Source organism: Croceivirga lutea, assembly GCF_014235875.1.
Taxonomy (GTDB): domain Bacteria; phylum Bacteroidota; class Bacteroidia; order Flavobacteriales; family Flavobacteriaceae; genus Croceivirga; species Croceivirga lutea.
Genome location: NZ_JACJUK010000006.1, coordinates 1 through 115,343, shown reverse-complemented (window position 1 = coordinate 115,343; position 115,343 = coordinate 1). Strand labels below are relative to the sequence as shown.

Annotated in this window: 106 protein-coding genes and 1 pseudogene (1 of these 107 running past the window's edge); 78 read left to right on the top strand and 29 right to left on the bottom strand. The window is 36.0% G+C overall.

Going from position 1 to position 115,343, the window contains the following annotated elements; all coding sequences use genetic code 11:
* A protein-coding gene (locus tag H5V42_RS12090) for a hypothetical protein (RefSeq protein ID WP_185783433.1) crosses the window boundary here: on the top strand, window positions 1–328 show its 3' portion. Its footprint begins 587 nt before the window's first position; the window shows 328 of its 915 coding nt (coding positions 588–915); the start codon falls outside the window, past its left edge; its stop codon occupies window positions 326–328.
* Here the strand turns inward: H5V42_RS12090 and H5V42_RS12085 are convergent.
* Entirely contained in the window at window positions 325–1,602 is a 1,278-nt protein-coding gene (locus tag H5V42_RS12085; protein WP_185783432.1) for a replication-associated recombination protein A, read from the bottom strand. The two genes, H5V42_RS12090 and H5V42_RS12085, sit on opposite strands and share 4 nt — an antisense overlap.
* Before the next feature lie 94 nt (window positions 1,603–1,696).
* On the opposite strand from H5V42_RS12085, the gene H5V42_RS12080 reads away from it, so the two are divergent.
* Window positions 1,697–2,440, top strand: coding sequence for a rhomboid family intramembrane serine protease (locus H5V42_RS12080; protein WP_185783431.1), 744 nt, complete (start codon window positions 1,697–1,699; stop codon window positions 2,438–2,440).
* On the opposite strand, the gene rlmB is transcribed toward H5V42_RS12080, so the two are convergent.
* The 6 genes from rlmB to H5V42_RS12050 form a co-directional block, all read right to left on the bottom strand.
* Window positions 2,437–3,174 carry a 23S rRNA (guanosine(2251)-2'-O)-methyltransferase RlmB gene (gene rlmB / locus H5V42_RS12075; protein WP_185783430.1) on the bottom strand — a complete coding sequence of 246 codons (738 nt, stop codon included), beginning with the start codon at window positions 3,172–3,174 and terminating at the stop codon, window positions 2,437–2,439. The genes H5V42_RS12080 and rlmB overlap by 4 nt on opposite strands.
* A gap of 67 nt (window positions 3,175–3,241) precedes the next feature.
* Window positions 3,242–3,982 (bottom strand): hypothetical protein, encoded by a 741-nt coding sequence (locus H5V42_RS12070; protein WP_185783429.1) that lies wholly within the window; start codon window positions 3,980–3,982, stop codon window positions 3,242–3,244.
* Window positions 3,983–4,089: 107 nt separating this feature from the next.
* On the bottom strand, window positions 4,090–7,386 hold the full coding sequence (locus H5V42_RS12065) for a VCBS repeat-containing protein (RefSeq protein WP_185783428.1): 3,297 nt from the start codon (window positions 7,384–7,386) through the stop codon (window positions 4,090–4,092).
* A gap of 168 nt (window positions 7,387–7,554) precedes the next feature.
* Window positions 7,555–8,505, bottom strand: coding sequence for a hypothetical protein (locus H5V42_RS12060; protein ID WP_185783427.1), 951 nt, complete (start codon window positions 8,503–8,505; stop codon window positions 7,555–7,557).
* A gap of 14 nt (window positions 8,506–8,519) precedes the next feature.
* Window positions 8,520–10,241, bottom strand: coding sequence for a SusD/RagB family nutrient-binding outer membrane lipoprotein (locus H5V42_RS12055; RefSeq protein ID WP_185783426.1), 1,722 nt, complete (start codon window positions 10,239–10,241; stop codon window positions 8,520–8,522).
* A gap of 26 nt (window positions 10,242–10,267) precedes the next feature.
* On the bottom strand, window positions 10,268–13,510 hold the full coding sequence (locus H5V42_RS12050) for a SusC/RagA family TonB-linked outer membrane protein (RefSeq protein ID WP_185783425.1): 3,243 nt from the start codon (window positions 13,508–13,510) through the stop codon (window positions 10,268–10,270).
* Window positions 13,511–14,051: 541 nt separating this feature from the next.
* On the opposite strand from H5V42_RS12050, the gene rpsL reads away from it, so the two are divergent.
* From rpsL to H5V42_RS11870, 36 genes are all read left to right on the top strand, one after another.
* Window positions 14,052–14,426 (top strand): 30S ribosomal protein S12, encoded by a 375-nt coding sequence (gene rpsL / locus H5V42_RS12045; RefSeq protein ID WP_045801201.1) that lies wholly within the window; start codon window positions 14,052–14,054, stop codon window positions 14,424–14,426.
* Window positions 14,427–14,432: 6 nt separating this feature from the next.
* Complete coding sequence (gene rpsG / locus H5V42_RS12040; protein ID WP_185783424.1) at window positions 14,433–14,909, top strand: 30S ribosomal protein S7; 477 nt, start codon at window positions 14,433–14,435, stop codon at window positions 14,907–14,909.
* A gap of 5 nt (window positions 14,910–14,914) precedes the next feature.
* Window positions 14,915–17,044, top strand: a complete 2,130-nt coding sequence (fusA, locus tag H5V42_RS12035; protein ID WP_185783423.1) for an elongation factor G — start codon at window positions 14,915–14,917, stop codon at window positions 17,042–17,044.
* A gap of 10 nt (window positions 17,045–17,054) precedes the next feature.
* A complete protein-coding gene (rpsJ, locus tag H5V42_RS12030) occupies window positions 17,055–17,360 on the top strand; it encodes a 30S ribosomal protein S10 (RefSeq protein ID WP_010519396.1) in 306 nt (101 codons plus the stop codon).
* Window positions 17,361–17,529: 169 nt separating this feature from the next.
* Window positions 17,530–18,147, top strand: coding sequence for a 50S ribosomal protein L3 (gene rplC / locus H5V42_RS12025; RefSeq protein ID WP_185783422.1), 618 nt, complete (start codon window positions 17,530–17,532; stop codon window positions 18,145–18,147).
* Window positions 18,148–18,151: 4 nt separating this feature from the next.
* Window positions 18,152–18,781: a 50S ribosomal protein L4 gene (gene rplD, locus H5V42_RS12020; RefSeq protein WP_185783421.1), complete on the top strand. Its 630-nt coding sequence runs from the start codon at window positions 18,152–18,154 to the stop codon at window positions 18,779–18,781.
* Between the two features lie 7 nt (window positions 18,782–18,788).
* Window positions 18,789–19,079 carry a 50S ribosomal protein L23 gene (rplW, locus tag H5V42_RS12015; RefSeq protein ID WP_185783420.1) on the top strand — a complete coding sequence of 97 codons (291 nt, stop codon included), beginning with the start codon at window positions 18,789–18,791 and terminating at the stop codon, window positions 19,077–19,079.
* A 9-nt stretch (window positions 19,080–19,088) separates the two neighbouring features.
* On the top strand, window positions 19,089–19,913 hold the full coding sequence (gene rplB / locus H5V42_RS12010) for a 50S ribosomal protein L2 (protein ID WP_185783419.1): 825 nt from the start codon (window positions 19,089–19,091) through the stop codon (window positions 19,911–19,913).
* Window positions 19,914–19,923: 10 nt separating this feature from the next.
* A complete protein-coding gene (gene rpsS / locus H5V42_RS12005) occupies window positions 19,924–20,202 on the top strand; it encodes a 30S ribosomal protein S19 (protein WP_185783418.1) in 279 nt (92 codons plus the stop codon).
* A gap of 6 nt (window positions 20,203–20,208) precedes the next feature.
* Entirely contained in the window at window positions 20,209–20,625 is a 417-nt protein-coding gene (rplV, locus tag H5V42_RS12000) for a 50S ribosomal protein L22 (RefSeq protein WP_185783417.1), read from the top strand.
* Window positions 20,626–20,629: 4 nt separating this feature from the next.
* The gene (gene rpsC / locus H5V42_RS11995) at window positions 20,630–21,343 is read left to right on the top strand and encodes a 30S ribosomal protein S3 (protein ID WP_185783416.1); all 714 of its coding nucleotides are present in this window, start codon (window positions 20,630–20,632) and stop codon (window positions 21,341–21,343) included.
* 19 nt (window positions 21,344–21,362) lie between these two features.
* A complete protein-coding gene (rplP, locus tag H5V42_RS11990; protein ID WP_185783415.1) occupies window positions 21,363–21,782 on the top strand; it encodes a 50S ribosomal protein L16 in 420 nt (139 codons plus the stop codon).
* Between the two features lie 17 nt (window positions 21,783–21,799).
* A complete protein-coding gene (gene rpmC, locus H5V42_RS11985) occupies window positions 21,800–21,991 on the top strand; it encodes a 50S ribosomal protein L29 (protein WP_185783414.1) in 192 nt (63 codons plus the stop codon).
* 13 nt (window positions 21,992–22,004) lie between these two features.
* On the top strand, window positions 22,005–22,274 hold the full coding sequence (gene rpsQ / locus H5V42_RS11980; RefSeq protein ID WP_185783413.1) for a 30S ribosomal protein S17: 270 nt from the start codon (window positions 22,005–22,007) through the stop codon (window positions 22,272–22,274).
* Between the two features lie 2 nt (window positions 22,275–22,276).
* Complete coding sequence (gene rplN / locus H5V42_RS11975; RefSeq protein WP_185783412.1) at window positions 22,277–22,645, top strand: 50S ribosomal protein L14; 369 nt, start codon at window positions 22,277–22,279, stop codon at window positions 22,643–22,645.
* A 13-nt stretch (window positions 22,646–22,658) separates the two neighbouring features.
* Complete coding sequence (rplX, locus tag H5V42_RS11970) at window positions 22,659–22,964, top strand: 50S ribosomal protein L24 (protein ID WP_229665703.1); 306 nt, start codon at window positions 22,659–22,661, stop codon at window positions 22,962–22,964.
* Between the two features lie 2 nt (window positions 22,965–22,966).
* A complete protein-coding gene (rplE, locus tag H5V42_RS11965; RefSeq protein ID WP_185783411.1) occupies window positions 22,967–23,518 on the top strand; it encodes a 50S ribosomal protein L5 in 552 nt (183 codons plus the stop codon).
* A 1-nt stretch (window position 23,519) separates the two neighbouring features.
* Entirely contained in the window at window positions 23,520–23,789 is a 270-nt protein-coding gene (gene rpsN / locus H5V42_RS11960; protein WP_185783410.1) for a 30S ribosomal protein S14, read from the top strand.
* A 20-nt stretch (window positions 23,790–23,809) separates the two neighbouring features.
* Window positions 23,810–24,208, top strand: coding sequence for a 30S ribosomal protein S8 (rpsH, locus tag H5V42_RS11955; RefSeq protein ID WP_185783409.1), 399 nt, complete (start codon window positions 23,810–23,812; stop codon window positions 24,206–24,208).
* A gap of 18 nt (window positions 24,209–24,226) precedes the next feature.
* Window positions 24,227–24,769: a 50S ribosomal protein L6 gene (gene rplF / locus H5V42_RS11950; RefSeq protein ID WP_185783408.1), complete on the top strand. Its 543-nt coding sequence runs from the start codon at window positions 24,227–24,229 to the stop codon at window positions 24,767–24,769.
* Between the two features lie 11 nt (window positions 24,770–24,780).
* Window positions 24,781–25,134, top strand: a complete 354-nt coding sequence (gene rplR / locus H5V42_RS11945) for a 50S ribosomal protein L18 (protein WP_185783407.1) — start codon at window positions 24,781–24,783, stop codon at window positions 25,132–25,134.
* Window positions 25,135–25,139: 5 nt separating this feature from the next.
* The gene (gene rpsE, locus H5V42_RS11940; RefSeq protein WP_185783406.1) at window positions 25,140–25,664 is read left to right on the top strand and encodes a 30S ribosomal protein S5; all 525 of its coding nucleotides are present in this window, start codon (window positions 25,140–25,142) and stop codon (window positions 25,662–25,664) included.
* Between the two features lie 5 nt (window positions 25,665–25,669).
* On the top strand, window positions 25,670–25,846 hold the full coding sequence (gene rpmD, locus H5V42_RS11935; protein ID WP_185783405.1) for a 50S ribosomal protein L30: 177 nt from the start codon (window positions 25,670–25,672) through the stop codon (window positions 25,844–25,846).
* A gap of 13 nt (window positions 25,847–25,859) precedes the next feature.
* A complete protein-coding gene (gene rplO / locus H5V42_RS11930; RefSeq protein ID WP_185783404.1) occupies window positions 25,860–26,312 on the top strand; it encodes a 50S ribosomal protein L15 in 453 nt (150 codons plus the stop codon).
* 10 nt (window positions 26,313–26,322) lie between these two features.
* Complete coding sequence (gene secY, locus H5V42_RS11925) at window positions 26,323–27,666, top strand: preprotein translocase subunit SecY (protein WP_185783403.1); 1,344 nt, start codon at window positions 26,323–26,325, stop codon at window positions 27,664–27,666.
* Window positions 27,667–27,670: 4 nt separating this feature from the next.
* Window positions 27,671–27,886 carry a translation initiation factor IF-1 gene (gene infA, locus H5V42_RS11920; RefSeq protein WP_026753784.1) on the top strand — a complete coding sequence of 72 codons (216 nt, stop codon included), beginning with the start codon at window positions 27,671–27,673 and terminating at the stop codon, window positions 27,884–27,886.
* A gap of 10 nt (window positions 27,887–27,896) precedes the next feature.
* The gene (gene ykgO / locus H5V42_RS11915) at window positions 27,897–28,013 is read left to right on the top strand and encodes a type B 50S ribosomal protein L36 (protein ID WP_038084689.1); all 117 of its coding nucleotides are present in this window, start codon (window positions 27,897–27,899) and stop codon (window positions 28,011–28,013) included.
* Window positions 28,014–28,015: 2 nt separating this feature from the next.
* Window positions 28,016–28,390: a 30S ribosomal protein S13 gene (gene rpsM / locus H5V42_RS11910; RefSeq protein ID WP_185783402.1), complete on the top strand. Its 375-nt coding sequence runs from the start codon at window positions 28,016–28,018 to the stop codon at window positions 28,388–28,390.
* A gap of 10 nt (window positions 28,391–28,400) precedes the next feature.
* On the top strand, window positions 28,401–28,802 hold the full coding sequence (gene rpsK / locus H5V42_RS11905; RefSeq protein ID WP_185783401.1) for a 30S ribosomal protein S11: 402 nt from the start codon (window positions 28,401–28,403) through the stop codon (window positions 28,800–28,802).
* Between the two features lie 107 nt (window positions 28,803–28,909).
* A complete protein-coding gene (rpsD, locus tag H5V42_RS11900) occupies window positions 28,910–29,515 on the top strand; it encodes a 30S ribosomal protein S4 (protein ID WP_185783400.1) in 606 nt (201 codons plus the stop codon).
* 18 nt (window positions 29,516–29,533) lie between these two features.
* Window positions 29,534–30,526: a DNA-directed RNA polymerase subunit alpha gene (locus tag H5V42_RS11895; RefSeq protein ID WP_185783399.1), complete on the top strand. Its 993-nt coding sequence runs from the start codon at window positions 29,534–29,536 to the stop codon at window positions 30,524–30,526.
* Between the two features lie 63 nt (window positions 30,527–30,589).
* Window positions 30,590–31,090: a 50S ribosomal protein L17 gene (gene rplQ / locus H5V42_RS11890; RefSeq protein WP_185783398.1), complete on the top strand. Its 501-nt coding sequence runs from the start codon at window positions 30,590–30,592 to the stop codon at window positions 31,088–31,090.
* A gap of 86 nt (window positions 31,091–31,176) precedes the next feature.
* Window positions 31,177–32,289, top strand: a complete 1,113-nt coding sequence (carA, locus tag H5V42_RS11885; protein ID WP_185783397.1) for a glutamine-hydrolyzing carbamoyl-phosphate synthase small subunit — start codon at window positions 31,177–31,179, stop codon at window positions 32,287–32,289.
* A 107-nt stretch (window positions 32,290–32,396) separates the two neighbouring features.
* Window positions 32,397–33,692, top strand: a complete 1,296-nt coding sequence (gene eno, locus H5V42_RS11880) for a phosphopyruvate hydratase (protein WP_185783396.1) — start codon at window positions 32,397–32,399, stop codon at window positions 33,690–33,692.
* An 80-nt stretch (window positions 33,693–33,772) separates the two neighbouring features.
* Window positions 33,773–35,311: a glycogen synthase gene (locus tag H5V42_RS11875; RefSeq protein ID WP_185783395.1), complete on the top strand. Its 1,539-nt coding sequence runs from the start codon at window positions 33,773–33,775 to the stop codon at window positions 35,309–35,311.
* 118 nt (window positions 35,312–35,429) lie between these two features.
* A complete protein-coding gene (locus tag H5V42_RS11870; RefSeq protein ID WP_185783394.1) occupies window positions 35,430–36,713 on the top strand; it encodes a citrate synthase in 1,284 nt (427 codons plus the stop codon).
* Here H5V42_RS11870 and H5V42_RS11865 read toward each other — a convergent pair.
* On the bottom strand, window positions 36,700–37,161 hold the full coding sequence (locus tag H5V42_RS11865) for a hypothetical protein (protein WP_185783393.1): 462 nt from the start codon (window positions 37,159–37,161) through the stop codon (window positions 36,700–36,702). The genes H5V42_RS11870 and H5V42_RS11865 overlap by 14 nt on opposite strands.
* Window positions 37,162–37,295: 134 nt before the next feature.
* Here H5V42_RS11865 and H5V42_RS11860 point away from each other — a divergent pair, with 134 nt between their 5' ends.
* Both H5V42_RS11860 and ctlX read left to right on the top strand, forming a co-directional pair.
* On the top strand, window positions 37,296–38,210 hold the full coding sequence (locus tag H5V42_RS11860; protein ID WP_185783392.1) for a dimethylarginine dimethylaminohydrolase family protein: 915 nt from the start codon (window positions 37,296–37,298) through the stop codon (window positions 38,208–38,210).
* Between the two features lie 3 nt (window positions 38,211–38,213).
* Window positions 38,214–39,149 (top strand): citrulline utilization hydrolase CtlX, encoded by a 936-nt coding sequence (gene ctlX, locus H5V42_RS11855; RefSeq protein ID WP_185783391.1) that lies wholly within the window; start codon window positions 38,214–38,216, stop codon window positions 39,147–39,149.
* Here ctlX and H5V42_RS11850 read toward each other — a convergent pair whose 3' ends face one another.
* The 4 genes from H5V42_RS11850 to H5V42_RS11835 all read right to left on the bottom strand — a co-directional run bounded on the left by H5V42_RS11850 (window position 39,150) and on the right by H5V42_RS11835 (window position 44,173).
* Entirely contained in the window at window positions 39,150–40,643 is a 1,494-nt protein-coding gene (locus H5V42_RS11850) for a carboxypeptidase-like regulatory domain-containing protein (protein WP_185783390.1), read from the bottom strand.
* A 95-nt stretch (window positions 40,644–40,738) separates the two neighbouring features.
* Window positions 40,739–42,220: a carboxypeptidase-like regulatory domain-containing protein gene (locus H5V42_RS11845; RefSeq protein ID WP_185783389.1), complete on the bottom strand. Its 1,482-nt coding sequence runs from the start codon at window positions 42,218–42,220 to the stop codon at window positions 40,739–40,741.
* Window positions 42,221–42,326: 106 nt separating this feature from the next.
* On the bottom strand, window positions 42,327–43,751 hold the full coding sequence (locus H5V42_RS11840) for an SDR family oxidoreductase (protein WP_185783388.1): 1,425 nt from the start codon (window positions 43,749–43,751) through the stop codon (window positions 42,327–42,329).
* Window positions 43,748–44,173, bottom strand: a complete 426-nt coding sequence (locus H5V42_RS11835; protein ID WP_185783387.1) for a hypothetical protein — start codon at window positions 44,171–44,173, stop codon at window positions 43,748–43,750. Before H5V42_RS11835 ends, H5V42_RS11840 begins: the two co-directional genes overlap by 4 nt.
* Before the next feature lie 453 nt (window positions 44,174–44,626).
* Between H5V42_RS11835 and argS the strand changes: the two genes are divergently transcribed.
* Together argS and H5V42_RS11825 are read left to right on the top strand one after the other, a co-directional pair.
* Entirely contained in the window at window positions 44,627–46,405 is a 1,779-nt protein-coding gene (gene argS / locus H5V42_RS11830) for an arginine--tRNA ligase (RefSeq protein WP_185783386.1), read from the top strand.
* Window positions 46,405–47,205 carry a zinc-dependent peptidase gene (locus H5V42_RS11825; RefSeq protein ID WP_185783385.1) on the top strand — a complete coding sequence of 267 codons (801 nt, stop codon included), beginning with the start codon at window positions 46,405–46,407 and terminating at the stop codon, window positions 47,203–47,205. Before argS ends, H5V42_RS11825 begins: the two co-directional genes overlap by 1 nt.
* Before the next feature lie 65 nt (window positions 47,206–47,270).
* Here H5V42_RS11825 and H5V42_RS11820 read toward each other — a convergent pair whose 3' ends face one another.
* Window positions 47,271–48,008: a bacteriorhodopsin-like gene (locus H5V42_RS11820; protein ID WP_185783384.1), complete on the bottom strand. Its 738-nt coding sequence runs from the start codon at window positions 48,006–48,008 to the stop codon at window positions 47,271–47,273.
* Window positions 48,009–48,116: 108 nt separating this feature from the next.
* Here H5V42_RS11820 and H5V42_RS11815 point away from each other — a divergent pair, with 108 nt between their 5' ends.
* Window positions 48,117–48,992 (top strand): Brp/Blh family beta-carotene 15,15'-dioxygenase, encoded by an 876-nt coding sequence (locus H5V42_RS11815; RefSeq protein ID WP_185783383.1) that lies wholly within the window; start codon window positions 48,117–48,119, stop codon window positions 48,990–48,992.
* On the opposite strand, the gene H5V42_RS11810 is transcribed toward H5V42_RS11815, so the two are convergent.
* The 3 genes from H5V42_RS11810 to H5V42_RS11800 all read right to left on the bottom strand — a co-directional run bounded on the left by H5V42_RS11810 (window position 48,969) and on the right by H5V42_RS11800 (window position 52,984).
* Window positions 48,969–51,515: a TonB-dependent receptor gene (locus tag H5V42_RS11810; RefSeq protein WP_185783382.1), complete on the bottom strand. Its 2,547-nt coding sequence runs from the start codon at window positions 51,513–51,515 to the stop codon at window positions 48,969–48,971. The genes H5V42_RS11815 and H5V42_RS11810 overlap by 24 nt on opposite strands.
* Complete coding sequence (locus H5V42_RS11805) at window positions 51,496–52,410, bottom strand: FecR family protein (protein ID WP_185783381.1); 915 nt, start codon at window positions 52,408–52,410, stop codon at window positions 51,496–51,498. Before H5V42_RS11805 ends, H5V42_RS11810 begins: the two co-directional genes overlap by 20 nt.
* Window positions 52,411–52,483: 73 nt before the next feature.
* Window positions 52,484–52,984, bottom strand: coding sequence for an RNA polymerase sigma factor (locus H5V42_RS11800; RefSeq protein ID WP_185783380.1), 501 nt, complete (start codon window positions 52,982–52,984; stop codon window positions 52,484–52,486).
* 121 nt (window positions 52,985–53,105) lie between these two features.
* Here H5V42_RS11800 and H5V42_RS11795 point away from each other — a divergent pair, with 121 nt between their 5' ends.
* The 3 genes from H5V42_RS11795 (at window position 53,106) to H5V42_RS11785 (ending at window position 57,596) form a co-directional block, all read left to right on the top strand.
* Window positions 53,106–55,202, top strand: a complete 2,097-nt coding sequence (locus tag H5V42_RS11795) for a hypothetical protein (protein ID WP_185783379.1) — start codon at window positions 53,106–53,108, stop codon at window positions 55,200–55,202.
* Window positions 55,203–55,352: 150 nt separating this feature from the next.
* On the top strand, window positions 55,353–56,681 hold the full coding sequence (ffh, locus tag H5V42_RS11790) for a signal recognition particle protein (protein ID WP_185783378.1): 1,329 nt from the start codon (window positions 55,353–55,355) through the stop codon (window positions 56,679–56,681).
* A gap of 42 nt (window positions 56,682–56,723) precedes the next feature.
* Window positions 56,724–57,596, top strand: coding sequence for a bifunctional 5,10-methylenetetrahydrofolate dehydrogenase/5,10-methenyltetrahydrofolate cyclohydrolase (locus H5V42_RS11785; RefSeq protein ID WP_185783377.1), 873 nt, complete (start codon window positions 56,724–56,726; stop codon window positions 57,594–57,596).
* Between the two features lie 2 nt (window positions 57,597–57,598).
* On the opposite strand, the gene H5V42_RS11780 is transcribed toward H5V42_RS11785, so the two are convergent.
* Window positions 57,599–57,748 (bottom strand): hypothetical protein, encoded by a 150-nt coding sequence (locus H5V42_RS11780; RefSeq protein WP_185783376.1) that lies wholly within the window; start codon window positions 57,746–57,748, stop codon window positions 57,599–57,601.
* 226 nt (window positions 57,749–57,974) lie between these two features.
* Here H5V42_RS11780 and H5V42_RS11775 point away from each other — a divergent pair, with 226 nt between their 5' ends.
* The 4 genes from H5V42_RS11775 to H5V42_RS11760 all read left to right on the top strand — a co-directional run bounded on the left by H5V42_RS11775 (window position 57,975) and on the right by H5V42_RS11760 (window position 66,757).
* Window positions 57,975–59,705 carry an alpha/beta hydrolase-fold protein gene (locus tag H5V42_RS11775; protein WP_185783375.1) on the top strand — a complete coding sequence of 577 codons (1,731 nt, stop codon included), beginning with the start codon at window positions 57,975–57,977 and terminating at the stop codon, window positions 59,703–59,705.
* Between the two features lie 3 nt (window positions 59,706–59,708).
* Window positions 59,709–60,329 (top strand): DUF2306 domain-containing protein, encoded by a 621-nt coding sequence (locus H5V42_RS11770; protein ID WP_185783374.1) that lies wholly within the window; start codon window positions 59,709–59,711, stop codon window positions 60,327–60,329.
* Between the two features lie 107 nt (window positions 60,330–60,436).
* The gene (locus H5V42_RS11765) at window positions 60,437–61,408 is read left to right on the top strand and encodes an aldo/keto reductase (protein WP_185783373.1); all 972 of its coding nucleotides are present in this window, start codon (window positions 60,437–60,439) and stop codon (window positions 61,406–61,408) included.
* A 213-nt stretch (window positions 61,409–61,621) separates the two neighbouring features.
* Entirely contained in the window at window positions 61,622–66,757 is a 5,136-nt protein-coding gene (locus H5V42_RS11760; RefSeq protein ID WP_185783372.1) for an Ig-like domain-containing protein, read from the top strand.
* Window positions 66,758–66,787: 30 nt separating this feature from the next.
* Here H5V42_RS11760 and H5V42_RS11755 read toward each other — a convergent pair whose 3' ends face one another.
* The 3 genes from H5V42_RS11755 to H5V42_RS11745 are packed head-to-tail and all read right to left on the bottom strand — an operon-like array spanning window position 66,788 to window position 68,396.
* Window positions 66,788–67,213 carry a VOC family protein gene (locus H5V42_RS11755; protein WP_185783371.1) on the bottom strand — a complete coding sequence of 142 codons (426 nt, stop codon included), beginning with the start codon at window positions 67,211–67,213 and terminating at the stop codon, window positions 66,788–66,790.
* A 55-nt stretch (window positions 67,214–67,268) separates the two neighbouring features.
* Window positions 67,269–67,517, bottom strand: coding sequence for a DUF7218 family protein (locus tag H5V42_RS11750; protein WP_185783370.1), 249 nt, complete (start codon window positions 67,515–67,517; stop codon window positions 67,269–67,271).
* A 36-nt stretch (window positions 67,518–67,553) separates the two neighbouring features.
* Window positions 67,554–68,396: an alpha/beta fold hydrolase gene (locus tag H5V42_RS11745; RefSeq protein WP_185783369.1), complete on the bottom strand. Its 843-nt coding sequence runs from the start codon at window positions 68,394–68,396 to the stop codon at window positions 67,554–67,556.
* 98 nt (window positions 68,397–68,494) lie between these two features.
* Here H5V42_RS11745 and H5V42_RS11740 point away from each other — a divergent pair, with 98 nt between their 5' ends.
* Window positions 68,495–68,917: a winged helix-turn-helix transcriptional regulator gene (locus H5V42_RS11740; protein ID WP_185783368.1), complete on the top strand. Its 423-nt coding sequence runs from the start codon at window positions 68,495–68,497 to the stop codon at window positions 68,915–68,917.
* 9 nt (window positions 68,918–68,926) lie between these two features.
* Here the strand turns inward: H5V42_RS11740 and H5V42_RS11735 are convergent, their stop codons facing one another.
* Together H5V42_RS11735 and H5V42_RS11730 are read right to left on the bottom strand one after the other, a co-directional pair.
* Complete coding sequence (locus H5V42_RS11735; protein ID WP_185783367.1) at window positions 68,927–69,466, bottom strand: hypothetical protein; 540 nt, start codon at window positions 69,464–69,466, stop codon at window positions 68,927–68,929.
* Window positions 69,467–69,635: 169 nt separating this feature from the next.
* Window positions 69,636–71,153 (bottom strand): helicase HerA-like domain-containing protein, encoded by a 1,518-nt coding sequence (locus tag H5V42_RS11730; protein WP_185783366.1) that lies wholly within the window; start codon window positions 71,151–71,153, stop codon window positions 69,636–69,638.
* Window positions 71,154–71,231: 78 nt separating this feature from the next.
* On the opposite strand from H5V42_RS11730, the gene H5V42_RS11725 reads away from it, so the two are divergent.
* The 3 genes from H5V42_RS11725 to H5V42_RS11715 all read left to right on the top strand — a co-directional run bounded on the left by H5V42_RS11725 (window position 71,232) and on the right by H5V42_RS11715 (window position 74,970).
* Window positions 71,232–71,684, top strand: coding sequence for a Rid family detoxifying hydrolase (locus H5V42_RS11725; RefSeq protein WP_185783365.1), 453 nt, complete (start codon window positions 71,232–71,234; stop codon window positions 71,682–71,684).
* Window positions 71,685–71,757: 73 nt separating this feature from the next.
* Window positions 71,758–74,271, top strand: coding sequence for a T9SS type B sorting domain-containing protein (locus tag H5V42_RS11720; protein ID WP_185783364.1), 2,514 nt, complete (start codon window positions 71,758–71,760; stop codon window positions 74,269–74,271).
* 66 nt (window positions 74,272–74,337) lie between these two features.
* Entirely contained in the window at window positions 74,338–74,970 is a 633-nt protein-coding gene (locus H5V42_RS11715; RefSeq protein ID WP_185783363.1) for a 7-carboxy-7-deazaguanine synthase QueE, read from the top strand.
* On the opposite strand, the gene H5V42_RS11710 is transcribed toward H5V42_RS11715, so the two are convergent.
* Both H5V42_RS11710 and H5V42_RS11705 read right to left on the bottom strand, forming a co-directional pair.
* Entirely contained in the window at window positions 74,957–75,889 is a 933-nt protein-coding gene (locus tag H5V42_RS11710; RefSeq protein WP_185783362.1) for a hypothetical protein, read from the bottom strand. The genes H5V42_RS11715 and H5V42_RS11710 overlap by 14 nt on opposite strands.
* Before the next feature lie 44 nt (window positions 75,890–75,933).
* Entirely contained in the window at window positions 75,934–76,662 is a 729-nt protein-coding gene (locus H5V42_RS11705) for a class I SAM-dependent methyltransferase (RefSeq protein WP_185783361.1), read from the bottom strand.
* A 17-nt stretch (window positions 76,663–76,679) separates the two neighbouring features.
* On the opposite strand from H5V42_RS11705, the gene H5V42_RS11700 reads away from it, so the two are divergent.
* From H5V42_RS11700 to H5V42_RS11690, 3 genes are all read left to right on the top strand, one after another.
* Complete coding sequence (locus tag H5V42_RS11700; protein ID WP_185783360.1) at window positions 76,680–77,207, top strand: DUF2059 domain-containing protein; 528 nt, start codon at window positions 76,680–76,682, stop codon at window positions 77,205–77,207.
* Entirely contained in the window at window positions 77,200–77,694 is a 495-nt protein-coding gene (locus tag H5V42_RS11695) for a YkgJ family cysteine cluster protein (protein WP_194336974.1), read from the top strand. The genes H5V42_RS11700 and H5V42_RS11695 overlap by 8 nt, the downstream gene beginning before the upstream one ends.
* 211 nt (window positions 77,695–77,905) lie before the next feature.
* Window positions 77,906–78,736 (top strand): sterol desaturase family protein, encoded by an 831-nt coding sequence (locus H5V42_RS11690; protein ID WP_185783359.1) that lies wholly within the window; start codon window positions 77,906–77,908, stop codon window positions 78,734–78,736.
* A 19-nt stretch (window positions 78,737–78,755) separates the two neighbouring features.
* Here the strand turns inward: H5V42_RS11690 and H5V42_RS11685 are convergent, their stop codons facing one another.
* Complete coding sequence (locus tag H5V42_RS11685; RefSeq protein WP_185783358.1) at window positions 78,756–79,988, bottom strand: exo-beta-N-acetylmuramidase NamZ family protein; 1,233 nt, start codon at window positions 79,986–79,988, stop codon at window positions 78,756–78,758.
* Window positions 79,989–79,991: 3 nt separating this feature from the next.
* Between H5V42_RS11685 and H5V42_RS11680 the strand changes: the two genes are divergently transcribed.
* Complete coding sequence (locus H5V42_RS11680) at window positions 79,992–81,233, top strand: ABC transporter permease (RefSeq protein ID WP_185783357.1); 1,242 nt, start codon at window positions 79,992–79,994, stop codon at window positions 81,231–81,233.
* A gap of 21 nt (window positions 81,234–81,254) precedes the next feature.
* A complete protein-coding gene (locus H5V42_RS11675) occupies window positions 81,255–82,034 on the top strand; it encodes an aldose epimerase family protein (protein WP_185783356.1) in 780 nt (259 codons plus the stop codon).
* 457 nt (window positions 82,035–82,491) lie between these two features.
* On the opposite strand, the gene H5V42_RS11670 is transcribed toward H5V42_RS11675, so the two are convergent.
* The 4 genes from H5V42_RS11670 to H5V42_RS11655 all read right to left on the bottom strand — a co-directional run bounded on the left by H5V42_RS11670 (window position 82,492) and on the right by H5V42_RS11655 (window position 86,973).
* Window positions 82,492–83,283 (bottom strand): LytR/AlgR family response regulator transcription factor, encoded by a 792-nt coding sequence (locus H5V42_RS11670; protein ID WP_185783355.1) that lies wholly within the window; start codon window positions 83,281–83,283, stop codon window positions 82,492–82,494.
* A gap of 11 nt (window positions 83,284–83,294) precedes the next feature.
* A complete protein-coding gene (locus tag H5V42_RS11665; RefSeq protein ID WP_185783354.1) occupies window positions 83,295–84,368 on the bottom strand; it encodes a sensor histidine kinase in 1,074 nt (357 codons plus the stop codon).
* A gap of 122 nt (window positions 84,369–84,490) precedes the next feature.
* Window positions 84,491–85,567, bottom strand: a complete 1,077-nt coding sequence (locus H5V42_RS11660; RefSeq protein ID WP_185783353.1) for a sensor histidine kinase — start codon at window positions 85,565–85,567, stop codon at window positions 84,491–84,493.
* 41 nt (window positions 85,568–85,608) lie between these two features.
* The gene (locus H5V42_RS11655) at window positions 85,609–86,973 is read right to left on the bottom strand and encodes an exonuclease domain-containing protein (RefSeq protein WP_185783352.1); all 1,365 of its coding nucleotides are present in this window, start codon (window positions 86,971–86,973) and stop codon (window positions 85,609–85,611) included.
* 719 nt (window positions 86,974–87,692) lie between these two features.
* Here H5V42_RS11655 and H5V42_RS11650 point away from each other — a divergent pair.
* The 19 genes and pseudogenes from H5V42_RS11650 to H5V42_RS11560 all read left to right on the top strand — a co-directional run.
* Window positions 87,693–87,848, top strand: coding sequence for a hypothetical protein (locus H5V42_RS11650; protein WP_185783351.1), 156 nt, complete (start codon window positions 87,693–87,695; stop codon window positions 87,846–87,848).
* 230 nt (window positions 87,849–88,078) lie between these two features.
* Complete coding sequence (locus H5V42_RS11645) at window positions 88,079–89,371, top strand: glycosyltransferase family 4 protein (protein ID WP_185783350.1); 1,293 nt, start codon at window positions 88,079–88,081, stop codon at window positions 89,369–89,371.
* A 57-nt stretch (window positions 89,372–89,428) separates the two neighbouring features.
* Window positions 89,429–90,562, top strand: a complete 1,134-nt coding sequence (gene wecB, locus H5V42_RS11640) for a non-hydrolyzing UDP-N-acetylglucosamine 2-epimerase (protein ID WP_185783349.1) — start codon at window positions 89,429–89,431, stop codon at window positions 90,560–90,562.
* A gap of 22 nt (window positions 90,563–90,584) precedes the next feature.
* Window positions 90,585–91,877 carry an oligosaccharide flippase family protein gene (locus tag H5V42_RS11635; protein ID WP_185783348.1) on the top strand — a complete coding sequence of 431 codons (1,293 nt, stop codon included), beginning with the start codon at window positions 90,585–90,587 and terminating at the stop codon, window positions 91,875–91,877.
* Window positions 91,859–92,998 (top strand): glycosyltransferase family 4 protein, encoded by a 1,140-nt coding sequence (locus H5V42_RS11630; RefSeq protein WP_185783347.1) that lies wholly within the window; start codon window positions 91,859–91,861, stop codon window positions 92,996–92,998. Before H5V42_RS11635 ends, H5V42_RS11630 begins: the two co-directional genes overlap by 19 nt.
* Window positions 92,988–94,175: an O-antigen ligase family protein gene (locus H5V42_RS11625; protein WP_185783346.1), complete on the top strand. Its 1,188-nt coding sequence runs from the start codon at window positions 92,988–92,990 to the stop codon at window positions 94,173–94,175. The genes H5V42_RS11630 and H5V42_RS11625 overlap by 11 nt, the downstream gene beginning before the upstream one ends.
* A gap of 42 nt (window positions 94,176–94,217) precedes the next feature.
* A complete protein-coding gene (locus tag H5V42_RS11620; RefSeq protein ID WP_185783345.1) occupies window positions 94,218–95,360 on the top strand; it encodes a glycosyltransferase in 1,143 nt (380 codons plus the stop codon).
* On the top strand, window positions 95,341–96,453 hold the full coding sequence (locus H5V42_RS11615; RefSeq protein WP_185783344.1) for a glycosyltransferase: 1,113 nt from the start codon (window positions 95,341–95,343) through the stop codon (window positions 96,451–96,453). The genes H5V42_RS11620 and H5V42_RS11615 overlap by 20 nt, the downstream gene beginning before the upstream one ends.
* Before the next feature lie 347 nt (window positions 96,454–96,800).
* Window positions 96,801–96,962: pseudogene (locus H5V42_RS15400) on the top strand (DapH/DapD/GlmU-related protein); the annotation flags it as partial.
* A 3-nt stretch (window positions 96,963–96,965) separates the two neighbouring features.
* The gene (locus H5V42_RS11605) at window positions 96,966–99,077 is read left to right on the top strand and encodes a bi-domain-containing oxidoreductase (RefSeq protein WP_185783342.1); all 2,112 of its coding nucleotides are present in this window, start codon (window positions 96,966–96,968) and stop codon (window positions 99,075–99,077) included.
* A gap of 511 nt (window positions 99,078–99,588) precedes the next feature.
* A complete protein-coding gene (locus tag H5V42_RS11600) occupies window positions 99,589–99,954 on the top strand; it encodes an endonuclease domain-containing protein (protein WP_229665699.1) in 366 nt (121 codons plus the stop codon).
* A 178-nt stretch (window positions 99,955–100,132) separates the two neighbouring features.
* Window positions 100,133–101,689 (top strand): alginate lyase family protein, encoded by a 1,557-nt coding sequence (locus tag H5V42_RS11595; protein WP_185783341.1) that lies wholly within the window; start codon window positions 100,133–100,135, stop codon window positions 101,687–101,689.
* A gap of 14 nt (window positions 101,690–101,703) precedes the next feature.
* Window positions 101,704–102,912, top strand: a complete 1,209-nt coding sequence (locus tag H5V42_RS11590) for a glycosyltransferase family 4 protein (RefSeq protein ID WP_185783340.1) — start codon at window positions 101,704–101,706, stop codon at window positions 102,910–102,912.
* Between the two features lie 7 nt (window positions 102,913–102,919).
* Window positions 102,920–104,014 carry a non-hydrolyzing UDP-N-acetylglucosamine 2-epimerase gene (gene wecB / locus H5V42_RS11585; RefSeq protein ID WP_185783339.1) on the top strand — a complete coding sequence of 365 codons (1,095 nt, stop codon included), beginning with the start codon at window positions 102,920–102,922 and terminating at the stop codon, window positions 104,012–104,014.
* An 82-nt stretch (window positions 104,015–104,096) separates the two neighbouring features.
* Window positions 104,097–106,454: a GumC family protein gene (locus H5V42_RS11580; RefSeq protein WP_185783338.1), complete on the top strand. Its 2,358-nt coding sequence runs from the start codon at window positions 104,097–104,099 to the stop codon at window positions 106,452–106,454.
* A 122-nt stretch (window positions 106,455–106,576) separates the two neighbouring features.
* Window positions 106,577–106,876 (top strand): GIY-YIG nuclease family protein, encoded by a 300-nt coding sequence (locus tag H5V42_RS11575; protein WP_185783337.1) that lies wholly within the window; start codon window positions 106,577–106,579, stop codon window positions 106,874–106,876.
* 414 nt (window positions 106,877–107,290) lie between these two features.
* Window positions 107,291–108,718 carry a capsule assembly Wzi family protein gene (locus tag H5V42_RS11570; protein ID WP_185783336.1) on the top strand — a complete coding sequence of 476 codons (1,428 nt, stop codon included), beginning with the start codon at window positions 107,291–107,293 and terminating at the stop codon, window positions 108,716–108,718.
* 288 nt (window positions 108,719–109,006) lie between these two features.
* Window positions 109,007–110,383 carry a capsule assembly Wzi family protein gene (locus H5V42_RS11565; protein WP_185783335.1) on the top strand — a complete coding sequence of 459 codons (1,377 nt, stop codon included), beginning with the start codon at window positions 109,007–109,009 and terminating at the stop codon, window positions 110,381–110,383.
* A 476-nt stretch (window positions 110,384–110,859) separates the two neighbouring features.
* Window positions 110,860–115,343: choice-of-anchor L domain-containing protein (locus H5V42_RS11560; RefSeq protein ID WP_185783334.1), on the top strand; the 4,484-nt coding region annotated here is incomplete at its 3' end.

Sequence of the window (115,343 nt, the reverse complement as noted above, 5' to 3'; positions counted from 1 at the left end):
TTCTAAAAAAGAGCAACCAGCAACCGAGACTTCACCAGATATGATTATGGGGGAGAATACAGATATGGCAGTAAAGAAAATGGAGGGTATGACAGATAAAATGATGGTCTCAACATTATATGCCCAACCAACAACTAATGGTTATCAATTAGTAGATACTACGCCAAAAGTGATGTATCAATTAACAAAAACATCGGTACCAGATGTATTTTTGGCTGAATCTGTAGATAAAACTTCAGGTTTAGTATTTAAAAAAGATGGTAAATGGTTTGTTGAGCTTAATGCTGAAGATGGCAAAAAATTGGAAGAGCTCATTATTAAATTTTAGAAATCATACTTGTCTTTCCAACGTTTTTTTAAAAAGTCTCGCATAGCATTTTCTCTAGGATTTTCACCTGGTTTATAAAACGTAGTTCCTCTAATTTCCTCAGGTAAAAATTCCATTTTTGCAAAATTATCTTTATGGTCATGCGCATATGCATAACCACTGCCGTAGCCAAGGTCTTTCATAAGTTTTGTGGGAGCATTACGTATAGCTAATGGCACAGATAAATCACCAGATTCTTGTACTACTTTTTGAGCTTTACCAATGGCTAAATAACTTGCATTACTCTTGGGAGAACTGGCTAGGTAAGTTGCGCACTGACTTAAAATAATTCTAGATTCAGGATATCCAATAGTGGTTACTGCCTCAAAGGTAGTATTTGCTAAAACTAGCGCGGTCGGATTGGCATTTCCAATATCTTCTGAAGCAAGAATCACCATTCTGCGTGCAATAAATTTTACATCTTCACCACCTTCTATCATTCTAGCAAGCCAGTAAACCGCTGCATTAGGGTCACTACCTCTTATAGATTTTATAAAAGCTGATACAATATCATAATGTTGCTCCCCTGTCTTATCATACAAAACAGTGTTTTTCTGAACTTTCTGCATAACCATATCGTTGGTAATCATAATAGTGTCAGTACTTTCAGAAGTAACAACAAGTTCAAAAATATTAAGAAGCTTTCTTCCATCTCCCCCAGATAAACGCAGTAGGGCTTCCGTTTCTTTTAATTCAATTTTCTTCTTTTTAAGAAGAACATCTGTTGTAATAGCACGCTTTAAAAGAGCTATTAGAGTGTCTTTATCAAATGGTTTTAATATGTAAACTTGGCATCGAGAGAGTAGGGCCGGAATAACTTCAAAACTCGGATTTTCAGTAGTTGCACCTATTAAGGTAACCCATCCTTTCTCAACAGCTCCAAGCAACGAGTCTTGTTGAGATTTGCTAAATCTATGTATTTCATCAATAAAAAGAATAGGATTTTTAGAAGTAAATAACCCGCCACTTTGTTTTGATTTTTCTATTACCTCTCTAACATCTTTAACTCCGCTACTTATAGCGCTTAATGTAAAAAACGGTCTATCACTCTCAGTGGCAATTATATTTGCAAGGGTAGTTTTACCTGTTCCAGGAGGTCCCCAAAATAATAAGGAAGGTATTACTCCAGATTTAATCTGAGTAGTAAGTGAACCTGTTGGTCCTACTAAATGTTGTTGTCCTATATATTCCTCAAGAGATTTAGGGCGAATTCGTTCTGCAAGTGGAGCGTTCATTCTGTAAAAATAGAAAGTATAATTTGTTTGTGTAAAAAGATGACAATTTAACCGTTATTATAGTTTGGCAAGTAAATTGAAATTGCAGTGGTGTATGAATGAGAATACCAATTTTAAGTTTACCAATACCGTTGTTTATGTTCCTTTTTTTGGTGCATTGTTACTGTGGGTTGTTTATTGGTTTGAAATAAAATATGGGTTTAATTTAAATAGCTGGGGTGTTTATCCAAGAAATTTATCCGGCTTAAAAGGCGTAGTATTCAGTCCGTTTATTCATGGTTCTCTAGAGCATTTATATAACAATACTATACCATTCATGGTTTTGTCAGCAGCACTGTTTTATTTTTATAAACCTATAGCTTGGAGGGTGTTACTACTAGGTGTTTTGCTGTCTGGTATTAGTACTTGGATAATAGGCAGACCTTCTTTCCACATTGGCGCTAGTGGGTTAATTTATGTATTGGTTAGTTTTATTTTCTTTAAAGGTGTGCTAACAAAACATTTTAGATTAATAGCACTTTCGTTAAGTGTAGTTTTTATTTATGGAAGCATGATTTGGTATATATTTCCTATAGAGGAAGGTATTTCTTGGGAAGGTCATTTAGGTGGTTTTGTTACGGGACTACTTTTAGCACTTATATATAAAACCGAATTACCAGAGATACCAAAATACGCTTGGGAAAAAGATGATTTTAATGATAAAGATGATGAGTTTATGAAACATTTTGATGAAGAAGGTAATTTTATTCCTAATCTTCCTCTAAATGAAGAAACTTTAAATAACCCTGAGGTTGAAATTAAATATCATTACAAAAAAAATGAAGACTTAGACAATTAATTAAGACGTTGTCTAACGGCTTCATACAAAATTGCTCCACAAGCAACAGAAACATTTAATGATTCTATTTGACCTAAAATAGGTAGCTTAATTTCATGGTCAACTATTTTTAAAGTTGAAGGATTTATACCTTTTTCTTCAGAACCCATAATAATCGCTGTAGGGATAGTAAAGTCAATATCGTACAGGTTATTTTTAGCCTTTTCAGAAGCTGCTACAATTTGAATACCGCTTGATTGCAAGTAGTAAACAGCATCTTTTAAATGGTCAACTTTTGTGATAGGAATATTAAAGGCAGCCCCAGCCGAAGTTTTAATAGCAATGTCATTAAGAGGTGCAGAACCACTTTTAGGAACAACAATAGCGTGAACACCTGTACATTCTGCTGTGCGAATTATTGCTCCAAAGTTTCTTACATCAGTTACTTGGTCTAATAGAAGAAATATCGGTTTTTCTTCAATTTCTAAAATAGACTCAATTACAGGCTCAAAGTCTTGAAAAGCAATGCTAGATATTGTGGCTACCGCTCCTTGATGATTGCCAGATGAAAGTTTATCCAATTTTTGATGCGGAACATAAGAAGTACTCACCTTATTTTTTCGTAAAATACCTTCTAGCTGTTGAAATAATTCACCTTGTAAACCTTTTTGTAAATAAACTTTATTAATAGGTTGTTCTGCTTCAACGGCCTCAATTATTGCTCTTATACCGTAAATGACGTTTTGGTTTTTCATGCGGCAAATTTAGACATAAAAAAAGCACTCGTTTAGAGTGCTTTTGAATATTATCAAGAATACTTTGTTATTGCTGTTCTATCCATTTAAGAATCGCAATTACATCTGCTTCATCTTTAATCTTTATTTTATTTTCTTTCAAATACGATTTTACAAGCTCTTTTTTATCAGCTGGTAAAAGTTTAATAAGCTTTCTATTAGAAATTTCTAATTCATCTATTCTGTTTACACCCGGCACTTCTAAATAGTACTCAGTAAATTGAGAAAATCTTGGTGGAATGGCTTTTACAAATGAATTTTGTGCTTTTTGACCCTCAGTATATTTTACATCAACTCGCTTGTAAAGTTTATAGTCACCATCAGAAAGTAAGGTCAGGTAACCGTTTTGAGTTAGTCCTTGCTTGTCTATAAAAGTTTTAAAACTAAATGTTTTTCCATCTAAGGTTACTAATTCAATTGATTTGTCTCTACTTAAACCACTAACAGGTGCTTCAGGTACATTAATACTTTTTATTTCAATTTCCTCGGCGTAAGCGTTGTATCTATAATATACATCTGATTCATAATTTTCCTTATAATATAATTTACCAAATAGAAACGTATCAGTTGTATAAGCAGAACCTTGGATATTAGAGTTTAATTCAGATCTTTTATCTTTTTGAGATGATACATCTCCTAATAGGTATGAAATAGCCGCACTATTTCCATAAGTTCCAGAAACTTGACTTGAAGTTACAGTACCAAAAGTTTGTGAAATACCCATTGAAGTAAAAGCCAAACCAATAAAAGTGAAAGTGAATATTTTCATGAAATTTAAAATTTAACGAAATCTAAAAATATTGTTTAGATAATATTTTATTTTAAAGTTAAACAATGTTAAAACCACTCAAAAATACCAATTAAAAGGTATATCGTTTACTTATTTAAAGAATTGGCAATTAAAATGCCATCATTTATTGTAGTTATCAAAAATTCTTCATTAGTAGCGGTTTTAACCCAAATTAAGTCTTTAACGTTGCCCTCTAAATAAAGATTTGTCTGGCTTCTTGGTAATATATTATAACCATCCTTAGTGTTAGATAGTAAAACAATACCAGAAATGTAATCTAATCTTGGGGTTTCTACTTCGGTTTCGTAGATATTGCCAGCAAGTATACAGTCTTCAAATCCGTCTGCATTTAAATCTTTAAAAACAGCCGATAAAATTGGTGTAGACTGAGCTTCTTTAGGTAAATAAATAACTTCAAAATTACCTTGGCCTCTATTTACAAGTAGGATAGAATTAAAATTAGTAACCTCATTTTCATATGCGGTATCTAACTTTTCTCCATAAACATCTATCAATTTAGCGTTAGCAAATTCATCGTATGTTTTAAACTTTTCTTTTATAAAAGGCATTTGTTGAGAAGAGCATTCTCGGCCTCTAACAGGAACAAATTCACCTTTATATTTTTTACTTAATACAATATCTGGAGTTCCGTTATCATCAAAATCATTAGCATAGATTTTGAACGGTTTCTTTTTACTTGCTTTAAATTTTAGATTTTGACCTACGTTGCCAACCACATAATCTGGCATTCCATCATTATTAACATCAGTTTCATTAATGGAGTACCACCATCCTTTCTCATTATCAAAACTGTAGTCTTTAAGAAGTTCAAATGAATTACCATTATTTTGAAAAAACCCAATATTTGTCCATTCCCCCACGGCAATAAAATCATCTTGGTTGTCTCCGTTAAAATCAGTTACAACAAGATCATTTATAATTCCAAAGCTTGCGAAATCGGGTATTATTTTATTGGTAACATCTGTAAGTATTCCTTTGGTATTTTTATAAATTACTGATGGGGAAAATCTAGGATAGTTTTGGGGTTTTATTCTATTGCCTACAATAATGTCTAAATAACCATCATTATCATAATCTAAACTAGCAATAGTTTTACCTGATTTTGGAAAACTGTTTAAGACTTCTTGTTGATTTCTACTAAAATTTCCATTACCATCATTCAAATACAATCTATCTGTATACAGAGATGAGTGTTCTAAAAATTCATTTCCACCACTTACGATATATACATCTTGATCACCATCGTTTTCTATATCAATAAAATGGGCAGCTGTATCTTCGTAATTTTTATCATTCGTAAATGCAGGAACTATTTTATTAATAAAAGTTCCATTTTTATTTTGAATAAATAAAGCTGTTGATTGACCAGATGCTCCACCAACTAAAACATCTGATAAACCATCACCGTTTACATCTGCTTTCTCAATAAAAGGACCTTGAGTAGATTGTTTGTAGGGGAGAAGGATTTCTTTTTCAAAATCGTCGTAAAAATTTTCTTTATGAGAATAATTTAAACCAAGCCTTTTAGTATCAAGTGCTGTAAATAAATCTTTACTTTTTGGTATTGAAGTTATATCAACATTGGCCTTAGAATCTGTAATATTCAGTGTGGAATTAACTTCAATGTTATATGAAATATGTTTTTTGCCGTTTGGCCAAGAAACAAAAACCGAGTCCACTGTTGAAATGTTACCTAACCCAAAATGAGCAATATTTTGATGGGAAGAGCGATAACCTCTTACGGTTCTTGATTCTATAAGTTGAGATTGTTTACCATCGTAGAAAATTTGAATTTTAGGGTAAGCTTCGCTAAGGGTACTTTTTGCTTCAACAATTAAATAGTTTCCTTTTTTATCTTCGACAGCAGTATTCTTATATAAAAAAGCCACATCATCCATATTATTTACAACAGCATCTAAATCTCCATCGTTATCAAAATCTGCTATCGCAGCACCATTACTGAATGAAAAATCTGCTAGACCCCAATCTTTAGCATTTTCTTTAAAATTTAGGTTGCCTTTATTTTCATATAAAATATTGGGCAATTTTTCAGAAGGCATAGACTCATAAAGTCGTTTTTTTACTTCTAACGGAACATTACCATTGTATTTTACTTTAGCCCTATACACCTCTTGTTGTAAATCATTGTCTAAGGCATATCTACGGTACCCATTGGTGACAAAAATATCTTTGTCAGCGTCTAAGTCATAATCTGCCATTAGAATAGACCAACTCCAGTCTGTATTTGCTAAATTGGTTTGTTGAACAACGTTAGAGAACTTATTGTTACCCAAATTTAACTGTAAGGAGTTATACATATATTGATGATGATAACCCGCTTTTTGGGTTAGATAATCAAATCTGGCGGTATTCATTGAAGCCATTAGCGTTTTTGAGCGTACATGGTCATCTGCTGCCATGTCTAGAACAAAAATATCTTGAAGACCATCATTATTAATATCAGCAATATCCATTCCCATACCATAAAATGATATTTGTTGTGTATACGATTTTATTTTGTCTGAAAAAGTGCCGTCTCCATTATTAATAAAAAGCGCATCTGGTATATAATAGTCACTTGCTACATAAAAGTCTAGAAGGTTATCATTGTTTATGTCAGAAACGGTAACTCCTAGACCAAATAGTGGTCGTTCTAACCCAGCTTTTTTGGTGATGTCTTCAAAAAAGCCATTTTGGTTTTCATAAAAATGACAACTATTATAATATTTTGATTCTTCATTTTCAGAGACAAGTTTAACTAGATTGATAGGATCAACTCCATAAAATTCATTCTCGTTCATTACAAAACAATCAAGGTCATTGTCGTTATCAAAATCAAAAAAGACAGTCTGAGTACTAATACCTTGATCAGCTAATCCGTAGTTAGCAGCCTCTTCTTTAAAAGTGCCATCTTTTTGATTGATAAATAGAAGATTACCCCTTTCAATTCTTTGATATGGACCACCTTGTGATATGTAGATGTCTTGCCAACCATCATTGTTAAGGTCCACTATACTTACGCCATTACTCCAATGTTTATTGGTGTTAATTTTAGCTGAATTGGATACGTCTTCGAATTTAAAATTACCTAAGTTTTTATAGAGTTTGTTCTCAACCTGATTTCCACAGAAAAAAATATCTTGTAAACCATCGTTATCAAAGTCAATTATACCAACACCTGCTCCATTATAGAAATAGTCATAGTTAAATAAGTTTTCTAAGGTTTCTACATTTTCGGTAATTCTATTTTCAAAATTAATTCCGCTATAACTTGATTCTATTTTTTGAAAAACAGACTGATTTGTTGCTTTTTTTGTTGCTTTTGATTTTTCATTTTTACAGGATAAAAATGGTAAAAACATCAATAAAAATAGTAGGAATCTTTTAATATAATACGTGATCACTGGAGGATGATTAATTTGTATAAAAGTGTTTAATAAAGATAAAAAAAGGGGTTGCAATGCAACCCCTTTAGTTTCGACTAATTATATAGTTAATTCAAATAAGTTGAACTAATATTTTCATTGTGCTTAGTCTGCACAATAGTCTATTGCAACTGGACCAGCAGCAGTACCTGAACCAACACTAGCAACTAAATTTCCTTCGGGTGTGTAAATCTGAAAAGACATTTCTCCCCAAAAATCACCTTGAAATTCAATTGAAGCTTCGGCAGTTTGCCCTGCAGGTACGTCAAAAGTAGCAGTGCCTTCACTTGTACCATCAGTACAATCATAACCTGGGTCTTCGTATGGAGTACATAAACCAATTTCAAAAACAGTACCATCACTTAAAGTGATAATAATACCAGGACCACCACCATCTGCCGTGGTTGGCTGCCATCCATCACCATAAGAATCTTGCATATCAATTGTCCAAGTACCAGCCTGAGTTGGTTTTGGCGCACATACTAATACAGAAGAATATTCAAATGGAGAACTAAAATAAGATCCAGTAATTGTTCCTGAGTTATCTGCAGCAGAATACACGGCTCCATCAGTTCTTACTATTTCAAATCTAATAGTAAAAGCATCTCCACCAAAGATTTCGTCTCCAGTTAATCCCAAAGCCGATTGCATTTCAGCAGCAGTGGTTGTATAAGTAAATCTAGGTAAACCAAATTCGCCAATTGTTCCATCACTTAATGAAAAAGACTGTACAAGAACTTCAGCGTCTCCGATGGTAGAATTTCCTTTATCAGAGGTATTGTCACTATATCCTAAATATACATCTAAAGATTGCAGTAAATCGCCATTTTCTTGATCTTGAACTTCAACAGTAGCGCTAAAACCACCGCTTAGTAAACTACTAGTAACAACGTCGTACTCAATTTCACTTTCAGTGATTTCAATCGTTCTTAGGGTAGAACCTCTAGTTTCTGCATCAAAAATTTGATCGATTGTCTTATCACTATCTTCACAAGCCGCGAATAGTACAACTATACCAGCTAAAAAGACTTTATTTATAAAATTAATTTTCTTCATTTTTCTATAAAATTTTAATTAGCAGGTGGGAAAGTAGGGCCAGCCGGATTAGTATCCCAAAATACTTGTGTTGATAAATCCGCTTTTTGTGATAAGTTTGGATTATTTAACACCTCATTTTGAGGTAATAAGTATGTTCTAGGAAAAGCTCCTGGATCTGGTTCCCAGTTAGGGAATACTGTTGTTGGGAATCCTGTCTTTCTATAATAGTTATAAGACTCAAATGCTCCACCATATAAAGTTGTAAAATATTGCTCAGCATAGATGTTTTCTTTGTCATCACCTGAGGCAGCTTCGTAAGCAGCAACAATATCGTCTATGTACGAAGTAACTTCAGTGTCAGTAGGAGCTACTGATAAATCAGCAGAACCATCTAATGCACCAAAAGCTTGCACTTTAGCAATTGATTTTTCTAAACCATCTCTTAAAGCTGTTGCTTTATCAGCATCTGATGTAGCCATTTCACCAATCCAAAAATCAACATAGGATGATAAAATTATAGGTGTAATACCTGCTCCACCGCCACCTTGACCTAGACCTACACCAGGAGCGATATTTACTCCAGTTATTTGATCTACAGAATTAAATTGGCTATCATCAAAGCGTCCTGCAGTTGGGTATACACCAGGAGCTGTTTTTAAGAATCCGTCTGGTGGTCCACCTTCATCGTTACCATGAGATCTACCCCAATACCCATTGTCAACACTACAATACACAAAACCAGCATAATGTGCAGGAGGTGTAAATAAAGAACAAGAAATAGTTTCTTCATTAGGTGGAACTGGATTACCACTTACGTCAATAGCACCAGGAGTTCCATCTGCTTGACGATAGAAGTAATAACGTATTCTTGGATCATCATTTTGCAACATCAAATCCATTAACCAGTTTGATCTGTAAGGACCAACTCCAGTTGGAGTATAACTAGTTTCATAAAGTGGATGTCTATCACTAGGTTGTAGTTCACTTACACCGTATCCAAATTGAAAATCATCATCAGCAGAGGTAATATAGTTTCCAGCATTAACGATGGCGTTAAATGCAGCTGTATTACCTGTGTTCTTGTATGATCTTAGACGAATAGAGTTAATTACTTTTATCCATTTTTCAGTATCTCCACCGTAGAACATATCTGTTGCACCTTGTGTGCCAGGCGCGGCGGCTAACAATGTTTGAGCTTCAGTTAATAAACCAAAAGCACCAGCATACACATCTTCGCCGCTATCTAATAAAGGTGCAGGGAATTCTGCTGGGTTACCAGCCTGAGAAAATACAGCTTCACCTAAAACATCAACTAATTGGAATAATGAATGTGCATACATTATCTTTCCAAGGGCGATGTGGAATGAGTAATCTACATCTGTTTCAGCATCTATAGCTTCCAATGCTTGCAGATTAGTTAAGATACCTACATCTACGGCGCCATTTCCAGGAACTGTGAAATCAGAACTGTAAACTCTTGCCCATACTGCGTTTAAGGTACTACCCGGTAGACCAGCAAAGTAATCTCTGTTTCCAAAATATTCAATTCTGGTTAATTCGCCAACTTGCTCTGAAAGAACATATTGATTTGAAGCATACGCTAATTGAATAGCGTTTAACAACAAATTTGGATCAGATTGTGTTGGTGAGAGTTCATTCGGACTCACTGTCAAGTCCAATTCAGTCGTTTCACAGGCCAAAAAACTAAAGCCCGCTAATAAGACTAGTGTAATATGTTTAAATATATTTTTCATAATCTTAATCGTATTAACAATTTTTATTAGAAGGATGCTTTTATGCTAAATCCATATCTTCTCGCACTTGGACCATTTAAGAAATCAAATCCTTGTCCATTACCTACACCAACACCTTGTACGTTTGGATCAAAATTTGCACCATCTGGAGTGTTATAAGCATCATACCATAAATTAAATCCTTGTACGGTAAAGGTTAATTGTCCAAATGGAGTTTTATCCAAAAATTTAGAAGGCATCCTGTAAGATAAAGATACCTCTTGTAAACGAAGCACTGATGCATCGTAAATTCTTGTTTCTGTTGGGCCAAATAGTAAGTTACTAAAGTAATAAGTAGAGTTATTAATCTGCGTGTTGTTTGCAGAACCATCTGCCTTTACACCAGGTAAAATATAGGTGCCTAATCTATCTTGAGTTTCAACAATTAAACCTCTACCTAATAAAGTTGCTACAGTACTAGAAAGTATGTCACCACCTTTAGTATGGTTAATTTGAAAGTTTAAACTTAAGTTTTTATAGCGAATAGTGTTAATGAAGTTCATTGAGTAATCTGCAATTGCATCACCAACGATTGGTGCTAAACCATTTTCATCTTGTTCTGCAACAATGTAATTACCTGCACTATTTACTAAAAAGTTACCATTATCATCTCTAGCAATGGCAGTACCATAGATAGAACCTAAAGATTCACCTTCTTGAGCAACGTTACCACCTCTGAACAGGCCGCCACCCGCAGGTATGGAGCCAGAATAAAATATTTGTTCTTGATCTTGTTCAGTAACAATAACATCATTAGTAAAGAAGTTAACTCTTGAATTCCAAGAGAAATTTTCGCTATTAAAAATATCTACTCCTAAATCAGCTTCAATACCTTTATTTTCAATAGCACCAATATTACTCTGTGTTAAAGTAAAACCAGTTGAGGGTGCAAGTGGTTCTTCAACAATTAAGTCATTAGTGGTTTTTAGGAAATAGGTGAAATCTAAAGAAACTCTATTTTTCCAGAACTTAGATTCAAAACCAAGTTCAACTTCTTCTAAAAGCTCAGGTTTTAAATCTGGATTAGCTCTAAAATTAGCTACTTGATTAGCAGTTATAGATGTTCCTGAAAGAGGGTCATTAAATACTTGAGTATTTTGTTCTGTAAAACCAACTGTTGGGTAAGCAGAATCAGTATCAAAGTTCGCTGATGTACCATAACTTGCTCTAATTTTCAAGAAATTCAAACCGTTTTCAGATTTTAACTCAGGAAAAGCATTTGTTGGTAGGAACGATAAACTAGCTCCTGGGTAGGTTATGCTATTATTTGCACTTTGGAAATTAGATACCCAGTCTTTACGAGCACTTAAATTTAAAAATAAGAAGTCATCATAATCTAAAGTAGCCTGTCCTAAAAGACCAATGATATTTCTTTTTCTAGAAAATTGGATAGGCAATTGGTTTTCGTAGTTAAAATGTCTTTTAACACCAAATACAATTTGGCCTGTACTTGCAACACCATTTCTATCATAAGAATCTGATCTAGCAGTAGCACCAGCGGTAAAACTAAGACCTAATTTTTCAGAAATATCATAATTTCCATTTATAGACACAAAGTGATCCCAAATGGTATTGTTATTATCGTATGTATCTAAGAAACCAAAGATGGCATCATTAAATTCAACACCTCCTTTATTGGAACTATTTGTGTTTCTTTCATTATAGAAGTCTAAACCAGTTCTCCAGTTTAAATCTAAATTATCTGTTAAGGCATAGTTAGCAGAAAGATTCCAGAAAAAACGGTTGGTATTTTGATTGTAAACTACGTTTTTGGCCGTCCATCTTGGATTAATAATACTATTATTTTGACGATAATAAACACTAGACCCATCAATTGGATTTTCGAAAGGTAAGCCCATTAAATCCACGCTTAAAGGAGTAAAGAATACATTACCATAAACAGATAAACCATCAGTACCATTACCTCTACTTGATGCAATAGGTGGCGTAAATACATTTGATTTAGCAAAGTTCATAGTTCCACGAATTGTGAATTTATTGCTAAGTTCAGAAACACCACCAAGAGAAATGTTTACTCTATCAAATTTATTTCCAGGTGTAAAACCTTCATCATTATAATAACCAACGTTTGCATTAAAAGATGTTTTACCATCTTGGCTTGAGCCAGCGATATTAATATTGGTATTTAAAGTTCTACCTGTTCTAAAGAAATTTTCTACAGAGTTGTACGGTCTCCATTCGTAACGCGCACCTTGAAACTCAGGAAATGCTTGTGGAATTCCAGTTGCAGGGGAAGCAGTTGAGTAAGGGTGTGCAAGTGTTCCGGCGTCATCAATAGCTGATTGAGCTCCCCATCCAGCAGTTCCGCCTCTGTCAAAACTTGGTCCCCAGTTACTAAAAAACCAACCAAAAGACTGGTCAAAGCCATTACCATATTGTTGTTGGTAATCTGGCAAAGAAGCCATTTCGTTCGAAAAGAAAGATTGTGTTACTGTAATTTCAGTTTTTTTAGGCCCTGTTGAGGCAGACCCTGATTTGGTGGTAATTAGAATTACACCATTTCTACCTTGCGTACCATATAAGGTAGCAGCAGATAACCCTTTTAAAACTTCAATATTAGCAATATTGTTAGGGTCAAGATCTAAGAATCTTGAACTTCCAGTATTACCAGATATAAAATTTCCTTGTTGGTTAGTGTCATTACTAAAAGGAACACCATCTACAATAAAAAGAGCTTGGTTGTTACCACTAAAAGAGTTCAAACCTCTAATAACAACATTTGTGGCAGAACCAGAGGCACCACCAGCGGCTGTAATGTTTACACCAGCGGCTTTACCAGAAAGCACCCTTGCAACGTCACCTTCTGCTCTATCTTCAAGGGCTTCAGACCCTACAGATGTAACAGCATAACCAAGTGCCTTTTTTTCTCTCTTAATACCTTGGGCAGTTACAACAACCTCTTCAAGAGCTTGAGCGTCTTCAGCCATCTGAACATTGATAGTGGTTCCAGCACCAACTGTTCTTCGTTCGGCTTTTTGACCAATGTAGGTAAATAAAAGAGTTTGACCTTCACTAGCATTTATAGCATAGTTTCCGTCAAAATCAGATTGTGTTCCATTTGTAGTACCCTCAACGACAATATTCACCCCAGGTAAAGGAAGACCACTTTGGTCAGTCACAGTACCAGTAATGGTCTTGTCTTGGGCATACGACAAATGCACCAGAAACGCTAACAAAAGCGTTAAGATTCCATTAAATCTTGTTTTCATTTGTAAAATTATTTGAATTAGCTATGCACGAAAGTGATAAAATCATGTTAATAATCCAAAATAATTTTAATAAAACATTCACTTTTTATTTAGAGTTTATTAAAATGGTAATTCAAGGTATGCTAAATAATAGTATTCTTAAAAAGAGGTTGTTTTATTGCAAATCCCTTAAAAAACAAAGCTTGTTACGGTATTTATTGGATAATAAATGGGGAACACCACTAGGGATAGGAGGTTGAGATTTATGTTAATGGTTTTAACAATGTTGATATTTAGGATTTATGGAATAGATTGTTTAAAAATCTTTGTTTGAGAATTTTATCGATTTGCGAGTCTTTTTAGTTTTAGAATCTAATATGAATGAGGATACTTGAGGGAAAGTTTTTTCTATTCTATACCTTATATATAGGGTTTTTAAGAATAGTAAAAATCGGTTCAAAATCAATTAGAAAATAAATTTCTTGCAGCATTTGATTTGTAACTAATTATTTCTACATTTGCAGCCCTCAAAAAGAGGGTTAAGAAATTATATAGATTTATAATGCCAACAATTTCACAATTAGTACGAAAAGGAAGGGCCACAATTACTAAGAAGAGTAAATCGGCTGCTTTGGATTCGTGTCCTCAACGAAGAGGGGTGTGTACTCGTGTGTATACTACTACGCCAAAGAAACCAAACTCAGCTATGCGAAAAGTAGCTAGGGTAAGGTTGACTAATGGTAAAGAAGTTAACGCGTACATCCCTGGAGAAGGTCACAATTTACAAGAGCACTCGATAGTATTGGTAAGAGGCGGAAGGGTAAAAGATTTACCAGGTGTTAGGTATCACATTGTACGTGGTGCTTTGGATACTGCTGGTGTAGCAGGTAGAACGCAACGTCGATCAAAGTATGGTGCTAAACAACCTAAAAAGTAAGATTCGATGAGAAAAAGACAAGCGAAAAAAAGACCGTTGTTGCCAGATCCAAGGTTTAATGACCAATTGGTGACGCGTTTTGTTAATATGATGATGTGGGATGGTAAAAAATCCGTTGCTTTCAAAATATTTTATGACGCAATTGATATCGTAGATCAAAAGAAAACGGACGAGGAAAAAACTGCTTTAGAATTATGGAAGGATGCGTTGTCTAACGTTATGCCACATGTTGAAGTAAGAAGTAGACGTGTTGGTGGTGCAACTTTTCAAATTCCTATGCAGATTCGTCCAGATAGAAAAATTTCTACCGCTATGAAGTGGTTAATTAGTTATGCGCGTAAGCGTAACGAAAAATCAATGGCGCAAAAATTAGCCTCTGAAATTTTAGCTGCGGCTAAAGAGGAGGGTGCTGCTGTTAAGAAAAGAGTTGATACACACAAAATGGCTGAGGCCAATAAAGCATTCTCACACTTTAGATTTTAATTATAATGGCTAGAGATTTAAAATTTACGAGAAACATTGGAATTGCAGCTCACATTGATGCTGGTAAAACAACAACAACTGAGCGTGTTCTTTTTTATACTGGTGTAAGTCACAAAATAGGTGAGGTGCATGACGGTGCTGCAACTATGGACTGGATGGAGCAAGAGCAAGAGCGTGGTATTACCATTACTTCTGCTGCAACAACTTGTACATGGCAGTTTCCAACAGAGCAAGGTAAGCCAACGGCTGATGCTAAAGGTTATCATTTTAATATAATTGATACTCCTGGTCACGTTGATTTTACTGTGGAAGTTAACCGTTCTTTGCGTGTATTAGATGGTTTAGTATTCTTATTTAGTGCTGTTGATGGTGTTGAGCCGCAATCAGAAACTAACTGGAGACTTGCAGATAATTACAAGGTACCAAGAATGGGCTTTGTTAATAAAATGGATCGTCAAGGTTCTAACTTCTTGGCAGTATGTCAACAAGTAAAAGATATGTTGAAGTCAAATGCGGTGCCAATTGTATTACCAATTGGTGACGAGGCTGATTTCAAAGGTATTGTTGACTTAGTTAAGAACAGGGCTATTGTTTGGCACGAGGATAATTTTGGTTCAACTTTCGATGTTGTGGATATTCCTGAAGAAATGAAGGATGAAGTAAAAGAATATCGTGCGGCATTAATTGAGGCGGTTGCAGAGTATGATGAAAATCTTATGGAGAAATTCTTCGAAGATGAAGATTCAATCACTGAAGATGAAGTACACGCTGCTTTGCGTGCTGCTGTTATGGATATGAGTATCATACCAATGGTATGTGGTTCTGCCTTTAAAAATAAAGGAGTACAATTTTTATTAGATTGTGTTTGTCGTTATTTGCCTTCACCTTTAGATAAGGAAGCAATTGTCGGAACTAATCCTAATACTGATAAAGAAGAGGCAAGAAAGCCAGATCCAAAAGAGCCATTTTCGGCATTAGCATTTAAAATTGCAACCGATCCTTTTGTTGGTAGATTAGCTTTCTTTAGAGCGTATTCTGGTACGTTAGAAGCTGGTTCCTATGTTTTAAATAATAGATCAGGTAACAAAGAACGTATATCTCGTATCTACCAAATGCACTCTAATAAGCAAAATGCCATTGAGAGTATTTCTGCTGGTGATATTGGAGCGGCTGTTGGTTTTAAAGATATTAAGACTGGTGATACATTGTCAGATGAAAAGCATCCTATTGTTTTAGAGAGTATGGTTTTCCCGGATCCAGTAATTGGTATTGCGGTAGAACCTAAAACTAAAGCTGATGTGGATAAGTTGGGTATGGCTTTAGCAAAATTAGCTGAAGAAGATCCTACTTTCCAAGTTAAGACTGATGAAGCTTCTGGTCAAACTATTATATCTGGTATGGGTGAGCTACACTTAGATATTATTGTTGACCGTTTAAAGCGAGAATTTAAAGTTGAAGTAAATCAAGGTCAACCTCAGGTTGAATATAAAGAAGCGCTTACAGCATCTGCTGATCATAGAGAGACTTATAAGAAACAGACTGGTGGTCGTGGTAAATTCGCGGATATTGTATTTACAATGGAACCTGCAGGAGAGGAAACTAAGGAAGGTCTTGAATTTGTGAATGTTATCAAAGGTGGTAATATTCCTAGAGAATACATTCCGTCTGTAGAAAAAGGTTTCAAAGAAGCAATGAAGAATGGTCCTTTGGCAGGATTTGAAATGGATAGTATGAAAGTTACGCTAAAGGATGGTTCATTCCACCCTGTAGATTCCGATTCGCTGTCATTCGAATTAGCTGCAAAATTAGGTTATAAAGAAGCTGCTAGAAAAGCAAAAGCCGTGTTAATGGAGCCAATTATGAAATTGGAAGTTCTAACTCCAGAAGAAAACATGGGTGATATTGTAGGTGATTTAAACCGAAGAAGAGGGCAGGTTAATAATATGTCTGATAGATCAGGTTCAAAAGTTATTAAAGCAGAAGTTCCATTATCAGAAATGTTTGGTTATGTAACATCTTTAAGAACTTTAAGTTCTGGTAGAGCAACATCAACAATGGAGTTTTCTCATTATGCAGAAACACCATCTAACATTGCAGAAGAGGTTATCAAGGCAGCTAAAGGAGTAACAGCTTAATTTTCAGAAGATGAGTCAAAAAATTAGAATTAAATTAAAGTCATACGACCACAATTTGGTGGACAAGTCTGCTGAAAAAATTGTGAAGACGGTAAAAACAACTGGGGCAGTAGTTACTGGTCCAATTCCTTTGCCAACAAATAAAAAAATATTTACAGTGTTGCGTTCGCCACACGTAAATAAGAAGTCTAGAGAACAGTTTGAGCTAAGTTCTTACAAGAGATTGCTAGATATTTATAGTTCTTCTTCAAAAACTATTGACGCTTTAATGAAATTAGAGCTTCCAAGTGGTGTAGAAGTCGAAATAAAAGTGTAAATTTGCACGCTCTTTAGAAAAAAGAGATTAACATGTCTTTAGCTGCGTGCTAAGGAAAAACGGAAAAAAGAAAAAAATCTGGGTCACAGAATGTTTTCTTTGGCCCAATTTTTTTGCTCTAGAGATAGCGAATTAGATAAGAAACAATAATTAATAATAATTAAATAGTATGTCTGGGTTAATAGGAAGAAAAATCGGCATGACCAGCATCTTCGATGAAAATGGAAAAAACATTCCATGTACTGTAATCGAAGCTGGACCATGTGTGGTTACCCAAGTCAGAACCGATGAGGTTGACGGGTATAGTGCCCTTCAGTTAGGTTTCGATGACAAGGCAGAAAAGCGCACTAGTAAGGCTGAACAAGGTCACTTTAAAAAGGCTGGTGCTGCGCCTAAGAAGAAAGTCGTTGAATTCCGTGATTTTGAAGGAGAGTATAAATTAGGAGACACCGTTGGTGTTGACTTGTTTGCAGAAGGTGAATTTGTTGATGTGGTAGGTACATCTAAAGGTAAAGGATTTGCTGGTGTTGTAAAAAGACACGGTTTTGCTGGAGTTGGTCAAGCAACACATGGTCAGCACAACAGATTAAGAGCACCTGGTTCTATTGGTGCTGCCTCTACGCCTTCAAAGGTTGTGAAAGGTCTTCGAATGGCTGGTAGAATGGGTGGTGAACGTGTAACTGTTCAAAACTTAAGAATTTTGAAAGTTGTGCCAGAGAAGAATTTGTTAGTTGTGAAAGGCGCAATTCCTGGTCATAAAAATGCTTACGTAACCATAGAAAAGTAAGGTGATGAAGGTAGCAGTATTAGATGTAAAAGGTAAAGATACAGGCAGAAAGGTTGAGCTTTCTGATGATGTATTTGCAATTGAGCCAAACGAACATGCTATTTATTTAGATGTTAAGCAATATTTGGCACACCAGAGACAAGGAACTCACAAGGCTAAAGAGCGTGGGGAAATTGCTGGTAGTACAAGAAAGATTAAAAAACAAAAAGGAACTGGAACAGCTCGTGCGGGTAGTATAAAGTCTCCTGTTTTTAGAGGTGGTGGTAGAATTTTTGGTCCTAGGCCAAAAGATTATACTCAAAAATTGAATAAAGGCGTAAAGCGTCTAGCTCGTAAGTCAGCACTTAGTTTAAAATCTAAGGAGAAAGAGTTGTACGTTGTTGAAGATTTCAATTTTGAAGCTCCGAAAACTAAAGATTTTGTGCAATTTTTAGCTTCATTAGGTATACAAGATAAAAAATCATTGATTGTCTTGGGTGGAGAGGCTAATAACGTATATTTGTCGTCCCGAAATTTAAAGGGTTCTGAAGTTGTAATGAACACAGAATTAAATACTTATAAAATTGTTAACGCCAAAAGCGTAGTAGTTTTAGAAGGTGCTTTAAAAGAAATTCAGTCAAACCTAAGTAAATAGAGTTGAGATGAGTGTTTTGATAAAACCAATTATAACTGAAAAAATGACCGCTGACAGTGAGTTGTTTAACAGGTACGGTTTTTACGTAGATCCTGCTGCAAATAAATTGCAAATTAAAGAGGCTGTAGAGTCAACTTACGGGGTTTCAGTGAACAAGGTAAGAACTTTAAATTATGGTCCTAACCGTAGAACTAGATATACCAAAACTGGTATTCAGCACGGTAAGACTAACTCCTTGAAGAAAGCTATAGTTGATGTAGCAGAAGGAGATATCATTGATTTTTATAGTAATCTATAATATAGGGTAATGTCAGTTAGAAAATTAAAACCCATAACTCCTGGACAGCGTTTTAAAGTAGTAAACGGATTTGATGCGATTACTGCTGATAAGCCGGAGAAAAGCTTGCTTGCTCCGTTAAAAAAATCAGGAGGTAGAAATAGTCAAGGTAAAATGACTATGCGCCATAGAGGTGGTGGTCATAAGAGAAGGTATCGTGTAATAGATTTTAAGAGAGATAGATTTGATGCTGATGCGGAAGTAAAATCCATCCAATACGATCCAAATAGAACTGCATTTATTGCTTTAGTGCAATATGCAGATGGTGAAAAAAGATACATTATCGCTCAGAATGGCTTGCAAGTTGGTCAGAAAATAGTTTCTGGTGAAAGTGCAGCTCCTGAAATAGGTAATGCAATGCCTTTAAGTCAAATTCCTTTAGGAACTGTAATTTCATGTATTGAATTGCGTCCAGGGCAAGGAGCAGTAATGGCACGTAGTGCTGGAACGTTTGCACAGCTTATGGCTAAAGATGGTAAGTATGTTACCATAAAACTTCCTTCTGGGGAGACTAGAATGATTTTAGCTACTTGTATGGCTACAATTGGAGCAATTTCCAATTCTGACCACCAATTATTGGTGTCTGGTAAAGCAGGTAGAAGTAGATGGTTAGGAAGAAGACCTAGAACTAGACCAGTAGTTATGAACCCCGTAGATCACCCAATGGGTGGTGGTGAAGGTAGATCATCTGGTGGTCACCCAAGATCAAGAAACGGTATTCCTGCAAAAGGATACAGAACACGTTCTTTGACTAAGGATAGTAATAGATTTATTGTAGAACGAAGAAAGAAATAATTAGAAGAAAATGGCACGTTCATTAAAAAAAGGACCTTTCGTTCATCACAGTTTAGAGAAAAAAGTAATTGCCAATGTGGAGTCAGGTAAGAAAACCGTGATTAAGACATGGTCAAGAGCTTCGATGATAACACCAGATTTTGTTGGGCAAACTATTGCTGTGCATAACGGAAGACAATTTGTTCCAGTTTATGTAACAGAAAACATGGTGGGGCATAAATTAGGAGAATTTTCACCAACGCGTTCATTCCGTGGTCACGCAGGTGCAAAAAATAAAGGAAAAAAGTAGTAAGCGATGGGAGTTCGAAAAAGAAAAATGGCAGAACGCATAAAAGCTGAAAAAAGAGATTTAGCTTTCGCAAAATTGAACAACTGCCCTACTTCTCCACGAAAAATGAGGCTCGTTGCTGATTTGGTGCGTGGTAAGCAAATAGAAATGGCTTTAGCTATTTTACGTTTTAATCAAAAAGAGGCTTCTAGAAGGTTAGAGAAATTGTTGTTGTCAGCAATTGCTAATTGGGAAGCAAAAAATGAAGATGCTAGCATTGAAGATGCGGATTTGTTTGTAAAAGAAATTCGTGTAGATGGCGGAAGCATGTTAAAAAGATTAAGACCAGCACCTCAAGGTCGTGCTCATAGAATTAGAAAGCGTTCAAACCATGTTACATTGGTTTTGGGCTCAAAAAATAACGTAACAGAAACAACGGCATAAGCATATGGGACAAAAGACCAATCCGATAGGAAATCGTTTGGGCATCATCAGAGGATGGGAGTCTAACTGGTATGGCGGAAATGATTACGGCGATAAATTAGCCGAAGATGATAAAATCAGAAAGTATGTTCACGCTCGTTTAGCAAAAGCTAGTGTTTCAAGAGTTATCATTGAGCGTACGCTTAAACTTATTACCATTACAATAACTACTGCTAGACCAGGTATTATTATTGGTAAAGGAGGTCAAGAAGTAGATAAGCTTAAAGAAGAGTTGAAAAAAATCACCAATAAGGAGGTTCAAATCAACATTCATGAGATTAAAAGACCAGAACTGGATGCTAATTTGGTTGCTGCTAGTGTTGCTAGACAGATAGAAAGTAGAATTTCTTACCGTAGAGCAATAAAAATGGCTATAGCTGCAGCAATTAGAATGAATGCAGAAGGAATAAAGATTCAGATTGCTGGTAGGTTAAATGGTGCTGAAATGGCACGTACAGAAACTTACAAAGAAGGTCGTATTCCTTTATCTACTTTTCGTGCAGATATTGATTATGCACTTTATGAAGCGCATACTACTTATGGTAGACTTGGTATCAAAGTATGGATTATGAAAGGCGAGGTTTACGGAAAAAGAGAGCTTTCTCCATTGGTTGGACTTTCAAAAGGAGGTTCTAAAGGTGGAAAAAAAGAAGGTGGTAAAAGACGTAGAAGAAAATAACTAGGTAAAGACAGCGAAGATGTTACAGCCGAAAAGAACAAAATATCGTAAAGCCCAGAAAGGGAGAATGAAAGGGATTTCTCAGAGAGGTCACCAACTTTCTAACGGAATGTTTGGTATAAAATCTTTGGACTCAAAATTCATTAACTCCCGTCAAATTGAGGCGGCTCGTATTGCAGCAACCCGTTACATGAAAAGACAGGGTCAGCTATGGATAAAGATTTTTCCAGACAAGCCAATTACCAAAAAACCCTTAGAAGTACGTATGGGTAAAGGTAAAGGTGCTCCAGAATATTGGGTAGCAGTGGTAAAACCTGGTAGAATTATGTTTGAAGTGGGTGGTGTTCCGCATGATGTGGCAAAAGAAGCTTTGCGTTTAGCAGCTCAGAAACTACCAGTTAGAACAAAGTTTGTTGTAGCAAGAGATTTTGCTGAATAATAAAAACTGATAGAAAGATGAAACAAGCTGAAATTATAGAATTATCGGTTGAAGAACTACAGCAAAAACTAGCTGAGGTTAAGAAAGAATATGAAGATTTAAAAATGGCGCACTCGGTGACACCATTAGAAAATCCATTGCAAATAAGATCCACTAGAAGGACAGTAGCAAGATTGGCAACAGAGTTAACTAAAAGGGAACAACAATAATCGATTGTGCCTTATGGAAGAAAACACAACAGTAAGAAATTTAAGAAAAGAACGTATCGGCGTTGTTACTAGTAACAAAATGGAAAAGTCCATTGTAGTTTCAGAAGTAAAAAGGGTGAAACATCCCATGTATGGTAAGTTCGTTTTAAAGACAAAGAAGTATGTTGCCCACGACGAGAAGAACGACTGTAACGAGGGCGATACGGTAAGAATAATGGAAACTAGACCTTTAAGCAAAACAAAATGCTGGAGGTTAGTTGAAATCTTAGAAAGAGCTAAATAATCATGGTACAACAGGAATCAAGATTAAAAGTTGCGGATAATACTGGTGCCAAAGAGGTACTAACTATTCGTGTACTTGGAGGAACCAAAAGAAGGTACGCATCGCTAGGAGATAAAATCGTAGTGAGTGTGAAAGAAGCTGCTCCAAATGGTGCGGTAAAAAAAGGTGCGGTCTCTACTGCGGTAGTAGTACGTACTAAGAAAGAAGTAAGAAGACCAGATGGTTCTTACATCAGATTTGATGATAATGCTTGTGTATTATTAAATCCAACTGGTGAGATGAGAGGAACCCGTGTTTTTGGTCCTGTTGCCAGAGAATTGCGAGATAAGCAATACATGAAAATTGTTTCATTAGCCCCTGAGGTACTTTAAAATTTTAAGTAAAATGAAGTTGAAGATTAAATCAGGAGATACCGTTACTGTAGTTGCTGGAGACCACAAAGGCTCAGAAGGTAAAGTAGTGAGTGTTGATAGTGAAAAAAATAAGGCTATTGTTGAAGGTGTAAATGTTGTAAAAAAACACGAAAAGCCAAGTGCACAAAACCCTCAAGGTGGTATAGTTGAAAAAGAAGCTCCAATACACATATCAAATCTTTCCTTAGTTGAGGGTGGTAAACCTGTTAGAGTAGGTTTTGAAATGAGAGATGGAAAGAAAGTTAGAGTTTCTAAAAAATCAGGAGAAATTATCTAGTCATGAGTTACATTCCAAGACTAAAAACAGAGTATAAAGAACGCGTAATCAAGACCTTGTCAGAAGAGTTTGGTTATAAAAATGTAATGCAGGTTCCAAAATTGCAGAAAATTGTTGTAAGTAGAGGAGTTGGAGCTGCTGTTGCAGATAAAAAGTTAATTGACCATGCAGTTGATGAATTAACTATGATTACCGGTCAAAAGGCAATAGCTACAATGTCTAAAAAAGATGTTGCAGCGTTCAAATTACGTAAGGGTATGCCAATTGGGGCAAAAGTAACTTTACGTGGAGCGCGCATGTATGAATTCTTAGACAGATTAATAACCACAGCTTTACCACGTGTTAGAGATTTTAACGGAGTAAAAGCTACAGGTTTTGATGGTAGAGGAAACTATAATTTAGGAATTACTGAGCAAATCATTTTTCCTGAGATTAATATAGATAAGATAAACCGTATTAATGGTATGGATATCACATTTGTGACTTCAGCCGATACGGATCAGGAAGCAAAGTCATTGTTGAGCGAACTAGGATTACCTTTTAAAAAGAATTAAGATGGCAAAAGAATCAATGAAAGCCCGCGAAAGAAAAAGGGCAAAAACGGTAGCCAAATATGCTGAGAAAAGAAAAGCTTTAAAAGAAGCTGGTGATTACGAAGCATTACAAAAACTTCCAAAAAACGCTTCACCGGTACGTATGCGTAACCGTTGTAAGTTAACAGGAAGACCTAGAGGTTACATGAGAACTTTTGGAATTTCAAGGGTAACTTTTCGTGAGATGGCAAACCAAGGTTTGATTCCTGGAGTTAAAAAAGCAAGTTGGTAAACTGATAATAAAGAAGAGAAATGGTAACAGACCCAATTTCGGATTATTTGACCCGTATTAGAAATGCCAGCAGAGCTGGTCATAGAGTGGTAGATATCCCAGCATCTAACTTGAAAAAAGAGGTGACTAAAATCCTTTTTGATCAGGGCTATATATTGAGCTACAAATTTGAAGAGGATTCAGCACAGGGTAACATTAAAATTGCCTTGAAATATGACAAGTTTACTAAAGAGCCAATTATTAAAAAATTGCAGAGAGTAAGTAAACCAGGTTTAAGAAAGTACGCCGGCTCTGAAGAGTTGCCAAGAGTTTTAAATGGTCTTGGTATTGCAATTGTCTCTACATCACATGGTGTTATGACAAGTAAGCAAGCTAAAGCTGAAAAGGTTGGTGGTGAAGTATTGTGTTACGTATACTAAGAGATAAAAGATAAAGAGATGTCAAGAATAGGAAATAATCCAATTTCAATTCCAGAAGGAGTTACAATTGATATCAAAGACCAAACTATCACTGTAAAAGGAAAGTTGGGAGAATTAGCCCAAGATTTTGATAGTGTGTCTTTTAAAGTAGAAGAAGGTACTATTTCTGTGGAAAGACCTTCAGATTCTAAGGATCATAAAGCTAAACACGGGTTATATAGAGCTCTTGTTAATAATATGATTGAAGGTGTAACTAAAGGTTGGACCAAAGAATTAGAGTTAGTTGGTGTTGGTTATAGAGCTAGCAACCAAGGACAAAAATTAGATTTAGCAATTGGTTTTTCTCATAACATTGTTATGGATATTGCCCCAGAGGTGAAAATAGAAACTGTTTCTGAGAAAGGTAAAAATCCAATAGTTAAATTGACATCTCACGACAAACAACTTGTTGGTGCTGTGGCAGCGAAGATTCGCTCCTTCAGAAAACCTGAGCCGTACAAAGGAAAGGGTATCAAGTTCGTTGGAGAACAAATTAGAAGAAAAGCAGGTAAATCAGCTTAATAAGCAGAACAATGGGATTATCAACATCTGAAAGAAAACAACGGATTAGAAGAAGGATTAGAAAGGTTTCATTCGGAACTGAAACGCGTCCAAGGCTGTCTGTGTTCAGAAGCAATAAAGAAATATATGTGCAATTGATTGATGACAACAATGGTAAAACATTGGCATCTGCATCGTCAAGAGACAAGGGTTTGGATTCAAAAGGAACCAAATCAGAAATAGCAAACGCAGTTGGAAAGTCAATTGCAGAGAAGGCAATTAAAGCAGGTATTGAAACTGTAGCTTTTGATCGTGGAGGTAACCTTTACCATGGTCGTGTTAAAGCTTTAGCAGAAGGTGCCAGAGAAGGTGGACTTAAATTCTAAATCATATGTACCAGAAGTATAAAAATGTAGAAATTGTTAAGCCAGGAGGTTTAGAATTAAAAGACCGTTTAGTTGGCGTACAACGTGTAACAAAAGTAACTAAAGGTGGTAGAGCATTTGGTTTTTCTGCAATCGTTGTGGTTGGTGATGAAAATGGTGTTGTAGGTCATGGTCTTGGAAAATCTAAAGATGTTGCAACTGCCATAGCAAAAGCTATCGAAGATGCCAAGAAGAATCTTGTAAGAATTCCTTTAAACAAAGGAACATTACCACACGAGCAAAAGGGTAAGTATGGTGGTGCAAAAGTATTTATGAAACCTGCTTCAGAGGGTACAGGAGTAATTGCTGGTGGTGCTGTACGTGCGGTATTAGAATCAGTAGGTATTCATGATGTACTTTCAAAATCACAAGGTTCATCTAACCCACACAACGTGGTTAAAGCAACTTTTGATGCATTATTACAATTAAGAGATGCTAAGGTTGTAGCAAAACAACGTGGCATTAGTATGGAAAAAGTATTTAAAGGATAATTACAATGGCGAAGATTAAAGTTAAGCAAGTAAAAAGTGCCATTAAAAGGCCGCAAGACCAAAAGAGAACATTAGAAGCTTTGGGTCTTCGTAAAATTGGTCAGGTTGTTGAGCATGATGACTCACCAGCAATCCTTGGAATGATAGATAAAGTAAAACACTTGGTTTCTACTGAAGCCTAAACGATAATTAAGGATGGATTTAAGCAATTTAAAACCAGCAGAAGGTTCTACTCATAAACACGGTAAACGTGTAGGTAGAGGACAAGGTTCAGGTAAAGGTGGTACAGCCACTAGAGGTCATAAAGGTGCAAAATCAAGATCAGGTTATTCAAAGAAAATTGGTTTTGAAGGTGGTCAAATGCCACTACAAAGAAGAGTACCTAAGTTTGGCTTCAAAAACTTTAATAGAAAAGAATACCAACCTGTGAATCTAGCTAAGCTTCAAGAATTGGTTGATAACAAGATTGTTAAAGATGAAGTTACTTTAGATGCTTTAATTGAAAATCGTGTAGTTGGTAAAAACGATTTAGTTAAAGTTTTAGGTAATGGAGAATTAAAAGCGAAGATTAAAGTTTCAGCTCACAAATTCAGTGCTTCAGCAAAAGAGGCGATTGAAAAAGCAGGAGGTGAAGCAATAACGCTGTAATCATTTTACAATGAAAAAATTTATTGAGACCATATCAAATATTTGGAAGATAGATGAACTTAGGCAACGTATTATCGTTACCTTAAGTTTGTTGTTAGTGTATCGTTTTGGTGCACAGGTTGTGCTTCCTGGTATTGATACAGCTCAATTAGCTGAATTAACTTCAAATACAGAACAAGGTATACTTGGTATTTTAAACGCATTTACAGGTGGAGCTTTTGCTAACGCATCTGTTTTTGCATTAGGTATTATGCCTTATATCTCTGCTTCTATTGTGGTTCAACTAATGAGTATAGCAATACCTTATCTTCAAAAGTTAGATAAAGAAGGAGAGAGTGGTCGTAAAACAAAAAATCAGATAACAAGATGGTTGACTATCGCAATTTGTATTGTGCAAGCACCAGCTTATTTATATGGTTTAGGCGCGCTAGGTGTTCCAGATAGTGCCTTTGTTTTAGGAAAAGGTCTCGATTTTATAGTGCCGTCGGTTATTATTTTGGTAACTGGGTGTGTTTTTGCCATGTGGTTAGGAGAGAAAATTACTGATAAAGGAATTGGTAATGGTATATCACTCTTAATTATGATTGGTATAATAGCAACTATGCCACAATCTTTTTTACAAGAATTTGTGTCTAGAACTACAAATAATACTGGGGGTATAATGTTTATTCTTATTGAGGTTATAATTTGGTTCTTGGTTATACTGGCAAGTGTTTTATTGGTAATGGCTGTGCGCCAAATACCAGTTCAATATGCAAGAAGAAGCGCATCTGGTGGTTATGAAAAAAATGCAATGGGCTCAAGACAGTACATTCCACTTAAATTAAATGCTTCTGGTGTAATGCCAATTATATTTGCACAAGCAATAATGTTCGCACCAAGTTTAATAGGTAAAACATTTAATAATACAGAAGCAGGACAGTGGATGGAAGTTCAGTTTGCAGATATTTTTGGATTCTGGTACAACTTATTATTTGCATTACTGATTATTATTTTCACCTATTTCTATACCGCTATCACAGTACCTACTAACAAAATGGCTGATGACTTAAAACGCAGTGGTGGTTTTATACCAGGTATTAGACCAGGTAAAGAAACAGGTGATTATTTAGATAAGATTATGTCATTAATAACCTTTCCAGGTTCTCTTTTCTTAGCAGCACTAGCAGTTTTACCTGCAATAGTAGTTAAGTTAATGGACGTACAGGCAGGTTGGGCATTGTTCTACGGTGGTACTTCACTATTAATTATGGTTGGGGTAGCTATCGATACTGTTCAGCAAGTAAATTCTTATTTATTGAACAGACATTATGATGGTTTAATGAAAACTGGAAAAAACAGAAAAGTAGCTTAAATCTATGGCCAAACAAGCAGCAATAGAACAAGACGGTTCAATTATCGAAGCATTGTCAAATGCTATGTTTCGTGTAGAATTAGAAAACGGACATATTGTAACAGCTCATATCTCTGGTAAAATGCGTATGCACTATATTAAATTACTACCAGGAGATAAAGTGAAGCTTGAAATGAGTCCATACGATTTAACAAAAGCTAGAATTACTTACAGATATTAAGAACATAAAGATGAAGGTAAGAGCATCCATTAAAAAAAGAAGTGCAGACTGCAAGATTGTTCGCAGAAAAGGCAAACTGTACGTAATCAACAAAAAGAATCCTAGATTTAAACAAAGACAAGGGTAATTATGGCAAGAATTGCAGGGGTTGATATACCTAAACAAAAGCGTGGTGTAATTTCATTGACTTACATTTATGGTGTCGGTAATAGCAGAGCTAAAGAAATATTAGCTAAGGCAGGTGTAGATGAAGACATTAAAGTGTCTGATTGGAATGATGACCAAATTGGTAAAATTCGTGAAGCCGTAGGAGAGTTCACAATTGAAGGTGAGTTACGTTCAGAGACTCAATTAAACATCAAGCGTTTGATGGATATTGGTTGTCAAAGAGGAATACGTCATAGAGCAGGTTTACCGTTAAGAGGTCAACGCACAAAGAATAATTCTAGAACTAGAAAAGGAAAACGTAAGACAGTAGCTAATAAGAAAAAAGCTACTAAATAATAATTAGCAGATGGCAAAAGGAAAATCAAATACAAAAACTGCTGCTAAAAAGCGTAAGGTAGTTGTTGATGCAACTGGTGAAGCACATATTGTAGCATCTTTTAACAACATCATTATCTCTTTAACAAATAAGAAAGGTGATGTTATTTCTTGGTCTTCAGCTGGTAAAATGGGCTTCAGAGGTTCTAAGAAGAATACTCCATATGCAGCTCAGGTAGCAGCAGAAGATTGTGCAAAAGTAGCTATGGAAGCTGGTCTAAGAAGAGTGAAAGTATACGTAAAAGGACCAGGTAACGGTAGAGAGTCTGCAATACGTACAATACATAATGAAGGTATTGAAGTTACAGAGATTATCGATGTAACACCAATTCCTCATAATGGTTGTAGACCTCCAAAAAGAAGAAGAGTTTAATTAATATTTTATAACAATCCGCCCTATGGCGGATTTTTACGAAGGTGCAGTTTAGATTATCGAAGGATAAGCCTTAATTCATAATCGTACTTTCAAAAACTTAGAAAATGGCAAGATATACAGGACCAAAAACAAAAATCGCTAGAAAGTTCGGCGAAGCAATTTTCGGAGACGATAAGTCTTTCGAGAAAAAAAATTACCCTCCAGGACAACACGGTAATAATCGTAGAAGAGGTAAAAAATCAGAATATGCAGTTCAGTTAGCTGAAAAGCAAAAAGCAAAATACACTTACGGTATCTTAGAGCGTCAGTTTAGAAATTTATTTGCTGAAGCAAAAAGAAAAGAAGGTGTAACTGGTGAAGTACTTTTACAATTATGTGAAGGTAGATTAGATAATGTAGTATATCGTTTAGGTATAGCACCATCTAGAAGAGGTGCTCGCCAATTAGTATCTCACAGACATATTACAGTTAATGGAGAGTTAGTGAACATACCATCTTATGCTTTAAAGCCAGGAGATGTTATAGGTGTTCGTGAAAAGTCAAAGTCTTTACAAGTAATCGACGATTCTTTGGCAAACAATAGCTCAGTGTACGAGTGGTTAACCTGGAACAATGACACAAAAGAAGGTACTTTTGTAACAACTCCAGAACGACTTCAAATTCCTGAGAATATCAAAGAACAATTAATCGTCGAGTTATACTCTAAATAAAACTATTTGTCTAAAATTATGGCATTACTTAATTTTCAAAAGCCCGATAAAGTTATAATGATTGAATCTACAGATTTCGAAGGGAAATTTGAATTTCGTCCTTTGGAACCTGGTTACGGTTTAACTGTTGGGAACGCGCTTAGACGTGTATTGCTTTCTTCTTTAGAAGGTTTTGCAATTACGTCTGTTAGAATGAATGGTGTTGAGCATGAGTTTTCAGTAATTCCTGGAGTAGTAGAAGATGTTACAGAAATGATATTGAACCTAAAGCAGGTTCGATTCAAAAGACAGATAGATGATGTTGAGAGTGAAACTGTAACGATTTCTGTTTCAGGTAAAGAACAACTTACCGCTGGTGATTTTCAAAAATTCATTTCTGGTTTTCAAGTATTGAACCCAGATATGGTTATTTGTAACATGGATCCTAAAGTTGAAATCAACTTAGAAATTATCATTGAGAAGGGTCGTGGTTATGTGCCAGCAGAAGAAAATAAAAAGTCTAACGCTCCTCTAGGAACAATTGCAGTTGATTCTGTTTTTACTCCTATAAAAAATGTTAAGTATAGTATTGAAAACTTTAGGGTTGAGCAGAAAACTGATTTTGAGAAGTTAATTTTCGAGATCGTTTCAGACGGTTCTATACATCCTAAAGACGCTTTAACTGAAGCGGCTAAGATTTTAATTCATCACTTTATGTTATTCTCTGATGAACGCATCACCCTTGAGGCTGATGAGATTGCTCAAACAGAGACTTATGATGAAGAATCTTTACATATGCGCCAATTATTAAAAACAAAATTGGTTGATATGGACTTGTCAGTTAGAGCACTTAATTGCTTAAAAGCAGCAGAAGTAGACACCTTAGGTGATTTGGTAAGTTTCAATAAAAATGATTTAATGAAGTTTAGAAACTTCGGTAAAAAATCATTAACCGAGTTAGAAGAACTTGTTATTAATAAAGGTCTTCAATTTGGTATGGATCTTTCAAAATATAAGTTAGATAAAGATTAATTAATCATATTTTGCTCTCCTAAAATATTGTAGGATTTGGTAGCAAGATGATAAACTAGAAAAATGAGACACGGAAAAAAGTTCAATCATTTAGGCAGAAAATCTGCACACCGTAAGGCAATGCTTGCCAATATGGCTTGTTCATTAATTGAGCACAAAAGAATTAATACAACTGTAGCAAAGGCAAAAGCTTTGAAGCAATTTGTAGAACCTATTATTACTAAGTCTAAGGTTGAAAATAACCAGACTACTGAGAAAGGTATGCACAACAGAAGATTAGCGTTTAGCAAATTAAGAGACAAGTATGCGGTTACAGAGTTGTTTAGTACTGTTGCTGAAAAGGTAGGTGATAGACCTGGGGGTTATACTAGAATTATTAAACTAGGTAATCGTTTAGGTGACAATGCCGATATGGCAATGATTGAGTTAGTTGATTTCAATGATACTTACGAAACAGGTAAAAAGAAATCAACAAGAAGAAGTAGAAGAAGTAGAGGAGGTTCTAAAGAGACTACTCAAACGCCACCTGTTGCTGAAACTGCGAATGATGATTCAGAAGAATAACATGTTGATTATTCATTAATAATATTAAAAGGATACGTTAATACGTATCCTTTTTTTTATGTTTTTTTGTAAAATTTTACGGCACAATGAAATATCGGGAAAAGAAAAAAGCAATTTTATTATTAGAAGACGGCACCATTTTTTACGGTAAAGCTGTTGGTGATAAAGAAGGTACTGCCTTCGGAGAAGTATGTTTTAATACGGGTATGACAGGTTACCAAGAAATTTTTACTGACCCTTCTTATTTTGGTCAATTAATGGTAACTACAAACGCGCATATTGGTAATTATGGCGCTAATAATGATGAAATTGAATCTGATTCAATAAAAATATCAGGTTTAATCTGTAAAAATTTTAGTTATAATTATTCAAGACCTGCAGCAGATAAAAGTTTGCTCGGGTTTTTAGAGGAAAATAGTTTATTCGCCATTTCTGATGTAGATACAAGAGCATTGGTGTGTTACATAAGAGATAATGGTGCCATGAACGCTGTTATTTCTACTAGCGTAAATGATGTAGAAACTTTAAAAGAGGAATTAAAAAAAGTTCCTAGCATGCAAGGTTTAGAATTGGCTTCTAAGGTGTCAACAAAAGAGCCCTATTATTTTGGTGATGAAAATGCAGAATACCGTATCTCTGCTTTAGACATCGGTATAAAAAAGAATATTCTTAGAAATTTAGCTAAACGTGGAGCTTACATTAAAGTATTCCCCTATAATGCTACACAAAATGAAATGGCTGAATTTAACCCAGATGGTTATTTTCTATCTAATGGGCCAGGTGATCCAGAACCTTTAACCGAAGCTATAGAAGCTACAAAGGATATTTTGAAAACCAATAAACCTTTATTTGGTATTTGTTTGGGTCATCAAGTTTTGGCTTTGGCAAATGGAGTTTCTACATATAAAATGCATCATGGTCATAGAGGAATCAATCATCCAATATTAAATCTGATAACCGGTAAAGGTGAAATAACTTCTCAAAATCACGGTTTTGCAATCAATAGAGAAGAGACAGAGGCTAATCCAGATTTGGAGGTAACACATACGCATCTAAATGATGGTACGGTGGCTGGTATTAAGATGAAATACAAAAATGTGTTTTCAGTTCAATATCATCCGGAAGCAAGTCCTGGTCCGCATGATGCCGATTATTTGTTCGATAATTTCTTCGATGCAATAAAGGCCAGTAGAAATTAAGAACATTAGTTTATATTTTTGTTATGAATGCCAGTGATACACTTTAATGTGTTACTGGCATTTTTAGCTTTTGTATATTTACAGTTAATTAAAAAACAACCGAGATAATGAGTATAATCCTTGGCGTTCACGCTAGACAAATTTTAGATTCAAGAGGTAATCCAACAGTTGAAGTTGATGTTATTACTGAAAATGGAATATTAGGTAGAGCAGCAGTTCCTTCTGGCGCTTCCACTGGGGAGCATGAAGCTGTAGAATTGCGTGATGGAGGTTCTTCATATATGGGTAAAGGTGTTGGTCAGGCTGTAAATAATGTAAATACAGTGATTGCAGAAGAATTGATTGGAACTTCTGTTTTTGAACAGAATTTTATCGATCAAACCATGATAGATTTAGATGGCACACCAAATAAATCAAAGTTAGGTGCAAATGCAATTTTGGGTGTTTCATTAGCTGTGGCAAAAGCAGCGGCTGAAGAGTTAGGCATGCCATTATATAGATATGTGGGTGGTGTTAGTGCTAACACACTTCCTGTTCCAATGATGAACATTATAAATGGTGGTTCTCACTCAGATGCACCTATAGCTTTTCAAGAGTTTATGGTAATGCCCGTAAAAGCAAACGACTTTAGTCATGCAATGCAAATGGGTACAGAGATTTTTCATAACCTTAAAAAAGTGCTACATGATAGAGGTTTAAGTACTGCGGTTGGTGATGAAGGAGGTTTTGCACCAACTTTAGAAGGTGGTACAGAAGATGCCCTAGATACCATTGCAAAAGCAGTTGACAAAGCTGGTTATAAATTGGGTGATGATGTCATGATTGCTTTAGATTGTGCTTCTGCAGAGTTTTATGTAGATGGTAAATATGATTACACCAAATTCGAGGGTGATAAAGGTGTAGTAAGAACTTCAGAAGAACAAGCACAGTATTTGGCAGACCTTTGTGAAAAATATCCAATTATTTCTATAGAAGATGGTATGGATGAGAATGATTGGGATGGATGGAAAATGTTAACAGACAAGGTGGGCAGAAACGTACAATTAGTTGGCGACGATTTATTCGTTACTAATGTAGAAAGACTTTCTAGAGGTATTGAAAATGGCATAGCAAACTCCATTTTAATTAAGGTGAATCAAATAGGTACCTTAACCGAAACTATTGCAGCTGTTAATATGGCTAAAAATGCAGGGTATACTTCTGTAATGAGTCATCGTTCTGGAGAAACAGAAGATAATACTATTGCCGATTTGGCAGTGGCTTTAAATACTGGCCAAATAAAAACTGGTTCTGCGTCACGTAGTGATCGTATGGCAAAATATAACCAGCTCTTACGCATTGAAGAAGAGCTCGGAGATGTTGCTTACTATCCAAAAGAGAAAGCTTTTAAAGTATCTCAATAAAAAATTTAGCCTTTCCTATTCGGAAAGGCTTTTTTTTGCCCTATTATTATCCTATCTTTTAGAAAACAATCAACACGTAAATGAATACTTTTTTATTTGCCGCAGCCGAAAATGATGGCATACCTAAATGTAAAGCTGGGGGTATGGGTGATGTCGTTAGAGATGTACCTAGACAAATTTCAGAAAGAGGAGATAAAGTTCATGTAGTTGTACCCTCTTACTCAAGACTTCATTTAAATGGTACTTTTAAAACCTCTTTAAATTTTGAATTAAGAGGTACCACTTACCATGCTGATTTATATGAAGTTCCCGGTAAAAAAAGTTATGAAAACATACACCATTATGTAATTCATCACCCAGAAATTGAGGCAGGTGGTATAGCACATATATATCATGATGATCCTGAGGAACCCTTCTTTACAGATGCTATAAAATACATCATTTTTAATACGGCACTTGCTGCAGCAATAAAACAAGGAGCTTTTGGTAAGTTAGATGTAATTCATTTGCACGATTGGCACTCAAGCCTATTATTGTTTTTAAGAGAATACCATGCCGATTATAAGCTCCTAAAAGATATTAGGTTTGTTTATAGTATTCATAATTTGGCTATACAGGGTATAAGACCTTTTTCAGATAATTATTCTTCTATAAGAAATTGGTTTCCAGATATGGCCATTGATACCAAAGGATTAATGGATTACCGCTACCAAGATTGTATTAATTTAATGGCAGTAGGTATTCGTTTTGCAGACGCAGTTCATACCGTTTCACCATCTTATATGAAAGATGTAATGAAAGCCAGTTCACCACCAGAATTTATAGGAGGAGAAGGGTTAGAAAAAGATTTACAACAAGCTCATAAGGAAGGTAGATTATTCGGAATTTTAAATGGATGTAACTACACTAATATTAATACAGAGGCCAAAGGTGAAATCTATCGCAATACGGTAAAAGCACTGTTTAAATGGTTGCAAGATGAAAACAAAAAGTACAAAGCTGATTTCTTAGCCCATACCGGTGAAAAAATAATGAAGTATGTAGGAAAGAATAAGCCAAAATTTATTGTAGCAAGCATTGCCCGGTTAACAGAACAAAAATTTTACTTCTTTAAAAGAAATCCTGAGGCATTCGTTGAGATTTTAAAGAAGTTAAAAGCGGTAGACGGTATATTTATGTTGTTGGGTACGGGTGCTCCAGAATATGAAGAATTGTTTAGAAAAATTAGCTACGAAAATTGCAATTTTATATTTACTAACGGGCAATCAGAAAACTTAATCGACTCTATGTATTTAGAGTGCGATTTGTATTTTATGCCAAGTTTATTTGAACCTTGCGGAATAAGTCAAATGTTAGCCATGAGAAATGGCAATCCATGTTTGGTTCATAATACAGGTGGCTTAAAAGATACGGTAAGTCATATGCAAACGGGCTTTTCTTTTGACGGTAAAACTTTCGATGAAAAAATAGAGAATATGCTTTTAGCTTTCGACGAAGCCATTACTGTTTTTAAAGATGATAAGCCGCGATGGAAAAAAATTCAACAAGCAGCCAAAAGAAAACGATTTACGTGGAAAAAATCCGTTGATGGGTATTACAAAGATCTTTACGAGTTGTAATTTTTTCATCTTTTAAGACAATCTGTTAAGAAGTATTCAAAATTGCGTATTTCAATTGTTAAACCCTTGCTGAATCCTTAACTTTACAATCTTATTCAAAAAAAATAGTTCAAAATAAATGTCACTAACAGCAACAATAGAATTTCAAGGAAAAAAGTATGAATTTCCGGTAACAGAAGGCACAGAAGGAGAAATGGGGATAGATATTAAAACGTTACGGGGCGCATCAGGTCTAGTAACTTTAGATCCCGGATATAAAAATACTGGTTCCTGTGAGAGTGCAATTACCTTTTTAGATGGAGAAAAAGGTATTTTACGCTATCGAGGCTATTCTATAGAAGAGCTTGCTGAGCATGCAGATTTTTTAGAAGTTGCTTACCTATTAATTTTTGGTGAGTTACCCAACAAAGAACAATTAGAAAAGTTCGACGCTGATATTAAGGCAGAATCTCATGTAGATGAGGAAATGAAAAAGATTTTGGATGGTTTTCCAAAATCAGCACATCCCATGGGTGTTCTATCTTCATTAACAAGTGCTTTAATTGCTTTTAACCCGAGTGCAGTAGACGTTTCTTCAGAAGAAAAAATGTATACTTCAATCGTACGTATTTTAGCAAAATTTCCCGTATTAGTTGCATGGGCAATGCGCAAAAAAATGGGGCTGCCATTAGATTATGGAGATGATAGCTTAGGTTATGTAGAAAACATTCATAAAATGATGTTTAAAAGACCTAATCAAGAGTATAAGAGAAATCCTTTAGTAATCGAGGCCTTAGATAAGCTTTTGATTTTGCATGCCGATCATGAACAAAACTGTTCAACCTCAACAGTGAGAATTGTTGGCTCTTCTCACGCTGGATTATTTGCATCATTATCTGCTGGTATTTCTGCATTATGGGGGCCATTGCACGGTGGGGCCAATCAGGCCGTGTTAGAAATGTTAGAAGCTATACAAGAAGATGGTGGTGATACCAAAAAGTACATGGCAAAAGCTAAAGATAAGAATGATCCATTTAGATTAATGGGCTTTGGTCATAGAGTCTATAAGAACTTTGATCCAAGAGCAAGAATAATTAAAAAATCGGCAGACGAAGTATTAGGAGATTTAGGAATAGATGATCCTATTCTAGATATTGCTAAAGGACTAGAAAAAGAAGCTTTGGAGGATAAGTATTTTGTAGATAGAAAACTATACCCTAATGTGGACTTTTATTCTGGTATTATTTATAGAGCATTAGGTATTCCAGTAGAAATGTTTACCGTAATGTTTGCATTAGGAAGATTGCCAGGTTGGATTGCGCAATGGAGAGAAATGAGGCTTAAAAAAGAACCTATTGGAAGACCACGACAAATTTATACCGGTGAAAACCATAGATCATTCAAAAAAATTAATGAACGCTAGGAATTGAACCTAATGCTGCTAATTCTTTTTTAGCAAAAGTTATACAATGTTGATGGTAATATGCTTGATGTGTATTACCATCATTTATTTTTAAAAGCGCATGCATATTTTCCTCTAGAATAGTATTTAATAATTCGTGTTTGCCAGAAAAATCTAGTTGTGATAAATGTGCTTTAATTTTGTTGGTGTAGGCTTCACTAATAATAGTGGTTTGTTGTAATAATATTTGTGAGACCAATTGCGCAGACGAATTACTTACTAGGTCGTGTTTATGGTCATCTACAACTAGATAATTAGAGTCATAAGATACCCTTTGAATTTCCGATAGTGATTCATTTCTATTAAACTTAAAAAGTTTATAATTTTGATTTTTAACAATCAGCAAGCTAAATGTTGCATATATAAATACAATTAAAATAACTGGGAATACGGGGGTAGTTGTTTTCATGTAGGTTATTTCTTACTAATATAATAAATAGTTGCGAAAAAACAACTTTGAAATGTTTAAAAAATTAAATGAAATGTCATTTATAAAATATGAATGGTAAAATAAAGCGGTTGATTTGTTCTAATTAAAAAGGTATGTTGAAATTGAATGTTATTAATGAAGTAAACACGTTAAAAGCTGTGGTTTTAGGCATTGCAAAAGAAATAGGCCCAATACCAAAGCCAGAAGACACCTATGACCCAAAATCTTTAGAACACATTTTAGCGGGTACATATCCAAAAGAAGCTGATATGATTCTAGAAATGGATGCTTTTGAGAAAGTACTCAAAAAGTACGATGTTCAGGTTTTTAGACCCACAATTATTAAAGATTGTAACCAGATTTTTGCTAGAGATATTGCATTTGTTATTGAAGACAAGATTTTTCATTCGAACATTTTACCTGATAGAGAGCGTGAATATGAGGCTATTCAACATGTTTTAAATAAGATAGATGCAAAACATATAATAAGACCTCCAGAAGAAGTACATATAGAAGGTGGAGATGTAATGCCTTGGCACGATTATATTTTTGTAGGCACTTATACTGGAGAGGATTATGCTTCATTTATAACAGCCAGAACAAATAAAGAAGCTGTTGCTTTTTTAAAGAAACAATTTCCGCAAAAAAAGGTTAGGTCTTTTGAATTGCGAAAATCTAATACAAACGCAAAAGAAAATGCATTGCATTTAGACTGTTGTTTTCAACCTTTGGGTAAGGGCAAAGCTATCTTACATAAAAATGGCTTTTTAATAGAAGACGAGTATACCTGGTTGGTTGATTTTTTTGGTAAGCAGAATGTCTTTGAGATAACTAAAGATGAAATGTATCAAATGTATAGTAATGTTTTTTCCATTTCACCAGAGGTAGTGGTTTCTGAACAGAACTTTACTAGATTAAATAATTGGCTAAGAGAACAGGGTTTTACTGTAGAAGAGATACCCTATGCTGAAATAGCAAAACAAGAAGGACTTTTACGTTGTAGTACGTTACCATTAATAAGAGATTAATTTATGTCAATACAAATCACCAATACCATTTTAATGGTTAGACCAGTTGCTTTTAGAATGAACGAGCAAACTGCAGTTAATAATTATTTTCAGGAAGAACTTAAAATTAAAAATGATGAAGTAAATACAAAAGCTAAAAAAGAATTTGATGATTTTGTAGCCGTATTGCGTACTAACGGAGTTGAAGTTATAGTTGTTGATGATAGATTAGAAACAGATACGCCAGATTCTATTTTTCCTAATAATTGGGTTTCTTTTCATGTAAGCGGAACAGTTGCTGTGTATCCAATGTTTGCCGAAAACAGAAGAAGAGAGCGCAGAGAAGATATTTTTGAGCTTTTAGAGCAACAAGGATTCGTTATCAATTCTATTCAAGATTACACAGCAGCCGAAGAAGAAGGTGTTTTTTTAGAAGGTACGGGCAGCATTCTAAAAGATAGAGTTCATCAAAAGGCGTATTGCGCATTATCAGAGCGAGCTCATGAAGAGTTATTCATTGAATTCTGTGAAGATTTTGACTGTTTTCCGGTGATTTTTACTGCCAATCAAACTGTTGATGGTAAGCGCCTACCTATTTATCATACCAATGTAATGATGGCTATGGCAGAAACTTTTGCTGTAATATGTTTAGATACTATTGATGATAAAAAGGAACGTAAAAATGTAATTGACCATCTTAAAAAAGACGGTAAAGAAATTATAACAATTACAGAAGAACAAATGCATTCCTTTGCTGGTAATATGTTACAAGTGATTGGTGCTAATGGTCAGCGGTTTATGGTTATGAGTTCTCAGGCATATAAGAGTTTGCGTAAAGACCAGGTTAATGCTATTGAAAAGCACTGTGAAATAATTCACAGTCCTTTAGATACTATTGAAACCTGTGGTGGTGGTTCAGCAAGATGTATGATGGCTGAGGTATTTCTTCCTAGGGCCTAATTATTTAATTGTAGTAAAATCTTCTAATGCAGAGGTAGGGGCTATAATTGATAATCCTTTCCAATACTCTTTATCATATTTGGTTTTATAGGTTACCTCTAAAATTTTTCGTTGAGGCACCATATCAAACATACTTTTGCTAGAGCCTTTGGTTTCTAATGCAGCCCATTCAAAAACATTTGTACTTTTGGCGGTTAAGTAAAGCTCTATATTAATTTCATTTTGCTTTCTTCTGCCAGCAACATTTTTGTTTTTCTCTGCAATCTTTACAGGTCTAGCAGCTTTAATAAAGATAATGTGTTGCAATCTAGAAAAGTTCAACTCGTATTTGCCATTTTTCATTTTGGTATATTCTGCGACACCTTCATAAACGGGTTCATTGTATTTTACACCCAAAAACTTAACAGCCTTTAATGGTTCTAGATTTGTGTATTCAATTCTAGTTAATGCAAAGTCTAAGGCATTTATGTACATTTTGCCTTGTAGTTTTGCATTCTTTTTAGGTTCAAAAGTAATTACATAATAGCGTTGATCATCCTTTTCAATGGTTTCATGCTTGGTAAAGGCATACTTTTTTCGTTTTTCAATTACTTCAAGACGCGAGTTTTCTCCAAAAACTTGGGTCTCAATATCTTTTAAACGGTTCTCTCTACTAGCTAGATAGTTTCTTTTAATAGAACCTCGAATACTATCGTTTAAATCAACCGCTAAAGATGGTCTTCCAATGATAGTATCTAAATCGAGTTTAGCGCTAACAGGACCGGTTTTCAACTTAAAATAAGAGTCTTCTTTTACATGCTTACTCAACATTTTTTCAAGTTGGTGACTAACATTGTTAAATGTAGCTTGTCTTTCTTTGTCATAGATTTCTGTAGCCTTATCTACTTTAATTTTGATATCTTCTTCTACCTTATAAAGTGTACCCAGTGTTTCAGTATGGTATTCAGATGATTTTGGTAATTGACTAACTAAGGTGTCTATGCTAGCAGGATTCACGTAAGGTATCGTGCTATTTATTAAGACAATTTTGGCTTCGTCTAATTGGTCGTAAGTAGATTGTCTTAAGAAGAATTTCTTTTGCACGGGCATTTGATTGTAGCGCACTGGTATACTATCAACCATACGTTCTACAATTTCCTCTGCAGTTAATCCTCTACCCATTAAATCAACACCTATTAATGAAAATCCACCTGGAGTTAAATGGATAGTTGGCTTTTTGAGTTGATTGAGTAATAAACCCTTGCTTTCATAACCCATACAGGAAATTTGTATGGTGTCTAAAGGTTTTATGGTATGATCAATAGTAAAAGAAAATTTGCCTTCTTCATTGGTAATAACGCCTTGTTCTTTACCATAAACAACAGCTGCATAAGGTATTGGCTGTTCTGTTTCTGCATCCAATAAGGTCGAAGAATAGGTTTGTGCGTAGGTGGTAATTGTGCCACCTAGCAAAAGCAACAAAAGGCTAAGAATGGTATTTTTCATCCAGCTCATAGTAAGATTGGTATTATAAATAACTGAAATTCAGTTAAATTCTTGTCTTAAATGACATCAAAAATCAAGCTTTTCACAACATTTTCTGAGCTGAACTATTCAGCGTCTTCAATCGTGAATTCTTTAATGGCCTGATTGGGTTCAATAATGTTATATCCGCTCCAAAAATTTGGGTCATAAGCAGGTAGGTAAACTGCTTCAATATTTTTGTCTTCAATAACACCATTATATAGTTCTAAATTGCTATTCTCTACCGCGAAAACTACTAATTCATTAGTGGAATATTGGGTTTGAATAATATCTAGATTTAGTTTTAATTCGTTTTGTTTTCTTCTACCTTTTACGAACTTATTTTTCTCTACAATTTTTAAAGGTCTATCTACACCAAATTTTGAACCGTTATTGTGTCTCGCAAATTTTAGGGTATACGTTCCAGAAGGTGTTTTGGTGTAAACCATACTACCATTATAAGTGTGCTGATTAAAAGAGAATCCTAATAGTTTGAATTTTTTTACAGACTTTATATTCTCGTAGTCGATTCTAACAACACCAAAATCGTCAACATTTATGTAAAGAGTTCCGTTAAACTCGCCCTTACCTTTGCTTTTAAAATCTATAACATACACCCCTAAATCTTCGATATCTGTAAAACCTACAATTTCAAAATCATAGCGTTTGTGTTTTTGTAAAACATCTAGGGCGTAATCTTTTGAGAACAAGCGTTCATGTAAGTTTTTTAGATTTTGTTTTCTATTGTCTAGTAAATACGTGTCGGTAACCCGTTCTTCAGTATTGGTGGTATCTGAGGCTTCAAAAATAGAGTCAACCTGAACTTTAGTGCCAAACCAACCTGATTTTATTTTTAAGTACGAATCTTTTTTTAATCGCTTTTCTAAGATTTCTTCCATGCGTTCTCCGAAACTTTCGAAGGATATTTCTTGACTTTTATCGTAAAGTTCTGCCGCTTTTACAACCTCAAGCTTAGCGCTAAAGTCGTCATCTTTCTTTTGATAGTAATCTCCTAACGTTTCTGTGTAATAGGCATATTTTCTTGGAAAAGTGCTGATAGCACTGTCTATAAAAGCTTTATTAATTTCAGCAATGGTTGATTTTTCAAAATCTACAGTAACCTTTTGCATAACAGTATGGTCAGACTGTCTTAAAAAGAAACGTTTTTTAGTGGTAGTTGGGGAGTGGTTTTTTTCTAAGTTTTCAATTGTTTTTTCAATAATTTCATCAACTTCTAAATTCTTATCAAAAACGTAAACTCCGCTTAGGTTTATAGCTTTTGGTTTGAGTGCGATAATACTATCATTGAATTGTGAAAAAGAAAAACCAGTTTTCTCATAGCCCATACTAGAAATATAAATGGAGTCTAGTTTAGAGTTGGAGGCTAATGAAAAACTAAAGTTACCTTCTTCGTTGGTAACAACACCTTCATTTATGTTATACTGAATAGTAGCATACGGTATAGGATTTTTGGTTTTAGCGTCTATTAGTTTACCAGAATAGGATTGAGCCGAAACTTTAAATGCCAATAATAAAAACCCAAATAGTAAAAAGGTTGTTGGTTTCATATTTAGTTTTTTGATTGCTATGATATCTTAAAGACATCAATTTTAGCTAAATGGTTGCTTGGTATTTTGTTTACTTTTTAGAGTTATTCAAAATTTAGGCCAAAATTTATGCTTGGGCTATATTTTTAATCATTCCATTAAAAATAAAAAAGTGAAATGGTAATACGCTGTACCAATATAAGCGGCCTTTTAATCCTTTTGGTCTAAACGTTGCAGTTTGATGTAAAACATTGTTATCGTCAATTTTAAATTCTAACCATGCTTCACCTGGTAATCGCATTTCAGCAAAAAGTAACAAACGTTTTGCCTTTTTGTCCGCTAGTAGTACACGCCAAAAGTCTAAAGCATCACCAGGAAAAATTCTATCTGGGTTGGTTCGGCCTCTTCGTAATCCTGGTCCTCCATTGAGTTTGTCTAGATACCCTCTAATTTTCCAAAGCCAGCTACCATAATACCAGCCAGTTTCGCCACCAATTCGCCAAATATTTTCTAGCGTTTTTTCTGAATCTTCGATTTTAAGAGTTTGAACATCTTTTAAAACACCATATTTGGGAACTTGAATGTATTTTTCTAAATTCTTTTTTACCTGTCCGCTAGCAATACTATCTTTCCAACTACTTATTACTTGATTTTGCTCAATTTTTTTAAATGCTAAATCAATAGCTTGTTCGTACGAGTGTGTTTTAATATTAAGTAATTGTTGCAGTTTATTGTCTTTGGCAATCACCTCCATTTTCATACTATCCACGAGGTTCACTGCCAATTTATATGAGGTAGACGTTACAAAATATAACCAGTATGAAGATAGCTTTGGCGTCATTACTGGAACAGTGAAAATGTAATTTTTAAACCCTCTTACTTTTGCATATTTATGCAGCATTTCTTTATAAGTAAGCACGTCTGGACCACCGATATCAAAAGATTGGTTGTAGGTATCTTTATTTCCCAAAACTCCAGACAAAAAAGCTATTACATCTCTTATGGCAATGGGCTGGGTTTTGGTAAGTACCCATTTAGGAGTAATCATTAAAGGAAGTTTTTCACACAGGTCTCTAATAATTTCGAACGATGAACTACCAGAACCTACAATAATACCAGCCCTTAAAACGGTAAGGCTAAATTCACCTTGATATAAGATATCTTCAACATTTTTTCTAGACGATAAATGTTTAGATAATTGTTCATCATTAACTATTCCACTCAAGTAAATAACTTGCTTAAGTTGGGTTTTTGAAACCAACTCATTAAACTTTTTGGCAGCTTTAGCTTCTTTCTCATCAAAATCTGAAATTGATGAGGTCATAGAATGAATTAAATAATAGGCCGCTTCAATATCTTTTGGGATAGGATTTTTAGGAATTTCGTCTAAAAAGTCGATTTCAATTATTTCAACTTTTTCACGAGTTTCTTTATCAATAGACAATCTATTTTGGTCACGTACTGCACAAACCACATCATGGCCCATATCTAGTAGTTGCGGTAAAATTCGCATTCCTATATAACCGTTAGCCCCGGTAAGTAGAATTTTCATAAATCTTCAATTGAAGTTGGTCTATTATCGGTTTTATAGTCTAATAGTTTTTTAAAAAACTTTTGTACCGCTTTAGTGTCTGCCTTAACCTTAACAAAGTAGTGGTCTTTGTAAATACTGTAAACAGCCAAATCTCCTTTATAAATGGTTAGTTTGTAAAAAGGAATAATTAGTGCGTAAGACTCTAATAATGACCTAAAACCAAGTATTATGCCGTTGGGGCGCATTTCAATATTACAGCAATCTGCGTTGTTATCTAAGATTAAAAGGTTTCTAATTTCAACGCTAGCTTCGGTTATTTCTAATTTAGGGGAACCAATACCTGCTAATTTAATGCGTTCTTTGAGCGTAAACGGTTTACCCACCTCGCTATCAATTTTTTCTCTTATTTTTTTATCGTTGTAAGATACGTTTACTAACATTAGTTTGTAATTATAGGTTCTCCAAATTTTATCATGTTATTACTACCCGAAATGGCAAATTCTTGCATTCTCTAGAGTTGGTCTTTTAATAGCGCATTAGCATGTTTTACGCATTGCTTTTTAAACTCCTCAAAAAGAGTTTTTACGGCTTTGAGGCTAATATAGCAGCTGGTGTTTTTAGTGTGAATCTTGCTGTTGCGCTTCCAAAAACGAATACAAATGTTGTTTTTATGCGCGGTAGCATATTGTTTATTTTTCCAACTAACAATAGAAAAACCTAGGATATTGTGGTAAAATTCAACTGTTTTAGAAATATTTGATGAAGCCAAAATGGGTTTGGCAACCTGTAAATGATTCATGCAATGGTTTTCTTTAAAATTAAGATTGAACGAGCATTTAGGTTCTTAATCTTGTCATAAAAACGTAGTTTTGCCCACTTAAAATGCAGAATTAATGGAGTTACAGTTGGTTTTGGAGCAAAAGGTTAAAGAAGCTGTTAAGGCAGTCTACGATGCGGAGCTACCTTCAGTAGAATTTCAACCTACTAGAAAAGACTTTGAAGGAGATATCACCGTGGTTGTTTTTCCTATGTTACGCACTGTAAAAGGAAATCCTATTGAAATAGGCACAAAGATAGGAGCCTATTTAGAGGAGAATGTAGACGAAATAGCAAAATTTAATGTGGTAAAAGGTTTTTTGAACCTGGTGGTAAGCAATGTGTATTACCTTAATTTTTTCAATAGTATAAACACCTCTGCCACTTTTGGTTATGAAAAACCAAACTCAAAAGATGCCATTATGGTGGAGTATTCTTCTCCTAATACTAACAAACCTCTGCATCTGGGTCATATAAGAAACAACCTATTAGGGTATTCTGTTGCCGAAATTTTAAAGGCTGCCGGTCATAAAGTGTACAAAACACAAATTATAAACGACCGCGGTATACATATTTGTAAAAGTATGTTGGCTTGGCAAAAATTTGGAGAAGGTGAAACTCCAGAATCTTCAGGTTTAAAAGGAGACCATTTGGTAGGTAAGTATTATGTAGCTTTTGATAAAACTTACAAAGCTCAGATAGAGGAGCAAGTTAAACAAGGTAAAGAAAAAGAGCAGGCCGAAAAAGAAGCACCGATTCTTTTAGAAGCTCAAGAAATGTTGCGCCAATGGGAAGCTGGTGACCAAGCAGTAGTGCAATTATGGAAAACCATGAATTCTTGGGTATATACTGGTTTTGAAACAACTTATAAAAATTTAGGGGTAGATTTTGACAAGTTATATTATGAGAGTAACACCTATTTATTGGGCCGAGATGTTGTAAAAGAGGGGTTAGACAAGGGCATCTTCTTTAAAAAAGATGATGGAAGTGTATGGATAGATTTAACCGATGATGGATTAGATGAGAAAATTGTGCTTCGTGCAGATGGTACAGCAGTTTACATGACTCAAGATATTGGTACAGCAATTCAGCGAGTAACAGATTTTGAGGATATTAACGGTATGGTCTATACAGTTGGTAATGAGCAAGACTATCATTTTAAAGTGTTGTTCTTAATTCTGAAAAAACTGGGTTATAAGTGGGCCGAAAAATTGTATCATTTAAGTTATGGTATGGTTGATTTGCCTTCAGGTAAAATGAAAAGTAGAGAAGGTACCGTTGTTGATGCCGATGATTTAATAAAGAACATGGAAGAAACGGCGGAAGAAATCTCAAAAGAATTAGGCAAACTAGATGGTTATTCTGATGAAGAGAAGAAAGAATTGTATCGTACAATAGGCCTTGGGGCATTAAAATATTATATCTTAAAAGTTGACCCTAAAAAGCGAATTTTATTCAATCCGGAAGAATCTGTAGATTTTCAAGGCAATACGGGGCCGTTTATACAATACACATACGCCAGAATTCAATCCATTTTAAGAAAAGCAGAAAATATTGAAGTTGCAACGGTTTCAACCACATTAGAACTACACGAAAAAGAAAAAGAACTGCTAAAAACCATTCAGTTATTTCCAGAAAAAGTGCAAGAAGCTGCAAATAATTATAGTCCAGCCTTAATAGCAAACTATGTATACGATTTGGTAAAAGAGTTTAACTCTTTTTACCAGCAGGTTTCAATTTTGGGAGAAGAGAATCAAGATAAACGTCATTTTAGAATTCAACTAAGTAAAAAAGTAGCAGAAACCATTCAGTTGGCATTTAGACTTTTAGGAGTAGAGGTTCCAGAACGTATGTAATGGGCTATACAGAAGAAGAAAAACAAGTTTACGCAGTTCTTTTAGTTGCAGGTTTACTAATTGTTTTTCTAAAAGCGTTTTATGAGTGGCATCAAGAAGAGAAATTTTCTATTTATAACCTTCTACATCCCGTAAAAAAACTAACAATAGCTGAACGCCATTTCATAGCTGAAAATATTATTCCTTTCCAAGATTTTAATTCAGCGCAGAAAAAGACTTTCTTAAAAAGGTTTGCATGGTTTATTTCTAAAAAACCTTTTGTTTTTTACGGTGATATACAAAACAAAGAGGAGATAAAGTCTTATGTGGCTGCTTCTGCGGTTTTGGTAACCATGGGCTTAAAGTCATACAAGTTTGAGAACGCTATTAAAAGAGTGGTAGTTTACCCCTCAAAATATTACTCTAAAATTGCTAAAAGGCATCATATTGGAGAGTACAATCCTAGACTTAAAACATTGGTGTTCTCTGCGGAAGATGTAAAGGAAGGTTTTAGAATTCCAAATGATAATGTAAATCTTGGATTACATGAGATTGCCCATGCTTTAATGATTGAAACAAGAAAAAGAGGTAGTTGGGAGGCCAAGCGTTTTAAGGTGGGTTTACGTAAATTGAGTGAAATCTATAACAGTGCAGCTTTTCAAAATAAACTAGCAAACGACACCTATTTTAGAACCTATGCCACCACTAACTTTTTTGAATTCTTTGCTGTTCTGGTTGAAAGTTTTTTTGAAAGTAGAAGTGAGTTAAAATCAAAGTATTCTGAAATGCATAGTTATTTAGAAAAAATGTTGAATCAATAAAAAAGGCTTCATGAAAATGAAGCCTTTAATCTAACTAACTAAGTTAAGCGAACAAATATATTGGATTAAGCTTTTGCACGTGCGGCAACTGCTGCACTGTAAACCACTAAACCAAATCCAATTTTATTAATAGCATCACCTATATTGTAAACAACATCCATAGCTAAACCATCAAAAATACCGTCGTACCATCCAGGAGTTCCTGCCATATAACCAATAGGATAAATAGCCCAGCCTACAAGTACAAACCAGCATAACATTTTGTGTGCCTTAAGTATTGCGCCTCCAGCCTCAACAGCCAGTTTTTTAGCACTACCAAGCCATATCTCATAAACAATAACAAAATAAGCTATACCTGAGATTAGACCCCATAACCATGCTTGGTCTCTGTACACGGCCTCACCTAAATAGCCTGTAACTAGCATTACTACAGATAATCCAATAAGTTTCCACATTAATGATTTCTTAGCTCCGGCTACTTTAAGAATCAAATAGAACTCCACACACATTAATGGTACCGTTAATACCCAGTCAACATACCTGAAAAATGTTGGAGATTCACCAACGCTTCCCCAATAGTCTCTCATGTACCAATAATGTACTGCAGCAATAAATGTGATTAATCCTGAAACCAGAATTGAAGTTTTCCACTTTTTATCAAAATCATTCATTGATAAAAAGAAAAAGGCAGAAGCTGCCATCATGGCCATACAACCAACAAAAAAGGTAAAGCCTACATAGTCGTCATTTGCAATTTTAGTTACGTCTGCAAACAACGGTAAATTAAATAATAATGTTTTCATGAAATTAGTTTTAGCAATTTGTTTAACGAATATAAATAAAAGTTAAACAATTAAATCATAATATTTGTTTAAAAATTTTGAGATATATTTAAACAATGAATGGTTAAAATGCGAAATTGGTTAATTGTTGCTACGTTTTTTTGTTTATGGTTGTCTACGCAACTACCAGAAAGTATACAGAATAGCCTTGCGTATTTTTTAATATTAACGTTTGGGGTTTTACACGGTGCAAATGACATACAACTCATAAACAAGGTTAAAAAAGATAAACAAAAGAAAAACAATTACTTATATATGTATGTGGCTGCGATAGTAGGCGTATCACTTTTGTTTTTGGTATCCGCTCAATGGGCTTTTTATTTTTTCTTGATTATAAGCGCTTATCATTTTGGTGAGCAACATTTTGCTCAAAAAATCAAAGTTAAATCTCAATTTGATTGGGCTTTATTTGTTTCTTACGGTTCATTAATATTGTTTATGTTATTTTACAAAAAAATAAACAAAGTAGAAATGATAATAGTTGAGTTCACAGGAAATAACACGTTAAATATTGAGCTCATATTTTGGGTTTCGGCCGGTCTTTTTTTTGGTGTTATAACTGCCTATGCTATTTTAAAAAAAATACAGCTAAATTGGTTTGCTGAGGTCTTGTTACTCGGTGTTTTATATGTGGTTTTTGAAGTAGCCTCCCTCTCTTGGGCATTCGCAATTTATTTTATTTTCTGGCATAGTTTTCCCTCTATTAAAGATCAACTTTATTTGTTATATGGTGATTACAATAAAAAAACTTGGTTGTCTTACTTAAAGTCTTCTTGGCTTTACTACAGTATTTCAATATTTGGCTTGCTTATACTGTATTTAGTATTTAAAGAGCGCACAGATTATTTTATCACCCTTATTCTATATTTACTCGCAGCAATATCTTTTCCGCACATAGTATTGATGTCTAAACTAGAAAATCTAAAAGCTAATTCTGAAAGTTAAATTGGGGGTAAGACCTAGCGATTTATTTTCTATAGTCTCAATTTCATTAGAACTATTTACGCGGTAATAGGTGTTTAAAATGTTTTTTCTGTTCGTAATGTTTAATAGTGATACGCCTGCTTTTGCTTTGATGCTTCTACTAAGCTGAAAATTGTAAGTTGCCGAGGCATCTAACCTTAAGTATTCTGGCAGTCTGCTGCTGTTGGGTTCTTCATAATTAATTTCAGCCGGAAAAACTTGAACATTAAGTGGATTATCTTCATTAGGTTTAGTAAAAGGCTTTCCGGTGCGGTAATTAAGACCCAATGCTAATCCTAAATTTTTCTTTTGAAATGTAGTTGCTGCTGTAATACTATGCCGTACATCTAAATTGTTTGGAAAAGAATTTGGAGGTATGTGTTCAAAAGTGTAATTATTGGTATTGTACGTATAGCTTAACCAATTGCTAAATAGGCCAGTTTTTTTGTTAATTAAAAACTCAAATCCTTTAACATCATAGCCGCCAATTTCATCGCCATTAAACTGATTTTCATTCTGGAAACCTTGTGTTAGTACACTTATGCCATCAACTTTTTTATAAAATATTTCGCCTCCAAGATACAGGCCATTATAGTCGTAATTTATTCCAATTGAGCCTTGCTTACTTTTGGTAATTGGTAAATCAGCATCATCAGAAAGTATCCATCGTCTTTTTTCAACCCCTAAAAAATTTTGCTCTAAATCAATTACCTGATTGGTGGTCTGACTTTTAAATTCACCTAATATTTGCCCTCTTAGGTTGCGAGCAATTTTAAAATTCATATTTAATCTAGGCTCAAAAAGTAATGCTGTAAACGTACCTAGGTTATCAATATAATTAGCTCTTAAACCAATAGTCGTAATAAAATTATCTTCAAAAGAATTGTAGGTAATCGAGGTAAATGGGGCGTATATTCTTATAACTCCTTTTCTATTAGTATCAAAAGGTGGTTGGGTAACAAAAGCTTTGTTTGTGATACCTGTTTCTACATATTGAAACCCATTTTGCCAATTAATTCTTTTATGGGCTTTGTACAAAGTATTTATTTTTAATGCACGTTCATCAACCTGATTTTTTTGATTTAGTCGTTGAATTTGATTGGCCTCTATACCAATAGCATTGAGGTCATAGTTTGAAAAATATACATTGGCCTCTGAACTAAAATTAGAAGACCATTGTGCAAGCCATTGCAAGCCTGCCGAAATATTGGTTTGGTCTAAAAAGCTTTGTGTGGTTTCATTGGTGTTTAGATTGGTTTCTAAATAATCCAAATCGTTGTCCATTACAATAAAACTCAAGCGTAATTTATGGTCTTCATTATAATTGTATAAAACCTTTCCAGAAAAATCATAGAAGTAGAAATCTTCATTACGCTCAAAATCTTCGGTAGTATTTTGTCCTTGTTCATTTTGAACCTCAGAATCTTGAAACGCTCGTTCTGTAAAACTGTTATAAGTTGGGGTGTTTAAAAAATCAGTAGCTGAGCGCCTTGCTGAGAATTGTAATTCTGTTTTATCGTTAATCGGAAATTGACCATACATATCACCCGTAATAAAATTGATACCGCCTCCACCTGTAAAATAACCGCTAAGCTCATTGTTAGTTTTCATACTAATTACACTACTTACGCCATCACCAAAATTTGAGGGTGTCCCGTTTTTAAAAATAGAAACGTCTTTAATTAAGTAAGGATTAAAGGCTGATATAAGTCCGAAAAAGTGTCCGGACTGATAAATTTTAATATTATTCCATAGAATTAGGTTTTGGTCATTAGTGCCACCTCTTACGTTAATATCTGAAACGGTTTCATCAATACTTTTAATGCCAGGCAACGCTTGAACACTTTGTAAAATATCTGGCTCAATAACCCCAGGTAAAACCCCGAGTTTACTTAAGTCTAAGGCTATACTGGCATCTTTTTCGCGAGTAATTCCTGAAGTTAAAAACTGATAAACAACAACTTCTCGTAATTGTTCTCTACGTTCAGCTAATAAAATTTTTACACATTCTTTAGTTTGAAGAAAGTCAGAAACGGGTACAATTTTAGTTTCATAACCCAGATATCGAAAACGTAGCGAAGCATCTCTTGAGAGGTTTTCTAATGAAAAGCTACCATCTAAATTGGTAACCAAAGCCTTTTCTGTTCCTAATAGTTCAATTGATGCACCGGGTATAGAATTTTTTGCATAATTGTCGAGTACAAAACCACAAATAGAAACTGTTTTTGTTAACACAATGGCATAATAACGCTCACTAATAGTAGAAATCTCTAAAGCTGTTTGCGCTTTAATTTGAGCAATAAAATTGGTAAGAGAATCTGTTTCCTCAACGGTTACTTGCAGATTTGTAATAGATTCATCTGCAAAAGAAAACTTTACATTGAATTTTTCTTCGGCCTGCACTATTACCTCACGCAAAGATTTGGTTTCTTGCGCCAATGATAGCCTAGGGACAAAAATTAGCCCCACAAAAAGAATTAGAAACTTAAGGTGTATTCTCGTCATAGAAAAGTACCTTTTCCTTGCCTAATTTAAAACGAATTTGGGTAGGAGTGCTTATACTTTTCAACGCTAAATTAATATCGCTATTACTAAAAGTACCTGTAAATAGCTTATTAGTATTAATATTTTGGGTTTCTACTTTAATATTAAATTGTCTTTCAAATTCAGCTAAAACATATTCTAAAGGTGTGCTAGTAAAGCTACTTTCTTTATTTAGCCAAGATGGCTGTCCATTGCGTTGTGCTGTACCCTTACTAACATTGCCGTTAATTACGGTAAAAGAATTACCAGCAGGCAATTTAATTTCTTTAGAATTATAGGTAACACTTACAAGACCTTCAAAACATGAAACCGTAAATAAGCCATCTCTATTTTTTACATTAAACTGCGTACCTAAAACTGCTATTTTTCCAGAAGAGGTGGTTACCGTGAACTTTTTTCCTTTGGCAACTTTAAAAAAGGCCTCACCATCTAGGGCAACGGCTCTTTTTTTGTCCCATTTTTTCTCACTAAACGAAACTTTTGATGCCGCATTCAAAACAATTTCTGAATTATCAGGTAAGACCAACTCGGTCTGTTGTGCCAGTTGAGACTCATACGTTTGGTCTAAAGAATTTAAAAAGAAATAAGAGCCTGTTAGAAGTATAGCAATAACCGCAGCAACTCTAAGGAAATTCTTAAACGGATTTAAAACAACCACTTTAGATGCTCTATTGGTTTTTGTTTTGTCTTTTAGTTGTTCCCAAGCTTTGTTTTGGTCAAATTCTGGAGCTTTAAGCTTGTTAGAAGCTTTGGCTATTTTCTCATAAGAAGCATACTCAGCAGACTTTTTAAAAGTCGCCAACTCCTCTTCTGTGAGCTCGTTGTTCAACCATTTTGCTAAGTAATTTTCTTGCATAATATCTTTTCTTTCAATTTTATAACAACTAACTTTTTGTAAACCCTACTTCAAATCTCATTTTATTTCATATTTATATTCCATCAATATGTTCTCTCAAATATTTTAGCGCCAAATGCATTCTTTTTTCAATAGCCTTTACGCTTACCCCTTCCATTTCAGCAATTTCTGCATATTTTTTACCGTCAATTCTATTTAATAAAAAAGTGGTTCTTTGATTTTCAGGCAAGCTATTTAGAGCATTGTTGAGTTTATCTTCAAATTGTTTTTCCTCTAAAACAAATTCTGGAGACTCGTAGGTAGTAGTATGTGTATGCCTATCGGCGTATTTAAGTTTCACCTTTTCTGCCTTAAGTACATTTAAGTACAAGTTGTTGGCAACAGTAAATAAATAAGATTTAGCTTTATCTGGTGTTACCTTACTACAATTCTCCCAAAGCTTTACAAAAGCTTCTTGAACAGCGTCATGAGCTTTTTCTTCATTACCAAATTTATAATAGATGAAATTGAAAACCGTTTTAGAATGGGTTGAGAAAATTGAGCTATACTGTTGCTCTTCACAAACATTGTTCATGTTTAGGCTACTTTCTTAGGTTGATTTCTCTAAAGATATTTTAAAAAAATTAATCGTTAGGTAGGGTTTTTTAAAAGTAGGTTGTTTTAAGGCTGTAAATAACGAATAAATCCAAATCGATATGAAAAATAGTATTACTAAACTTTTTAGAGCGGCATTCTTTTTTGCGCTTTTAACGTTTGCTTCTTGTCAAGAAGAATTTGAAGAAATTGGAGGACAAGAACAAGAAACCATTGAAGCAGGTTCTACTACAGCCAACTTAATTGTGAATACATCTGCTAATGATGGTTCCTATGATAATATTGTAGATGAAGCTAGCTGTTTTGCAATTCAGTTTCCTTACACAGTTGAGATTGCAGACGTTCAAATAACTATTGACGCTGTAGAAGACTTACATATTATTGAAGAAATTTTTGATGAGTTTGATACAGATGATGATATTTTAGAAATTCTTTTCCCCATTACGGTAACTTTTGCTGATTATTCAGAATTGGTAATAGAAAATAAAGAACAGCTACGAGAATTGGCAGCTGATTGTATTGAGGGCGGGGAAGATGATGATATTGAATGTATAGATTTTGTATACCCAATAACACTTTTCACTTTTGATATTAATCAACAAGTTACCGGTGAGGTTCAAGTGAATTCTGACCGTGAAATGCGTAGGTTTTTTAAAGAAAAAGATGCTTCTGATTTAGTGAGTATCGACTACCCTGTAACCTTAGCTAAATATGATGGTACAGAAGTTACCGTACAAACTAATGCTCAATTGGCAATGGCTTTAGAAACTGCTAAAGATGAGTGTGATGAAGATGATGACGATGATTATAACGATGATGATTTTGATGAAGAGCGTTTTCTAGAATATTTAACTGATTGTCCTTGGAAATTAAGAGACATTAGAAGGCTTGGTGTAGACCAATTAGGACAGTATGAAGGTTTTACGTTTGAATTCGAAGAAGAAGGTGTAGTAACAATTACAGGACCTTATGGAAATGCCACAGCTGAAGGCGAGTGGTCATATGAATTTACTGCCAACGGATTATTAGTAAGTCTAGCTTTTACTAATTACACAGATTTTAATGCTACCTGGTTGGTTTACGAAATAGAAGAAGGCAAAATAAAATTCTATTCTGATAGTGATAACAGAATTGTTTTAAAGAAGTTCTGTGAAGGTGATGATGATGATGACAGTTCAACCGATTGTAACATTGAAGAAGTAGCAGAGTATTTAGAAACGTGTAACTGGAGAGTTGCAGATACCTCTGACGAATTTGAGTTCGAAGGAACCATAGATTTCTCTAACAGAAATATTCATGCCTATTATGATACTGGCGCTTTTGGTGACGAAGGTAATTGGGAAATTGTAGAAGGTAAATTAAGATTTAATGCGCTTTTTGATGCAGTTGAACCCTTGAGCGGCGATTGGGAAGTTGTGCAATGCGGTCCAGAACGCATTAAGTTAATGAACGCAGACAACAGGTATGTTGTAATAGAAAAAGATTGTGAATTTGAAGTGCCAACCTTAGATGGTTTACTAGCGCAATTAACCGAGTGTGCTTGGATAGTTGAAGATTTTGTGAATCAAGGATTTGAAAATGATAGAATTCTAGGATACGAATTAGAATTTACAACAACAGGTATGGTTACTTTAAGCAACGGTGTTGAAGTATCAGAAGGTACTTGGGAAGTAGGCTTTAACAACGCCCAGCAATTAGCACTTCAAATGAGTATCGAAGGTGAGCCAGATTTAAGTTATGAATGGGCCTTGGTTGAGGCAGAAGATGGCAATCTTTACTTTAAGATTGAAGAGTTTGAATACGAACTAGAATTAGAAAAAGTTTGCGAAGCCAATACAACTGATAGTGATGTACTTGAAATCAGAAATATAATGATGGGTGGTACTTGGATGGTTGCTTTATTTGAATATGATGAAACCAATAATACCGTAAGTTATCAAGAGTATGATTTTAGTTTTTCAGCAGATAATACCGTTGAGGTTTCTGTAAATAACGATCCAATTACCACAGGTTTATGGAGAGTAATAAGAGATAGTGATGGCGACCTTAAATTATACTTAAACTTAGGTGTTGAAGACCCATTTGATGAATTAACCGAAGATTGGGATATTGGCACAGTTACTGTAGATAGAATAGAGTTGTTAGACGATAAAGAAGATGAAACCGCAGAAATCTTAGTTTTCGAAAAACGAATTTAAAATTTTACCCCACATCTTTTAAAAGGACGGTTTGCCTCAAAGCCGTCCTTTTATTTTTTTTAAACCTACTCAACTATTTACTTGAGTATCAAACATAGAATCCATTGGTATTTCATAAATTTGTCGTTCTTCAAAAAATGATGATAGCCGATGTTTGATAATCTTAGCGATAAACTCGACAAAGCCTTACATAATTTAAAAGGGCACGGAAAAATCACAGAAATTAATGTGGCCGAAACCCTAAAAGAAGTGCGTAGAGCATTATTAGATGCTGACGTTAACTTTAAAATTGCCAAAGAATTTACCAATACGGTAAAAGAAAAGGCACTAGGGCAAGATGTTTTAACCAATTTAAAACCAGGACAGTTAATGGTCAAAATCGTTAAAGACGAATTGACCGAACTTATGGGAGGTGATGCTGCTGATATTAACTTAGGAGGTAACCCATCTGTAATTTTAATGTCTGGTTTACAAGGTTCTGGTAAAACCACCTTTTCTGGTAAACTAGCCAACTTTCTTAAAAACAAAAAAACTAAAAAACCCTTATTAGTAGCTTGTGATGTGCATCGTCCTGCAGCAATAGACCAATTGCATGTGGTTGGCGAACAAATAGGCGTAGAGGTATATTCTGATCGCGGCAATAATAACCCCGTAGCCATAGCTCAAGATGGTATTAAAAAAGCTAAAGAGCTAGGTTGTAATGTGGTCATTATAGATACGGCGGGTAGACTTGCAGTTGACAAAGAAATGATGGATGAAATATCTAACATTCATAAAGCAATTCAGCCACAAGAAACCCTCTTTGTAGTGGATTCTATGACAGGTCAAGATGCAGTAAATACCGCAAAGGCCTTTAATGATGTATTAAATTTTGATGGGGTTATCTTAACCAAGTTAGATGGTGATACTCGTGGTGGTGCTGCAATATCTATTAAATCGGTAGTCAATAAACCAATCAAATTCATTGGTACAGGAGAGAAAATGGAAGCTATTGATGTTTTCTATCCTTCTCGTATGGCCGATAGAATTTTGGGAATGGGTGATGTGGTTTCTCTTGTTGAACGTGCTCAAGAACAGTTCGATGAAGAGCAAGCACGTAAAATTCAAAAGAAAATTGCCAAGAATAAATTTGGTTTTGATGACTTCTTAACCCAAATCCATCAAATTAAAAAGATGGGTAATATGAAAGATTTAATGGGCATGATTCCTGGTATGGGTAAAGCCCTAAAAGGTATTGATATTGATGATGATGCCTTTAAGCATATTGAAGCTATGATTTATTCCATGACACCAGATGAACGTGCAAACCCAAACAAATTAAATGCTAGCCGTAAAAAACGCATTGCAGCAGGTAGTGGTAGAACTATACAAGATGTAAATCAACTATTAAAACAGTTCGACCAAATGAGTAAAATGATGAAGATGATGCAGGGCGGACGCGGCAAACAAATGATGCAGATGATGCAGAATATGCGTTAAAAATCATCAAAATTCTAATCCTAATAGCCTACAACAATACTTATGGAAATTCTAGACGGTAAGAAAATTTCAAACGATATCAAGCAAGAAATTGCTGAAGAAGTAGCTAAAATGAAAGACAGAGGGGAGAAGGTACCTCATTTAGCAGCGGTTTTAGTAGGTAATGATGGTGCTAGTTTAACCTATGTAGGTAGTAAGGTGCGTACTTGTAAAAAAATAGGTTTTGAGTCAACCTTAATTCATTTGCCAGAAGATACTTCAGAAGAAAAACTACTTGCCCAGGTTGAAGCATTAAATGCCAATCCTGAAATTGACGGTTACATTGTACAGCTGCCTTTACCAAAACATATTAATGAGCAAAAAGTACTATTAGCTGTTGACCCTAGCAAAGATGTCGATGGTTTTCATCCAGAGAATTTTGGTAAAATGGCTTTAGATATGGTTTCTTTTATTCCGGCAACACCTTACGGTATTATGGAGTTATTACGTAGGTATGATGTAGATACAACAGGCAAGCATACGGTTGTTATTGGTAGGAGTCACATTGTTGGTAGACCTATAAGTATTTTAATGAGCCAAAAAGGTAAAGCTGCTGATGCCACAGTTACCTTAACGCATAGTAGAACTCAAAATCTAAAAGAATTTACTAAAAATGCTGATATCATTGTATCTGCTTTAGGAGTGCCAGATTTTCTCAAAGCAGACATGGTAAAAGAAGGTGTGGTTATAATTGATGTAGGTATTACCAGAGTTCCAGACAGTTCAGAAAAAGGGTACTATATCACTGGCGATGTTGATTTTGATGAAGTAGCACCAAAAGCTTCTCATATTACCCCGGTACCAGGTGGAGTAGGGCCTATGACTATTGCTATGTTACTTAAAAATACATTGTTGGCACGTAAACGCCAAAACTAAATTTAAGCTTTCTGATTATCTTTTGTTAATGCAAGTTGTTCTTCAGTTTCTTCTGGGGTTAGAACTTCTAAATCATCACCTTCATCATTGGTGCAGCTGCTTAATGCCATACCACTAAATACAAGTGATACTAATAAAAGAATGGTTTTCATTTCAAGTAAAATTTGGGATTTCACAGGTTTAAAACGTTTTAAAGTTAAACATCTTGTTTTCTTAACCAGTAATTCGATGAGTGGTTATGAGTACCTTTTTACAGCATAACACGTTTACTAATAGCGTTTTGCACTAACTAGACTAATTATATTTAAGTATTAATTTACAGCTACGGTTTACTTTCGAATTTAAGATTTGTGTATCTTAATGGTTTAATCAACCACCATGAAACAACTATATGTACTGCTACTTCTTTGTAGTCTAATTTTTATTGGCTGTAACACCAACCCCAAAAAAAGCGCTACGGTTAGCGTATCATTTTCAAATACAGTTTCTGAGAAAGCTTTAGATGGTCGATTGCTATTAATGTTTTCTACAGATGATACTAAGGAACCTCGATTTCAAATTAATGCGGGTCTAAATGCACAGCCTATTTTCGGATTAAATGTTGAGGCCATGCAACCTAGCCAAGAAATAGTTTTTGATGAAACCATTTTTGGTTTTCCCTATGAAAGCATGTCCGATTTACCCCCTGGTACATATAATGTACAAGCGCTATTGCATACCTATGAAACCTTTAACCTGGCTACTGGACATACGGTAAAATTGCCAATGGATAATGGTGAAGGTCAACAATGGAATCGCTCTCCTGGAAACCTATACAGTAAACCATTCAAAATTACAATTGGGGAAAATGGGATAACCAATGTTAATGTAGTAATGAATGAAATTATACCAGAAATTGAAGAGCCAGCGGATACAGAATGGATAAAACACATAAAAATAAAATCAGAAAAGTTATCAGAATTTTGGGGTAGAGACATGTATTTAGGAGCTCACGTATTATTACCCAAAGGTTTTAATGAGCATCCAGAAGCTAAATATCCATTAATGATTTTTCACGGTCATTTCCCAAGTGATTTTGGCGGATTTAGAACCACACCCCCAGACCCCAATTTAGAACCCGATTTTGCAGCCAGATTTAATGTAGAAGGATACAACATCATGCAGCAGCAAGAAGCCTATGATTTTTATAAACGATGGAATGATCCTGGTTTTCCAAGATTTATAATCATAGAAATAAAGCATCCTACGCCATATTATGATGATTCGTATGCAGTAAATTCTGCGAGTCAAGGGCCCTATGGTGATGCTATTACCTATGAATTAATACCGCATATAGAAAAAGAATTTAGAGGAATGGGAGAAGGTTGGTCTCGTTTTTTATATGGTGGTTCTACGGGTGGTTGGGAGGCTTTAGCTGTACAAGTAAAATACCCCGAAGAATACAATGGTTGTTTTGCAGCATGCCCAGACCCCATAGATTTTAGAGCATATTGCTTGTCTAATATTTATGAAGATGAAAATGCTTATTTCTATAATTCTGAGCATAAGACTACTGAAATTCCAGGCCATAGAAATTACCTTGGCAAAGTGGATATTTCAGTTAAAGATTACAATTATTTAGAATATGTTTTGGGTACAAAATCTAGGTCTGGTCAGCAGTGGGATATCTGGGAAGCTACCTATTCTCCGCAGGGAGAGGATGGATACCCCGAAAGATTATGGGATAAAAAAACAGGTAAAATCAATCATTCTGTAGCAGAATTTTGGAAAGAAAATTATGATTTACGCCATATTTTAGAACGAGATTGGGATAAACTCGGAGACAAGCTTAAAGGTAAAATACATATTTACTGTGGTGATATGGACAACTATTACCTTAATAATGCCGTTTACCTAATGGAAGACTTTCTCGAAAGTACCACTGACCCGTATTATGCTGGTGAGGTAGATTATGGTGACAGAGCAGAACATTGTTGGAATGGTGACCAAGAAAACCCAAATCATATTAGTAGGCTTCGATACAATAGTATGTATGTGCCAAAAATTATGAAACGTATTCAAGAATCGGCACCTGCGGGAGCAGATTTAACAAGTTGGAGATATCAATAAAAAATGAGTGGTTCTAATAGAGTAGCGTGGTTCGTTTTTGGGTTGTTAGCCATTAGCATTGGGTTGTATCCTATCTCCTATTTATTTATAGACTCTAGCTATGGGTTTTTATCTCAAAAACCAGCAGAATTAGTAATCAACATTTTATGGAAAATAGGGTTTTATGGCCATATTACTTTCGGGGGTATTGCGCTTCTAGTTGGTTGGTCACAGTTCAGTGTTCGGTTACGTAAAAAGCGGTTAGCGCTACATCGCAACTTGGGTAAAATATACGTAACCACAGCAGTAATAAGCGGGGTTTGTGGTTTTGCGATTGGACCTTTTGCTACAGGTGGTTTGGTATCTGCTTTAGGCTTTATGGCTCTGGGCGCTATATGGTTATATACCACGTATAAGGCCTACATAGCCGTTAAGAAAAAAGATATTGACCTACACCAAGGAATGATGGTGTATAGTTATGCAGCATGCTTTGCGGCAGTTACACTGCGCATTTATTTACCTATTCTCATTCTTATATTTGGTGAATTTCTTATTGCTTATAAAATTGTAGCTTGGATGTGTTGGGTGCCTAATATTGCTTTTGCGTTCTATTGGGTAAGACGAAAAGGACTTCAAATAGGATAAGTTTATAGGTCAAATAATTTAAAAATGTGCTTTGAGTGCTACATAGCAGTATTTCCCTCTAAAGAAAAAATAATAATGAAGAACTATTGTAATAAGAAAGGTTTACTATGAAGTATAGAAGGTTTGGTAGAACAAATTGGCAAGTAAGTGAAGTAGGATACGGTATGTGGGGTATGGCAGGTTGGAAAGCCTCTGATGACCTTCAATCTGCACATTCTCTAGATTTGGCTGTTGAAAACGGCGTTAATTTTTTTGATACCGCTTGGGGATATGGAGAAGGCCATAGCGAACAACTTTTAGGTGCTTTGGTAAAAAGACATCCTTCTAAAAAATTATATACGGCCAGTAAGATACCTCCAAAGAATTTTCAGTGGCCCGCTAAACCAGAATATGCTTTTGAAGATTCATATCCTACGCAGCATATTATGGATTATACTGATAAAACATTAAAGAACTTAGGTTTAGAACAAATAGACTTAATGCAGTTTCACACTTGGGATGATACCTGGAGCAAAAGAGAGGAGTGGCAAAGAGCGGTTGAAGAGTTAAAGAACTCTGGAAAAGTTGCGGCCATGGGTATAAGCATGAACCGCTGGGAACCTGAAAATGGTATTCTGGCGCTGAGAACAGAATTATTAGATGCCGTACAAGTAATCTATAATATTTTTGATCAAGCTCCGGAAGACAAGTTATTTCCATTATGTGAAAAACTAGATATTGGGGTAATTGCAAGAGTACCTTTTGATGAAGGCACCTTAACAGGTAATTTAACCAAAGAAACCACTTTCCCAGAAGGAGATTGGAGGGGTGCGTACTTTGTGCCAGAAAACCTAAATTCTTCTGTTGCGCATGCAGATGCATTAAGACCACTTATTCCAGAAGGTATGACCATGGCAGAAATGGCGCTACGCTTTATTTTAGAGAATAAACATGTAGGAACCACCATTCCTGGGATGAGAAAACAACGTAATGTTTTGGCAAATACTGCTACGAGTGATGGCAATTCATTGTCTAGTGAGCTTTATAAAGAACTCAAAAAACATCGTTGGGATAGGGTACCCACATCTTGGTCACAATAATCTACTCTGTAAAGTACTACACCATTTATAGAATGCTTTCTGATTAACGCATTAACAGTACATTTTAAGGGAAGTTCATCGAGTTTTACAGGTAGCTCATCGAAAATGAAGACTCATCATTCTTTTCATGATAAATATCATTATTGGAGCTAAAGGCTAAAAGTATTTTTGTTGGTAATATTCTGATAATAAGATTAATATCAAACAAATATTATGAAGAAAAGTCTACCCCAATTAAAACTACTTTTCGTTTTTGCATTCATCATAGCCTTGTTCTCTTTTATCCCATATTTTGCTGGGCCAGGATTAACAGAGGCAGAGCCTATTGGCAGTTTTTTAAATGGTAATTTTCCTAGCGAACCTCTCGAAGCTAAACCCTACAGAAAAGCTTTTCCTAACCTAACCTTTGATTCGCCTATTACTTTTAATGCTATACCCAATAGCAATAGAATAGTAATTGGACAACGAGATGGCAAAATATTTTCATTTGAAAATGATGAAACCACAACAAATAAAAGCTTGGTAGCTGATTTCTCTTATGACGTGGGTACACCTTTAGATGGCGGCTTTTTAGGTACAGCAGTTCATCCCCGTTTTGGAGAATTGGGTAAGAATTACCTGTATATGTGGTACTCAACTAGAGATTCTTTAGGAGGACATCAACCTCATGGTATGGCTAGCGGATTTGGTTGTACGCAAGAAGAATGGTTTTGGGGTAACCATTTGGTGTTAAAACGTATTGAGCTAAACCCAACAACCTATGCTATGATTCCTAATTCAGAGTTAACTATGATACAAGTGCGTATGTATGGTTCAACTCATCGTGGTGGTGGAATGGTGTTTGGTGATGACGGCTTTTTATACCTAACCACAGGTGAACAAACAGGTTATGCTCGTGCTCAGAATTTAGAAAATAATATAGATGGTGGCGTACTTCGTATTGATGTGGATATGGATTCATCTAAAAGCCACCCCCCAATTCGAAAAATGCAAGATGCTTCTATTTATGATGACGAGTTTTCGGGTGTGGGCTATTACATACCTAATGACAATCCTTTTTTGAGTCCAGACGGTTCAGCCTATGAAGAATATTTCACCATAGGGCACCGTAATCCGTATAGAATGACAAAAGACCGTGCAACAGGTACGCTCTACATTGGCGAAGTAGGGGAGAGCAATCATGAAGAAATTAATGTAGTACAATCTGGTGCAAATTACGGTTGGCCTGTTTTTGAAGGTAATGACCCAGGCCCCGTTGGAGTAGAAGGCTGTACAACCTTATACAATGATATGGTAGATACTAAACCTCTAGTATCTTTTCCAAGGCAAGATGCCAATTCCTTAATTGGTGGTTATGTGTATAATGGTACAGAAGTACCTAGCTTAGTAGGTAAATATGTTTGTGCTGATTTTGGTGTGGGTGAAGAAATATGGAGTGTAGATACTACGACAGGTAATTATAGTTTGTTAACGCAATTTTCTCCTACTGATATTATTTCTTTTGGTGAAGACCATAGCGGTGAGTTGTATTTACTAAGCTATGGCGATGGCGTTTCTTTATACCAAATTACAGAACCGCAAATTGATTCGAGTGAGATTCCTACACTACTTTCAGAAACCGGAATTTTTTCAGATGTAATCAATTTAACACCAAGTGATGGTGTATTGCCTTATGATATGGTAGAACCTTTCTGGTCAGATGGCGGGTTAAAACGTAGATGGTTTTCAGTGCCTAATGATGGTACGTACAATTCACCTGAAGAGCAAATTAAATTCACTGAAAACGGTGACTGGGAATTTCCAATAGGTTCGGTTTTGGTAAAACATTTCGATTTTGCTGTTGATGAAAGAGACCCTTCAATTTTACAACGTTTAGAAACCCGTATTGAGGTTCGAGCTACAGATGGTTCATATTATTATTTATTATACAAATGGAATGAATCTGGAACAGACGCCGTATTGCTTGATGGAGGGTATGAAGAAGATATCGTAATTACCCAAGCAGATGGTTCTACGCGTAATCAAACTTGGTATTACCCAAGTAGACAACAGTGTTATGAGTGTCATGGTAACTTTGGGGTATTGGGTCCAGCTACGCGTTATTTAAATACAGATGAAACGTATAAAACTGGCGTTACCGCAAACCAATTAGTTACCTATAGTTACTTAGGATTAATTGAAGAAACCATAACAGATGAAATTGCGGCAACATATCAAACCCATAAAGCATCTAATGACCCAACGGCGAGTTTAGCAGAAAGAGCACGTTCCTATTTAGATTTAAACTGTGCATATTGTCATAGACCAGGACGTTCTGGTGATAGAGCAGCGTTCGATTTACGTTTGTTCAATACCTTAGAACAGACCGGTTTATTAACCGCGGAGGCAAATACGCCAATTTATGGGGTAAGCGGAACAAAAATTATAGAACCGGGCAATGCTGCACAATCTTTACTATATCATAGAACAAACTCAGTAGACCCTACGATAATGATGCCGCCCTTAGGCAAGAGCGTTATTGATGTGCCAGGAACAGCCTTAATAGAAGATTGGATTAATTCCTTATCTAATACTCCTAATACCGTTGATATTCCTGAAGGAGATTATATCATAACTAATGTAGGAAGTAGCAAAGTATTAGATATCGCTGGAGCATCAGTAGACCCAGTGGCTGATATTATTCAAAACACCAATAATGGTAATCCTAGTCAAGAATTTGCAATTGTAAAAGATGTGGATTACTACACCATTCAGTCTACGTACAGTAATTTATATTTTGATACCGAAAATGATGGCCAAGGTTCGGGCACCAACGTAGTACAATATTACAGTAATGGAAATGAAAACCAACGTTGGAAATTTGAAGATTTAGGAAATAATCAGTTTGCCATTAAGAATAAATCTAACGGTCATTATTTAGGAATTGAAAACAATTCAGATGCTAATGCAGCCAGTGTAAAAACGTATTATAACGATGGCTCCGATTACATGCGATGGATATTAACGCCAGTTTCCACAATTGTAAATGTTACCGGGGTTTCAGTAACGCCTACTAGCGCGAATTTAGTGGAAGGTGAAACGGTGCAATTAACCGCTGAGGTGAGTCCAGCGAATGCTTCGGATACTGGTGTAAGTTGGTCTTCAGACAATGCACTTGTAGCTACGGTAGATGTCAATGGAAATGTGGATGCAATAGCTCCCGGTTTGGCGACCATAACGGTTACCGCGAACGATGGCGGTTTCACAGCCACTGCTGAAATAACGGTAGAAGCGATTGTGATTCCAGTAACGGGAATTTCGGTAACGCCAACCAACGCGAATTTAGTAGAAGGTGAAACAGTGCAATTAAACGCTGCTGTAAGTCCGGCCAATGCTTCGGATACTGGTGTAAGTTGGTCTTCAGACAATGAACTTGTAGCTACGGTAGATGTTAACGGAAATGTAGAGGCAATAGCTCCAGGGACCACATCAATAACAGTAACTACCAATGATGGAGGCTTTACAGCCACGACTGAAATAACGGTAGAAGCGAATGTGATTCCGGTAACGGGAATTTCTGTAACCCCAACTAGCGCGAATTTAGTAGAAGGGCAAACCCTCGAGTTAGCGGTTGAGGTATCTCCGTCTAATGCTTCGGATACTGGTGTAAGTTGGTCTTCCAACAACGAAGTTGTAGCTATGGTAGATGCTAATGGAAATGTGGAAGCCATAGCTCCCGGTTCGGCAACTATAACAGTAACCACCAATGATGGCGGTTTCACAGCCACTGCAGAAATAACAGTAGAAGCGAATGTGATTCCGGTAACAGGAATTTCAGTAACGCCAACCAACGCAAATTTAGTGGAAGGTGAAACAGTGCAATTAACCGCGGAGGTGAGTCCAGCCAATGCTTCGGATACTGGTGTAAATTGGTCATCAGACAATGAACTTGTAGCTACCGTTGATGCTAATGGAAATGTGGAGGCAATAGCTCCAGGTTCAGCGACCATAACAGTAACCACCAATGATGGAGGCTTTACAGCCACTGCTGAATTTACGGTAGAAGCAAATCTGATTCCGGTAACAGGAATTTCAGTAACGCCAACCAACGCGAATTTAGTAGAAGGGCAAAACCTCGAGTTAACCGCGGAGGTGAGTCCGACCAATGCTTCTGATACTAGTGTAAGTTGGTCTTCCAATAATGAAGCTGTAGTTACCGTTGATGCTATTGGAAATGTGGAGGCAATAGCTCCCGGTTCGGCGACCATAACGGTTACCACCAATGATGGAGGCTTTACAGCAACTGCTGAAATTACGGTAGAAGCAAATCTGATTCCGGTAACAGGAATTTCAGTAACGCCAACCAACGCGAATTTAGTAGAAGGGCAAACCCTTGAGTTAACCGAAGAGGTGAGTCCGGCCAATGCTTCGGATACTAGTGTAAGTTGGTCTTCCAATAATGAAGCTGTAGTTACCGTTGATGCTAATGGAAATGTTGAGGCAATAGCTCCCGGTTCGGCGACCATAACAGTAACCACCAATGATGGAGGCTTTACAGCCACTGCTGAATTTACGGTAGAAGCGAATGTGATTCCAGTAACGGGAATTTCGGTAACGCCAACTAGCGCGAATTTAGTAGAAGGGCAAAACCTCGAGTTAACCGCGGAGGTGAGTCCAGCCAATGCTACGGATACTAATGTAAGTTGGTCTTCCAATAATGAAGTTGTAGCTACGGTAGACGCTAACGGAAATGTGGAGGCAATAGCTCCCGGTTCGGCGACCATAACGGTTACCGCGAATGATGGCGGTTTCACAGCCACTGCTGAAATAACGGTTGAAGAACAACTTGTGAATGTTGTTAGTATAGGCTTATCTGCTGAGGATGTAAAACTGTATGTTGGTGAAACTACTACCCTGATAGCCACAATTTATCCGGATAATGCTTCCGATAAAGCTGTGGTTTGGCAATCTACAGATGAAACTATTGCAGCCGTAGATGAATTTGGAATGGTTTCTGCAATTGCAGAAGGCGTAGCAACTATTAGGGCAACCACAAACGATGGTAACTTTACCGCTGAAGCCTTGATTAAGGTCATGGAGCAATTATCAAATGAGTTAATTACTGAACCCTCTTTTTATCCAAATCCTACTACAGGAATTTTGATTTTAGATGTACGAGCTTACATGAACCAAGAGGTGAGTATCACTATTTTTAATGAACTTCAACAATTAGTGTATCAAAATAAATTAATGCAAACCCATTCAGAAACTGAGGAAATAAGGGTAAGCGACTTTGCAGATGGGGTATATTATATAGTCTTTGAAACTGATGATACTCGAGAAGGTAAAATATTTATTTTAAAGAAATAGTAAAAAAGCCCTTGATTTTAAGGGCTTTATTTATTTAGCGAAAAGTTGATTCATGTCTTTAAAGGCCTTGAATTCCAATGCATTTCCGGCTGGGTCCAAGAAAAACATGGTAGCCTGCTCTCCAGGTAAGCCTTCAAATCTAATGTAGGGTTCAATTACAAATTGAATGCCCTTAGTTTTTAAATTAGTAGCAAAGCTTTGAAAAGTTTCCCATGGTAATACAACTCCATAATGTGGCACGGGTACATTTTTACCATCAACGGCGTTGGTATGTAAATCTTCACCTGATTTTGGTTTGTAATGAATAACGACTTGATGGCCAAAGAAATTAAAATCTATCCAATGGTCGCTACTTCTACCTTCAGTAAATCCTAAAGTTTCACGGTAAAATTCTCGGCATTCGTCAAGGTTATGAACCGGTATAGCTACATGAAAAGGAGTTAAGTTATGCTGCATTGCTTTTAGTTTGCCTTAAAAATAAATCAATGTAGTAACACCAACAAAAACAATTCTAATTACTTCGTAAAGCTTTGATAAGTTCGTCTTTGTTCATGTTTGAACGGCCATCAATACCAACTTTCTTAGCTTGCTCGTACAATTCTTCTTTAGTTCTGTCTTCGTAATTAGAAGCCTTACCACCTTTTTCACCAGAAAGCTGAGTATTTGCTATACGAGCAGCTTTTTCTTTGCTATAGCCTTTGTCTTTTAACGCTTCGTATTGTTCTTCATTTTTAATTTGTGGTCTTTTGTCTTTATCCATTTTCGTTTTTACAGCAAAGTAGACGATAACTATGGGTTATTTTGACTCCAAAAATTCAATGATTTCCTCATTTACATGCACTTGATGCATAGAATGCCCTAATCCTTCTGTAAGCACCAATCGGCTACTTTTCCAACTTTCGTGTACTTTAACAGATTCAGTATACAATACCTGTTTATCTTCTTTATCGTGAAATAATAAACCGGGTACCTTATTGTTTTTGGCAAACAAAGAGCTTTTGAATTCGTGCATATGAAAACCAAAAACGCTTTTTAAGCGTTCATCCATAGCTTCCCAAACAGTAGCATTGAACTTTAAGATTTTTTGATAATGATGCATAAAACTTTCAAAATCGCATGGTGAGCCTACCGTAACAATTTTTTGTACAGGTGCATCAGGATGTAGGTAATGGTCAAATAAAATCGTCATACCACCCATAGAATGGGCAACAACATAATCTGGCGTAAACTTATTTAAGATGTGTCGTAAAGATTCCGCATACAAAGGCACATGAAGCATTTCACCTGTAGAATACCCATGAGCGGGAGCATCAAAGGCCAAAATAGTAAAGTCTTTTTCTTGTAACATTTTAATAAGATTTCTCCAACGATAGGTATTACTTTCCCAACCGTGCAGTAACAATACCGTTTCTTTTCCACCTGTCCACTTATAGGTTTGAATATGTTGTTCACCAATTTCTTCAACCGTATGTTTGGCAGCATCTAAAAAGTCAGCCTGTTCTGGCTTTACGCGGCCTTTACGAATTGTACAAAATATATCAAAGGCTTTTTCCGCAGCTTTAGGTTTATTAAAAAGCGCCATACCGTTCAATAGCTGACCATAATATAAAGGAGCAACTTTTTCTATGATTTTTCGCATAATTGGTTACTTTTAGTAACTTACTATTAATTTGTAACTAAAGTAAGCTATTACAACAAGTTAAAAAAGAAGTAAACTTTCTAAAACCAAGTGTAAAAATGGAAACTATAATTGATAATCAGCGCGTTAGCACTCAAAAAAAATTAGAAAAAATGTTTGGGCATATCGATTATAAGAATCCGCCTGAGTCATGCCCGGTTAGAGATGTAATGTCTGTAGCCTCTGACCAATGGAGCACACTTATTTTACTATGGTTAGGTTATTTTAAAGTGCTGCGTTTTAATAAACTTCAAAAATATGTCTACGGCATCTCAAATAAGGTTTTGAGCCAACGCTTAAAAGTTTTAGAAGCCGAGGGTTATTTAAATAGAGAGGCCTATCCAGAGGTGCCTATCCGAGTAGAATATAGTCTAACACCATTTGGGCAAGCATACGTTGTAAAGTTATTAGAACTTACAGAATGGATGCAAAAAAACAGTCCGAAAGTATTGGCAAATCGAGAAAAATATGGCTTGCAATAGGAGCCAGTATTAGTTATCCCAAGAAACCATTACATACTTAATTTTAGCTTCGTCTGGTATTTGTACGGCTTCAATTTGGTTTGTAGAAAACCGAAGATTACTTGGGAGCTCTTCTTTAGAAATGGTAAAGTAAATAGGACTTCCTTTGACAGTAACAACAATGTTATTTAGAGCAGTTAAGATTTTCTTTATTTCGTAATTATTTTGAATATCCTTAAAGGTACTTTCTAAACCAACCCCTTCTTCAGAGACAAATCTTGGGTCTTCAATACGTATATTTTCTACAGTCTGTACACTGTCTTTACTAGGCGTTAGCGTCATTAATAAAGCACCTCCTTTTTCGAATACTTTTATTCGATTACTGCCTAATTCTTTATTCTCCTCTTGGTTATCAAACACCACAGAATCGGCTACAAAAATACCTTCTAAATCAGCTACCTTATCTGTTTTGGTTAAGGCACCAACATAGTCATTTCCGATGGTAAACGTATGGTCATTGGTACAGGCAAAAACCAAAAGTAGCAATAGTGGTGTTACTATTTTTTTCATGTTTGTTAGAAGTAATAAAAATTGAATTCTAGTTTAAGTTTCAAAGGTAAAAGTTTGCTACAAATACGAACCCTAGTTTTAAGAGTTTAGTGGTTAAAAGATAATTAGTTTAAAGGTATATACGCTGTTATAGCTAAACCTCACCATAAGAATAAGCAACCAGCAACAATTAACGAATAACCTTTTTAAGAACTCCAAGAACTCCACGAATAAAAGTAGCACTAGTAAGTACCTTAACAACCGGATTCATACGTGTACTTTTTCGGGTGGTTGTTCTACGAGAAGTTTTGCGTTTAGCTGCTGCTTCTTTTTCTTTTTCTGCTTCTTTTTCTGCCTTTTCTATTTTTTCGTTTAAAATTTCATAGGCACTTTCGCGGTCAATATTTTCGTTGTATTTCTTAATTAGTTTAGATTTTCCTATCGTTTCTTTAAGCTCAGAAGCGGTAAGTACATCCATTCTGCTCATAGGTGCTCTAAGCATAGTAGCAGCCAATGGCGTTGGCCTACCTTTTTCATCCAAAGCTGAAATTAAAGCTTCACCAATACCTAAAGATGTTAAGATTTCTTCTGTGTCATAAAATTCAGAATCAGGATAGTTTTGAGCCGTAAGTTTAATTGCTTTTCTATCTTTTGCGGTAAAAGCACGCAACGCATGCTGTACTTTAAGACCTAATTGCGCCAAAACATCATCAGGAATATCAGTTGGATTTTGCGTTACAAAATAGAGTCCAATACCTTTAGAACGTATAAGTTTTACTATACTTTCTATTTGGTCTAACAAGGCCTTAGAAGCATTGTCAAAAATTAAATGCGCTTCATCTATAAACAAGATTAATTCTGGTCTGTCACTATCACCTTGTTCAGGAAAAGTAGCATAAATCTCAGCCAGTAGACTTAACATAAAGGTGGAGAATAGTTTTGGTTTATCTTGAATATCTGTTAAGCGAATGATATTAATATAACCACGACCGTTTTCATCAATTCGGGTTAAATCATCAACTTCAAACGACTTTTCGCCAAAGAATAAATCAGCTCCTTGTTGTTCTAGCTCAATAATTTTTCTAAGGATGGTACCAGTAGAACTGGTTGAAATACGACCGTACTCTTGTTGAAACTCCTTTTTACCTTCGCCAGTTGCATATTGCAATACTTTTTTAAAATCGTTTAAGTCTAAAAGAGGTAGTTTATTATCATCACAATACTTAAATACAACGGCAACAATACCTTCTTGAGTTACCGTTAGGTCTAAAATTCTAGAAAGTAAAACAGGACCAAATTCTGAAACGGTAGCACGTAAACGCACACCTTCTTGTTCAGAAAGTGAGAGAATTTCAACAGGAAAACCCTTTGCCTCAAACGGTAAGCCTATGGCTGCATGCCTTTCATCAATCTTAGGATGGCCAGGGCTCGCTTTGGCAATACCACTTAAATCACCCTTTAAATCCATTAGTAAAACAGGAATTCCTTTATCAGAGAGGTTTTCAGCTATTACTTGTAAGGTTTTTGTCTTACCAGTACCTGTAGCACCAGCAATTAAACCGTGTCTGTTCAACGTTTTAAGTGGAACTTTGATGTAGGCATCTTTAACAGTTTCACCATTAACCATACCAGCACCCATAATAAGGTAATCACCTTTTGTAGCGTAGCCTTTTTCTATAGTAGCAAAGAATTTTTCTTTGATGTCCATTACTTCGTATTTGTGCTAAAAATAGGGTAATTTGGTTGAAGTCAAAAAGATTAGTAACTCAATTCAATACTTTTAGAAATGAAAAACATACACCTTTTTCTGATGCTCTTTGCAGGCATTTTTTATGTAAATACGCTCAATGCGCAAAATGAAACCACCATTACCTTTCACGAATCTCATTATCCATTAAAACAAAATGCTCCGTTTAGTGATGTTGTTCAGGCGGGTAATTTGTATTTTCTAGCTGGCCAAATTGGTATGGACCACAGCACTAGAGAAATGGTAGAACGTGGTATTCAACCAGAAACAGAACAAGCTATTAAGAACATTATAGAGGTATTGGCGCAGCATAATTTAACCTTAGATAATGTGGTAAAATGTACCGTGATTTTAAGTACGATGGAAGATTTTACTGCTTTTAATGAAGTCTACACCAAATATTTTACAAAGAAACCGGCACGTACCACCTTTGCTGCAGCTGGGCTCGCAAGAAACGCCAAGGTCGAAATCGAAGTAATGGCCGTAAAATAGACCTAGGTATTAGAAATCATGCAATTCAAGGATGTTCTTTTGGTAACTCAATTTATTTATGCATTTTTAAAAGATGTTCAATAAGGAAAGTAAAACTATTAAGAGTATCACTATTGCCGTTTGGTTGGTTACTTCCTTATTTTCATTTGCGCAAAATAATGCATCACCTGTAGTCACTGCTTCTGGAGACCAACGCTATTGTATAGGTTCGTATATAAATATTGTTGAGCAGTTTGAAATATCATCGGTTTCTACTGAAGAAATTAATGAATTTAATGCTCAAATTTCTTTAGGTTACCAAAGAGGTTTTGATGTGTTAATTCTTAATAATCCCCCAGCAACCATTCGCACCTCATGGAATGCGGTAGAAGGTAAATTAACATTATCGAGCACTACACAATCACCAATACCCTTAGCTGATTTAATTAGCGCTGTTGAAAGCATTCAATTTTATACCGATGCATTTAATAGTACTGACGAAAAAGTGTTTTCACTTACTTTAGGTAGTGCAAATTATTTGCCAAGTACTCAGCATTATTATCAATATGTTTCAGATTTAGGCATTACCTGGCAACAAGCAAAAGTAGCCGCTGAAGAACGAACGTATTTTGGTTTAAGAGGTTATTTGGCAACATTGACCTCAGCAGATGAGGCCATTTTTTGTGGAGAACAAACCGAAGGAACGGGTTGGATAGGTGGTTCTGATGAAGCTGTGGAGGGCACATGGCGCTGGATGGGTGGTCCTGAAGAAGGTCTTATTTTTTGGCAAGGAGATAGCAATGGTTCGTCTCCAAATTATGCATTCTGGAATACGGGTGAACCAAACAATCTAAACAATGAAGATTACGCTCATATTACCTCACCAAATATCGGGGTAGTAGGTGCATGGAATGATTTACCTGCACAAGGCTCCTTTGGTGATTATGAACCCAAAGGCTATATAGTAGAATATGGTGGTATGCCAAATGATCCTACCTTATTTCTTTCGGCAACAACTAAACTAAGAATTGCTAAAATCAAACAATCTAATGATGCCGTTATTTGCGGACCAGGAACTTTAAGTTTGAATGCAACCTCAAATTTTGGAACTGTAGTTTGGTTTGAAAATGAAGAAGACACCATACCCATAGGAACGGGCAGCAATTTTGAAACTCCATATTTATTACAATCGCAAACTTTTTATGCAAAGGTAGAAATCAATGGCTGCATTTCTGGTCCTAGTCAACCGGTTAAAGCCATTGTAAAACGAGTGCCACAAGTAAACTCAGGAATAACCCTTACCAATTGTGATGAAGATGGAACAGTAGACGGTTTCACCACGTTTAATTTAAACGAATACCTAGGGTTGATAAAATCAGATTTTGCCAATTATGAGATTACTTTTCATTTAAATGAAGCAGATGCACAAGCTGCGGTAAATAGCCTAGAAGTAAGCACTTTTCAAAGTGCCGTGGCAACTACATTATATTTTCGACTTCAAGGCTCAGGAGAGTACTGTCATAACATTGGAGAACTTTACCTTGAAACCTCCACAACGCAATTCCCATTGAATTATTCTTACGAGTTAAGTGTTTGTGATGCCGATGAACAAGATGGTATTTACGATTTTTATTTAGAGGATGCTACCGCTGCACTATTAGCGGAATTTCCCGAAAATCAAAATCTTGGTGTTTCGTATTATAAAAATTTAGATGACGCGCTTTTACTACAACAAGCAATTGATCCTGCCCTACCTTACAAAAATAATTTCCCTGAGAACGATGAGGTTTTTGTTCGGGTAGATGATAAAGAAAGCGGCACCTGTTTTGGTATAGCTCCAGTTTTACAATTGAGGGTGATAGCATTACCTAAATTTTCTATTGCCGAATTGTATACGTTTTGTTCAGGGGAAACAACAGAAGTTCAACCAGAAAACACAGATGAAGATTATATGTTTTTTTGGTATGATGGTAATGAAAATTTGGTTTCTACGGAAGAGACTTTAACGGTTAATTCTGGCGGTACATTTAAGGTTACCGCCACAAATTCAGAAGGTTGTGTAGCTACAAGCAAAAGTTTTACAGTAGTAGAATCGTTTCCGCCACAATTAAAACGAGAGTTTGTACAAGTCGATGATGACGGTGAATGGGGTAGTATAACGGTACTTAATGATGCTGGTCAATTAGGTAATAGCAACTATTTGTTTTCCTTAGACGAGCCTAACGGTGATTACACACCAAATACAATATTTACCAATATTGCTCCTGGTTTACATACTTTATATGCTAAGGATGTTTATGGATGTGGAATAGATGAAATTGAAATAGGTATAGTAGGTATGCCTAATTTCTTTACACCTAATGGAGATACTATAAACGATGCATTAAATGTGCTAGGACTTACAAATGATGTTTATAAAACGGCAGAACTGTGGGTTATGGACCGCTACGGCAGAGCTTTGGGTAGTTTTAATGCCTTAGACCCTACATTTAAAGATTTCTTTAAAAACACCACATTGCCCGCCGGAGAATATTGGTACCGTTTACACTTGGTCTATAGTAATGGCGGTACACGAGTTAAAACAGGGCATTTTACATTAAAACGTTAATTGTAGACTCAGGTTGATGTAAACAAATGAACTTGGCATACCGTTTCGAAATTGTACTTTTGCGGCATGATTGCAAATGAAGAAATGCGTTTAGTAGAACAAGGGTTGAAGCTACCGTTGATGGAGGAGTTCTACACCATTCAAGGAGAAGGGTATTACAAAGGTACAGCGGCCTATTTTATTAGAGTGGGTGGTTGTGATGTAGGTTGTCATTGGTGTGATGTTAAAGAAAGCTGGAATGCAGAAACGCATCCGGCTACTGCCATTAATCATATAATTGAAAATGCTGCCGCGTATGCTGATACCATTGTAATTACTGGTGGAGAACCACTAACGTGGGATATGGGGCCATTAACTAAAGGGTTAAAAGCAAAAGGTCTCAACACTCATATTGAAACTTCAGGAGCGTATAAATTAACGGGTGAATGGGATTGGATTTGTCTTTCACCAAAAAAGTTAAAACTTCCAGTACCAGAAATATACCCGGTTGCTAATGAGCTAAAGGTAATTGTGTACAATAAACATGACTTTGAGTTTGCAGAAGCGCAAGCCGCAAAAGTGGGTAAAGATTGCATTTTGTATTTACAACCAGAATGGAGCGTTCGAGATAAGATAGTACCTATGATTGTGGATTATGTAATGAAGAATCCAAAATGGAAAGTATCCTTACAAACCCATAAATACCTTAATATTCCTTAGCAGTAGAACTTGTAATTCGGGCACCAATTGCTTCAATATCTAAACGGCATTCCGTATCTAAATCAACCGTTTCAGCATTAGATTTGCGTGTTTGTAAGGCTTTTATAATATCATGCCCAGTAATTTGGCAAGCAGGGGCGTAAATATCTCCTTTAGCAGATGCTTTTAAACCAGTGTTTGAGAATTGCAATTCGGCACGCATTAGGCAGCCTTCAACATTACAGTGGTTGGCAGCTTCTTCATCTTCATGCGGGTTTACCATGGCAGTACCTAAATTTACCAGACCAAATAAATGTCCAAATTCGTGGTTTAACGTTGCGGTTTCCACATCTGACCTGTTTATGGATGAAATAGGACTAAATTGAGCGGCTAAGTCTCTAATTGTTTGTGCAAAAATTACCATAGATGAGTTGCGGTATACCGCACCAAGAGTAACTAAATTACTATCGGGGTCGTCACCATCAGAAGGCGCATCAGCAAAATAAATGTAGATGGCTAAGGTATCATCACTATTGTACGAAGTTCGATTGTCTAATTCTAGGTCTGAAATTTCTTCTAACGTTAGGGTTTCTTCATTTGGTGAATCTAATTGCGTATACACCACGTTAATTTCCTGCTTAAAAGAAAATTCTTGCAAATATGATTCAAAGTTATTCATAGCCTCCTCTGTTGGCCTAAACCCTTCAACAAAAGCAATTTGTATTTCAAGATTTGTAAAATTATCATTAGCGAGAATATCACCTCCAGAGTCCCCTGTGGGTAAAAAATTACCAGGAAAATCTCGAACAGGATTTGTTGATACAAAAGGCTCGTCATCGCTAACCATTGGGGTGTCGTCAACTGGGTCTGTAGAAGTTTCACTTGAGCAAGACGCAATAAATAAGGTAACTATTGAGAGTAGGTATAACCACTTTTTCATCAAAACAACTTTTTAATTCAAACGCAATTCAAAAGGCAATAGTATTAGCTAACGGTAAGTTTGGCTAAATAATCGTAATGTTCACCTTCAGCTAGTAATTCACAGGTAAAACCATGCGTTTCTGCATAATACGCTAGCGTGTTAAAATCTAGGTACAACCAATCAAATTTTGGGCCAATTTGGTTTTTGTAACTAAACGTAAACGATACTTCACCGTAATAATCTACATTGCCCGGTGTCCAATACCCACCATCCTCGTCTTGGTCGAACATGTAAATTATGTCGCTAGAATCTAACAATACCTTACCGCCTGGCTTCAACAATTTTTTAAAATGAGTTAAATAGTCAGGTAAGTGTTTGAGTTTACCTGCAATACCAATACCATTCATGAGTAATAAAAGGGTGTCGTAGGTACCTGTTGCTAGGGTTAGAAATTCACTTTGGACACAATGGGCAATTCCCCTTTTTTTGCATACCGCTATAGCCCCAGGTGAGGTATCTAGAGCAGTAACCTTGTGGTTAGTATTTTGTAGCCAAAGGCTATGACTACCAGCTCCGCAACCAATATCAAGAATGCTACCTTTAGAAAGTTCAAGAGCTTTTTGCTCAAGCATAGGCATTTCTTCAAATGTTCTAAATAAGTAGGGTAAAGGCATTGCAGCTTCTTCATCTAAAGAAGAGTAGGTTTTTAAATCTTCGGTATAGTTATTGTTTACATAGTCAACGAGCGCAGTACCCAAAAGGTCTTCGTTTAAATTCTTTGTATTTTGCATCCGAAATAAATAACCAAATGAAAGTTGTCAAAAGTAAACTAATCCTCCTAGTAGTTTTACTGATTCCCGTAACTATTTTTAGTCAAGAATACGAATCAGTTAAGTTGGTAAACAATTATCTAGAGCACAATGGTACCATGAAACAGTATTCAGATGCCTATGATAATTTGTTAAATCTTATGGAAAAACAATACCCTAAATCAGATAGAAATAGTGATGGTTGGATATATTTAGAAAAGAATAAAACCAAAGCCTTATTTGAAATTAGAGACATGCTTACAGCGGTGTATTTACAGAATTTTACAGAGGAAGATTTACGGCAAATGAATGCATTTTATATCTCAGACGCTGGTAAACAATTGGTAGCAGACCGCACCGCACTTACCGAAGAACACAAAGCAGACTTAGAAGCTTTTCAGCAATCAGCCGTTGGTCAGAAATTACTAGAAAAACAAGCTGTACTTACTGAAGAAACCCAGGCCGTTTCAGAATTTTGGAGTAAAGATTTATACCAAACAGCGTCATTATTGCTGCAGAATGATTGAAGATGACATAAAAGCCTTACCCCAAAAGGCAGCGGAAAAACACCAAGAAAACAAAAAGTTCTTTACAAAGCTAAAAAAGAAGCCGCCTAAGAATTTAGACTACCTAATGCAAGAACTGCATACCGAAGAGTTTCAACAAACCGATTGCTTAACTTGTGCCAACTGCTGTAAAACTACGGGTCCGCTTTTTACCAATATTGATATTGAGCGTATAGCCAAGCATTTTAGGGTAAAACCTTCTAAATTTATTGATGATTACCTGCGTGTTGATGAAGATGGTGACTTTGTTTTACAACAAGTGCCTTGTCCGTTTTTAGGTTACGATAATTACTGCAGTATTTACGAGGTAAGACCCAAAGCCTGCAGAGAATACCCGCATACCGATAGAAAAAAGTTTCAGCAAATTAGCAACCTTACCCTTAAAAACGTGGCCATATGTCCTGCCGCATACAACATCGTTGAAAAAATGAAGCAGAGATTACTTTAGTTAAAAGTTAAAAGTTAAAAGTTAGAAGTGTGAAGTTTATGTTGGAAACAAAAAGCAGTTGTTATGAAATTTAAACCCCCAACAACGAAAAACATAAAATATAAAACGAAAAACGAAAAACGAAAAACCAGCAACCAGCAACCAGCAACCAGCAACGAACAACGAACAACTAATACTTGATAATTGACATCTGAACTTGTATTTTTATATCATGGAGGCAATCATAGACTATTTCACAAATATTCCCCGTGAGCATAGAAGCTTGTTTTTTGTGGGCGGAATTACATTATTCTGGATTTTAGAAGGCATTGTGCCTTTGTATAGCGTAAAGTATAAAAAATGGCGTCACGCCTTACCCAACTTTTTCTTTACCGTTACCACCATAATTATCAATTTGCCTTTGGCATATTTTTTCTTGGTAACCTCAGATTGGACAGCCGCTAACAATTTTGGAATTTTAAATTGGTTGCCAGCCATGCCTTTATGGTTGTATGTTTTAGTAGGCCTGTTGTTTTTAGACTTAATTGGGGCGTACACGGCGCATTGGGTAGAGCACAAAGTAAAACCCTTTTGGATGATACATTTAGTGCACCACACAGACCATAATGTAGATACGACTACAGCAAACAGGCATCATCCGTTAGAAAGTATAATCAGATATGTGTTTACCCTCTTAGGAGTGTTTTTAGTAGGCGCTCCCATTGGTATTATAATGTTATACCAAAGTTTATCAGTGGTGTTTTCACAATTTAATCATGCCAATATTTCGTTACCTAGAAAAGTAGATAAGTTGTTGAGCTACTTTATTGTATCGCCAGATATGCATAAGGTACACCACCATTTTGTGTTGCCGTATACAGATTCTAATTATGGCAATATTTTCGCTGTCTGGGATAGACTTTTTGGCACCTATATGGAATTGGATAGAGATAAAATTCAGTATGGGGTAGATACCTTTCCTGATGAGGTTGAAAATGCTAGTATTGTAGGTTTGTTAAAACAGCCTTTTCATAAATACCGAAAGCCAACAACCCAAGGGTAAACTGCGGCAAAAAATGATTTTAATCGTATAGCAAATACTTCGTTCTTAGCCTTTTAAACTGGGCTAAGTCTGCTTGCCAACTAGCCTTAATTTCAGCATTAGTAAGACCAGCTTCAATTTGTTGTTGCAGTGTTGCTGTCCCTGCGTGTTTGGTAAAACCAGCGGTTAAGAAAAATTTAGAGGTATCTGGGCAGTTTTGATAAGCATCTATCACCCATTCTAGAGAAACTTCATTCATTTTTTTATGCTTAGAAAGGTCTTTTCCAAATACTTTCTTACCATTTTCTTTAGGTGATTTGCTCCCAAAATTAGGTTGTGGAAAGTAAGCAAAATCATAAGCTGTAGTATCTAAAAAAGAGGCACCATAGCGTTGAAATTGAAACTCAGTTCCCCTACCGGCATTAATATTGGTACCTTCAAAAAGGCCTAAGCTAGGATACAAGTTTATAGCGGTATCATTCGGCAAATTTGGTGATGGGCGTATGGGTAAATGATACGCCAAATCGTGCGTGTAATTTTCTAAAGGAACAACAGTAAGTTCAGCTTTTAAATTAGTTGCTAACCAACCTTCTTCGTTAATCATTTGCGCATATTCTCCAATGGTTAAACCATAGACTAAGGGTATTGGCGTCATGCCTAAAAAAGAGGTGTGTTCAAGCTCCATAGTTGGGCCATCAACATAATGCCCGTTAGGATTAGGCCGGTCTAAAACCACAACCGGTATACCTGCTTCTGCGCAAGCTTCCATTACCAATTGTAAGGTGGCAATATAGGTGTAGAAACGCACGCCAACATCTTGTATATCAAAAAGCACCAAATCTAGACCTTGCAATTGTTCTTGATTAGGCTTCCGGTTTTTACCATGTAATGATAGTAGCGGCAGGCCAGTTTTTTGGTCAATAGCGTCCTTAACATGTTCCCCTGCATCTGCTTTGCCTCTAAAACCGTGTTCAGGAGCAAATACCTTTTCAATCTGTATCCCTAATGTTAAAAGCGAATCCACCAAATGTGTACTTTTAGGTAGCTCGTTAGAACCGTGAAAAATCACTGAAGTTTGATTGGCCACTACTGCAATAGTTTTGTTTTGAAGTAAAGGCAAATAGGCATCAGTTCTATTGGCAGCAACTAGAATAGGTTGTGGGTTAGTAATAGAAGAGGCTGGAGTAGCATTTTCGGGTTTTTTTTGACCACAAGCCAAAAAGCAAACACAAAAGCTTAAAACTGTACCTTTGAAAACGGAATTAATCGACATCTGTTGAACTTAGAATATTTTATAGCCAAACGCTTAGTAAAAGGCGGCGAAACTAAAAGTAGTATTTCTGCGCCAATCCTAAAAATTGCCATTACTGCAATTAGTATTGGTTTGGTGATGATGCTCATAGCTTTGGCAAGTGGGGTGGGTTTAAAAAAGAAGATAAGAGAAAAGGTGGCGGCCTTTAATGGTCATATTCAAATACAGAATTATGACAATAATGCCTCTGAAGTTTCAACCTCACCCATTTCTATACAGCAAGATTTTTATCCAGATTTTAAAAGTGTTAGTGGTATTAAACACATCCAAGGGGTGGCCACTAAAGGCGGTATAATCAGAACCGAAGACACCTTTGAAGGTATGTTAGCTAAAGGCGTAGGAACAGATTATGATTGGTCTTATGTAGAAGATTTTCTAATAGAAGGCGCCTTACCTAGGTATACAGGAAAGTTAAATGATGAGGTTTTAATATCTAAATTAAAAGCCAATTTGTTGCAGCTAGGTGTGGGCGATAGCTTTTATTCGGTTTTTTTAAAAGATAACGACCCAAATAAATTACCCAATAACCGCAGATTTACTATTGTGGGTATCTATGATAGCGGTTTTGAAGAATTCGATAGAGATATTGTCTTTGTAGATATTAGGCACATACAGCGCATGAATAAATGGGAGGCAGACCAAATAGGTAATTTTGAGGTGTTTTTAACCAATTTTGATGAGCTAGAAGAAAAGGCAAATGAAATCTACGGCAAAACCCAATCGTATTTAGATACGCGCAACATTAAAAACGACTATTTTCAAATTTTTGAATGGATAAGCCTTTTTGATTTTAATATAGCGCTTATCATAGGTATTATGATAATTGTAGGCGGCATTAATATGATAACGGCGCTGCTAGTGCTCATTTTAGAGCGCACCCAAATGATTGGTATTTTAAAAGCTTTGGGTGCTAACAATTGGAGTATTCGTAAAATATTTGTGTATAACGGCGCTTATTTAATAGTATTGGGTCTGTTTTGGGGTAATCTTATAGGACTGGGAATCATTTATTTACAAGGAAAATATCGGTTTCTAAAATTTCCAAATCCAGAACAGTATTACATAGATTACATTCCCGTGCATGTAGACCTAACATCAGTGGTATTGTTAAATGTAGGGGTTTTGGTGTTGTGTACGTTAATGTTATTAGTGCCTTCTTATGCCATTTCTAGAATAGCTCCGGTTAAGGCGATTAAATTTGAGTAAGAAAATCAAAAAACACAAGAAATGATAGCTTTAGAATTCGAAAACCAGAATGTAAAAATTGATGCGGGCGAATTGGTTAGTTATACAGTAAACGGTCATGAATTTATACACCAAAAAGGAAGCCCAGGTTGGGGTAGTGCAGATACAGAGATGTTTCCTATCATTGGGCCGGTGAATGAAGCTGGTTTTCAAGTTCAAGTGCCTCGCAGTACAGCTATACAAGACCAGCATGGGTTGTTACGCCAATTTCCATATGTATTAGAAGAAAATGGAGCTACTTCAGCTATTTTCTCAAAAACGTATCGTGCGGGTACGCCCATAAAAAATTCAAAATTTCCTGAAAAATCTACGAAGCAATGGTTGGTATGGCCTTATAATTTTAGTTTTGAGAAGCATTTTAGGCTTACCAAAGAAGGCTTAGAAATACGTTTTGTAATCGATGGTGAGCAAGACATGCCTTTTATGCTGGGGTACCATCCAGCCTTTAAATTACACACCGCAAATGCTTTTGTAATAGCAAAAGAAAAAGTGATAACCCTAGAAGAAATCTTGGCTGTAGGTAGTAGAGCTTTAGAAGTAGCAAATTGTGAAAAGCTAGTTTTAAAAGACGCCCAAGAGCTAACAATTACCACCAAGGGTTTTGGCAATTTTATGTGCTGGACAGAAGTGAACAATATGGTTTGTTTAGAGCCCATTTCGTTTTATCCGTATGCCGTTGAACAGAACAAATTGCACGAAGGCTTTCAATATTTAAGTGAAAAGGCAATGTTTACGGTGATGCTTACCCCTACAATTTCTTAAACTTATTTAAGAAAAATTTAAGAATAAAGCGGAGGGTTTTAGGTAATTGTTCTAGTGATAGTTGTTTTATCTTAAACAAAACAGTTAAGAAAATCACAATAAATTTACATTTCGCATTAATCTATTTCCTATCTTTACCGTAGGTTATTCACTATTTGATTATAAATGTTCAGGGAATTAATTGAAAAAATAGGCATAATGAATATTATTATGCTTTTAGTTGTAGTAGGTATAATTATAACTGCTGAATATCTTTTCCTGACCGGAAAAAAACTAGACGCAATTTTTATCGCATTTTGGGCTCCAACAATTTTGGGGTTTATGAATTACCTTAAATATCGAGACTAATGGATTTTATTTTAATATACTCTATAGCGGTTTCGGTGATATTTCTTATCTGGCTCATCTTTGTAGCTAAGATGTATAAAGAAATGAAACGTAGAAAATAAGTACGTTTTTAATTACCGCGAATCCAATTTTTAAACTCTTTTACGCGGTTTCTACTTACAATGAGGTCAAAACTTATGGCATCTATATTCAAGAAGACTTTAAGCCGGTTATTTACGTAGTCTTCTATAGACTTTATAGTTTCAATACGTATCATGGCTTTTCTATTAATTCTAAAAAACTCATCTGAACTTACCATTTCTTCAATACGGTCTAAAGTATATTCAGTAGAAAATATGGCGCCTTTGTTATCTACAATGTACGATTGCCCTTCCTCGGAATAAAAGCAGACAATATCTTCTATGTAAACAATCTCTAAATGATTTTCCGTACGAATTAAAAAGCGTTTTTTCTTAGTGGCAGGGGTTTGTTGTAAAGATTTTAACGCATTATCTAAACGGTTAAAATAATCATCTCCTGTAGCGGTATCACTGCTGTAGATGCTAGAGTATTTAGCCAAAGCGTTATCCACATCTTCGCTATTTACCGGTTTTAATAGATAATCTATACTGTTGTATTTAAACGCCTGCATGGCATAATTATCAAAAGTGGTACAAAAGATGATGGGTTTTTGAATACGAACTTCATTCAATAAATCAAAGCAAGTACCATCACCCAATTGAATATCCATAAAAACCAAATCATAAGAAGTGTTTTCGGTAAAATAGATTAGTCCGTCAGAAACGCTATCTACTTTACCAACAACTTGAAAAGATTTGCCTGTTTCACTTATTTTTTTCTCTAAATAAATGCTTGAAACGGGTTCGTCTTCTACAATGACGATGCGAAGGGGTGACTCCATTGTGATATTCATTAGTTAATGTTGGAAGTGTTTAAGTCTGAAAATGTAAGAATTGGAAGCCGAACTACAAAATTATTTGGCTTTTCTTCAACAACTACTCGTTTTTTAGAACGAATATTGTACGAATTTATGATATTCTTTATGGTTTCAGAATTATAGGTGTTAAAAGTTATTTTTGGTTGATTGGTGTTGTGAACTTCAATATATTCTCCATTGTTTAAAATATTGATAGTTAATGGCTTAGATTTAGTTATAGTGTTTTTGGCTACAGCGTCTTCAATGGCTGCTTGTATTGAAAAAGGTACTATTTTCTTATCGTAAAGTAACGGACTTATTTCAAAATTTATAGTCAAATTCTCTTGAAAACGTTTTTTTATTAAATACCCATACAATTCCGCTGCTTGTAGTTCTTTTCTGATACTTATAAGCTCACGTTCAGAATTTTCTGAAAAGTTTTTAAATAACTTAGATAGGCAAATAACATATTCTTTGGCTGCTTCTGGATCACTATCAATATAAAACATGAGCGTGTTTAAGCTGTTGTATAAAAAATGTGGACTCAAATTGTTTTTAAGTGAGTTTAACTCCGCACCCAACTTTTCTTTCCGCAGTTGTTCTTGTTTAATCTCATTATCCTTGGCTTCAGCAAAAAAGTGTAAACCTTCATAAATACTGATGTCTAAAAAAAAGATGATAACACCAGTCACCATTTGGGCAAAAGTTGAAGGTTCTTCAAATTCAGGATAGTTCCAATCAAAATAGGGTTGCACGTAATTAAAGTGAAGCAAGCAAATGCCAAAATAAGGCAGTAAGAACAAGGGTATAATAGCCCAGCGCTTTTTAAAATTTAAGATTCCCCTATATTGTTTTATCAATTTTAAGTACAAAAAACGCATAACTAGCCATAGGATAAGCACCAACAAAAATTCACCTGTCCATTTAATAAAATAAGAGGTACGGTCTACATTTAAAAAAGAGTCTGTATAATACATGGCCATAACGGTGTGTGTATTTACAAGTACACCAACGAGTACAATGATGCGGTCATCGAACCCGAGTAGCGTTTTTTGACTATCGTAAAACATTATGGTTGTTTGATTAGGTAAAAGGTAGTAATCTATTTAGTTAAAACAAACAAAAACTAAAATAAAGTGTATAAATTTAACTTTAGACTGTAATACGTCTTCTTTTTAGTGAAAGAAAAATCTTATCGTTCCTTCAATTTTAACTCCCAAGCATCTAGTAAAGGTATTTTTAAAATAAAGAGGTCATTTGTTTTTTCATAAAACACTTCCCTATTGCTAAGTAGCTTGTAGCGTTTTTGAAGGTTTTCTAGCCCAATACCTAAAGAATTGCCGATAGCAAATTTACCTTTTAGTTTATTAGAGATAACAATATAATAGGGTTCATTAGAAATGGTAATGGTTAAGGGGTGCGCCTTAGAAATGGTATTGTGTTTTACAGCATTTTCAACAGCCATTTGCGTGGAAAGAGGCACTAGAAATAGCTGACCTACGGCTTGGTCAATTTTTAGATCAACAATTAGCTTACCACCATGGCGCTTTTCTAACAAGCCAGTATATGCTTTAAGGTATTGCAATTCTTCAGAAACGGTAATAAAATCTTTGTTGGAATACTGTAGTAATTTTTGGTACAAAAAAGAAAGTTTGTAAATAAAGTCTTTACTGGTTTCTTTATCCTCATCAATTAAATATAATAAGGTATTAAGGCTATTAAATAAAAAATGCGGACTCAATTGATTTTTCAGCGTATTTAATTCGCTCACCGCTTTTTCTCGTAATAAAATTTCCGTTTCTAATTGCGTATTATTCAGTTGATTAGCATAATTAATAACGGTGTAAATAACAATGTCTAGCAATGTGACCACAAAGCCTGTAGAAATAAGATAGCTATGGTTGGGTTGCGCATAATACGGGTCATAAATAGCTATAAAAATTGGTTGAACATATTCTAAATAGCCATATACCAAAATAAAAAAAGGTATAAACAAAAAAGGGAGAAAAGCGAGTCTAATTTTTCTATTTTCTCGTCCCGTATATCTTTTAGCAATTAATAGAAAAAGATACCTTAAGGTCAACCAAACTGCGGTGATTATAAGCAGGTATTCTAAGGTTTTAAATATAAAATGTGTAAAGGGAACATCTATAAACGCCCCTTGATAAAAAATACCAATAAAAATTGCTGTGTTTGAAATTATACCAAGAACTACAAGAATAGTATCGTTAAAACCAATAATGGGTTTGGAGTTTACAAAGAAGTTCAAGGTTGGAATTTTTTGGTCTATTAAAGGTAAACAAAACCCCCTTATGTTGTTGTTAAAACCATACGCTTTCGTTTGTATGAGTTTAAAATGCGCTCAATATCTGGAGAGTTTTGTTGCGGAATTAAATAGGTTTCTAGTTCAGCTGGGTCTGTTATCACCGCTGTTTCGGGCACAAATCCGTAGCCCCTATAAATTCCCGCTTCAATAAGTACAAAGGCTGACTCTTGGGCGTGGCGACCTTTTTCTTTAAAAACTACCGTTTCTGATGCAGCTTCTAATACAGCTATAGCCTGTTCTACACGTTTATTATAATTGGCAATAGCCTCATCTGCTGTGCAAATACCTTTACAAGTAAAAACACTAGCTTGGGTTTTACAGTCAAAAGTAGCTGCTACCAACTGGCAGTATTTTGGGCACAAGTCAAAGGCTTTACAGAGTTCAGTTAACACCGTTCGGCAATCTGTAGGATTATTATAAGTGGCTAGCGGTTGCTGTAGTTTGCTTAATAATCCAAATCCCAAATGCTGCACACCACGGCGGTCTTCATAGGTGAATAAACCATATTGGCGCGGTTTACGTTTTTGAGCTCGGTTAAATCGGGGCCAGTGTTTTTTAATAGCGGCAGCCTCCATAAGTAACGCTACCAGTTCGCTACCAGACAGTTCAAAATCAATATGGGCTACTTCTCGGCATAGTTTAAGCTCGTGTTCACTCTTATCATAAAAATGCCCTAAAACACGCTTTTTAAGGTTATTGGCCTTACCCACATAAATAATCTTATGATTGCTGTCAAGAAAGTAATAAATACCCGGTTGATTAGGAAGGTTTAGCAGTTCTGTGCGATTTAAATGAGGCGGAAGCGTAGCTTCTTGGCTTCTTGCATGTAACGAAGCGGTAAGCAAGTCTTTAGCTCCGGGCTGTCTCAAAAGTTTTTCAAACAGTAAAACAGTAGCATGCGCATCACCACGAGCGCGGTGTCTATCGGTAAGGGGAATGTCTTCAGCGGCACATAATTTACCCAAGCTATACGAGCGCAAACCCGGTAATAATTTACGAGATAGGCGCACCGTACACAGTTTTTTACGCACAAAATCAATACCTAAAAGGCGAAACTCTTCTTTGATAACGCCGTAATCAAAATTTACAGAGTGCGCAACGAATATACAGTCCGCCGTAAAATTCAAAATGCTATCGGCAATTTCAGCAAACGTGGGAGCCGTAGCCACCATGCTATCATCAATACCAGTAAGCGCTGTAATAAAATGTGGAATAGGAGCTTGCGGATTCACCAAACTGGTAAACTCATCAACTAAGGTGTTGCCATCGTATTTAAAAATAGCAATTTCGGTGACCTTATTTCCTTTAACACCGTTGCCTGTAGTTTCAACATCAATGATACAATACATTGGTATAAATATAGCAATTTGAGCCTTGGCAACCCACCAAACAACTAGGAGCTAAAACAAACCAAGCCCTCTACGTTTGTTGGTAAATAGCCTCCCCCAAGACTACAAACCAACTACTAATAAAGGGCGGGGATTGTATTTCTTTTGCATCTACTGTTGAAAGAAAATTCAACAATACGCAAGTTTAATATTTGCTAAAATCAGGTATAAAAATACGAGTAACTAGTGGTATAGAGCAATACCTATTCATGGGTATTTTATAGTTTTTTGTTAGGTTTTTAACATAGTATAGTGAAAGTAACAGCTTTTTTCTATGGGTTTGATAGGATATTGAAAAGTTTAACAGTTTATATGAATTTTTGAAAAAACGAATGATGAAGTTGGAGGTTAGAAGTAAGAAGTAAGAAGTAAGAAGTAAGAAGTAAGAAGTAAGAAGTAAGAAGTAAGAAGTAAGAAGTAAAAAGTAGAAAGTAAAAAGTAAAAAGTAAGAAGTTGAAAGTAGTTGTTATGATATTTAAACCATCCACAACAACCAACAACCAACAACCAACAACCAACAACTAACAACCAACAACCAACAACGAAAAACGAACAACGAACAACGAACAACGAAAAACGAAGATGAAAGTAAGAAGTAAGAAGTAAGAAGTAAGAAGTAAGAAGTAAGAAGTAAAAAGTAAAAAGTAGAAAGTAGAAAGTAAAAAGTAAAAAGTAAGAAGTTGAAAGTAGTTGTTATGATATTTAAACCATCCACAACAACCAACAACCAACAACCAACAACCAACAACCAACAACCAACAACCAACAACCAACAACCAACAACTAACAACCAACAACCAACAACGAACAACGAACAACGAACAGCCTTTTGTTAAAAAAAATTAGAAGTTGCCAGTTTTGTAAAGTAAATGTTACCAAATACGAAAAAGTTTACAAAAATCGACGAAATACAATTGCGGTTTACCAGATATTCATACTTTTAGAGCCGAAAATGAATGTAATTTTTGTGCAAGATTGCTTCAGACTCATAAACACAACCTGTAAATTGTTCTTATGTATCTTGTTAGCACTCTCCCCCTAAAAGCACAGCAATAGTTTAGCATATATGCTTTTAGAAAGAATACAACCCTACCTCCAAAACCCGTACCTACTCAGTGGCTTTGCCTTGGTTGTCGCTTATTGGCTCACCACAAGGTTTTGTCCAATCATCATTAAAATTTGTCACTCCAAAAAACTGTTAGACGACCCTAACGGCCGCAGTGCGCATAAAAGCAGTGTACCCACTTACGGTGGCGTAGCCATGTTTTTAGCTTTTGCCGTAGTATTTTTGGTCGTAACCGTGTTAGCAGGCCTTACCGCAGCGGCCATGGCTAAAGCCTTAGTGCTCTTAGCCGCTTTAACCGTATTGTTCTTTTTAGGAATGAAAGACGATATGATAGGCCTCCACCCCCGTAAAAAATTTATAGCCCAGTTTATTACCGCAGCCTTAGTTATCTTTTTGGCTGACGTACGTATAGATAGTCTAGGTGGCATTTTTGGCATACAGCAATTGCCCTACGCCGTTTCTGTAGCCTTTAGCTTTTTTGTGTATATGTTAATTAGCAATGCCTATAACCTTATTGATGGTATCGACGGTTTAGCAGGAGCTGTAAGTACCTTGGTAGGTTTGTTTTTTGCCGCCTGCTTTCTGTGGGAAGGCCAACTAGCCCTTGCGCTACCAGCCATACTCATGGCAGGGGTAAGTTTAGGCTTTTTACGCTTTAACCTCTCTAAAAAGAACCGACTGTTTATGGGGGACTCTGGCTCGTTATTTATGGGCTTTTTAATGGGCTTTTTAGCCATTGCCTTTTTACAAACCGTAGGGGCAACCGGTACCTTTGCTACAGCACACCCACCAGTATTGGTATTGGCCGTATTGTCATACCCCTTATTAGATACCCTACGCGTATTTAGCATACGTATAGCCAACGGTCGTAGCCCGTTTTCAGCAGATAAAAACCATATGCACCACCGGTTGTTACAAAAGGGTTTTAGCCATGCACAAGCTACCCTATTGATTGTACTCGCTAATATGGCGGTTATTGGTTTAAGTTGGGGCTCACAAACCTTATCTATAACACTACAATGTGTAATTGTGGTAGCGGTAGGGACCCTATTTTATATGGCACCGGTATTCTTATTACCCACACAAACCCAACGGTTACGAAAAAAGGTGTTGGTACATAACCCAGATTTCGCAAGCCACCCTGGCACAAAAGCGAATAGAAAAGTAGCCATGGCCAATTTATTAGAAGGGTATAAGCCTGAGGAGATGAAACAACTTTTAAAATCCTCAAATAAAGTATCTTCACAAAATAGTCGAAAAAAGGAAAAGGAAGTTGCCGGTATTGAGGGCTAGGCTGCATTGAATTCTAGTTAATTATTTACTTTAACATTCAGCTTTACTATATTTTTTATGAAGCAAAAAGTACTGGTCATTTTTGGAACTAGACCTGAAGCAATAAAAATGGCTCCTCTGGTTAAAGAGTTTAAACGACAAACTAATTTTTTTGATACTAAGGTTTGTTTGACTGCACAGCATCGTGAAATGGTAGATCAAGTAATGAATTTCTTTGATTTAGTTGCTGATTACGATTTGAATTTAATGAAACCAAATCAAAATTTATATTCGTTAACCGCAGCAATTGTCTTAGACTTAAAGGAGGTTTTAGAGGATTTTAAACCAGACTTTGTTTTTGTGCATGGTGATACAACAACTACAATGGCCGCTAGTATTGCCTCATTTTATGCAAAAGCAAAGTTATGCCATGTTGAAGCGGGATTAAGGACTAACAATAAGTACTCTCCTTACCCCGAAGAAATGAATAGGCAAATAACAGGACGAATTGCAGATTTTCATTTTGCCCCTACAAAAACCTCAAAAGAAAATTTACTTAACGAAGGTATACGTGAAGATAAGATTGTTGTAACTGGAAATACAGTAATTGATGCATTATTAGATTGTGTTCATCTTACAAAGAATAATCCAACTGATTTTATTAAGAGATTTTCAAATTCTTTAAAGAAGGAGGAGGAAATTATATTGGTGACAGGCCATAGAAGAGAAAATCATGGCCAAGGATTTGAAGATATTTGCCAAGCTTTAAAAAAAATTGCAAAACAAAAACCAAATATTCGAATTATTTATCCTGTGCACCTAAACCCCAAAGTAAAAGGCCCGGTAACAAGAATTTTATCTGAGATTTCAAATATTGATTTAATTGAACCGCTTTCTTATCCAGATTTTGTATGGTTAATGGATAAGGCAAAATTAATAATCACCGATAGCGGTGGAGTTCAAGAGGAAGCACCTAGTTTAGGTAAACCTGTCTTAGTCTTAAGAAATACAACAGAAAGACCTGAAGCAGTCGAAGCAGGCACTGTAAAATTGGTTGGAACTGATACAATAAAAATAGTAGATTTTACATTGGAATTGTTAAACAGTCATATAAAATATCAAGAAATGAGTCAGTTGCATAATCCTTACGGTGATGGAATGGCTTCAAAAAAAATTGTACAATTCATAAAGGATTTACAAAGGAAAGTATAGTTTAAAAACTTTGTCGTTCAGAATGAATATTAAAAAATACTTTTCACTAAATAAACAATTACGAAAGCAATTATTAACCCAAGGAAGTTACGCCATTTTAGCTTCTGTTGTAAGAAGAACGGCTTTTATTGTAATTAGTATTTATTTAGCACGATTATTAGAAAAGGTAGCATTTGGAGAGCTGATGATTATTCGTTCTACAATAGATTCTTTCTTATTATTCAGTGGATTGGGTTTGGGACTAACTGTTACCAAGTTGGTGCCAGAGCAATATAAAAGTGATAAAAAGAGAGCGTTTAACATTTTAAATACCTGTTTTTTGATTTTATTACTTTCAACTGGATTGATTTCCTTGGCTGTTTATTTATTTTCGGAAGTTATCTCATTAAAACTTTTAAATTCAAGTGAACTATCAAAGCCTTTGAAAATTGCAATACTTATTTTAATGGGCGGGTCTATTAGCACTTTTATGCGTTACGTATTATCTGCTTTTTTTATGTTCAAAAGCTTTTTTATAGCCTCTCTAATATCTACTTTAATTAGTTTGCCTCTTTTCTTTTATTTAGCTTCTATATTAAACTTGGATGGAGCTCTTTATGGTTATGCAATTATTGAGATTGTTTTTTCAATAATTATGATATTTATTTTGAGTAAATTTTTTTTAAAAGAAGGCAATTATAATTTCAATCTAAATATTAATCAAGAAATAGGAACTATTGTAAATTTTGCTCTTCCCGCTTTTCTCGCAGGTTTATTAGTGACTCCAGTTTTATGGTACGGTAAAACAATTTTAATAAACTCATCAAGTGGAGCTCTTCATTTAGCAGACTTTGAAGTTTCCTTTCAAATAATGGCCATTATTCTTTTTGTGCCAAACTCCTTTTCTCAAATTATATTACCTCATTTATCTTCGAATTTGTCAAAAAAAAATGTTTATCGTTCAATACTCAATACAAATATTCTTTTAAACGTTTTTCTTTCCTTTTTGCTTTCAATTCCTATATTCTTTTTCCCAAAATTGATTTTGAATTTATATGGCGAAAATTATCAAGATACAGACACTCTTAGAATTCTTGTTATATGTGCAACTTTAATGATTGTAAATAATATAATTGGAAAAGTAATTGCCAGTAAAAACAAAATGTGGATTGGATTTATGTTGAATGCGATATGGGCTACATTGTTCTTATTGCTTAGTTATTATTTTGTTTCACGTGATTTCGGGGCTCTAGGTTTAGCATTATCCTTTACTCTTGCTCACTTTTTTCATTTATTAAATCAATTAATACTTTTATTTTGGTTGAGAAAGAAATAAAAACCGCCTACATCAGTTACACTAATTTTTATGATTATGACAATAGCTCATATTCCATTGGTGGGGTGCAAACTTATTTGAGGAATTTAATAGAATTGTTTCTTAATCAAGGATTTAAAGTGGTTTTTTTTCAACTTTACAATTACGACTTCGATATAGAACTAGACGGCTTTGTTATTCATGGTAGGTTTTTTAATTCCAAAAAAAAAGAAAGTTTATTTAGTTTAATTGAGGCAACTTTAAAACAAAATGATATTATTGTTTTCGGTTCTGAAAACTTCAGTGTTTCAGCGACACAATTTAATTCAATAGTTATACAGCACGGAATTTATTGGGATTTAAATTTTAAATTTTTAAATCTTTCTAAACCATATAGATTATTGCCAAATACTATTTCAAGGTTATTACTTCATAGAAAATTAATTAAAAACTTTTACAATGCAAGATTTCAAGTTTGTGTTGATTACAATTATCTTAACTGGCTTAGAACAAAGGGTTGCTTTCCTAAAGTAAATGTTATTACCAACTTCACCCGGAATGATGAAACAATTAATCCAGAGTTTATCAATCAAAAACACAATAGCGCTGTAGTTAAAATCTTGTTTGCAAGACGATTTGTAGAAATGCGAGGGGTAAAGTTATTCTTAGAATTAATCAAGATTTTAGATAATCGTTACCCAAATGTGGAATTTACGTTTGCTGGAGAAGGTGATTTATATTCTGAAATTGAAAAACTTAAATTCTCACACAAAATTACAATTACAAAATTTGACCAAACTGAAAGTTTAGAATTCACAAAACAATTTCATATAAGTGTAATACCTTCCCTAGGTTCAGAAGGGACCTCAATTTCTGCTCTTGAAGCAATGGCAGTTGGTACTTCGGTGGTTGCATCCAATGTAGGTGGGTTAACAAATATTATAGTTGATTCTTATAATGGATTACTTTGTCAACCTTCAAAGAATTCTTTTTTAAAATCAGTTTCTTTATTAATTGAAAATCGAAACTTAAGAATAAATTTGTCTCAGAACGCTTTAAGGTTGGCTAAGACTGTTTATTCAAAGAATCTTTGGCAGAAAAAGTGGATCGAATTAATTAATCAAATTCAGAATGAGTCCTAAAACAATTATAAAACTTATTTTGTTAAGCTTTTCTTTTGATTATAAAGGTGGTTTGATTCAAGTATTAGGTGGTGAATCTTCTTCGACCCATACACTTCAAATACTTTTTTGTTTCATTGCATTTGCGATTTCAGGTAATATAAAAACAGACTTATTAAAGAAAGTATATTCGATAAGAAAAATTCTTATTCCTTTTTTTCTCTTTACTATTTATTGTTTCATAAATAAAAGTTCACTAGCTCCATTATATCATTCTTATAAGGTTAATCTTATGATATGGAATCTTTTGACATTTACCTTAATCGTATTGTCTATAAATACAGCTAAACAATTAAGATTCTTTATAATTTTTGGGGTGTTTCAAATAGCCGCGGGAATACTTATTGGCGGATTAAATTTCCAAGCAGATACTAGAATTGGAAGTGGTGAACCTATAATTCTTTCTCGTATTGCCGGTATTTTAATATGTTTCGCCTTATACTTTAAAAATGGTATTAACAAGACAATTAATTACCTAATCGGTGTGGTAGGTTTTCTCGCCCTATTATTGACAGCCACACGTACTATTTTCCTTTCGATAGCATTAATTCATTTCATCTTTTTAGTTTATTTTGAGAAAGCCACAAAAACAAAGTTTAAGAAAATAGCAACTAATGTTCTGTTTGGCTTGTTTTTGGTTTTATTTCTTTCAATAAATGTTCTTGGAGTTTCTAATGATCTTGTTAATAGGTCGTTAAGTTCTTTTTCTTTATCAACTTTTACCACAGGTAACGTTTTTACTAGATTCGAGCATTATGGGGTTGGTGTAAAAATGTTCAGTGAAAATTTTCTGTTCGGTAAAGGATTTGGTTCTTATCCTGTATTTGCTCTAGGTTATGATGAGAGATATTACCCTCACAACTTGTTTATTGAATTAGTTGCTGAACTAGGTATAGTTGGATTAGCCATTTTTTGTTATATGCTGTTTCAGGTCTGGAATGCTCTAATTAAATATGATTCCATTAAATATCCACATAATCAAAAAAAGTTTGCTATTTCTATTTTTTTATTAGGAATAATATCATCCATGAGTTCTTTAGATTTACCTAATCAATTTGTATTGTTTAATGCTATAGTTTTAACTGGCATATTATTGCTGCAAAAAGAAAGAATAACAAAATTGATAATTCCAGTATAAATAGTTTTAGCTTGTTTTTGCATTTGATTTTTAATAGGTGAAATGAATAAAGGATTATTATATATATCAAATATTGATGAGTCTCATAACATATATCATTCTCAAGTAAAACAACTTTTATTTGAATATAAAAAGAACTTTAGGGTTTTAGAGATGATACTTTCTAACAAAGATTCAGGACTTATAAATGGTAGAATATATTTTAAGCTACTACCAGGAAGTTATAATAATCTCATTTCTTGGTATAACCTAAAGAATAGAAAGGATGAATTAGTAAAGTTGATAGAGGATTTTGATGTTGATTATATCATCGGTAGAAGCACAAACGGAGCATTGATGGGTTTACATTTGCTATCTTCTTTAAAGACTTCACCAAAATTTATAGTTGATATCAGAGCAGATGTTTTAGATGAAACATGGCTAAGAAAAAAATATTTTGGTTATTTATCTCATTACTTCTCTTTAAAGAAAATTTTTAAAAAAGTAGATTACGCTTTTGTAGTATCATCTTATTTAAAAAACAAAATAAACAAAACATATCGGTTATCTTCTGATAGAATTGGTGTATTTGGTACGATTGTTTCTGATGATTTGTTTTATTTTAATAATCAGATACGAAACCATTACAGAACTAAATTTAATTTCTCGCAATCAGATATAATTGTTGTATATACTGGAAATTTAGCTCCATGGCAAAATTTGGAGACTATTCTTACAGCTTATAAGAACACTAAAAATGGTAATGTAAAACTAGTTGTACTTACTAAACAGCAAACTGAATTACGAAAATTAATTACCGAATTAGAAATTGAAAAAGATGTAATGAGTTTTTCAGTTCCGTATGAAGAAGTTTCAAATTATTTGCAAATGGCCGATTATGGTATTTTAATTAGAGATGCAATACCTACAAATTTGGCATCTTCTCCAACAAAATTTGGAGAATACATTAATTCAGGACTAAATGTTATTATAAATAAAATCGAAACTGATTATTATAATGTTTCGATAGAAAAAAACCTTCCTGTAACAGTCGTTGATAAAAAGGAAAATCTAGTTAATCTATTTGATGAATTAAAACTCATCCAAAATAAAGCTTCAAAGAAAATTCAATTAGCTAAAGACACAGCTTATCAACATTTTGAGTTCTTAAGTTTAAAAAAATCTAATGATACTGATAGATTGTAGTGCATTAAAGTCAGGGGGTGGGTGTCAATTGGCATTAAACTTTATAAAAGAGCTTTCAGGTTTACAACAAACAAACTATTTGATTTTAATACCAAATGTGGGACCGTTGAAAGGATTGCATGAGAGATTTCCAAATTTGCTTTTCTATACCTCTCCATCGGCAAGGATTATAACAAGATTTATTTTTGAAAATTTTTATCTTCCAAAGATTATCAAAGAAAAAAAGATAAGAAAGATTTATACTTTTTTTGGCGCTGGTTTACCAAAAAAAAAGAACGTTATTTCTATCGTAAGTGTAGCCTATCCAATCATTTGTTATCCAGAAAGTCCATTTTGGAAGTACATTCCAAAATCAAAGAAGATAAAACAACAAATAAAAAATTGGGTACGGATTAGAAGACTTAAACGTGCTGATTTTATAATTGCCGAAACTCAAGTAATGGCAGATAGATTGTCAAAAATTTTGGAGAAGAAAAAAGATGACATTAAGATATTGAAACCGTCGCCATCAGAATTTGTGATTGAAAAAAAAGGCTATCGATATCCTTCGGAAGAAAATCGAATTTTAATTCTTAGTGGTTTATCACCGCACAAAAATTTATGGCGACTTAATGAGTTTTCTAATTTATTAATGAAGGCAGATATTAATTTTAAATTTATCGTTTCAGCTGAGAAAAAGGATTTTTTAAAAATTGCACATTCTGAATCTTTACATTCATTGGAGACTGATAAACATTTTGAATTTGTTGGTTCAGTTCCTCCCGATAAAATCAATGCTTTATATGAAAAATCTGATTTTCTTTTGAATATTAGTGATTTAGAAAGTTTTAGCAATAACTATATGGAAGCTTGGAAAGCAAGTTTGCCATTGATTGTTTCCGATACTGATTTTTCTAGACACATTTGCGGAACCAGTGCTATTTATATAAATCCGCATAATTTAAATAATCATATTGATAAGATTCATGAATTACTCAATAATAAAAGTCTTCAAAAACAATTAGTTAAAGAAGGTAAAAAGAGGTTAAAAGAATTACCAACGCAATCAAATAAAACTAGAATGATTTTGGATTTAATAAGTGAGTTAGAATGAAGAACTTCCTAGTCTGCACATACGAGTCAATCTCATTTTTGGTTTTTGCTTTACCAAGACACAAGATTTTTAACCCCATTAAAAAATTTTTTCTCCTATTCATGGGGGCAAAAATTGGAAAAAAAATAACTTTCTATCCTGGAATAAAACTAAGCCCTGGAAATAATCTAACCCTTGGTGACCATGTTGATTTGGCCTGGGGTGTTTTAATTACTACAAGAGGGGGTGTCAGTATTGGAGATAGAACGCTTGTAGGGTATGACACTAAGATATTTTCTGGTAATCATGTAATTCCACCAAAACCACAACGCATTTTTGACTCAGGTCATGTTGGCAAGAAAGTAACAATAGAAAATGATGTTTGGATTGGTGCTAACTGCGTAATACTACCTGGTGTTACCGTCGGTGAGGGCGCAGTTGTTGCAGCTGGTAGTGTTGTTACAAAAGATGTGGCTCCATTTGCAATAGTTGGAGGAAATCCAGCAAAACTTATTAAAGAAAGAACTTAATCAATGAAACAAATCATCCAAGACCTTAAAAACGGGGCTACGGTATTAGAAGAGGTGCCAGCACCTCAGGTAAAAGCGGGGCAGGTATTAATTAAAACTACCCGTTCTTTAGTGTCTTTAGGTACAGAGCGTATGCTGGTAGAGTTTGGTAAAGCCAATTTTATACAAAAAGCCAAACAACAACCCGATAAGGTAAAACAGGTGCTCGATAAAATGAAAACCGATGGTATTAAACCTACCCTAGATGCGGTTTTTAATAAACTCAATCAACCCTTACCCTTAGGCTATTGTAATGTAGGTGTTGTTAAAGCGGTAGGCAAAGGGGTTTCAGAATTTCAAGTAGGAGACCGCGTAGCTTCTAACGGTCACCATGCTGAGTTTGTGTGTGTGCCTCAAAACCTAGTAGCTAAAATACCAGACAACGTTGTTGATGAAGAAGCGGCCTTTACCGTTATTGGCGCTATTGGTTTGCAAGGCATACGCTTAACCAATCCCACTTTTGGCGAAACCATTGTAGTCATTGGTTTAGGGCTAATTGGTTTGGTCACCGCAGAGTTATTACAAGCTAACGGTTGTAAGGTTATTGGTATAGATTTTGACCCACAAAAGCTAGCCTTAGCCGAAGAAAAGGGGATTACCACTATTAATCCTAAAGCTGGGGCAGACCCGGTAAAAACCGTTTTAGAGCACACCAATGCGGTAGGTGCCGATGCGGTAATTATTACGGCATCAGCAAAATCTGATGAGGTTATTCACCAAGCGGCACAAATGAGCAGAAAGCGAGGCCGCATTGTCTTGGTGGGTGTTATAGGACTCAACCTACAACGGTCAGACTTTTTTGATAAAGAACTCACCTTTCAAGTTTCCTGTTCCTACGGTCCAGGACGTTATGACGATAACTACGAACAAAAAGGGCAAGATTATCCTGTAGGTTACGTACGTTGGACAGAAAAGCGCAATTTTGAAGCCGTTTTGCAAGCTATTAGCCACGAACAGCTAAAGGTAAAGTCGCTCATCACAGAACGTGTTCCCCTAGCCAATTATGAAGAAATTTATGGTGATATGCGCAAAGCGGGTAGTATTGCCAGTATTTTAGAATATCCAGAGCAAGCTGACCAAACAGCTAAAGTGGCAGTGACTTCGCAACAGTTTTCGGCAACTAAAGGCGTGTTGGGTATTATCGGTGCAGGTAACTTTACGTCTTCCACAATTATTCCTGCACTAAATAGCGCTCAAGCTCAAGTTAAATACATAGCCAGTGCCGGTGGTTTAAATGCCAAAACCCTTGCAAAAAAGGGAAACATTGCCAATGCCAGTAGTGATTATAAAGCCCTTTTGGCCGATGATGAAGTAGACATGGTGTTGATTACCACACGCCATAACCTACATGCACAATTGACTTTAGAAGCGCTAGAAGCAGGTAAACACGTGTTTGTAGAAAAGCCGTTGTGCTTAACCCAAGAAGAATTAGAAGCTATAAAAAACGCGCAAGAAGCAACAGGTAACATGGTAGTAGTTGGTTTTAACAGGCGTTTTGCACCCTTGGCTACCCAAATGAAAAAGTTAGTAGGGTCAGGCCCTAAAAACATTATTGCGACCATGAACGCTGGTTTTATACCGGCAGATGTTTGGGTGCACGATATGCAAGTTGGCGGCGGCCGTATTCTAGGCGAAGCTTGCCATTATATTGATTTGTGTTCCTACCTAGCCGATAGTAAAGTGGTTGAAGTGTGTATGAATGCAATGGGTACGCAACCCGAAGAAAATACAGATAATGCCAGTATTGTATTGAAATATGAAAACGGTACCAATGCAGTGATTAATTATTTTTCTAACGGAAGTAAAGCTTACAGCAAAGAACGTGTAGAGGTATATAGCCAAGAACGTACGTTGGTGATGGACAATTGGCGTGTGTTAAAAGGATATGGATTTAAAGGCTTTAAAAAGCAAAAAACCAGACAAGATAAGGGGCATAAAAAACAATTTCAGTTAGTGGTAGATTACCTTCAAAAAGGAGGTGAGGCAATCATTAGATTTGATGAAGTGTACAACACCACAAAAGCAAGCCTTGCAGCCCTAGAAAGCTTAAAAACAGGGCAGTGGGTAGCAGTTTAGAAAACTCCTCCCTTTAGAGAAGGGAGGTGTCCAGCACAGCTAGACGGAGGGATTGAAAATTAAAATAAATCAATCTCCCCGCTTTTGCTATGCTAAACCATAACAACTCCTTTCCTAGTTAGGGAAAGGTGGCTCCCGAGCATCGGGAGACGGAAAGGGTGGTAAGAAAAGTATCAATTTAAACTCCTCCCTTTAGCGAAGGGAGGTGTCTAGCGCAGCTGGACGGAGGGATTGAAAATTAAGATAAATCAATCTCCCCGCTTTTGCTATGCAAAACCACAACAAACTCCTTTCCCTAGTTAGGGAAACGTGGCTCCCGAGCATCGGGAGACGGAAAGGGTGGTAAGAGTAGTATCCATTCAAACTCCTCCCTTTAGAGAAGGGAGGTGTCTAGCGTAGCTAGACGGAGGGATTGAAAATAAAGCGAATCAATCTCCCCGCTTTTGCTATGCAAAACCACCCCTCTTTTCTAAAGAGGGGAGTTGTTCTGTACATGCTATAAAATAGTAACGTGAATAGAAGGAATCATAATAAAAAAGAGATGCTTTTAAAACGCAAGGAATTAAGAAAGAACCTAACTCCAGCAGAGGCATTTTTATGGAAACATCTTAAAGCAAAGCAATTAGGAGGAAAACGATTTCAAAAGCAACACAGCATAGGAACTTATATTGTTGATTTTTACTGCGCTTCAGAAAAGCTGGTAATTGAATTAGATGGAGAGGTACATAATAATCCAGTAGCAGAAGCCTATGACGAAAAGCGTACCGAATTCATAGCGTCATTAGGGATTACCGTAATACGATTTGAAAATGAAATGGTTTTTAAACACTTAAGTTCAGTATTAGCTGAAATTGAAGCTAATTTTACAACGAATTAAACTCCTTTCCCTGATTAGGGAAAGGTGGCTCTCGAGTATAGGGAGACGGAAAGGGTGGTAAGAAAAGTATCCATTCAAACTCCTCCCTTTAGAGAAGGGAGGTGTCTAGCGTAGCTAGACGGAGGGATTGACAATAAAAAAGAAAATTAATTAAAGAGGGATAAGGCTAAAAACCCAAATGCTACAAAAGCTACTAACATACTACCACACCCTACGCCACTTAAAACCCATACAGGTGGGGTATCAGTTGTATTACCGTCTACGACGAATGTTGCCAGCTAAAAAATACAACCAACAACCCAAAACCCAGACCAAATTCCAATGGCCCTACAACATACCTGCGCCTACCACGTATTTAGGCAATAAAACCTTTCAATTTTTAAATTTAAAAGAACAGTTTTCTCAACTAGATTGGAACTATGACCAACATGGTAAACTTTGGACCTACAATCTCAACTATTTCGATTTTTTGAATCAGTCCAAAATTTCAGATGCTGACGCCCAAGAATTATTAGCTAGTTATAAAACAGCAGCCGCTATTCGTAAAGATGGTATTGAGCCGTATCCCATCTCATTACGAGGTATCAATTGGATTAAATATAGTGCTCGTACCAAAATCTTAGACCCTGAGTTAGCAACACTGTTGTATCAAGATTTTTACCGATTATTGGACCAATTAGAATACCATTTATTGGCCAATCATTTATTAGAAAACGGTTTTGCCTTAGTGTTTGGCGGGCATTATTTTCAGGATGAAAAATTGCTTAAAAAAGGGAATCAAATTGTTAAAAAGGAGCTACAGAAACAAATCCTTTCAGATGGCGCACATTATGAACTCAGTCCCATGTACCATCAAATTTTAGTACATCGAGTTTTAGATAGTTACCAATTGGTTTCGGTAAACCAGCTAGATGAACATATGGCTACTTTTCTAAAAGAGAAAGCTGTAGCCATGTTGGGTTGGTTAAAAGCTATAAGCTGGGCAGATGGCAGTATACCTTTGGTAAATGATGCTGCCAATGGTATTGCGCCAACAACAGAACAATTGGTGGAATATGCGCAACAATTAGGAATTTCTGCTTCAGAAACAGTTTTAGGCGAAAGTGGCTACCGTAAATTAGAAAACACCCATTTTGAGGTAGTCTTAAAAGCTACACAAATTAGCCCAACATATCAGCCAGGACATGCCCATGCAGATACCTTACACCTATTACTACACTACCAAGGACAACCCATTTTGGTAGATACAGGAACTAGCACCTATGAAAAAAATGAACGTAGACAAAGGGAGCGTTCAACCAGTGCACATAATACGGTTACGGTAAATGGAGAAAATTCTTCCGCGGTTTGGGATGGTTTTAGAGTAGGTAAACGCGCTAAAGTCACCTATTTAAAAAGTGCTGCAGAACAGCTGAAAGCCTCCCACAATGGCTATGAAAAATGGCATACAAGAACAGTACGCTTGGTAGATAACATACTTTACTTAGAAGATGAGCTAGTAGCTGGTAGTTTAAAAACGAAAAGTCATTTTCATTTTCACCCCAATTGCAAGCCTATTATTAAAAACAATTTAGTTTTAACGCAAAACCTATGCTTTGAATTTGAAGGAATTGAGAAGCTAGCGTTAAATTCCTATGAATTTGCAGAAGAATACAATAAACGTATTCCTGCTCAAAAAATAACGCTTAGTTTTGTGCATACATATCGGGTAAAAATTTACCCTAGAATTACTTAAAATATCAGCATACCTTGAGAATTTTATTCCTCTCAGACAATTTCCCCCCAGAAGTTAATGCTCCCGCTAATAGAACCTATGAACACTGTAAACATTGGGTGAAATCTGGCGTGCAAGTTACTGTCATTACTTGTGCTCCCAATTTTCCAAAAGGTAAGGTATATGAGGGTTACCAAAACAAACTGTACCAAACAGAAGTAATTGATGGCATTAAAGTGATTCGCGTTTGGACGTATATCACAGCAAATTCAGGATTTGTAAAACGTATTTTAGATTATATCAGTTTTGCAGTAATGGCATTTTTTGCGGGTTTATTTGTTAAAACCGATTTGATAATAGCTACCTCACCACAATTTTTTACGGCAGTTGCTGGTAGATGGTTAGCTTTTTTTAGACGAAAAAAGTGGGTGATGGAAGTGCGTGACCTATGGCCAGAGTCTATTATTGCCGTAGGTGCCATGAAAAAAGGGAAGGCAATTCAGTTTTTTGAATGGGTAGAAAAGCGGTTATATCAAAATGCCAACCATATTGTTGTGGTAACAGATACCTTTAAAAAGAAAATAGCTGCTAGAGGAATTACTCCCGATAAGATTTCGGTGCACAAAAATGGAGCAAACTTAGAACTTTTTGTACCCCAGCCTAAAAATGAAACCCTACTTCAAAAGCATAAGTTAAAGGGCAAATTTGTGTTAGCCTATATAGGTACGCATGGTATGGCCCATGGTTTAGATTTTATTTTAGAAGCCATAAAACCCTTTGAAAATTCTCATCCAGATATGGCTTTTTTGTTTATTGGTGATGGTGCTAAAAAAGGAGCACTGCTAGAACAGGCAGCACGTTTACAATTGAAAAATGCAGTATTTGTAGACTCCGTTCCTAAAAAAGAAGTGGTAGATTATTTAAGTATAATGGATGTAGCTCTGGTAAATTTAAAAAAGAGCGATACCTTTTTAACAGTTATACCTTCTAAGATTTTTGAGGCCGCCGCCATGGAAAAACCTATTTTACTAGGATTAGAAGGCGAAACCAAAGGTATTATTGAGTACTACAAGGCAGGGGTTTGTTACGAACCCGAAAATGCATCTGCCTTTAGCAAAGCAGTGCATAAAATTAGAATCCCCCAGAATTACGATAACTTACAAAAAGGTGTAAAAACATTGGCTTTAGATTTTGACCGTAAAAAAATTGCGGCTGCCATGCTAACCACCTTAAAAACAGTTTAAAACTACTATGAAAATTACCTTAGTTGCAGGGGCACGCCCAAACTTTATGAAAATTGCACCCATTATTAATGCAATCAACGCGGCAAAAGATGTAGGAAAACCTATTGAGTTTCGATTGGTGCATACCGGTCAACATTACGATAAAAAAATGTCGGGTTCATTCTTTGAAGAATTGGGCATTCCGGAACCACATGCCAATTTAGAAGCGGGTGGGGGTACGCAAGCAGAACAAACCGCAAATATAATGGTGCGTTTTGAACAAGAATTACTTAAAAATCCTACAGATGTGGTATTGGTAGTGGGTGATGTAACCTCTACTATGGCGTGCAGCATTACGGCAAAAAAACTACAGGTTGCGGTGGTGCATGTAGAAGCAGGCATTCGTTCTTGGGATTTGAGTATGCCAGAGGAAATTAACCGTATGGTTACAGATAGTATTACCGACCATTTTTTTACCACTTCAGAAATTGCTAACGAAAACTTGCGTAAGAATGGAGTGGAGGAAGAACGTATTCATTTTGTGGGGAACACCATGATTGATACCTTACTAGCAAATATGGACCGTTTGGTGGACCCAGAGTTAGCAATCGCTGGGGAACCCTTGATGCCAAAATCCTATTTTGTACTTACCCTTCACAGACCTGCTAATGTTGATGAAGAGCAAAAATTAAAAGATTTGATGGCGGCGATAATGGAAGGAACTCAGGGTCAACCCGTAGTTTTTCCAGTGCACCCAAGAACAGCAAAAACCTTACAGCAATTGGGAATACGTTATGAGCAGTTGCATTATGTTGAACCGTTATCCTATTTGCGATTTAATTATTTGGTGAAAAATGCCAAAGCAGTAATTACAGATTCTGGCGGTATCACTGAAGAAACTACTGTTATGGGGGTACCCTGTCTAACCATTAGAGACAATACCGAAAGACCCGAAACTATTACCATGGGCACTAACGAATTGGTAGGTACCAATCCGGAGAATATAGGTCCGTACTTAGAAAAACTGCAAAAAGGAGAATGGAAAAAAGGAGGGGATATTCCGTTGTGGGATGGTAAAACCGCCCCGAGAATTGTAGGAAAATTGCTAGAATTGTATTCATAAATAGCTCTAAAATTAGAAGTTTCCTACAAAAACAATTATAGTCTATTTTTGTACCAACCCGAATACGCGTTAGAACACTATCATGAAAGAAGCTCCCTATCAAGTTATACTTGACGCAGAAGAAGATAATTTTAATCTTAAAGAATTTATAGGAAAATACCTCAAGTACTGGTATTGGTTTATACTGGGGGTTCTTATCTGTGGAGCACTTGCGGTACTCTATATGCGCTATGCACCTATTATTTATGACAGTCAAGCCAAAATTAAAATTTTAAAGGAGGACGAAGAAAATTTATTGGCGTTAGACCCAACTTCTTTATTAACGGGGAAATCTCAAGTAAATCTTGAAAACGAAATTCAGGTATTAAAGTCCTATCGAATTTTAACTCAGGTGGTAGATGCCTTGCAACTCGATATAGATTATTTTCATGTAGGTGATGTAAAAACCACGCAAGTATGGCGCGTACCATTTATGGTAGAAAAAAAGTCCATTGCAGATAGCACCTCTAATTTGGGTTCTTACGAAGTAATTCTTAATGAGGAGGGTTTTAAAATAACTTCAGAAGATGAAAAAACGTACAACGTACCCTATGAAAGTTTAGATACTTCTGAGGAATTACCATTTACGATACGTTTTGTAGATGATGTTTGGCAAAGTAATTATAGAAATTTAGACTATCGCTTTACCTTAAAAGATAAGCATCAAACCATTTTACAGTTATCTAAAGATATTCAGGTACAGCCTACGGATAAAGAAAGCGATATTCTAGCCTTGAGCTTAAGCGGAGAGAGTTTAGAACGTTCAGAAGCCATTATCAATACGTTGATTGATAAGTTTAATGAAGATGGTATATTGGACCGCCAATTGGTATCGCAACGTACTTTAGATTTTATTGATGACCGTTTTGTATACCTCACCCAAGAATTGGATAGTATAGAATCGGGCAAACAAACCTATAAGGAAGACAATCAACTCGCTTATATAGAAGCGGATGCGGGCCTTACCTTACAACGTAAATCAGAAACCGAAGCTGAGGTATCTAAACTGGAAACCCAGGTATCTATTACCGAGATGATGCAAGATGCCGTAAAAGGTCAGGTGGATTATGGGTTGTTGCCAGCTAATGTGGGGTTAGAAAATATGAACTTAAATACGTTGGTAGCTGGGTATAATGAGTTAGTTCTGGATCGCGAAAAAATGCTACCCAATATGGGCGAGCGCAATCCAGCTTTGTTATCGATAAACGAACAATTGTCACGTCGCTTAACCAACATTACCAAGTCGTTAAACATTTATATGTCGCAGTTGCGTACTACCTTGCGAGATTTGCGACAAGACCGAGCTATAAGTACAAGTAGGTATTCTGCCCTACCCGAAAAAGAACGTGCCTTACGGTCTATTGAGCGCCAACAAAACCTCAAAGAAAACCTGTTTTTGGTCTTGTTAGAAAAGCGTGAAGAAGCAGCGATAAATTTTGCCGTAACTACGCCCTCTATAAAAGTAATTGACTATGCCTTAACCAGTAAAATACCGTCTTCACCTAAAAAAATGATGGTGTTTGGGGTAGCAGGCTTAACAGGATTATTGCTACCTTTTTTGTTGTTGTATTTGCGATTTTCGTTAGATACCAAAATACACTCGCGTAACGATTTGGAAAAGGCCTTACCAGAAACGCCTGTAGTAGCAGAAATACCGTTTATCCCAGAAGGTAAAACCACCGAACAAGTAAAAGAACGTAGCCGATTAGGGGAGAGTTTCCGCATAATGGGAACCAACTTAAATTTCTTGCTCAAAAGTGGAGATAACGGCAAGGTGTTGTATTCTACCTCTTCGGTAAAAGGGGAAGGTAAAACCATGATGGCCGTACAAGCTGCTATGGCTTATGCGGGCTTGGGTAAAAAAGTATTGTTAATAGGGGCCGATTTACGAAACCCGCAATTACACAAGCATTTTGAGTTTGACCGTAATGACCATGGGCTATCTGAATTGCTAAGTAACGAAAGTGAATTCTGGACAGGCTATTTGCAAAGCCCATCAGAAGAATACCCAGAATTAAAGGTGTTGAGTAGTGGTAAAATACCACCGAATCCACCACAATTATTGGCGGGTAAACGCTACAAACAATTACTAGAAGAGGCTAAAAAAGAATTTGATATTATCGTAGTAGATACCGCACCAACCGTATTGGTGACAGATACTATGCTGATTGCGGAGCATGCCGATGTAACGCTGTATGTAGTACGTGCGGAATATACTGAAAAGCGCTTGCTTGAACATATCGAAAATCTTCAAAAAACGGGCAAAATTGCCAACATGGCCTTTGTGCTTAATGATGTTAAACCGAGTTATACCAAAAGCTATGGGTATAACTATGGTTATGGGTATGGCTATGCTCAAGATGCCAAAAAAGAGTCCTGGTTCAAACGTGTTTTTTCTTAGTTTTCGAGTTATTTCTCAAGCTACATTTTCTTCCGGTTCTAAATGCCAGTAAGTAGTTAATTAGTCATTTCGAAATGAGTAGCCTTAGCTGCGATTGAGAAATCCTATTTTTATATTTGAGCATGTCTAAGTGTTACTATGTTTATATTTTAACGAATAAAAATAAGACTACTTTGTACGTTGGAGTAACAGGTAATTTACAACAACGATTATCACAGCATGAGTTTGATAGTTTAAATGGTAAAAATAGTTTTGCGGGTAAATACAATTGTGTCTATCTGATTTATTATGAAATTTTCGATTCTATGCCTTTAGCAATTTTAAGAGAAAAGGAACTTAAAAAATGGAGAAGAGAAAAAAAGGAAAATCTAATCAACGAATTCAATCCAAAGTGGGACTTTTTAAACAGCGAAGTTTTCTAATATTTAGATTTCTCACACTCCATTCTATTTCGGTTCGAAATGACAAGGAGTAGTTAATTAGTCATTTCGAAATGAGTAGGTCTAAGTACAATTGAGAAATCTAAAATTTAAACGTATTTTTTCGTATTCCCTCTGTTAATATCTTCCTCATAAAACCTTAACCCCCTCGACTAACGACCTACAATTCCCAATAATTTTGCGGCTGATTTTTCGATGAACTACATCGTTTAAAACATCTAAAAATGAAAACAAGTCGTAAGTAAAACCAGTACGTAGTAAAAAGGCGTTTTACCACGACAATTTAGAATTTCACCCCCAGAAATGACTATACATTGTGCTGTACATCTAAAAAATAAAAAGTAGGATAATTACTACAAACTAATAACGTTACTAGGTTGTCCAAATCTACAACCAATGCAAAAATTTAAAACACGAAAAAAACTAGAAACCATACCATTGAGAACCTACAACCTATTTATTTTAGTGTTCCTATTCGGAATGGGATTAAGCTCAGCACAATACCGTCACCGCGGTTCTTTTGAACAATCGGCAATTGCAGCCAAATTGCAAAATCCGTTTTGGACAGCAGCCAATACCTTAGGGCAACGTTCTAACGATACTGATGCCCTCTCTATTTTACAATACAATTACAATCAATTTTTAACTGAAGGTCGCTTTTTAAAGGTGGGCATATCCTCGTTTATCGATTTTGATTCCCAACAACAATTAATCCCACGTTTTAGCACTTATTTTGCCCAATTAGACTGGGATGAGGTGAGTATAGCAGCGGGCGCACGACCACGAAAAGAAAAATACCTAGGCTTATCGAGCACCAATGGTGATATTTTATGGAGTAACAATGCCCGACCAATGCCCGGTTTGGAAATCTTTACATCAAAACCCATTTACCTAAATACTTGGTTTGGCGTGAGCGGTGGTTTTGCGAACTATTGGCATACTGATGACCGATTTGTAGACGGTGCTATGGTACATCATAAAAATCTAGAATTCACTTTTAAACTGAATCCGAATGCGCGTTTAACTTTAGGGGCGCATCACTATGCACAGTGGGGTGGAACCTCAGAATCACAGGGCAATTTACCGGGTGGTTTAGGGGCATTTACAGATGTATTATTTATTAAAAATGGTGAAGGTACAGTACTTGCTCCTGGGGAAGAACGTACAGGTAATCATTTAGGGTCTTACCGCATTGCTTACCACCAACAGTTAAAAGGCAGTGCTTTTGATGTCTATTACCAATCGTTGTTTGAAGATAGTTCAGGTAGAGAAGGACATACGTTTCCTGACGGATTATGGGGGGTGTTTTGGCAATTGCCTTCAAAATCAGTACTTAAAGGTGTGTTGTATGAATATGTACAAACCAATTGGCAAAGTGGAGTGCGCCCAGAACGCGGACACGACGATTATTTTAATAGTACGGTATACCAATCGGGTTGGACGCATTATGGCAGAACTATCGGCATCCCTTTTATACGCCCCAATGCAGATGGTGTAGGTATAGCTAATAATATGGTAAAAGCGCATCATTTTGGAGTGATGGGCGAATCGGGTGGACTACAATTAAGAGCTATGGCTAGTTTTGCTACGAACGAAGGCTTATCGAGAGAACGGTTTGTAGATACCCAAAAAGTAGCCTATTTGCAATTGGGAGGCACCTACCATTGGAATACCAATTTAAAATTGCATCTGACTACAGCTGGCGATTTTGATGGAATGAATTTTTCGAACACCTATGCTGTTTTGGGGGGAATTACCTATAAAATAGCAAAGCGTCATCGTTATTATACGGGCTATTTAGACTTTGAGCCCGAATACGATTAACTAGTAATGACCCGTGGTGCGTTTCGAATGAATGGTAACTGAAAAACTGTCTGTTTGAGTTGTCCCAAAATGGGAAAGTATCAAGAACAAGTTTTTGCCGCAACAATGCTCATTCTGAATATAAATTTCCTGGTTTCGGCTATGCTCGACTAACGGAAATTCACTCGATTTGATAAATTTTTATCCAAATGAACACCAAGTGGTAATAAATTTTCTAATGCATAATTCGGGTTAAAATTGGGTGAAGCTTAGTATCTTCGTTCTAAGTTTTTTGAACACTCAAGACCAATGAACAACCAACGGTTACCTACTTTCTTTTTGAGCTTTTTTGCGGTTTGTAGTCTAATGCTCACCCAAGCACAGGAGTCATACACGGTTTATGGGGAGTTGTTAGGCATTGCTGGCGAAGGGCAAAATCCGTTCTATCAACAAAATATCACCCAAGGACGAATTAGCGCGAACACTGATTTTTTAGCCGTAGTAGGCGGTAACTACCAAAAACAATACACAGAAAAAAATAGCTATAGTTTTGGACTGGAAACCTTCTTAGATTATAGTCCGTTACTCAGTACCCAACCCCGATTAAATACCGCCTATGCAGCGCTACAATTAAACAGAGTAGCTTTTGTAGCAGGGGCAAAACCCGATGAAGAACGGTTACTTGGCCTATCGAGCACTAATGGTGATATTTTACGAAGTAATAATGCTCGAGCTTTACCAGGGGTAAGCGTTCAAATGACCAGTTTTGGAAAAATATGGGATTGGCTCGGTATACAAGCCGGAATTGCTAATTATTGGTTGACAGATGACCGTGTAGTAGAAAATACTATGGTACATCATAAAAATCTAAGTTTTAAATGGACGTTTACACCCAAAGCGTCGTTGACTGCTGGGGTATACCACTACGCGCAATGGGGAGGTACCTCACCCGACGGTAAAGAACCGGCCGCTTTGGTAGATTATTGGCGCGTTTTTGTAGGCAAACAAGGAGGAGAAACTGCTCGAGTTGCAGACCAAGCTAATGCCGTGGGTAATCATATTGGGTCGTACCATTTACACTACAAAAAACAATTTGAACATTTGAATTTAGAATTGTATCACCAGAATCTGTTTGAAGATAGCTCTGGACGAGAGTTTGCCGCTTTTCCAGATGGGGTTTGGGGGGTGTTTTTAGGGTTGCCTAACAATAACTTTGTTAAAGGTTTGTTGTACGAATATGTGCAAACCAATAATCAAAGTGGTTTTGCTGAAAATAGAGGAGGAGATAATTATTTTAACAACGGGAAGTATGTTTCAGGTTGGACCTATCATGGAAAAACAATTGGATTACCTTTTATGTTACCAAGACCTGATGGTAGGGGAATTGTAAATAATTTAGTACAAGCGCATCATTTTGGAGCCTATGCAGCCACTGATAAAATTTCATTTAAGGGGTTATTCTCTTATGCCGAAAATCAAGGCACGAGATTAAATCCATATTTTCCTGAAAGTCCGTTAACCAATTTAGCTGCCGAAACGGTACTACACGCCTATCTGGAAAGTCGTTACCAATTAAGTACAGAAATCAGTGCTGGCCTTTCTTTAGCTATGGACAATAGCGATACTTTTGAAGATGTATATGCGGTGTTATTTTCTTTAAAATACCGTTCGTCGCTTCAGAAGTAACCATTCATCGAAATTGATTATTTCTCAACATTTTGCCTGCCATTTATCGATAGTGGCAGCGTGCTCTTAAATGCATTAATTTGTCAGTTAATCTTCATTTAGTGCACTAATAGCGATAGATAAACGGTGGTTATCCCTCTAATATCAAGGTTTTGAGGCGTTTAGAGTAGATTCGCAAGACTGAAAGAAAAAGATTACAAATACAAAAGTAGCTCATATCGTGTTTTGTAATGATTTACAACATTTCTGCTAGGCTTCACAACAATTAGTAAAAGGAATCTAATGGGGTAAGATACATTTGAAATATCATAGTAGATATAGGAAATAGCTGTAGAATTAAATAAACTTAACACTTCTAAAAACACCCCCAAATACACTTACACTAAGTTTTTGCGGAACAACTAGAAGCTGTATAAAAATAAAATTCTCGCAATAAAAATTTATAAACAAATAGCCACTTTAACTATAAAACCATTATGAAAATCTATAAACGATTCTTCTCTAAACCCGCGCTAACACTTTTATTCTTATGCTGCGGCGTATTAGTATACGGTCAAGCAACATTTACAGCCGGTTCTAGTAATACTGATTTGCTAAACCAATTAGATGGACCGGGTGTAACCTTAAGTAATCCAACCTTAGAAGCAGGGGATAGGGCTACTCAAATTGGTATTTTTTCTAATGGTGTTACCGGAGGGAATTTTCAAATTGATGCAGGGGTAGCATTAACCACAGGAAGTATGGCACAAGCATTTGGACCTAACGGTACAGCTGCTTTTCCGAACAACAGTGGTGTACAGGCAACAGTTGACGCACCGGGGCCTGTAAATTATAATGATTCTGATATAGTTGCCATTGATGCCACCGCTAATTTTGATGTAATTGTATTTTCATTTGACGTTACTATAGACCCTGGATTTGAAGATTTACAAGTCACTTATCAATTTGGCTCTGATGAGTATCCTGATTATGTGGGAACAGTTTTTAATGACATTTTTGGTTTTTTTATTTCCGGACCGGGAATTACTGGAACTCAAAACATTGCTATTGTACCAGGTACGAGTAATGCGGTAGCAGTAAATAGTGTTAATGGGGGATATTTAGGTTGTAATCAACCTTCTTTTCCTGCACCAGCAGATTTAAGTCAAACCGTACACTTTATCAATAATGGACATGATATTGTAACACCACCAGGACCTGGTGCTTGTAATACAAATTCAGGACCATTTACAGTGGTAACCGAATATAATGGTTTGACTAATGAATTTACAGGTACTTTTGCCGGACTAGTTCCAGGCAATACCTACCGATTTAAAATGGCTCTTGCCGATACAGGGGATGCCTCTTTAGATTCAGGGGTGTTCGTTAATCAGATTTCAGCTTCTGAAGCCTGTAATATTTCAGCTATAGCCACTTCAAATCTATCTACTTGCAATGATAATGGAACTCCAACTACTGCCTCAGACGACTTTTTTACAGCGGATGTTACTGTAAGTTTTGTAGGTGCACCTACTACAGGAACATTAGATTTAACAGGCGATGGTACAGCATCCGTTTCGGTTGCAGGATTAACATCTCCGCACACATTTACGAATGTGCAATTTGCTGCTGATGGTGGGCCAATTGATTTAACAGCTACATTCTCCGCGGAGGTAGGCTGTACTTTTAATGAGTCTAATGCGGGTACGGCGCCTTCATCATGTAATGCAATTCCAATGGTTTTGGTAGCTAATAGTGATGCTACCCCAGCCGATTTGGCAAGTGTAAACGGATACGCTGGTGGGAATGCAGGAGATGTAACTGCGAACGATACTAGTGATGGAAATCCCGTCAATGATGCTGAGATAACAATTTCAGTAACCAACAATGGCGGACTAACAGGGGTAACTATCGCAGCCGATGGAACTTTATCTGTACCCGCAGGTACCCCAGCCGGAAGCTATGCCGTAGTATATCAAATCTGTGAAAATTTAAATCCGACCAATTGCGATACAGCCACAGCAACCGTAACGGTAGACGCAGCGGTAATCGATGCGACAGCAGATGCTACTCCAGCAGAACTAAGTTCAGTAAATGGCTATACAGGCGGCGATGCCGGTGATGTAACCACCAACGATACCTTGAATGGTGTAGCGGTAACCGATTCCGAAATCGCAATTACCGTAACCAATGATGGTGGATTGACAGGCGTAGCTATCGCAGCAGACGGAACCTTAAGTGTACCAGCAGGCACCCCAGCCGGAAGCTATGCCGTAGTATATCAAATCTGTGAAAACTTAAATCCAACGAATTGTGATACGGCCACTGCAAGCGTAACGGTAGATGCAGCGGTAATCGATGCTGTGGATGATGCCACACCAGCAGAATTATCAAGTGTAAATGGGTATACAGGCGGTGATGCCGGTGATGTAACTACCAACGATACCTTAAATGGTGTAGCGGTAACCGATTCTGAAATCGCAATAACGGTAACCAACGATGGCGGACTAACAGGCGTAACTATCGCAGCCGACGGAACTTTGAGTGTACCCGCAGGTACCCCAGCCGGAAGCTATGCCGTAGTATATCAAATCTGTGAAAACTTAAACCCCACGAATTGTGATACGGCCACAGCAACTGTAACGGTAGATGCAGCGGTAATCGATGCTGTGGATGATGCCACTCCGGCGGAACTAAGTTCAGTAAATGGCTATACAGGCGGTGATGCTGGTGATGTAACTACCAACGATACCTTAAATGGAGTAGCGGTAACCGATTCAGAGATAACAATTTCAGTAACCAATGATGGCGGATTAACAGGCGTAACTATCGCAGCGGATGGCACTTTGAGTGTACCCGCAGGTACCCCAGCCGGAAGCTATGCCGTAGTATATCAAATCTGTGAAAATTTAAATCCAACAAATTGCGATACAGCCACTGCAACCGTAACGGTAGATGCAGCGGTAATCGATGCTGTGGATGATACCACTCCAGCAGAACTATCAAGTGTAAATGGCTATACAGGTGGTGATGCCGGTGATGTAACCACAAACGATACCTTAAATGGAGTAGCTGTAACCGATTCAGAGATAACAATTTCAGTAACCAATGATGGCGGACTAACAGGGGTAACTATCGCAGCCGATGGAACTTTGAGTGTACCCGCAGGTACCCCAGCCGGAAGCTATGCCGTAGTATATCAAATCTGTGAAAATTTAAATCCGACCAATTGCGATACAGCCACTGCAACGGTAACGGTAGATGCAGCGGTAATCGATGCTGTGGATGATGCCACTCCAGCAGAACTATCAAGTGTAAATGGGTATACAGGCGGTGATGCCGGTGATGTAACTACCAACGATACGTTGAATGGCGTAGCGGTAACCGATGCTGAGATAACAATTTCAGTAACCAATGATGGCGGACTAACAGGGGTAACTATCGCAGCCGACGGAACTTTGAGTGTACCCGCAGGTACCCCAGCAGGAAGCTATGCCGTAGTATATCAAATCTGTGAAAACTTAAATCCGACGAATTGTGATACAGCCACTGCAACCGTAACGGTAGATGCAGCTATAATCGATGCCGTAGACGATACCACACCAGCAGAATTATCAAGTGTAAATGGGTATACAGGCGGCGATGCCGGTGATGTAACTACCAACGATACCTTAAATGGAGTAGCGGTAACCGATTCAGAAATCGCAATAACGGTAACCAATGATGGCGGACTAACAGGCGTAACTATCGCAGCCGATGGCACTTTGAGTGTACCAGCAGGTACCTCAGCCGGAAGCTATGCCGTAGTATACCAAATCTGTGAAAACTTAAATCCAACAAATTGTGATACAGCCACAGCAACCGTAACGGTAGATGCAGCTGTGATTGATGCAATTGACGATACCACTCCAGCAGAATTATCAAGTGTAAATGGCTATACAGGCGGTGATGCCGGTGATGTAACTACCAACGATACCTTAAATGGAGTAGCTGTAACCGATTCAGAGATAACCATTTTAGTAACCAATGATGGCGGACTAACAGGCGTAACTATCGCAGCCGATGGCACTTTAAGTGTACCCGCAGGTACTCCAGCCGGAAGCTATGCTGTAGTATATCAAATCTGTGAAAACTTAAATCCAACGAATTGTGATACGGCCACTGCAAGCGTAACGGTAGATGCAGCGGTAATCGATGCTGTGGATGATGCCACTCCAGCAGACCTATCAAGTGTAAATGGGTATACAGGCGGTGATGCCGGTGATGTAACTACCAACGATACCTTAAATGGAGTAGCCGTAACCGATTCGGAAATTACCATTTCAGTAACGAACGATGGCGGATTAACAGGCGTAACTATCGGAGCAGACGGCACCTTAAGTGTACCAGCAGGTACCCCAGCTGGAAGCTATGCCGTAGTATACCAAATCTGTGAAAACTTAAATCCAACAAATTGTGATACAGCCACTGCAACCGTAACGGTAGATGCAGCGGTAATCGATGCTGTGGATGATGCCACTCCAGCAGAACTATCAAGTGTAAATGGGTATACAGGCGGTGATGCCGGTGATGTAACTACCAACGATACGTTGAATGGCGTAGCGGTAACCGATGCTGAGATAACAATTTCAGTAACCAATGATGGCGGACTAACAGGGGTAACTATCGCAGCCGACGGAACTTTGAGTGTACCCGCAGGTACCCCAGCAGGAAGCTATGCCGTAGTATATCAAATCTGTGAAAACTTAAATCCGACGAATTGTGATACAGCCACTGCAACCGTAACGGTAGATGCAGCTATAATCGATGCCGTAGACGATACCACACCAGCAGAATTATCAAGTGTAAATGGGTATACAGGCGGCGATGCCGGTGATGTAACTACCAACGATACCTTAAATGGAGTAGCGGTAACCGATTCAGAAATCGCAATAACGGTAACCAATGATGGCGGACTAACAGGCGTAACTATCGCAGCCGA

Bases quoted from the DNA above. Each gene is read 5' to 3' on its own strand.
- H5V42_RS12085 (WP_185783432.1), bottom strand. From the start codon at position 1,602: ATGAACGCTCCACTTGCAGAACGAATTCGCCCTAAATCTCTTGAGGAA.
- H5V42_RS12080 (WP_185783431.1), top strand. From the start codon at position 1,697: ATGAATGAGAATACCAATTTTAAGTTTACCAATACCGTTGTTTATGTT.
- rlmB (WP_185783430.1), bottom strand. From the start codon at position 3,174: ATGAAAAACCAAAACGTCATTTACGGTATAAGAGCAATAATTGAGGCC.
- H5V42_RS12070 (WP_185783429.1), bottom strand. From the start codon at position 3,982: ATGAAAATATTCACTTTCACTTTTATTGGTTTGGCTTTTACTTCAATG.
- H5V42_RS12065 (WP_185783428.1), bottom strand. From the start codon at position 7,386: ATGTTTTTACCATTTTTATCCTGTAAAAATGAAAAATCAAAAGCAACA.
- H5V42_RS12060 (WP_185783427.1), bottom strand. From the start codon at position 8,505: ATGAAGAAAATTAATTTTATAAATAAAGTCTTTTTAGCTGGTATAGTT.
- H5V42_RS12055 (WP_185783426.1), bottom strand. From the start codon at position 10,241: ATGAAAAATATATTTAAACATATTACACTAGTCTTATTAGCGGGCTTT.
- H5V42_RS12050 (WP_185783425.1), bottom strand. From the start codon at position 13,510: ATGAAAACAAGATTTAATGGAATCTTAACGCTTTTGTTAGCGTTTCTG.
- rpsL (WP_045801201.1), top strand. From the start codon at position 14,052: ATGCCAACAATTTCACAATTAGTACGAAAAGGAAGGGCCACAATTACT.
- rpsG (WP_185783424.1), top strand. From the start codon at position 14,433: ATGAGAAAAAGACAAGCGAAAAAAAGACCGTTGTTGCCAGATCCAAGG.
- fusA (WP_185783423.1), top strand. From the start codon at position 14,915: ATGGCTAGAGATTTAAAATTTACGAGAAACATTGGAATTGCAGCTCAC.
- rpsJ (WP_010519396.1), top strand. From the start codon at position 17,055: ATGAGTCAAAAAATTAGAATTAAATTAAAGTCATACGACCACAATTTG.
- rplC (WP_185783422.1), top strand. From the start codon at position 17,530: ATGTCTGGGTTAATAGGAAGAAAAATCGGCATGACCAGCATCTTCGAT.
- rplD (WP_185783421.1), top strand. From the start codon at position 18,152: ATGAAGGTAGCAGTATTAGATGTAAAAGGTAAAGATACAGGCAGAAAG.
- rplW (WP_185783420.1), top strand. From the start codon at position 18,789: ATGAGTGTTTTGATAAAACCAATTATAACTGAAAAAATGACCGCTGAC.
- rplB (WP_185783419.1), top strand. From the start codon at position 19,089: ATGTCAGTTAGAAAATTAAAACCCATAACTCCTGGACAGCGTTTTAAA.
- rpsS (WP_185783418.1), top strand. From the start codon at position 19,924: ATGGCACGTTCATTAAAAAAAGGACCTTTCGTTCATCACAGTTTAGAG.
- rplV (WP_185783417.1), top strand. From the start codon at position 20,209: ATGGGAGTTCGAAAAAGAAAAATGGCAGAACGCATAAAAGCTGAAAAA.
- rpsC (WP_185783416.1), top strand. From the start codon at position 20,630: ATGGGACAAAAGACCAATCCGATAGGAAATCGTTTGGGCATCATCAGA.
- rplP (WP_185783415.1), top strand. From the start codon at position 21,363: ATGTTACAGCCGAAAAGAACAAAATATCGTAAAGCCCAGAAAGGGAGA.
- rpmC (WP_185783414.1), top strand. From the start codon at position 21,800: ATGAAACAAGCTGAAATTATAGAATTATCGGTTGAAGAACTACAGCAA.
- rpsQ (WP_185783413.1), top strand. From the start codon at position 22,005: ATGGAAGAAAACACAACAGTAAGAAATTTAAGAAAAGAACGTATCGGC.
- rplN (WP_185783412.1), top strand. From the start codon at position 22,277: ATGGTACAACAGGAATCAAGATTAAAAGTTGCGGATAATACTGGTGCC.
- rplX (WP_229665703.1), top strand. From the start codon at position 22,659: ATGAAGTTGAAGATTAAATCAGGAGATACCGTTACTGTAGTTGCTGGA.
- rplE (WP_185783411.1), top strand. From the start codon at position 22,967: ATGAGTTACATTCCAAGACTAAAAACAGAGTATAAAGAACGCGTAATC.
- rpsN (WP_185783410.1), top strand. From the start codon at position 23,520: ATGGCAAAAGAATCAATGAAAGCCCGCGAAAGAAAAAGGGCAAAAACG.
- rpsH (WP_185783409.1), top strand. From the start codon at position 23,810: ATGGTAACAGACCCAATTTCGGATTATTTGACCCGTATTAGAAATGCC.
- rplF (WP_185783408.1), top strand. From the start codon at position 24,227: ATGTCAAGAATAGGAAATAATCCAATTTCAATTCCAGAAGGAGTTACA.
- rplR (WP_185783407.1), top strand. From the start codon at position 24,781: ATGGGATTATCAACATCTGAAAGAAAACAACGGATTAGAAGAAGGATT.
- rpsE (WP_185783406.1), top strand. From the start codon at position 25,140: ATGTACCAGAAGTATAAAAATGTAGAAATTGTTAAGCCAGGAGGTTTA.
- rpmD (WP_185783405.1), top strand. From the start codon at position 25,670: ATGGCGAAGATTAAAGTTAAGCAAGTAAAAAGTGCCATTAAAAGGCCG.
- rplO (WP_185783404.1), top strand. From the start codon at position 25,860: ATGGATTTAAGCAATTTAAAACCAGCAGAAGGTTCTACTCATAAACAC.
- secY (WP_185783403.1), top strand. From the start codon at position 26,323: ATGAAAAAATTTATTGAGACCATATCAAATATTTGGAAGATAGATGAA.
- infA (WP_026753784.1), top strand. From the start codon at position 27,671: ATGGCCAAACAAGCAGCAATAGAACAAGACGGTTCAATTATCGAAGCA.
- ykgO (WP_038084689.1), top strand. From the start codon at position 27,897: ATGAAGGTAAGAGCATCCATTAAAAAAAGAAGTGCAGACTGCAAGATT.
- rpsM (WP_185783402.1), top strand. From the start codon at position 28,016: ATGGCAAGAATTGCAGGGGTTGATATACCTAAACAAAAGCGTGGTGTA.
- rpsK (WP_185783401.1), top strand. From the start codon at position 28,401: ATGGCAAAAGGAAAATCAAATACAAAAACTGCTGCTAAAAAGCGTAAG.
- rpsD (WP_185783400.1), top strand. From the start codon at position 28,910: ATGGCAAGATATACAGGACCAAAAACAAAAATCGCTAGAAAGTTCGGC.
- H5V42_RS11895 (WP_185783399.1), top strand. From the start codon at position 29,534: ATGGCATTACTTAATTTTCAAAAGCCCGATAAAGTTATAATGATTGAA.
- rplQ (WP_185783398.1), top strand. From the start codon at position 30,590: ATGAGACACGGAAAAAAGTTCAATCATTTAGGCAGAAAATCTGCACAC.
- carA (WP_185783397.1), top strand. From the start codon at position 31,177: ATGAAATATCGGGAAAAGAAAAAAGCAATTTTATTATTAGAAGACGGC.
- eno (WP_185783396.1), top strand. From the start codon at position 32,397: ATGAGTATAATCCTTGGCGTTCACGCTAGACAAATTTTAGATTCAAGA.
- H5V42_RS11875 (WP_185783395.1), top strand. From the start codon at position 33,773: ATGAATACTTTTTTATTTGCCGCAGCCGAAAATGATGGCATACCTAAA.
- H5V42_RS11870 (WP_185783394.1), top strand. From the start codon at position 35,430: ATGTCACTAACAGCAACAATAGAATTTCAAGGAAAAAAGTATGAATTT.
- H5V42_RS11865 (WP_185783393.1), bottom strand. From the start codon at position 37,161: ATGAAAACAACTACCCCCGTATTCCCAGTTATTTTAATTGTATTTATA.
- H5V42_RS11860 (WP_185783392.1), top strand. From the start codon at position 37,296: ATGTTGAAATTGAATGTTATTAATGAAGTAAACACGTTAAAAGCTGTG.
- ctlX (WP_185783391.1), top strand. From the start codon at position 38,214: ATGTCAATACAAATCACCAATACCATTTTAATGGTTAGACCAGTTGCT.
- H5V42_RS11850 (WP_185783390.1), bottom strand. From the start codon at position 40,643: ATGAGCTGGATGAAAAATACCATTCTTAGCCTTTTGTTGCTTTTGCTA.
- H5V42_RS11845 (WP_185783389.1), bottom strand. From the start codon at position 42,220: ATGAAACCAACAACCTTTTTACTATTTGGGTTTTTATTATTGGCATTT.
- H5V42_RS11840 (WP_185783388.1), bottom strand. From the start codon at position 43,751: ATGAAAATTCTACTTACCGGGGCTAACGGTTATATAGGAATGCGAATT.
- H5V42_RS11835 (WP_185783387.1), bottom strand. From the start codon at position 44,173: ATGTTAGTAAACGTATCTTACAACGATAAAAAAATAAGAGAAAAAATT.
- argS (WP_185783386.1), top strand. From the start codon at position 44,627: ATGGAGTTACAGTTGGTTTTGGAGCAAAAGGTTAAAGAAGCTGTTAAG.
- H5V42_RS11825 (WP_185783385.1), top strand. From the start codon at position 46,405: ATGGGCTATACAGAAGAAGAAAAACAAGTTTACGCAGTTCTTTTAGTT.
- H5V42_RS11820 (WP_185783384.1), bottom strand. From the start codon at position 48,008: ATGAAAACATTATTATTTAATTTACCGTTGTTTGCAGACGTAACTAAA.
- H5V42_RS11815 (WP_185783383.1), top strand. From the start codon at position 48,117: ATGCGAAATTGGTTAATTGTTGCTACGTTTTTTTGTTTATGGTTGTCT.
- H5V42_RS11810 (WP_185783382.1), bottom strand. From the start codon at position 51,515: ATGACGAGAATACACCTTAAGTTTCTAATTCTTTTTGTGGGGCTAATT.
- H5V42_RS11805 (WP_185783381.1), bottom strand. From the start codon at position 52,410: ATGCAAGAAAATTACTTAGCAAAATGGTTGAACAACGAGCTCACAGAA.
- H5V42_RS11800 (WP_185783380.1), bottom strand. From the start codon at position 52,984: ATGAACAATGTTTGTGAAGAGCAACAGTATAGCTCAATTTTCTCAACC.
- H5V42_RS11795 (WP_185783379.1), top strand. From the start codon at position 53,106: ATGAAAAATAGTATTACTAAACTTTTTAGAGCGGCATTCTTTTTTGCG.
- ffh (WP_185783378.1), top strand. From the start codon at position 55,353: ATGTTTGATAATCTTAGCGATAAACTCGACAAAGCCTTACATAATTTA.
- H5V42_RS11785 (WP_185783377.1), top strand. From the start codon at position 56,724: ATGGAAATTCTAGACGGTAAGAAAATTTCAAACGATATCAAGCAAGAA.
- H5V42_RS11780 (WP_185783376.1), bottom strand. From the start codon at position 57,748: ATGAAAACCATTCTTTTATTAGTATCACTTGTATTTAGTGGTATGGCA.
- H5V42_RS11775 (WP_185783375.1), top strand. From the start codon at position 57,975: ATGAAACAACTATATGTACTGCTACTTCTTTGTAGTCTAATTTTTATT.
- H5V42_RS11770 (WP_185783374.1), top strand. From the start codon at position 59,709: ATGAGTGGTTCTAATAGAGTAGCGTGGTTCGTTTTTGGGTTGTTAGCC.
- H5V42_RS11765 (WP_185783373.1), top strand. From the start codon at position 60,437: ATGAAGTATAGAAGGTTTGGTAGAACAAATTGGCAAGTAAGTGAAGTA.
- H5V42_RS11760 (WP_185783372.1), top strand. From the start codon at position 61,622: ATGAAGAAAAGTCTACCCCAATTAAAACTACTTTTCGTTTTTGCATTC.
- H5V42_RS11755 (WP_185783371.1), bottom strand. From the start codon at position 67,213: ATGCAGCATAACTTAACTCCTTTTCATGTAGCTATACCGGTTCATAAC.
- H5V42_RS11750 (WP_185783370.1), bottom strand. From the start codon at position 67,517: ATGGATAAAGACAAAAGACCACAAATTAAAAATGAAGAACAATACGAA.
- H5V42_RS11745 (WP_185783369.1), bottom strand. From the start codon at position 68,396: ATGCGAAAAATCATAGAAAAAGTTGCTCCTTTATATTATGGTCAGCTA.
- H5V42_RS11740 (WP_185783368.1), top strand. From the start codon at position 68,495: ATGGAAACTATAATTGATAATCAGCGCGTTAGCACTCAAAAAAAATTA.
- H5V42_RS11735 (WP_185783367.1), bottom strand. From the start codon at position 69,466: ATGAAAAAAATAGTAACACCACTATTGCTACTTTTGGTTTTTGCCTGT.
- H5V42_RS11730 (WP_185783366.1), bottom strand. From the start codon at position 71,153: ATGGACATCAAAGAAAAATTCTTTGCTACTATAGAAAAAGGCTACGCT.
- H5V42_RS11725 (WP_185783365.1), top strand. From the start codon at position 71,232: ATGAAAAACATACACCTTTTTCTGATGCTCTTTGCAGGCATTTTTTAT.
- H5V42_RS11720 (WP_185783364.1), top strand. From the start codon at position 71,758: ATGTTCAATAAGGAAAGTAAAACTATTAAGAGTATCACTATTGCCGTT.
- H5V42_RS11715 (WP_185783363.1), top strand. From the start codon at position 74,338: ATGATTGCAAATGAAGAAATGCGTTTAGTAGAACAAGGGTTGAAGCTA.
- H5V42_RS11710 (WP_185783362.1), bottom strand. From the start codon at position 75,889: ATGAAAAAGTGGTTATACCTACTCTCAATAGTTACCTTATTTATTGCG.
- H5V42_RS11705 (WP_185783361.1), bottom strand. From the start codon at position 76,662: ATGCAAAATACAAAGAATTTAAACGAAGACCTTTTGGGTACTGCGCTC.
- H5V42_RS11700 (WP_185783360.1), top strand. From the start codon at position 76,680: ATGAAAGTTGTCAAAAGTAAACTAATCCTCCTAGTAGTTTTACTGATT.
- H5V42_RS11695 (WP_194336974.1), top strand. From the start codon at position 77,200: ATGATTGAAGATGACATAAAAGCCTTACCCCAAAAGGCAGCGGAAAAA.
- H5V42_RS11690 (WP_185783359.1), top strand. From the start codon at position 77,906: ATGGAGGCAATCATAGACTATTTCACAAATATTCCCCGTGAGCATAGA.
- H5V42_RS11685 (WP_185783358.1), bottom strand. From the start codon at position 79,988: ATGTCGATTAATTCCGTTTTCAAAGGTACAGTTTTAAGCTTTTGTGTT.
- H5V42_RS11675 (WP_185783356.1), top strand. From the start codon at position 81,255: ATGATAGCTTTAGAATTCGAAAACCAGAATGTAAAAATTGATGCGGGC.
- H5V42_RS11670 (WP_185783355.1), bottom strand. From the start codon at position 83,283: ATGGAGTCACCCCTTCGCATCGTCATTGTAGAAGACGAACCCGTTTCA.
- H5V42_RS11665 (WP_185783354.1), bottom strand. From the start codon at position 84,368: ATGTTTTACGATAGTCAAAAAACGCTACTCGGGTTCGATGACCGCATC.
- H5V42_RS11655 (WP_185783352.1), bottom strand. From the start codon at position 86,973: ATGTATTGTATCATTGATGTTGAAACTACAGGCAACGGTGTTAAAGGA.
- H5V42_RS11645 (WP_185783350.1), top strand. From the start codon at position 88,079: ATGCTTTTAGAAAGAATACAACCCTACCTCCAAAACCCGTACCTACTC.
- wecB (WP_185783349.1), top strand. From the start codon at position 89,429: ATGAAGCAAAAAGTACTGGTCATTTTTGGAACTAGACCTGAAGCAATA.
- H5V42_RS11635 (WP_185783348.1), top strand. From the start codon at position 90,585: ATGAATATTAAAAAATACTTTTCACTAAATAAACAATTACGAAAGCAA.
- H5V42_RS11625 (WP_185783346.1), top strand. From the start codon at position 92,988: ATGAGTCCTAAAACAATTATAAAACTTATTTTGTTAAGCTTTTCTTTT.
- H5V42_RS11620 (WP_185783345.1), top strand. From the start codon at position 94,218: ATGAATAAAGGATTATTATATATATCAAATATTGATGAGTCTCATAAC.
- H5V42_RS11615 (WP_185783344.1), top strand. From the start codon at position 95,341: ATGATACTGATAGATTGTAGTGCATTAAAGTCAGGGGGTGGGTGTCAA.
- H5V42_RS11605 (WP_185783342.1), top strand. From the start codon at position 96,966: ATGAAACAAATCATCCAAGACCTTAAAAACGGGGCTACGGTATTAGAA.
- H5V42_RS11595 (WP_185783341.1), top strand. From the start codon at position 100,133: ATGCTACAAAAGCTACTAACATACTACCACACCCTACGCCACTTAAAA.
- wecB (WP_185783339.1), top strand. From the start codon at position 102,920: ATGAAAATTACCTTAGTTGCAGGGGCACGCCCAAACTTTATGAAAATT.
- H5V42_RS11580 (WP_185783338.1), top strand. From the start codon at position 104,097: ATGAAAGAAGCTCCCTATCAAGTTATACTTGACGCAGAAGAAGATAAT.
- H5V42_RS11575 (WP_185783337.1), top strand. From the start codon at position 106,577: ATGTCTAAGTGTTACTATGTTTATATTTTAACGAATAAAAATAAGACT.
- H5V42_RS11570 (WP_185783336.1), top strand. From the start codon at position 107,291: ATGCAAAAATTTAAAACACGAAAAAAACTAGAAACCATACCATTGAGA.
- H5V42_RS11565 (WP_185783335.1), top strand. From the start codon at position 109,007: ATGAACAACCAACGGTTACCTACTTTCTTTTTGAGCTTTTTTGCGGTT.